The following is a 114,039-nucleotide window of genomic DNA, read 5'->3' as shown; positions in this document are numbered from 1 at the left end:
CGGCCGGTGGTGGTGAAGGGCGTGCTGGAGCCGGTGGAGGGGCTCTTTTCCGGCTTTCAGCAGACGGAAATCTATCTGCCGTACCGGACCTGGCAGAGGGTGTTCGGCCAGGGAAGGATCAGCCAGCTGATCCTTCAGGCGGAAAGCCCTGAACAAATCGAGGCCGCCGGAGAAAAGGCGGTCGATCTCCTCAACCGGCGGCATAACACGGACGACGGCTATCAGGTGCTCAATCTGGAGCAGATCACCGAGGGGATTTCCCGCGTCGCCCGGATCATGACCATCGTGATCGGCAGCATCGGCGGCATCTCCCTGCTGGTGGGCGGCATCGGCGTGATGAATATCATGCTGGTCTCCGTGACCGAGAGAACGCGGGAAATCGGCATCCGCATGGCCATGGGGGCGACGCGCGCCCAGATCCTCCTGCAATTTTTGATCGAGTCGATCACCCTCACTGTCATCGGCGGGGCGATCGGCATCCTGATCGGTTACGGCGTTTCGGGACTGATCTCCCTTCTTTCCCCGTGGCCGGCGACGGTCTCCCTTCCCGTCGCCCTGGGCGGCCTCCTCTTCTCCGTCCTTTTCGGCGTCGTCTTCGGCCTTCTTCCCGCCAACAAGGCGGCCCGCCTCGATCCCATCGAGTGTCTGCGGTACGAGTGAGCGCCGCCGCCCTTGCGCGGCCGGAAAAACTTCCGCGCACGCGGAGGAAAAGAATGCCAATCCGGCGAATCTCGACTCAGATGAAACCTTTTCGCAAAACTATCATCTTGAAAGAGGTGCCGGAACATGTTGGCGAAACTCCTTCGCGGTTGGTTGATGGTGGCGGTGCTGGGAATGCTGCCCGCCTTTGGCGCCGAGGCGGGAGATGCCGTCCCGCCCAAGGGGCGCGCGGTCAAGGTTCTCACCTACAACATCGCCCACGGCGTCGGGCATGACGGCCGTCTCGACCTGGATCGCATCGCCGGGGTGATCCGCCGGAGCGGTGCGGATGTGGTCGCCCTCCAGGAGGTGGACAAACACTGGGATGCCCGCAGCGATTTTGTGGATCAGGCGGCGGCATTGGGGGAAAAGTTGAACATGCGGGTGCGGTTTGCCCCCATCTATTCGCTGGATCCCCCGGAGCCCGGCAAGCCGCGGCGGGAGTACGGATTGGCGATTTTGAGCCGTTATCCGATCACCCGCTTCAAAAACCACGAACTCTCCCGCATCAGTTCCCTGGAGCCGGAAAAGGGCGTGCAGAAACTGCCCGGGTTTCCGGAGGCGGTGATCAACCTCCACGGGCGGAAGATCCACCTTTTTAACACCCACCTGTCTTGGCTGGATCCGGAGGTGCGGCTGCTGGAGGCGGAGGAAATGCTGGAGATCATGGGTTCTGCCCGTCATCCCGTCGTCCTGGCCGGGGACATGAATGCCCTGCCCGATGCCCCCGAAATCGACCGGTTGAGGGAGGTCCTGACGGACACCTTCGAGGCGGCGGGCGAGGGGGACGGTTACACCTTCCCCGTTCCCGATCCGGTGCGTCGGATCGACTACATCTTCGCTTCGCCGGACATTCGCGTGCTGGACAGCCGGGTCATCGAAGGGGAGGGCTCGGATCACTACGCGGTTCTTTCCACCTTGTGGGTTGAGTGATTGCCGGGGATCGAAAAGGAGCCGGTTTGGCCCGGTGTGAAGCCTTTGGGCGGGTCGCGGAGCTTTGGGGCCTCTCTGCCCCGCACAGGCCTTTTCATCGAAACAACAAGGGAGCGATGCAGCATGAGATCGGGGATGAAAAGGGCGTTTGGAATCGTACTCAAGGCGCTGATGGGGCTGGTCCTTCTGCTCGGTGCCGCCTTCGGCGTTTATGTGTACAATAATCTGACCTATCACGACCGGGCCATGGCCGAGGTGAAACGGGCCGGGTTTGTCGAGAAGGATGTGACCGTAGGCGGTTCCCGCATCCATTACGCCGAGGGGCCCGACAACGGTCCGGCGCTGTTGTTGATCCACGGCCAGATCATGGATTGGACCAGTTATGCCCGGGTGTTGCCGGACCTGGCGGAGGAATATCACGTGTTTGTGGTCGACTGCCACGGCCACGGGAAATCCGATAAGGATCCCCGGAAATACAGCGCCAGGGCCATGGGCCGGGATTTGGCCCAATTTATCCGGCAGGTGATCGGAGAGCCGGCGGTGGTGTCCGGCCACTCCTCCGGCGGGCTTCTCGCGGTGTGGCTTGCGGCCCACTATCCCGAATGGGTCCGGGGGGCGGTGTTTGAAGATCCGCCCCTCTTCACCACCCTTTTTCCCCGGGCCGAGAAAACCTTCAATTATGTGGATCTGAGCACCATCTGCCACCGCTTTGTCCAACAGGGGGAGGAGAGCGACTTTACCCTCTACTACGTGAGAAACAGCTACCTCCTGAAGTTTTTTCAGGACGCCCGGCCGGGAATGATCCGGTATGCGGAGAACTACCGGAAAAAGCACAGGGACCGCCCCCTCCGGTACTGGTTTATGCCCCCGGTGATGAACGAAGGATTCCGGACCCTGCCCGATTACGATCCCCGCTTCGGTGCCGCCTTCTACGACGGTTCCTGGAATGAGGGATTTGATCACGCCGCGGTGCTGAAAAAGATCGAAAAGCCCACTGTCCTCATCCTGGCCAACTGGTCCTATGACGAAAACGGCATCCTGCTGGCCGCCATGGACGGAAAGGACGCCCGAAGAGCCCACACTCTTCTCAAAAACAACCGGCTCATCAAGGTGGATTCCGGTCACAATTTCCACTTCGAAAAGCCGCGGGAATTCGTAAGGATTTTGCTCGACTTCAAGGAGCGGATCGGTTGAGGATCGGAACCGGGTCGGCGGTTTGCACCGCGGGCTCCGTTTTCGGAGAAAGGTCTGCGGCACACGGGTCGTCCCCCGACGGCGTCGGGTCATGGACCGGTTTCGGGAGGGCCGGATTTTCCGGCGAGCGCCCTCTGCCGCATCTCCGCCCTGTTGGGAAGCGTTGTGAACAATCCCTGTCCGATGCCGAAGGGGGGCTTCCTGCTTTGTCCCGTTGCGACAGCAAAGGTATTCGGCGGTAAGCCTCCACCTTTCAACATCTTTTTGCAGCGCTTTGGCGCGGAGTTCGTCTGCCAGCGGCTCAAGCCGGTCCCCGAAAGGGACCGGCTTGTTGCTTGGAAGGGGAGGGCGGAGATGGGGCGCACTCCCGCCAAGGCGTTCCGGATGTTCGCAGTTGAACGGGATCGAATTTCCCTTTATCCGAACAGTGCGGTGGCGATGAGGAGCATGATCAGCGCAACCAGCCAGGCGAGGGTGGTCGGCACCGACCAGGTGAGAATCTGCTCCTTGGTGTCGCGAATCCCCAACATCCGGTTGGCGACCCAGAACATGCTGTCGTTGAAGTAGGAGAAGACCATGGAGCCGATCGCCGCCCCCTGTGCCGCCAGCACCATGTTGACCTCCAGGCCGCTCAGGATCGGTGCGGAAATGGAGGCGGCGGTGATCATCGCCACCGTGCCGCTTCCCTGGATCAGCCGAACCAGGCTGGCGATGACGAAGGGAAGCAGGACGGCCGGCAGGGAGGTGTCGGCGATCCACTTGGCGATCGCCTCGCCGGTCCCGCTTTCCCGCAGGACGTTTCCCAGGGCTCCGCCGGCGCCGGTGACGAGCAGGATGATCCCGGCGGAACGGATTCCCTCTTCCATCCGGTCCAGGGCTTCCGAACGGCGGAGGTGGCGGACCAAACCGTAAATGGCGATCAAAAGTCCCAGGCCGACGGCGATGACGGGGGATCCGACGAACATCAGGTAATCGTAGATGCCGCTCTCAAGTTCCAGGGCGCTGATGGTCGTGTTGACGAAGATCAGCAAGATCGGAACCACGATGGGGGCCAGCGAACGGGTCAAGGACGGAAGGTCTTTTTTCTCTTCCAATTCGAGCAATTCCTGATAGGTTTTCGGCCGGTCGGGCCGCACCCATCCGAGCCCCGTTTCATCGGGCAATTGATAAATCCTTTTTCCGAGCCATTTCGAATAGTAGATGCCGGTGATGAAGACGGGAATCCCGAAGAGCAGGCCGGTTAAAATCATCACGCCGATGTCCACTCCGAAGATTCCCGCCACTCCCAGGGGGCCGGGGGTGGGAGGAACCAGGTGATGGGTCGCCGTCAAGCCGATCCCCAGGGCGACTCCCAAGCCGACGACCGATTTCCCCGTCTTGGATGAGAGCGCTTTCGCCAGCGGGGTTAAGATGACGAAGGCGGAGTCCACAAAGATCGGAATGGAGACGACGTAACCGGTCAGGGCCAGCGCCCATTCCTCTTTCCGCTTCCCCAGCCATTTGAGAAAGCTGTAGGCCATCCGCTCCGAGGCGCCGGACACCTCCAGAATGCGCCCCATCATCACTCCGAAACCGATGACCAGCCCGATGGAGCCGAGGGTGTTTCCGAAGCCGGCCGTGATCGCATTCACCACGTCGGGAGGCGTCATGCCCCCGATGAGTCCCGTCAAGGAGGCTGCGATGATCAGGGCCGGAAAGGCGTGGACCTTGGTGCGGAGGACCAGAAAGACTAACGCGAAGATTCCGACAAGTAGTCCGAGAATCATTTGACCTCCGGTTGCTTCCATTTGAAATCCCTCCCTGAAAAAACGGTTTTGCATCCGGAAAATCTGTGACCTCCTGCCCGGTTCCTCACCTCCTTTAGGAACCGCTTCCATCCCGAGGTGGACGTGGGGGACCCCCGGAAAGCTCCGTCAGGGTCCCGGTTTTTTGATCGAATAGGTGATGGCCGCCCGAATCGCCTCCATCATGGAGACCGGAGAAGCGATTCCCTTCCCGGCGATGTCGAAGGCGGTGCCGTGATCGACGCTGGTCCGGAGGAACGGCAGTCCGAGGGTGATGGAGACGGTTTTCTCGAAGTCGATCATCTTCGCCGCGATGTGCCCCTGGTCGTGGTACAGGGAAAGGACGGCGTCATAGGCCCCCTTCCGGGCAAAGTGGAACACCGAGTCGGCGGGAACGGGGCCCACGACGTCCATGCCCTCCCGCTGTGCCCGCTGAACCGCCGGAAGGATTCCTTCGATCTCCTCCGTTCCCAAAAGCCCCCCTTCACCGGCGTGGGGATTGAGGGCGGCCACCGCCAGGGTCGGCTTTTTCCCCGTGAGGGATGAGAGGGCCGAATAAGCGCGGCGGATTCCGCCGTATACGAAGTCGGCATCCCTGATTTTGCGGCAGGCTTCCGCCAGGGGGAGGTGCCGGGTGAGGAAGAAGATCTTGACGTTTTGGATCTGAAACATGGTCATTTCTTCCCGGCTTCCCGCCATGGCGGCCAGCATTTCCGTGTGTCCGATGTAGGGAACGCCGGCGGCCTTCAGCGATTCCTTGTTGATCGGGGCGGTGACGATGGCGTCGATAGTGCCCTCCTTTGCCCATTCGGCCGCCCGCTGGATGTATTCGAAGGCGGCCCGGCCGCAATGTTCCTGGACGACCCCCATCCGAAGGGAAGAGACGTCGATGTTGTCCATATCGAGGACGTCCACCGTTCCAGCGGTGTACCGTCCCTCGGAGGGGTCTTTGACGCGGTGAATCTTCAGGGAAAGCCCGAGCTGCTCCCGGGTGCGCTCGAGCACCCGGGCGGAACCGATGACGAGGGGGCGGGACAGTCGGTAAAATTCCTCTTCCTTCAGCGCCTTCAGGGTGATTTCGGGACCGATGCCCGCCGGGTCGCCGATGGTGATGCCCAAAAGGGGTCTGTTTGTTGTCATCTCCACTCCTCCTGTGCGGTCTGTTTGTTGTTTCGCGGGGGATGGGGGGCTTTCAGCAGGGAACGGACACAGGCGACGATGGCCTCCCGGCCGCCCGCCGCTCCCCCTTTGGTGGCGATGTTCATGCCTTCGAAGGGACCGCCGATGATCCGGGCCATTACCGCCAGGGGAAGGATCTCCTCCAGCAGTTCCACGGCTTCCGCCCCCAATTCCCTCAGGACGGCGGCGGCCACTTCACCCCCGGACAAAAACAGTCCGTCAAAGGGGCGGGAGGCGATCCATCTTCGAACGGCCCGGGCAAGGGCGAAGGCGGGATTTGGGCCGGAGTAGGGGATCCGGTCCGTCCGCAGCAAAAGAAGGAAATGACCCCGCAGCAGGCGGTCCATCCGGGCGCCGATTTCATCGACGGTCCGGCGGAAATCATCCTCCTGCACCAGCCGGTTCAGGTCCACATCGATGACGCCCGGAGAAAAGGCGCTTTGGACCACCTCCAATTGTTCGCGGGTGGTGGGCGCCGGGGTGCCGGCGATCAGCAGCAGGCGTTTTTTCATCGAGGCTTTGGCGGTGGCGTATGCCGCCGTAAAGGGACCCGGATCGACGGGAAGAAGGGGGATCTCCAGGGCGGCCCAGGCCTCGGCGAGGGCCTCAATGTCCCGTTCCGACGCGGCGTCGCAGACCACGATTTTGGCTCCCTGCGCCACCGCTTTGGACAGAGCTTCCGCCAGGTGAGGGGCTTTTCCCGTTTCCACCCATTCCACCGGCAGAGAGGTCTGGGACCGGATCAATTCGACGACATCGGAGGTGCGAACCGGGGAGAAGAGGTCCCTCCCGACCTCCGTTTGGTGGACGGGGACGCCGTGGACGAACAGCGTCTTCCCCCTCGTGATCCTCCCGGATGCCGGGAAGGCGGGCACGACCGCCGCCACCGCATCCCCGGGGCAAGCCTGCAGCATCGCTTCGGTTTCGGCGCCGATGGCGCCCCGCAGGGTGCTGTCGATCCGCTTGGCCAGTTGCAGGGTCTCGCCGAAGGGCAGATCCCGGAGCCGGCGGGCCATCCCCCGGACCCGCTTTCCCGCTTCCCCGGCGGGGAGAAGCCGGGAGTTGGCGTTCCACACGATGCCGTCCCAGGAGGACAGGCGGTCAAGGGATGCGCGGTGGTCCAACAGCGCCGCCACCCTCCATCCCTTTTTGCGGAGGAGGACCCCGGTCGCGTTGGCCCCGGTGATGTCGTCGGCGATCACCGCCAGCCGGGTCATGTTGCGCTTTCCTCCTTCGGAGCGATGATCACTTCGATGCCCGCCTTTTGGCAGGCTTCGGCGCTCTCCGGGGGGATGCCGTCATCGGTGATGATGGTGTGGAAATCGGTCAGGTCCGCAAAGGAGAGGAGCGCCCGCTGTTCAAATTTGCTGGAATCGGCCAGCAGCACCCTTCGCCTGGCGCTTTTCATCATCGCCTGTTTCATGGTGATCTTGGTCATGCTGTTGGTCATGGCGCCGCGTTCCAGATCGAAGGCATCGCAACCGATAAACGCCGTGTCCACGTTGAATCCGGACAGCATCGCCACGCCGTGGTGCCCTTCGAGGCTGTATACCTTGGGTTTCAGCTGTCCCCCGGTCAGCACCACGTGAAGGCTTTCGACGTCGCCCAATTCCAAGGCGATTTTCAAATCGTTCGTGATCAGCATGACGTCTTGGAGGGAAGTCATCTGCCGGGCCAGCCGCAAGTTGGTCGAACCGGCATCGAGGATGACGCTTTGTCCCGACCCGATCAGAGCGACGGCCCGGCGGGCGATCGCTTCCTTGGCCGGCTGATTTCTCTCATCTTTCCACCGGTGGGGAAACTCGCGCCGGGGATCTTCCCGCAGCATGGCTCCTCCGCGGGTACGGACGATTCTTCGTTCCGCCTCCAGCACATCCAGATCCCGCCGGATGGTCATCGCGGACACGCCGAACCGCTCGGCCAATTGGTTGATCTGGGCGGAACCCTCCGTCTCAATCTGTTTCAGGATCAATCGTCTTCGCTCGGCGGACAACATGGACCGGTTTCGCTCCTTTGATTATGAACAGAAATGAACATATCATGTGTTATATAGTGTTCTGAAGTGATTCTTTTTGTGATATTCACTATATCTCTTTGAAAAAATTTCGTCAACGGTTTTTTTCATCCATTTTTTGGGGAGAAGGGGCGCGCGCCGACGGCCCCTATGATTTTCTCCGCCGTTCTGGTAAAGTATTAAGAAATGTTTCAGGGAAAGGCTGATGACGGGGGGAACGGCACTTGTACAGGATGATCTTGTTTGACGTGGACGGGGTGTTTCTCAGCGAGGAGCGCTGTTTTGACGCATCGGCCCTGACCGTGTGGGAGATGTTGCACCACCCGGAATATTTGGGATTGTCCGGGGAAAACTTCACACCGGAACCCGACGAGGGGACCATCCGCCGGGTCCGGCGGGAGGTGTTTGCCGAGGACCGGGTGCTGGACTGGCTGAAGGCCCGGGGCATCAACTCCAACTGGGACATGGTGTTTCTCACCTTTTCCTGCCAGCTTTTGTCCCTTCTCCGCCGGCTGGAGGAGATCCGGCCCGGCTGGAGCCGGAGTTGGCTCGAGGAGCCGATCGACGCGGAACGGTTGAAGGGGCTGGGCCGGGTGGTCCGGGAGGCCGGGATCGATTTCCGCCCTTCCTACGAAGGCTTCATTCCCGCCTTTTCCTCTTCCCGGGCGGAAAAGCACGAAATTCTCCTCCATCTCAACCGGCTCGCGGAGGATTGGCTGGACGTTCAAAAGCCGGTTTTTTCCCGAAACAGCGCCCTGTGGGAACTGGGGAGATCGGCGTTTCAGGAGTGGTATCTCGGCGAGGATTTGTATCGGAGGGTCGAGGGAAGCAAGCCCCGGACGCCGGGAAAGCCGGGGTTTCTTCACCAGGAGATTCCCCTGGCCCCGAAGGAGGCGATCCAAAGGACATTGCGCCGCCTGCGCGACCGGGGCATCGTCCTGGGGATCGGGACGGGACGCCCCCGCCTGGAGACGGAGGTGCCCCTCCGGTCGCTGGGTTTGCTGGATGCCTTCGAACCGGAACGGATCGTCACCGCCAGCGAGGTGGTTCGGGCGGAGGAGTCCCACCCCGATCGGGCTCCGCTGGGCAAGCCGCATCCCTTCACCTATGTGAAGGGCTATTTGGGCCTGAAGGCGCCGGATGAAGCGTGTCTTGACGCCGATTTTCCGCTTCCGGGGGCCGAAGAGGTGCTGATCGTCGGCGATTCCGTCGCCGATCTGTTGGCGGCGCGCCGGATGGGATGCCGTTTCGCCGCCACCTTGACGGGATTGACCGGGGAAAAGGCGAGGCCGAAATTTGAGGAATTGGGCGCCGATTACATCCTGGAGGACGTGACCCGGTTGCCGGATGCGATCTTCTGAAACTTTCCGCGAAAAAAAATTGACCATATCCCGGATTTTGGGTCATAATAATAGGTGATTGGACACTTTGCAGCAGGCCATCCTGTTGAACCAAATCTACATAACGGAGGGATCACGTGTATGGCAAAGTTTGAATTGCCCGCGCTGCCTTATCCCGCCAATGCGCTGGAACCGCACATCGATGCCCGGACGATGGAGATCCATCACGGCCGTCACCATGCCACCTACGTGAACAACCTGAACGCCGCGCTGGAAGGTCATTCCGCTTTGGCCGAAAAATCGCTGGAAGATCTGTTGCGCAACCTCAACGAGGTGCCGGAATCGATCCGCACCGCGGTTCGCAACAACGGGGGCGGCCACTATAACCACACCCTCTTCTGGCAAATCATGAGCCCCAACGGCGGCGGTCAACCGACCGGGGAGCTGGCCGACGCGATCAACCAAACCTTCGGCAGCTTCGAAAAGTTCCAGGAGGAATTCACCAAGGCGGCCCTCACCCGCTTCGGCAGCGGCTGGGCCTGGCTGGTTGTGAAATCCGACGGGAAACTGGCCGTAACCAGCACCCCGAACCAGGACAACCCGCTGATGGACGGCGACCAACCGATTTTGGGCCTCGACGTTTGGGAGCATGCCTATTACCTGAAATACCAAAACAAGCGGCCCGATTATGTGAAGGCCTGGTGGAATGTGGTGAACTGGGAAGAAGTGAACAAACGCTACCTGAACGCCCGCGGATGAGGGGAAAATCCCGGGCCCTTGACCTCCGGTTTCGGCCGGAGGTTTTTTTGTGCCGGTGTAAGAGAGCCCGGAGGCTGGACACACTAAGCCCAGGGGGTGGTGAGATGGCGCGCAGGCGTCGCCGCAACCGGCTGCTGGTGCCCCGGGCCCGCGGAGAAATGGAGCGGCTGAAGGCTCAGGTGATGAGCCGGGAGCTGGGAACGGGCCCGATACATCCCGAACAGGTCAAGTTCGAAGTGGCCCGCCGGTTGGGCGTACCCTTGAAACCGGAAGACAACGGCGATCTGACCGCCGCCGAGGCCGGCAAAATCGGCGGTGCCATCGGCGGCCGCATGGTGAAGGAGATGGTGAAAAGAGCGGAGGAAGCGCTGGCTCGCCAGAGGCGCCCCTGAGGTTTTCGACGGCCCGGCATCCGGGCCGTTTCCTTGCACGCCGCCTGCGAAAAGGAGGCGGAACCGTTCAAATAGAAAAAATCGTTTTGGACAAAAAAAAGATTTGACAAAGGGGGAACGTTGTACGATAATAAGGACTAATTAAATTGCATAGCTTGACCCGACTCGTTATCCAGAGAGGCGGAGGGACTGGCCCGATGAAGCCCGGCAACCTTGCCCCGTCACCCCTCGGGGTGGCGCCTTGAACGGGGCAAAGGTGCCAATTCCTGCAGTGCCGGGGGCGCTGAGAGATAAGGAGCGGGGTATGGATGATGCGGCTACATACCCTCTTCTTATTCGAAGAGGGTTTTCATTTTATCCAATGTGCACAGGGAGGGAAGCGGAGTGGACCGGATCGATGTGGCCCTGTTGGGACTGGGGACCGTGGGAACCGGCGTGTACAAAATGCTCCAGAGCAATCAGGATGTGATTGCGCGCCGAACCGGACTCCTGTTCGAAGTGAAGCACATCCTGGTTCGCGATCCGAACAAGAAGCGAAAAGTGGACGGAGTGCAGCACCTGCTCACTACCCGGTTCGAGGAGATCATGGCGACAGGGGTCGACGTGGTCATGGAAGCGATGGGCGGGGTGGAACCTGCCCGAACTTACATCGAACGGGCCATCCGCACCCGATGCCACGTGGTGACGGCCAACAAGGAACTGATCGCCAAACACGGCGCGGAATTGGAGAAACTGGCCCGGGAGCACGGGGTTCAGCTTTTGTATGAAGCCAGTGTCGGCGGCGGGATTCCGGTGCTGGGGACCCTGCAGCATTTTCTGAAGGCGAACCGGATCATGCGCGTATCCGGAATCTTGAACGGAACCACCAACTTCATTTTGACGCAGATGGGGGAACACCAGCGCCCCTTTGAGGAAGTGCTGGCGGAGGCCCAGCGGCGGGGCTATGCGGAGGCCGATCCCACCGCCGATGTGGAAGGATTGGATGCCGCCCACAAACTGGCGATTCTCAGCCGTCTCGCCTTCGGGGCCGTGGTGTCCGTCGACGAGATCGCCCGGCGGGGCATCACCGACATTTCCCCCGAGGAGTTGGAGTTGGCCCACCGGTTGGGGTACAAGATCAAACTGCTGGCCAAGGCGGAGCAGTTCGGGGAAGAAGGGCCCGTCGCCCTGCAGGTGGGGCCCACCCTGGTCCCCCTGTCCCATCCCTTGGCCGGCATCAACGGCGTCTACAATGCCATCCATGTCGAAGCGGACACGGTTCAGGACGTGACGCTGGTCGGACAGGGGGCGGGAGAGCAACCCACCGCCAGCGCCATGGTGGAGGACCTTTGCAACCTGTTCCGCCTCCCCCTTCCCCGGCCGCTTCCCTACCGACGACCCCTGGTTCTCCCCGTCTGGGAGGAGGGGGGAGCCCGCTTCGCCTTCATCGAGACGAAGGACCGCCTCGGCTCCGACATCTCTCACCAAGTGAAGGAGCGGTTGAAACGGTTCGGGACCTCGGCCGTGGATGTCGCCTGGCTGCCGGGGGCCGAACGGGGCGCGCTGGCGTTGATTTTGCGCCGCTGGGATCCGTCCCTGGAGGAGAAATTGACGGAGGAACTGGGGTTGGAGGCGGAAAGGGTCGTCTTTCGCCCCCTGCTGGGGATGCCGGAGCCCGTCGGCGAAGAACGGGAGGAAAAAATCAGTTCGGCTCAGTGAGGTGGGAAAAGGGACTGCCTGTGTGGTATGATGGCCGCACAGGCTTTTTTTGCGGGAAAACGGCAGGGAAGGGAACGGAAAAGATGAACAAAGCCGAACAATCTGCGCGACTGGCCGAAGGGCGGGTGATCCGCCTTCCGATCCGCCGGATGGGGATCAACGGGGAAGGGATCGGATACTTTCAAAAAAAGGTGGTGTTCGTCGAGGGGGCGATTCCCGGAGAGACGGTGTTGGCCAGGGTGTTCGAAGAGGAGCGGCAGTATGCCCGGGCCCGCCTCCTTCGCGTCCTCAAACCCTCTCCCCGCCGGAGGAAACCTCCGTGCCCCGTCTACGAGGCATGCGGGGGGTGTCAGCTGCAGCACATCGACTATCCCTTTCAGCTTCAATTGAAGAGGGAGCTTGTGGAGGAGGCCTTTTTCCGTTACACCGGCCTGAAGGATCTCCCCATCGCCCCCACGGTGGGAATGGACGATCCCTGGCGGTACCGGAACAAGGCGCAATTGCCGCTGAAGCGGATCGACGGCCGCGTGAAAATGGGCATGTTTTCCGCAAGATCCCACCGGCTGATCGAAACGGGGGATTGTCCGATCCAGCATCCGGAAGTGAACCGGACGCTGGAGGCGGCCCGCCGGGTGGTGGAGGAGCTGGACATCCCGATATACGATGAGCGGAAACACACCGGCTCCCTCCGCCACCTTGTGGCGCGGATCGGCCTTCAAACGGGGGAGGTTCAATTGGTGCTGATCAGCCGCACCCCCGCTCTTCCCCGGGAGGAGCGTCTGGTGAAACGGCTGAGGGAATGTCTGCCCCGGCTGGCCAGCATCGTTCTCAATGTCAATCCCCGGAGGACTTCCGCGGTGTGGGGGGAGCGAAGCCGGGTGCTGTGGGGGGCGGAGGCGATCCGCGAAGTGCTGGACGGGCGAACGTACGCCCTTTCCGCCCCCGCCTTTTTTCAGCTGAACCCGGAGCAGACGGTCAAACTGTACGACGAGGTGAAACGGGCGGCGTCCCTCACGGGCCGGGAGATCGTGGTGGATGCCTACTGCGGCGTGGGGGCGATCGGCCTGTGGCTGGCTCCGGAGGCGCGCCGGGTGATCGGGATGGACACGGTTCCCGAAGCCGTCCGGAACGCCCGGGAAAACGCCCGCCGAAACGGGATCCACAACGCGGAATATCATGTCGGACGCGCCGAAGAATGGCTTCCCCGACGGGTGTCGGAGGGATTTCGGCCGGATGTGGTGATCGTGGACCCTCCCCGGACCGGACTGGGGGGAGGTCTGATCGACGCCCTGATCCGGGCGAAGGTGCCCCGGTTGATCTATGTTTCCTGCAATCCCTCCACCCTGGCCAAGGATTGCGCCCGCCTCCTCGAGGGGGGATACCGGATCCGCCGGATCGTCCCGGTGGACATGTTTCCGCAGACCTCCCACGTGGAAGCGGTTTGCACCCTGGAGCGGGACGGGGAAAGGGAATGACCGGATGCGGAAGGAGAGGAGATGCGCGATGGAGAGGGTGCTGTTGACGGGCGGACGGATCTTCACACTGGATGCGGAACGTCCGGAGGCGGAAGCCCTTTATGTGGAAAAGGGGCGCATCGTCGCCGCCGGGGATCGCGAAGAGGTGGAACTGCAACACGGACGCGCCGGTGTCCGCCGGATCGATCTTCAGGGAGGATTTGCCGTGCCCGGCCTGGTGGACAGCCACCTCCACCTGGCCATGTTCGGGCGGAAGTTCCTGTTGATCGACTTTTCCCGCGCCCGTTCCAAGGAGGAGATGCTTCGTCTGCTCCGGGAGCGGGTCGCAAAGACCCCTCCGGGAAAATGGATCCTGGGGTCCAATTGGGATGAGAACCGGTTCCGGGAAAGGATGATTCCCACCCGGGAGGAGCTGGATGAAATCGCACCCCGCCATCCGGTACTGCTGACCCGGGTGTGTCACCATGTCCATCTGGCCAATTCGGCGGCCTTTCGGGCGGCGAAAGTGGCCGAGGATGCCCCGGATCCGCCGCGGGGGGCTTACGGGCGCGACGCTTCGGGCAAGCTGAACGGTTTGATTTATGAAGAGGCTTCCCGCCCCTTTTTCGATGCCCAGCCCCGTCCCGCTTTCGCCCAGTTGAAGGAGATGATCCGTCAGGCCGCAAGATATGCCCTTTCCCTCGGATTGACGGGGGCCCATATCGACGATTTGCGCGAAGTGGGAAGCCTTTCCGACACCCTCCGGATTTATCGTGAGCTGGCCGCGGAAGGGATCCCCTTTCGCACCCACCACTTGATCTACCATCCCCATCTGGGGGAGGCGGAGGAACTGGGCCTCTGGGCGGGGGACGGCGACGAGTGGGTAACCGTCGGGGGAGTCAAGATCTTCGCCGACGGCTCGCTGGGCGGGCGCACCGCTCTTCTCAGCCGGCCCTACCGCGATGACCCGGGCCGGACGGGCATGGCCGTCCACTCCCGGGAGGAGATGATGGAACTGGCGGCAGGGGCCCGCCGGCTGGGATATCCCGTCGCCGTTCACGCGATCGGGGACCTGGCGGCGGAGCGGGTCATCCGGGTGTTGGAGACGCTACCCGCGGGGAAGGGGCGCCTGCCCGACCGGCTGATCCACGCCTCGGTGCTGAGGCGGGACCTCATCGAACGGCTGAAAAGGCTGCCGGTGGTGCTGGATGTCCAGCCCCGGTTCGTCGCCGGGGATTTCCCCTGGGTGATGGATCGATTGGGGCCGGAGCTTTCGCCCTGCGCCTACGCCTTCAAAACGATGCTGCGGGAGGGATTGGTCTGTGCCGGGGGCAGCGACGCACCGATCGAACCGATGAACCCCCTGCTGGGGATTCATGCGGCCGTCACCCGCCGCCCGCCCGGAGGAGAGGGGCCCCCGGAAGGTTATTTTCCCGGAGAACGGCTCACCCCGCGGGAGGCGCTGACCCTCTTCACCAAGGGGAGCGCCTTCGCCGCGGGGGAGGAAAGGGAGCGGGGAACCCTTTCCATCGGCAAATGGGCCGACGTGACCGTTTTCGACCGCAATCCGTTGGAGACCGATCCGGAGGATCTCCTGAAGGCCCGGGTGGTGCTGACTCTGGTCAACGGGCGGATCGGTTATGAGGGGTAAGCATAAGCAAGGCCGCACCCTTTGATGGCGATTTGAGACTGCTGACAAATCTCGAAGCATGGGAATCGGGAAGCGATTTTTCGTTGAGCGACTCGCTACTGCGTGGAGCCGAGACGAAAAATCGCTTCCCTCTTGATACTCTGCCAAAAGCCTGAAACCGTTCCGTCTCGGGACGGCCTTTTGTTTTGATGCGCCCGGTACGGGCGCTGTCGCCAGGGACGAAGTGGCGTGAGGGGAAGCGGGGTGTACCGCTTCCTGCTTAATTTTACCGAACCGAGAGGGTGACGGTGTCTTCGATGATCTTTCCCCGGTGCGTCAGGGGCCGGTGATCGTTGCTGTTCAGCTCCACCCGCAGGGTGTGGGTTCCCGGGGGGAGCGAATCCAGGTGGAACCAGGGGGCGTACAGGCGGGCGATTTTCCGATCGTCCACGTAAAGGTGGGCGTGCCCCTCCCCCGGACGGTGCGGCCCGTTGACCCGTTCCGGGGCAAACCGGAAATGGGAAGTGGACAGGTGGATGTTCCACCCTCCCTTCGCATCCGGCTCCACCTTCATTTCAACGGATGGCACCGGCAATCCCCCGGGGACCTCCAGCGGTGCGTGGTGATGGGAATCATGGGAAGAGGAAGCCCCGGAAGGGGGAGAAACCGCGTGGTGCGTGTGGGAATGGGCATCCGCCGGCGCGAGGAGTTCGCTTCCCCAACCCAAAAGTCCGTACAGCAGGATGCCGGACAAGAGCCACACCAGGCCGCCCCATCCGCGTTTTCGGTTGACCGCCGGCCACAATTCGGTGCCCGCGATATAGAGCAGGATTCCCGCGGAAAACAAGAGCGGAATGCCCGCCGCCGAGATTTCCGCCGCGGCGAGCGCCGCCCCGGTTCCCAGGGCGGTGCTGGCGGCCAGGATTCCGACGGCCGCCATCGCTTTTTTTCTCCTTCCGTCGGCCACCGCGAGGGAGGCGATCGCCACCCCCTCCGGAATTTTGTGCAACACCAAGGCGGACAACACCGCCAGTCCCAGGCGGGCGTCGGCGTGGAACCCGACTCCCAGGGCCACCCCTTCGAAAAAGGCGTGGATTCCCATCCCGGTCAAGGCTCCCCACATCGCCCCCGGAGAATGGGCCGCCTTCTCCTGTTTTCTTTTCCCGAGCCATCGCTGCAGCCCGCAGGCGGCAAGCAACCCCGCGAGAACCCAGGGGATTCCGTTTGGCGATTCGGCCAATCCGTGGGGAAGCATTCCCAGGATGGCCACCGCCAGCAACACCCCGGTGCTGACGGCCAAGAGCGCCTGAAGACCCCGCTCAGACCAGTGTTTTTTCCACCCGATCGCACATCCGCCGAGAAGGTATCCCAGGGCGGCGACCGCCACCCATCCCCAAACCGCCATCCGCTTCGCCTCCTTTTGATCGTCACCAGCATGCAGGGAGCGTTCCCCTCCGCATCCTTAAGAGGCCCTTTCGCAAGGAAGGGTTTGTTTAGGATGTATGAGACGTCTCCGGCGGTTATCACCGCTTTTCCGTTTTGTCATGGATTGGGCAGTTTCCCCGGACAACGGGCGGAGCGCGCTGCCCCTCATCGGCGCAGGGAAGAAAACATGTGCGGAATTCCCTGAAATCCGCCGACAGGTCCGGCTTCGATCATGATGATCCGGCGATTTCAGCAGGAGGATGAGGACCAACCGGCCGATGGTGTGCGGTTTGAGGTTGTGAAGTTTGGACGGGGCTTGCCAAAAGAAAAAAGCGGGGAAGAAGTCCCGCAAGCCCGCCTTAGCCTTCGGAACAGGGAGGGCGACTAAATAGAGATCCGCTTTTTTCTTTTCATCCTGGACCATTTTTCCTTGGGCACATGCCGCTCTATCGCGGATAAAAAGCCCGCGGCAAAGTCGGGTCCAATCCCCAAATGGCGTCTCAACCGGGTGATTTGGGGGCGCGTGAAAACCCCTTTGAGCGCCTCATCAATGGGGGCCCGCAGCTCCTTCAACACATCACTTGCCAGCGCCCAAAAGGCAAAACAAGCCTTGGGCCGGATCACCGGAACCGCTCTCCGCTCAATTTTGAGCAAAGCGGATTCCACGCGGGGCGGCGGCGAGAAATGGCACGCGGAGATGGTTCTCATATACCGCAGGTGAAAATGGATGCGCCACAGGGCCACGTAACTGTCCTTCACAAATTTGGACGTGAAGCGTTTGGCCGCCCCTTTTTCCATCACCAGCAATCCCCTTTGGAAGCCGCTTGACGGGTTGTTCAGGAGCTTTTTCAGAATGGGCATGGTGATGGCATAGGGGATATGGGAGACCACCACGAATTTTTCCCCAGGCAGCTTGATGTTCAAGATGTCGTCTTGAATGATTTTTACGTTGGAAAAGGTCTTCCTCCTCAGCCGGTCAACCAGCCGGGCATCATACTCCACGGCGATCCCTTTCCCCGCCCGTTCGGCCAAGGCAAAGGTGAGCTCCTTTTCCGGCTCCCAAATCCAGCACCGTTTCGTGCGGTTCGATTTGGGCCGGCGCCACCATGTCCCGAATCCGTTTTTTGTCATGAATGAAATGCCGGCCCAAAAAATGGGGCGGGTCGATTCCGCTTGTCTGTTTGGCAAATTTGCGCGGGCGGAAAGACGCGTTACCCCTTTCTTTCCAAAAAATCCACAAGCTGACCGCTTGTGAAGCAGAGCACAGGAAGAGATAACGGCTGGACCGCCCCGGCGGATCGGGCCCATTCCTTGCAGACCCTCCGCGGAGTCGTCGAAACAAAAAAGGCAGCTCAAGCTGCCTTTTTCCCTGAAAACGGTTTTCGCTTTTGCCTGAGGGGTGAAAAAGGGCAGACTTCTCCCGCACTCTGCTTCACAAACAGAGGCTTTAAGCGGTATGAAATTACGCGTTCAAAACGGGGATGCGAAGTCTGGCCGAATGCACGAAGCCGCCCTCCTGCAAGGCGTAAAATCCAGTCTTGATGATAACAAACTGATGATAAAGATCGACCCCGTTTAACGGACCGCCGAGGTTTCTTTGAGCAATGTCAGGTTTCCATCCAGCATTTGATACACCTTGTCGCAATATTTTAATAAACGCTCGTCATGGGTAACCATGATGGCGGCCTTGTTTCGTGAGCGCACGCCGCGTGAAATCAGTTCGACCACTTCAAAGGCCCGTTGTGTATCGAGGCTGGCTGTCGGTTCGTCGGCAAGAATGATGCTTGGATCGTTCATGAAGGCGCGGGCAATGGCCGTCCGCTGCCGTTCTCCACCTGAAAGCTGATCGGGGAACTTGTGGAGTTTGTCTCCCAAGCCCACTTCTTCCAACAACTCTTGAGCAAAACGTTTATCCTTATTTGTCATCGAGCCGGCCATTTTCTTCACAACCAACAGTTGATCCAGAACGGTCAAGTAGGGCACAAGGTTGGAGGATTGAAAAATAAAGCCGATCTGCTCCAAACGCAGCTTTGCAAGTTCCTTCGGTTTCAGACCGGACAGACGGATGCCATTGATGATGACATCGCCTTCGGAAGGCTCAAGAAGGGCACCGGCGATGGAGAGAAAGGTGCTTTTTCCGGAACCCGAGGGGCCGATCACTGCGACAAACTGGCCAGGATGAACCGTTATGGAAACGTGATTTAAAACCCGAAGTTCTTGATCTCCCACTTTATAATATTTGGATACATTATCCAGAACAATGCCTGTCATTATTCGATCCTCCCGATGGCTTGAAGTGGATCTATCTTTGTGATCTTTCTGACGGAAATCAGGGAACTCAAGACAGAGACCGCAAGCAGCGCGACGGCATAGGCGATGAGAAGCACGGGGTCAAGTGCAAAGGGCATTTCTTTCGGAAAAATGGCCGCCGTTCCGTAAGTGAGCACGATGCCCAAGCCAATGCTTGTTGCAGCAAGCAGGAACACTTGTGAAACGACGGATCGTCCAAGGAAGGAGTTGCTGGCCCCGATTGCCTTCATAATTCCAAATTGGTTCGTTTTTTGCAGCGTGATCACATAGAAGAAAACGCTAACCACCACAGCGGAAATGGTCAGGAGAAATGCAAGCATCATCATAATCGTCCCATTTTCAGCCGTGTAGCCGGGCACGCCGTTAATGGCTTCTTGTTTGGTTGCCGTTTCAATCCCTTTCAGCGATTGATCGATCTTTTCCGGAGAGATGTTCTTCCCTTGGAGCATAATGGCGTTGACGGGTTTGTCGATCCCCATGTCTGAGCCTGGCGCCGCAAAATGAATCTCGCGCCACATATCCAAAGTCATAAAAACGGCCGGCAAATGGTTAAAGGATTGATTTTCCACAAAGCCAACCACTTTGATGGTCTGCGTAGTCCCTTCAATTTCAAGGGTGTCCCCCAGTTGAATGCCTGAATCTTTCAATGATACATCGACGATGACTTCGGAGTCCTTCCCTTTGGCAAGCCCCTTCCCCTCAACGGTTTCGGGTTCCAAAAATGTGCCCGGTTGAATTCCGATGAAGGAGACGTCAATCTTTTCATCATCGGACGACATATTTTCTTTAAGAACCACTGCCGTACGATAACCCATGGGGGCGGCATCAAGCACATTGTTTTGATCTTTGAGATCCTTGACCAAGTCCTCCGAGATCACCGACCTCAGCATGGAGTGACGGGATCCTTCTTCAAAAACAACGTAATCCGCATCCATATTCTTGAAAACCGCGGCACTGAGGGAAGAAAGACCGTTTCCCAGTCCGGACAAAATGAAAACAAGCCAAGAGATCAACAACAAGATCATACCGATCATAAAAAAACGGAATTTGGCATGTCTCAATTCCCTTAATGCGAGAAACATAGGTCCACCTCTTTTGTGTTTACTGGATTTTGTCGTGTATATGCCCTTTGGGTCTAATGTTACACAAGTGTAACTTTCGACATAAAATAAATTGCTAGGGGCTATTATAGGCCAAGGTTACACAAGTGTCAATTACATCTTTTTCCAAACATTCCATAACAAAGAAACTCCTTGATCAAATTCTTCCACTCTTCTTCCGGCACGTGTGACCGATTGGGAATGTTCACCGCGTTAAAAATAAAACCAAGCAGGAGGTGCTCGGGTAATTCCGGTTTGAGCATCTTTTCTTTTTTCCCCAAGTGGATGAAACCGTTTAACAGCGCATACATTTTTTCGTGTTGATGCTCCAACTGTTGCAACGTTTGATTGACCTTCGCATGCTTCGATTTCGGGATTTGAAATGCCATGGAGAGGATCTGGTGGATGTCGCTGTATTTTAAAATCACCCGCAGCAGAAAGTCCAATTGATCCTCAAAACGGGAATATTCACCGATTTTTTCGAGTTCCTCCAGAAATCGTTCCATTTCATAAGCCATATATTCCGTAATCAGCTCGTCTTTGTTATTGAAATACTTGTATAAAGCCGCTCTGGTTATATTTAATTTTTCTGCAAGCAATCCGAAGTGAAACCCTGCGTAGCCGTGTTGCAGCAGCAGATGGTGGGTGGCCTGATATAAATCGCTTTTAGTAAATTTACTTTCACGCGCCATCATTTCACCCCTTTTTATCATAAGTGAATTTGCTCAAGCGTTGCAAACACGTCGCCGTTTGGCAGGCAGCACGAAATTGCCCCCGCTTGACAAAAAAGCGTGCAAACCGGGCTGTTTATAAAAGGATTTCCTTCCTGTTTTCATCATTTTCGGGATCACATCGGGACCCGGCAACCGCACCCGGACCGCCATGGCTTTGCGGTTTTTTGACCGCGGCGCCTATAGGCGAAATCCATCTCCCCTGTGGGAGGGGGGAATGGAAGGGGAGGGTTCGGGATGCATGCGGGGCTTTTTCCCTTATTTTTTATAAGAATTTTGTAATGCGCATATTTGAAATCAGACAAACGAATGCCCGCAAAGCAAGAAAAATCCTTTGTTTTCAATTTTTAAACAGTAAAAATGGGAGCCCGTCCGCTGATGTCATCGGTTTGGTCAATAGAATCAATTTTTTGCAAAAGGTAAAATAAATAGAATCCGTAAATCCATTTGTGATATAATTCTCCCCAATATAGGCGCCGCGGGGCATTTCCCGATCCCTCAAGTTGTCTCGCGGGTTGGGGAGTGGAGAAGGTGTCGGAGAAAAACGTGAGGAAGGAACTGGGAACTTTTGCCCTGTTGATGACGGGGCTGGGGACCATCATCGGTTCCGGCTGGCTGTTCGGTGCCTGGAAAGCGGCATCCGTCGCCGGGCCGGCCGCCGTCATCGCGTGGGTTTTGGGAATGATCGCCACGGTATTCATCGGGCTGACCTATGCCGAGCTGGGAACGATGTTTCCCCAGACGGGGGGAATGGTGCGGTACGCCCAGCATTCGCACGGCCCCTTCGTCGGATTTCTCTCCGGATGGGCCAACTGGATCGCGATCGTATCGGTCATCCCCGTGGAAGCGGTGGCTTCCGTCCAATATATGAGCTCGTGGCCCTGGGAATGGGCCGGGCGCCTGTACGACGGGCAGGAACTGTCCCCGGCGGGACTCCTCTTGGCCGGGGCGTTGATCATCGTTTACTTTCTGCTGAATTTCTGGACCGTTCGCCTGTTTGCGGCGGCGAACAGCGCCATCACCGTGTTCAAACTGGCCGTTCCCCTTCTCACCGTGGCGGGGTTGATCGCCGCCGGCTTCCACGCCGAAAACTTTACGGACCACGGCGGCTTTGCCCCCCATGGCTGGTCCGGAGTGCTCACGGCGGTGGCCACCTCGGGCGTGGTGTTCGCCTTCAACGGTTTCCAAAGTCCGGTCAATCTGGCGGGGGAAGCGAAAAACCCGAGCCGCTCGATCCCGATCGCGGTGGTCGGGTCGATCCTGATGGCCGGCGGGATCTACATCCTGCTGCAAGTTGCCTTTATCGGGGCCGTTTCCCCGGAACAGGCCGCCAAGGGCTGGGGAGGCATCCACTTTAACTCGCCCTTTGCCGACCTGGCGATCGCCCTCAATCTCAATTGGCTGGCCCTGCTTCTCTTTGCCGACGCCTTTGTTTCACCGTCCGGGGCGGGCATCACCAACACCGCCACCACGGCGCGGATGGTTTACGGCATGAAGGAGAACGGTTATATGCCCAAAATATTCGGGTCGATTCACCCGAAATACGGGGTTCCGCGGGCGGCCCTGTGGCTCAATTTGGCGGTTGCCTTCGTTTTCCTCTTTTTGTTCCGCGGATGGGGATCCCTGGCGGAGGTGATTTCCGTCGCCACGCTCATTTCCTACGCAACGGGGCCCGTTGCCGTCATGGTGCTGCGCCAAAGGGACGTGGCGAACCGTCCGATCCGGGTGAAGGGGATGGGCGTGATCGCCCCGGTGGCGTTCATCCTGGCCTCCTTGATCCTTTATTGGGCGACCTGGCCGCTGACGGGCAAAGTGGTTTTGATCATGGTGCTGGGCCTGCCGATCTACCTCTATTACCAGGCAAAGGAGGGCTGGACCGATTTCATCCCCCGGTTGAAAGCCGGATTGTGGCTGATCGGATACCTCGCCTTCATCGTCCTGGTTTCCTGTCTGGGCAGCGAGCGATTCGGCGGGTACAACCTGATTCCCTACGGTGTGGACATGCTGTTGATTGCCGCCTGTGCTCTGGCCTTCTACTTCTGGGGGATCCGGAGCGCCCGGCGCGCCGGTTCCGTCCGGGAGGACCGGGAGGAGAAGGTGCGGAAGGCGTGGATCGCGTCGCTGTGATCGGCTTTTCAGGAAAAGCCGTCCCGGGTCCAGTGCTGAAAACCCTGCGCCTCGTGCGCAGGGTGGAAACAGATTTCGGCATGGGCATCGGGGGGGTTGCCGGGCGGTTCCTGCTTTTGCGGGCGCCGGGACGAAAAATCGCCCCCTCATCCATTTTGTCGGTGGCTTGTAATCAATAACCCCCGCGCCTTGTGCGCGGGGGTTTTCATTCAGAAGGCCGGAACGACGGCGCCGTCGTATTTTTCCTCAATGAACTTTTTCACTTCCGGAGAGGTGAGAGCTTCGGCCAGCTTTTGGATGGCCGGATCCTTTTCATTGCCTTTCTTGACGGCCAACACGTTCACATAGGGGGAATTCTTGTCCTCGATGAACAGGGAATCCTTCAGCGGATTCAGCTTGGCCTGAAGGGCGTAGTTGGTGTTGATGACCGCCACGTCCACCTGATCCAGGACCCTCGGCAGGATGGCCGGTTCCAGCGCCTTGAATTTCAGCTTTTTCGGGTTGGACCGGATGTTTTTGAGGGTTTTGTCCCCTTCGCGGTTGTCCAGTTTAATCAGCCCTTGCTGATCCAGCAACAGCAGGACCCGGGTCATTTCACTGGTGGCGTTGGGGAGGGCGACCGTCGCGCCGTCGGGGATCTCCTCTTTGGATTTGTATTTTTTGGAGTAGGCTCCCATCGGTTCGATGTGCACGCCCGTCACCTTGACCAGGTGCCATCCCTGTTCCTTGTTGGTGGATTCCATCCAGGGGATGTGCTGGAAGTAGTTGGCGTCCAGTTCCCCTTCTTCCACCGCTTTATTGGGCAGAACGTAATCCTGGAAGACGCGCACCTCCAGCTGGATGCCCTCTTTTTCCAGCGTCGGTTTGATGTGGTTCAGGATTTCGGCATGGGGCACCTGCGTGGCCCCCACGTGGAGCGTCGTTTTTTCCTGGCTGCCTCCGCCGCATGCGGCCGTTGCCAGCAGCAGAGCGAGCGAGAGCAGTCCGAGCCACCATTTTTTCATGATTCGATGCCTCCTTTTCCGGATAAGTCGGTTGACGGATCGGGTTTATCGTTTGTCGACGCGTCGCGCCAGCCGGTCGCCGCCCCACTGCACCAGCTGCACGAAGAGGACGAGCAACAGGCCGCAGGCGTACAGCATCTGGTCGTTGAAGGACTGGAAGCCGAAGCGGTATGCGGCGTCGCCCAGGCCGCCGCCGCCCACGATCCCCGCCATCGCCGAAAAGCTGATCAGGGAGACGCAGGTGACGGTCAGGCCGGAGATGATCGCCGGCTTGGCCTCCGGCAACAGCACCTTTCGGACGATCTGCATCCGGGTGGCCCCCATGGCCAAGGCCGCTTCGATCACGCCCCGGTCGATTTCCCGGATGGCGGTTTCCACCATGCGCGCATAAAAGGGGGCGGCCCCTGCGATCAGGGGAATCGTGGCCGCCGTCGGCCCGAGGGTGGTTCCCACCAGCAGTTTGGACAGGGGAAAGAGGAAGAGAACCAGCACGATGAAGGGAACCGCCCGGAACAGGTTGACAACCACGCCCAAAAGGCGCTGAAGCGCCACATTTTCCCAAAGATGGCCCTTGTCGGTGATGACCAGCAGCACGCCCAGGGGGATGCCGATCAGGGCCGAGAAGAAGGTGGAGATGGCCACCATGTATATCGTTTCCCCGGTTGCCTGCCACAACAATTGGGTGTCCAGTTGATCAAACATGGGGGATCACCTCGCGGTGTTCATCCTGCTTCAGGGCTGCTACCGCTTCTTGGACCGCGTCCTTCGGCCCGCCGATCCGCAGCGTCACATGGTCTCCGCTTTCCGCGGCATCGGGCAGGATGGTGGCGGTCACGCCCCGCTTGACCCGTTCCGCCAGAAGGCCCCACAAAAGGTCCAGCTTGCGCGAAGGAATCCGGATCAAGGCGGTGTGCCGTTCGGCGTTTTCTTTTTCGGCGATCAGGGATTCCACAAATTGCCGGGTCACCGGGTGCTTCGGCTCGCGGAACAGGGCCTCCACTTCGCCCTGCTCCACGATCTTTCCGTCTTCCATGACGGCCATGCGCTGGCAGAGCCGTTTGACGACGCTCATTTCGTGGGTGATGACCACCATGGTGATGCCGGTGTCCCGGTGGATCTCCTTGAGCAGCTCCAGGATGGAAGCGGTGGTTTCGGGGTCCAGGGCCGACGTCGCTTCATCGCAAAGCAGCACGGTCGGATCGTTGGCCAAGGCCCGGGCGATCCCGACCCGCTGTTTCTGTCCGCCGGACAGTTGAGCGGGATAAGCGTTGGCCCGGTGGGTGAGCCCCACCCGTTCCAGCAGGGTGTCCACCTTTTCCCGGATCTCCCGTTTCGGCTTTCCGGCCAGCTCCAGGGGGAAGGCCACGTTTTCCCAGACGGTGCGCGACCAGAGCAGGTGGAAGTGCTGAAAGATCATGCCGATTTTCTTTCGCGCTTCCCTCAGCTGGCGCTCGCTGCTTTCGGAGATGGGGATTCCGTCCACCGTCACCCGGCCCGACGTAGGCTTCTCCAGGCCGTTGAGCAGGCGCAGGAGCGTGCTCTTTCCGGCGCCGCTGTGGCCGACGATGCCGAAGATCTCCCCGCGTTTGATTTCCAGATGAATATCCTTGAGGGCAACCACGTCTCCGTCCTTCGGAGAGCGGTACACTTTGCTCACATGATCCAGTACGATCATCGATTTCACCACCCGTTGACGAAAAAATCCCTTCCTGCCAGAGCAGAAAGGGATCTTATATCTAAAATCGCCTCTCTCATCTGCCAGAACCGTTGGGCTCTGCAGGAATTGGCACCATTTCCGCGTATGGCCGCGGACGGTTGCCGGGTTTCATCGGGCCAGTCCCTCCACCTCTCTGGATAAGAGCGCGCGGAATCACCGTATGAAATTGTCATGAAACATCCTACTACGGCGCCCTCGGCGTGTCAACAGCGCCGCGTTATTCCAAAATATACAAACTGTTTTGATTGGATGGGCCGACAAATCTTATCGGAAAAGTTTTAATGCGACCGGCTGCCTCAGGTCAGGACATCCCGTTTGGCAAAGGACCACCAGGCGATCAGGTGAAACAGCGCAAAATGGATGACGAGCACCAGCAGGGAGTGAGCGAGGGACATGCCCGGAAAAGGCGGGGAGTGGCCGTAGAAATAGGGCGAAAGATCCAGATTGGCAAACAGCAGGTATTTTCCCCAGCTGATTCCCCATATTTTCAATAATTCCGATAGAAATCCACCGGAAAAAAAGAGAAAAATGGACAGCCCGACGGACAGGGTGCTGCTGCGGGATGCGGCGGACAGCATGAAGGCGAGGGAGGCGGTCACGAGGACTTCCACCCCATACAGTCCGTAGCGCGCAAATAGTTGTTTCAGGGCTTCCAGGGCGTCACCCAATCCCGTCCAGCGGAAGAAGACCGCTCCGAACAGCAGCGAAGCCAGCAGGAGGACGGCCATGCAGGCCAAAAGGAAGGTGACGACCGCCGCAAATTTGGACAGCAGGATGCGGGTCCGGCTCACGGGACGGATGAGCAGCAATTTCGCCGTTCCCCAGGAGAACTCGCTGGAGATGATATCTCCCGCGACGACCAGGGTGAACAATTGGACGATGAACAGCAGGTGGGTGCAACCCTCGGCGAATTCCCACATGTCCACCGGGGCGCCGGAGACCAAGATCAATCGCTGACCGATCGCCAACAGGCAGACCGCCAGGATCAGCAGCGCCCACATGACCAGGGTCCGCGTCCGGTCCATGATTTTCATCTGTTCGTTTCGGATCAGCCTTCCCAGGATCACGGCGCATCCCCTTCCGTCAATTCCAGGAATCGTTCTTCCAGCGACTGTTCCAGCCGTCGGATGGCGTACACCCGAACGCCGGCCTCGATCAACCGCCGGTTCAGCTCCGCGGTTTCCTCCCGCCGCAGCCTTATCTCAAAACCGCCGGGGCATTCTTTCCACTCGCGGTTTAAGCCCAGTTGAAGCAGTACCGACGGGACCGGATCCGTCCGATCCACCTCGAAGCGGGTTCGGAGTTCCTCGGAATCCCGCCGGAGAATTTCGCTCATCCGCCGGACTTCGATCAGTTTTCCACCCCGGAGGATGGCCACCCGGTCGCACATCAGCTGCATCTCCGAAAGCAAATGGCTGGACACGACCACCGCCGTCCGTTCCTTCTCGGCCAGACGGCGCAGATAATCCCGCAGTTCGCGAATGCCCGCGGGATCCAGCCCGTTGGTGGGCTCGTCCAGGATGAGCAGGGCGGGACGGTGCAGAATCGCCTGGGCCACCCCCAGGCGCTGGCGCATCCCCAGAGAATAGGTTTTGACCGGATCGTGGATGGCCTCCTCCAGTTTCACCAGGGAAATGACTTCCCGGATCCGCTTTTCGCCCACCCCCGGAACCATCCGGGCAAAGTGGAGCAAATTCTTGTATCCCGTCAGGAACGGGTAAAACTCCGGATTTTCCACGATGGCTCCCACATGCTTCATGGCCTGTTCAAACTGGGATCGCACGCATTTTCCCCGAATCCGGATCTCCCCCCGGGTGGGGGCGACGAGGCCCGTCATCAGCCGGATCAGCGTGGTTTTTCCGGCGCCGTTGGGCCCCAGAATTCCCATGACTTCTCCCGGGTACACCTTCAGCGAAACGGAATCGATGATTCGCCGCCGGCCGATCTCTTTGCTCACATCGCGGATTTCCAACACAGGGCTGTTTATCATGACGACCTCCGTGGACGCGGCGTTCTCCGAACTCGACGTCGAATCCGGTTCCCATCTTCATTGTACGCGTTGATTCGACGAAAAAAAGGGAAACACTCCCGACAGAGCGTCCCCGTTTGCCGGTTCCCCGGAAGAAAAAAGCCCTCCGCGGCGGGAAGGCACAGGGTTGGTCAGGCGGTTTTTGCCGAGTCCTGCTGCATAAAGACGGAGCGGAAAACGCCTCCCGCCCCCGGACTTTGAGGTTTGTCAGCGTCCCGGCCTCCCGCCTGTGAAAAAGCGGTCCGCGATGGAGCGGAGGGCCGATTCGGGCCTCGGTTTCGCCTTTCCGCCGGCCGTCAGCGGTTTTCCGGCGGATGTAAAGAAAAACCCCCTTTGTTCCACGGGGGCATCATTGGACGACCAGGGTTTCGGCGGGTTCCATCACATGGCTTCCCCTCGCCGTCACATGGTACATCACCTTGTATTCCCCGGGTTCCGGGAAGGTCTTTTTGATGGAATACACCCCGTCTCCCGTTTTTTCCGCGTCGATCATTTCATGATCGTCCTTGGGCGCTCCCTTTTTCCAGATTTCGAACTGCACTTCGTCCGCGTCGTTGACCGGTTCTCCCTCATGGGTGACGGTGATTTGGATTAAGACTTCCTTTCCGGCCTTCGCGTCCTCGGGCAGATCCATCTTCACCTTCGGGGCGGAGGGAGCATTTTTTCCGGCGTCATGTTCGGAGTGGCCTTCCTGATGCTCCGAAGCGGCGCCGCTTTGTTCCGGTTTTCCCTCGTCCGGAGAGGTTCCGCAGGCGGCCGCCGCGAAGGCGAGGAGGGCGATCATCAACAGGGCCGGCATTCGAATCCATTGCATGGATATCAGTCCTTTCCCTCTGTGATATCGCATCCGTCAAAACGGCGGTCGATGTTGGATGCCAGGTTGTCCCGGAATGCATGCGTCCAGTCAATCTCATTATATCCCCCCTCTTTTGCGGCAAGGATGAACTTTGCGTGAATGTTTGTCTTCCTCGCCAAACGCGTAAAAAGCCCTCCCCAGAGGAGGGCTTTGAACACGGTATGGGTCCGGTGCGACCGCCTTCTTACGTACCGGTTTCGGAAAACTGTTCCCGGAGCTTCCGCTTCAGGATCTTGCCGGAGGCGTTGCGGGGCAGGTCCTCGACGAAGTGCACCTTTTTCGGCACCTTGAAGGGGGCCAGCCGCTCCCTGGACCACTGAATGATCTCCTCTTCGCTGGCCCGGGCGCCTTCCTTCAGCACGACGACGGCGGTGACCGCTTCGATCCATTTGGGGTCGGGCGTGGCGACGACGGCCACCTCCTTGACCGCGGGATGCGTGTAGATGGCCTCTTCCACCTCCCGGGAGGCGACCAGCACGCCGCCGGTGTTGATCACATCCTTTTTGCGGTCCACGATGGTGATGTATCCCTCTTCATCGACCCGGGCCAGGTCTCCCGAGTGGAACCAGCCTCCCGCAAAGGCTTCCGCCGTTTCCTCCGGCTTGTCCCAGTATCCGATGCACAATTGCGGGGAGCGGTAGACCACTTCACCGATTTCGCCGGGGGAGACGTCTTCCATATTGTCGTCGACCACGCGCATCTCCACGAAGAGGACCGGTTTTCCCGCCGAATCGGGGCGGGCTTCATGCTCCTCCGGGCGCAGGACCGTGGCGAGAGGGGCGATCTCCGATTGGCCGAAGCAGTTGTAGACGCTCAGCCGGGGCAGGGCTTCCTTCAGTTTTTTCAAGACGGGCACGGGCATGATGGAGGCGCCGTAATATCCCTTCGTCAAACTGGTCAGATCCCTCCGGTTGAAATCGGGATGGTTGAGGAGGCTGATCCAGAAGGTCGGGGGGGCGAAAAAGCTGTTGATTTTCTCCTCCGAAATGATCCGGAGCACCTCCTGGGCGTCGGGAATTTCCAACAGGCGGTTGGTGGCTCCCAGCATCAGGTAGGGCATCAGGAACACGTGCATCTGCGCCGAGTGGTAGAGGGGAAGGGCGTGGAGCGGGCGGTCCGCCGGCGAAAAATCCAGGGCGGTGATGCAGCTGATGTATTCGTGCACCAGGGCCCGGTGGGTCATCATCGCCCCCTTGGGCGCGGACGTGGTTCCGGAGGTGTAGAGCAACTGGACCAAATCCGTGTCCCGGACCTCCACCTCGGGAGGAAGGGCGCTTCCTTCTTCGGCCAGCCGCATCACGTCGAACTTTCGGCCGTCCCGGAGCGTGCCGAAGATTTCGACGACGGTCGCTCCCTTCACCGCCTCCACCCTGTCCGCCAGGTCCGGATCGTGGAAAAGGGCCCGGCTGCCCGATTGGTTCAGGATGTAGGAGAGTTCATCCCCGGCCAGGGTGAAGTTGATCGGCACGTGCACCAGCCCCGCCTTGGCGGTGGCCAGCCACAGCAGCATATAGGCGTCGGAGTTTCGGCCGAAGGCCGCGACCCGATCCCCTTTTTTCAGTCCCGCCTCGATCAGATGGCGAGCCAGTCGGTTGCTGGCTTCCTCCAGATGGCGGTATGTCCACTGGCGGTCGCCGAAGAGGAGGGCGACCTTGTCCGGATGACGGCGGGCGGCGCGGCGGATCAGATCGGCCACGGTGTTCCGATGGATGATATCCACGCTTCTTTCACTCCTTTCCGGAGGCGGCAGTGTTTTTTCGCCATTGTGAAAAGAGGAAAAAGGGATTAAGGGACATTTCGACCTGTCCGGCCGAAAATCCTTTGGAAATATTTGAATTTTCTTTCCCAAGAGGCGGAGATTCCGGTTCTTTTTCATTTTTTCCGCACATAAGATGGTTCCGGGGTGATAGGGGATGGCCGTGGTTCGGACAAACAGCGAGGAGATCAAGCTGTTGGCCCGGCTGATGCGGGCCGAGGCCGAAGGGGACGGCCCGCTGGGCATGTTGATGGTGGGAAACGTCGGGGTGAACCGGGTGATCGCCGATTGTCTCGATTTCAAGCCGATTCGCACGATCCGCCAGATGGTGTTCCAGTCGCCGGGAGGGTTTGAGGCGGTGCAAAAATCGTACTTTTATCAGCGGGCCCGAGAGCAGGACATTCGTTTGGCGCAGAGGGCGGTGAACGGGGAACGCCATCATCCCGCCTCCAACGCCCTTTGGTTTTTCCGGCCGGCGGGCGAGTGCCCCCCCACCTGGTTCAACCAGACCCACAGCGGGCGGTATAAAAGCCATTGCTTTTACATTCCCGATTATGCCGCCTGTCCGAGAGTCTACTCGTTAGGAGGGTGAAGGATGTATTGGTCTTATCCCTACTACGGGTCTGCCGGAATTTATGGCATGACGGGCGCGGGAATCTCCCAACGCGACACGGAACGGAGGTTCAGCGAAGAGTTTCTGCAGGCCAACGTGGGCAAGGTGGTCACCGTCTATCTCACCTTTGAAAACAACCCCCGGTGGCCTGCGAAGTCGGTGACCGGGACCCTGAGGAACGTGGGCAGGGACTATTTCGTGATCCGGGACCGCCAGACAGGCAAGGACAACATGTTTTTGAACATCAACGTGGATTATTTCGTCTTTGAAAACCAGCCCGCCACCCTTCTGGGGGATGAGCGGTAAGAAGAGGCGTGGGCGTCGTTTATGGCCTTCCCGCAGGCTCGGGAGAGGCCTTTTTTGTGCCCGTTTTCTCCAGGCGAAGGACGATCCAAAGGATCATCGCCCCGACTGCCGTCAAGATTCCGAAAAACAGATAGGTGGTGAAGATGTCGAAGGTTTCGAGGATCCATCCGCCCAACAGAGTGCAAAACCAGTTTCCCAGGCCGGTTCCCGCCGCCGTGTAGAGGGAGACGGCGGTGGTTTTTGCCTCTTCCGGCGCCAGGTTCCGCACATATATCAGGGCGGCGGGGATGAACAATCCCGTGGACAATCCCTGGACCACGCTGGTGAGGTAGAGCCACAGGATGTCCGGTTCAAAGAAATAGAACAGCCAACGCAGGGCCGAGATGCCCGCGGCGAACAGGGTGACCGCGAGGGCTCCCCGTCTGCGGATCCAGTTCCCCGCGATTTTCATGAAGGGGACTTCACTGCCTGCGGCCAGCAGGAACCCCAGTCCGACCCCGGCCACCGTCGCTCCGGAGGATTGGAAGAGCAGCCCCATATAGGTGTTGTTGGCGAAAATCGGCCCGAACACCAGGAAGGTGGCCAAAAGAAACAGCGCAAAACGGGGCAGCCGGATCAAGCGGGACAGTCCGGACCGCAGATCCATCCGCATCGAGATCCGGTCACCGGGCATCCGCCGCGCCGAGGCGGCTCCCAGCCACAGGGTGAGGGCAAAGCCGTAGAAGATGACCGAAAGGCCGAATCGTTCGGCGAGCCATCCCATGGCGAAGCCGGCGGCGGCGAATCCGATCGCTCCCCACAGCCGGAAACTGCCGTAGTCGAGGCGGTGTCGCATCGCGTAATTGACGGTGAGGGTGTCCGAGATGGGAATGATGGCGCCTTGGAAGAGGGCGAGGGAGGAGGCGGCGGCCAGCAGGGGGAGGTATTCGTCAAAGAACAGGAAGCCCAGGCCGATTCCTCCCGTGGCCAAAAGGGCGGTGACCAGCACCGTGCGGGCGCGGCCGGTCCAGTCGCAGATCAGTCCCCATACGGGCTGGGCGATCACCATGACGATGGGGCCGATGGACACCAAGGTGCCGATCTGACTGCCGCTCAGGCGGATCTCTTCCTTCAGGTAAATGCTCAACAGGGGGTAAAGCCCCCCGAGGGCCCAGAAGGCCAGAAAATAAAACAGACGGAAGTTGGCTTGGATGGTTCGGTCGCTTGCGGACATGGCTTCTCCTCCACTCCGGTTTATCTTCCGTGTGCCGAGATTTGTCTTTCGCGCCCCGCTTCCCCCGGCGGGCGAAGGGCGCTCTCCCGGAAAACCGCGGGGTTTCTTCTTCGGGCTCGTTGCTCCTTTGGACATGGAATGAAAGGGAGGGATGCGGAGGCGACGCCCCCCGCCGGTTGAAGACAGGTTTGGCGCAGTCGCCTCCTTCCTGGGACGGGCGAAAGCGTCAAATCCGGCCGGACTTTGCCGGGGCCTGCCGGGCCGAATTCCTCGAGGGATGGTGCAGGTTCTCCAGGCGGACGAGCATCAAGGGTTTTCACGACCGGATGGCGGGGGACGCAACCATCGCCGTGTGCTGCTGCCGGGATTTTTCGCCGAAGAGGGCGATGACCCCATCCGCCTTTCGCATCCGGTTCCCGGTGCCGCAGGCCGTTGAACTCCGAGACCGCCTGGTCGCGGCAGACTTGCCGGGGAAAGAGAACCCCTCTTTAATTAGTTAGCCTAACTAATTGAAAGGGTAAAAGCGGAACCGGATTTTGTCAACGGGTGAAGAGAATGCGCACAGGTTCCGGGGGCCGGTGTGCGAGGGGAAGTTTCCGCTCCCTGGGCCATCCGGCGCAACCGCCCGCCGGTTGTCGCAAATCTGCCCCGGCGGTGGACGCACGGCCCATTCCCCCTTTTATTGGGGGATTAATTTTGCGGGCGCCTTTAACCGGAAGAGCCGCCCTTCCGGTTCATTTCCCACAGGATGCGCAGACCGTCCAGGGTGAGCCGTGGATGGACATGATGGATGGACCGGGCGTGGGGGGCGATCAGAGGGGCGAACCCTCCCGTCGCCGCCACCACCCGGAAAGGGTGGGGGGATTCCCGGCGGATATGCCGGACGAGTCCGTCGATCTGCCCCGCCGCTCCGTAGATTGCTCCCGCCCGCAGTCCCGCGACGGTGCTTTTTCCGATGATGCCTTCCGGGCGTTCGATGGTGAAGCGGGGCAGGGCGGTGCGGCGGATGAGGGCCTCCGCGGCCGTTTGGATGCCGGGCAAAATCACTCCCCCCGCGAATCGCCCCTCTCCGTCGACCACGTCGAGGGTTGTCGCGGTTCCCAGATCGACGACAATCAGGGGGAAGCCGTACAGTTTGACCCCTGCCGCCACATTGACGATCCGGTCGGATCCCAATTTCACGGGATGAAAGCGGAAAGAGACCCCCGTTTCGATGTCGGAGCCGGCAACCAGCGGATCGCAATCGAGGGATCTCCGGCACAGGTCGATCAATAGCGGAGTTACTGCCGGGACCACGGAGCTGATCACCGCCCCCTCCAGTTGGTGGTGAAGCGGATGATGCTCGAGGAGACGGCGGAGAGCCGCCTTCAGTTCGGAGTGCGTCCTGGAGGTGGGAATGCGCCAGTGGAATCGCAGTGTGGGACCTTCGTAAATTCCCCATTTGATGTGGGTGTTTCCCGCATCGATGACCAAAAGCGTATTCATGGGACCACTCCCCGAATCCCCGGAACCCGTCTTTTCCGGTTGCTTTCGTCACCGGCCTTCCCGAATCCTGCAGTCCCGTACATAGAGGATCCTCCGACGGGACAAAATATTCCCGACGAATATCGGGAGGTGGAACCATGAGCCTCGTGCCTTACGATCCCTTTCGCCACATGGAGAACTGGCGGCAGGAGGTGGAGCGGTGGCTGAGCGAACAACCCTTCACGGGCGCGTTTCCCGCCCTGCGCATGCCCCGGATGGATGTGTATGAAACGGAAAACGAAGTGATTGTTTCCGCCGAATTGCCGGGGCTGGAGAAGAAGGATGACGTGCAGATCGATGTGGATGAGGATCGCCTGACGATCAGCGGCAGCGTTCAGCGGACTCAGGAAGTGCAAGGGGAACGGATGCACCGGCGGGAACGCTACACAGGCCAGTTTCAGCGGACGGTCACCCTGCCGTCCCGGGTCAAGTCGGATCAGGCGCGGGCGACCTACCGCAACGGAATCCTGGAGGTGCGCATCCCCAAGGATGTGACTCCCAACCGGCGGAGGGTGGACGTCGAGTTCCATTGAAAAGGCAACAGCCGTTTTGGCGGAATCCCTCGCTGCGCCTGGACAGGGAGAATCGATGCCGCCCTTTCGGAAAGGGGGTTTTCTCCACCCCCGAAGGGGCTTCGGGACGGATGTGCATCGCGCGAATGCCTGTGGCCCGCCTCCTCCGCCTCCCCGAAAGGGGAGGTTTTATTCAACCCACTCGTTCACCAGGTCCCGGTGTTTTTCCAACCACTGCCGGACGGCCTGTTCGGGGTTGTCCCGTATCCTCCATGTTTTTCATCAGCTCGCCGAGGGTGTTATCGTCCATTTCCCACCGATCCATCCACTGGATCACTTCCGGATGCTCCTGTTTAAAGCCTTTTCGGGTCACGTAGTAGATCGTGTCGGGTTCGCCGTACACCTTCTCCGGATCCTTCAGGTATTTCAGTTTGTACTTGTTGAACACCCAGTGGGGGTTCCACAGGGTGACCACCACCGGTTCCTTTTTCTTGTAGGCTTTGTCCAATTCGCTCAGCATGACCGGCTCGGAACTCTCGATCAGCTCATAGTCCAGCGAATAGGTTTGGATCGCCTTCTCCGTCAGCATCATCAGGCTGGCCCCCGAATCGATGCCGACGATGGCCGGCTGATCCCCGCGCCGGAACAGCTCCTTGTGCTTGTTCAGGTCGGCGATCGTCTCCACTTCCTCCACATATTCCGGCACCACCAACCCAAGGGCCGTTCCTTCATACCAGGGTTGATGGAGCTCCACCCGGTCTTTGTATTTTTCGTAATAGGCCTTGTCGGTATGGGGCAACCACACTTCGACCGCCATGTCGGCGCTTCCCCCGGCCAGACCCGCCCAGAGGGGTGCTTTCTCCGTCTGCACCAGTTCCACGCGGTACCCTTTTTCCTCCAGGATCTGTTTCCAAAGATGGGAGACGGCGATGTTTTCCACATAGTTGTTGTGGACGATTTTGATCTGCCCTTTTTCTTCCGCCTGCTCGCCTTCCATTCCGCCCCACAGATCAAATCCCAACACGAGGGCGGCGATGACCGCAAAGATGGCAAACTGTTTTGCTTCACTCATGAAGGATTGAGGACACTCCTTTATTTAGAATATTCGGAAATAAACGCGCACTTCTGTATCCCCTTCCCATCCCGGTTGCATGGCATCGGATCCGCTGGCGGCTGCGGGGTTTCCGTAAGGCGATCCTGAGGAACGGCGCTGAAAGCCCTCACCCAAATTGTATCATTTGCGGGCGTTTCTCTTCAAAAAGGGGATGTTGCCCTGAACCGGTGGATGACCAAGGAGCGTGGAATCGACAGGACCAGACGACCGATTTTCCCGGGTCAAGCGGCTATTCCAAGCCGATGGGGCGGAGAGGGCATTCGAAGGCAATCGGCGGCGGGTTGCGGCGGGCAATGACGAAGAGACTTCCTCCCCGGAAAATGGTTCTTTGAATCGAACGGGGCCGGCTTCTGTTTGGGTGAAAGGTCCGGGGGAGAGGGCGGTCGGAGCTCACCGCACAGGGATTCGCCCTGAAGGAGGAAAAGGGACGTTCCTTTCCCCCGTCCCCTGAAGTTCCGGATATGCGTAAAGCGAAGATATGACAAATCCCGCAAAAACCGGGAAAAGCGACTCCGGATCACCTCCGATTTTCCGCAATTTGCGTCCGCCAGTCTCATCGGCACTGCTTCCCCGGAGGTCGCAGCATTTGGCAGTGGGGATGTATGGCGACTTTCGGGGAACAGCCCGTTCCGGGCGCGAAAATCTCCTTTGCCCCTTCTGCAAGCGCCCTGCACTCCGGTCCGCTTTCGCATGCAAACCATCCTCCACTTTTTCCAGGCGGGCACGTTCCACATCCGCTTCAGGTCGGTGAGCACTTCAAACCTTGGCGGCTTCATCCCGCCGGGGCGATGAGCTGCTGCCATGTCCAGGGCTGGAGCCCGGCCGGAAGTTCTTCGAACTGGATGGTTTCGATTTCCCATGGATACCAAGAGACGGCGGAGATTTCCCGATTCATTCGGTAATCCGGACAAAGAAAGCCTCCGTCGCATGCGGCAGACGGGAACACAGCGCGGGAAGCCGCCGCAGCCATCTCCGGAACCTGTTCAAGGCATTCCAAGATTCAATCGTTTCATCCGCTGTCCGGAAGCTTCAAAACGCCTCGACGGGACCGCCCCCACCCATATCCGGAAGCCGGACTTCCCGATTTTCTTCCAAATCTTCCACCCGTGCCAAGAGGATGCTTTGAATCTCTTCTCCGAGCAGCCTGTCCGTCACGGATAGGGCGGAACCTATGGGAAGAGCGATCACCCGCTCTTCACCCGTGGTCTATCCATTCCGGAATCCGTTCCGGCAAATGACGCAGCGGGAAAACAGGGGTCCCCTGTATTTTCCTCTTGCGGAAACGCATGCGGCATCACTTTCAAAAATAGCCGATCCCCGCATTTTGCTCGGCTGGAAACCGCCGGGTCGATGTGGAAACTTCGGCCCAAAGCCGATCCTCCCGACACGACAGCATCCCCCGTCCTTCACTTCAACTTGTTCCTGATTCTATGCCGTTTTCAGCAACCTCCTCATGGCCTGCGCTTTTTTGATTTCGCTGACCGCATCCGCACCCGCCGCCGGGAGGCGTACGGATTTTTCTTATTCTGACGGTTTCATAAACGCCGTCTCATCCGGCCGTTCACCGCACCACCCCTGTTTTCGCGGGCCGGGCAGGCTCACGCCCCTTCATCCCTGGAAACCGTCCAGGGTTGAGAGGTGGTTTTTGCATTTTTCTGTTGACATGTTAGAGAACTCGGGATATCCTGTGATTAAAACATAGTTAATTAACCTTATTTATTGGATTTTATAACTCATTAAGAAGGTTAGATTTTAAACATTCCTATGCATATTCCGTCCTATTCCTCATCCAGAGAGGCGGAGGGACCGGCCCGATGAAGCCTCGGCAACCCGTTTCGCCTCTCGCTTCGGAGGCGGGACACGGTGCCAATTCCGGTGGGGCACTAGGGTCCCTGAAGATGAGGAGGGAAAACCATTCCCTTTCCTCTTTTCAGGGAAAGGGATTTTTCATTTCAAAGGGGGAGTGAGCCATGGCCGAGCGGCGGAAGTGGAAATGGGAGGAGCATGCGGCGGAACTGAATGAGGTGGAGCGGCTGAAGCTGAAAAAGGACGGCCTGGACGTGATCCAGGATATTTACCGGTGGGCGAAGTCGGGCTATGAGTCGATTCCTGAGGAGGATTTCGTCCGCCTGAAATGGGCGGGCATCTATCAGCAGCGTCCCAAGGACGGACATTTCATGATGCGGGTCCGCATTCCGTCCGGACTGTTGAATTCCCGGCAGGTGCGGGTGCTGGCGGAACTGGCCCGGGACTACGGGCGGGGGCTGATCGATGTCACGACCCGCCAGTCGGTCCAGTACCACTGGCTGCGCATCGAGCACATTCCGGACATGTTCCGCCGGCTGGAGGAAGTGGAGCTTCATCCCTACGAGGCCTGCGGGGACTGCCCCCGAAATATCGTGGGCAATCCGTTGGCCGGCATCGACCCCCACGAGCTGATCGACACCCGTCCGATCGTCGAGGAATTGGAGAGAACTTTCCTTCTCAACCGGGAGTTTTCCAATTTGCCCCGGAAGTACAAAATTTCCGTCTCGTCCAACGTCTACAACGCGACGAACGCCCAGATCCACGACCTCGCCTTCACGCCGGCGGTCAAGGAGATCGACGGAAAAGAGGCGGTCGGCTTCCACGTCTGGGTGGGGGGAGGCCTCTCCTCCCGTCCGCACATGGCGAAGCAACTGGACATGTTTGTTCTGCCGGAGCAGGTGGTGGAGGTGGCCGTGGGCGTGACCCGGCTGTTCCGGGATTACGGATACCGGAAAAAGCGGCACCGGTCGCGACTCAAATTCCTCGTGGCGGACTGGGGGGCGGAGAAGTTCCTGGAGGTGCTCGAAACCTACATCGGTCCCTATCCGTCCCGGGGGAAGGACCGGCTTATCGGGTGGAATGCGGGGTATTTCACCGGAGTGCATCCCCAGAAACAGAAAGGTTACTTCTACGTGGGACTCAATGTGCCGATGGGCCGGACCTCCGCGGAGGAGTTTTTCCGGCTGGCCGATCTGGTGGATGAATACGGTTCCGGTTCGCTGCGGACCGTCAACACCCAGAACCTGATCATCCCCGACGTGCCGGAGGAGAGGCTGGATGATCTGCTGGCGGAACCCCTTCTCCAGCGGCTTTCGCCTTATCCCAAGCCCTTCGTCGGCCATGCGGTCTCCTGCACCGGAATCCAGTTCTGCAACCTGGCCCTGACGGAGACGAAGGCACTGATGCGCCGGGTGGTTGAATACCTGGACGAACAGGTGGAGCTGGACATCCCCATCCGCCTGCACATCAACGGGTGCCCCAATTCCTGCGGACAGCAGCAGATCGCCGACATCGGCCTGATGGGAGGGAAGATGAAGACGTCCGACGGGATGATCGAGGCGTACACCGTCTCCGTCGGCGGCCATCTGGGGAAAGGGGCGACCTTCAACACCCCTCTCAAGGGAAGGGTTCCGGCGGACCGGGTGGCCCCGGTGTTGAAGGAACTGATTCTCTTCTACAAGGAGCACCGCGAGCCGGAGGAGCCCTTTTGGCGCTTTGTGAGGCGGGTGGGAATCGACGCCCTGCAGAGGCGCTTCGACGAAATCCTGAGCCGGACTGCGGCGTCTTGAGGGGTGGCGCCGATGAGCCGGGAAGGGATCTATCTCTATAAGGTGTCCGCGGAAATACGGGGGAAAGGGACCGTTTATGTCATCCTGCTCGCCGCCAGCGATGAAGGGGCGTTCGCGGCGGCGGAGAGGGAGCTGGAGCGCCACTTTATCGCCGCGCCTCCGGTGACCGAAATGGTTATCGAGGAGAAGCGCTCCGCCGGAAAAGGAAAGGGCTTCGTCGTGGAGACCGCTGCGTTGTGAACGAGCGAACCAAAGGGGAGGGTGACGAATATGGAATGAATGGGAGGGATCAAAGAATGAATGAATCATCCGAAAAAATCCAGGTGGAGCGGAAGGAGATTCAAAGGGCGGCGAAGGATTTGAGGGATGCCCATCCCTCGGAGATCCTCGCCTGGGGGGTAAAAAAGTTCGGCTCCCGGAAGATCACCCTGGCGTGCAGTTTCGGGGCGGAGGATGTGGCCCTCGTCGATATGCTGCAGAGAATCGATCCGGAGGTGGACATTTTCTACCTGGACACGGACCTCCATTTTCCGGAGACGTACCAGACCCGGGACCGGCTGACCCGGCGGTACGGAAAGAAGTTTATCCGCGTTACTCCGGATTTGACGCTGGAGCAGCAGGCGGAAAAGTGGGGGGACCGGCTGTGGGAGCGGGATCCCAACCTCTGCTGCCGGCTGCGCAAGGTGGAACCCCTCAAGAAGATGCTGGTCGGTTACCAGGCTTGGATTACCGGCATCCGCCGGGAACAATCCCCCACCCGCGCCCATGCGGAAGTGGTGGAGTGGGATGAGGCCTTCGGCCTGGTCAAATTGAATCCCTTGGCCTATTGGACCCACGAGCAGGTATGGTCCTATATCCGGGAGCGGAACGTGCCCTACAATCCGCTGCACGACCGCCAGTATCCCAGCATCGGGTGCCAGCCTTGCACCATCCCCGTCAAACCCGGCCAGGATTTTCGGGCGGGCCGTTGGGCGGGGTTTGATAAAACCGAGTGCGGCCTGCACCCGAACCGGAAAGGGGAATCGCAATGACGGGAACCATCACTCCTCACGGCGGCACCCTGGTCAGCCGGATTGCCGCCGAAGGGGAACGGGAGGAATGGCTGAGGCGGGCGAAGGAACTCCCCGGCTGGCAGATTTCGCCGGTCACCCTTTCCGATTTGGAGTGCATCGCTACCGGGGTGTTTTCCCCCCTCACCGGATTTTTGGGGGAGGAGGATTATCTTTCGGTCCGGGACCGGATGCGCCTGGCGAACGGAACGGTCTGGCCGCTGCCCATCACTCTTCCGGTGCCGGAGGATCGGGCGGACCAGATCCGGGAGGGAAAACCGGTGGCGCTTTGGGGGGAGGACGGGCGGATCTGCGCGGTGATGGAAGTGGAGAGCCTTTACCGGATCGATCGGCGCAAAGAGGCGCGGGAAGTGTTCCGCACCGAAGATGAGAAGCATCCCGGCGTGGCCCGCCTGTACCGTTCTTCCCCGATTAGGGCCGGGGGACCGATCCACCTGCTGCGCCGGCCGGATCACGGCGCCTTCAACCGATTCATCCTGGATCCCTCGGAGACCCGGCGCCGGTTCCGGGAACGGGGCTGGCGCCGGATCGTCGGTTTCCAGACCCGGAATCCGATCCATCGGGCCCACGAGTACATCCAAAAGGCAGCCCTGGAAACGGTGGACGGACTGTTTCTCAATCCCTTGATCGGCGAGACCAAATCGGACGACATCCCGGCGGACCTTCGGATGAAAAGCTACCAGGTGATCCTGGATCATTACTACCGGCGCGACCGGGTGCTGCTCGCCGCCTTTCCGGCGGCGATGCGCTACGCGGGGCCGCGGGAGGCCGTGTTCCACGCCCTGGCCCGCAAAAATTACGGTTGCACCCATTTTATCGTCGGACGGGATCATGCCGGGGTGGGAGACTATTACGGCACCTACGACGCCCAACGGATCTTCGACGAATTTCGGCCGGAGGAGCTGGGGATCATCCCCCTCTTCTTCGAGCACAGTTTTTACTGCCGGCGCTGCAACGGGATGGCCTCCTACAAGACCTGTCCCCACGGCGAGGAGCACCACGTGATGCTGTCCGGAACCAAGGTGCGGGCCATGTTGAGGGAGGGGATCATGCCGCCGCCGGAATTTTCCCGTCCGGAGGTGGTTCGGGTCTTGATCGAGGGGCTCAAGGGAACCCGGTGACGGGAGGAGGATGTTTTCCGGGCCGCAAGATGCCGGATTTCCGCCGGAGGGTCGCCCTCCGGCCTTTTTGGTGCCGGACCGCCGAACCCGGACAGGGGGAGCCGGGGGTGATATAATGAAATTGTGCAAACCTTTTCTCCATATAAGGCAAGGCCCCGGGAGGGGGCTTGCGGGAATCGGGGGAAATGTATGCGCTTGGGCATCTTTGCAACCTGTCTGGTCGATGTGTTTTTTCCGGACGTGGGCAAAAGCATGGTGCGAGTGCTGCGCCGGCTCGGTTTCGACGCGGACTTTCCCGAAGGGCAGACCTGCTGCGGTCAGCCCGCCTTCAACACCGGGTATTGGAAGGAAGCGAGGCGGGCGGCCAAGGGATTGATCCGCGCCCTGGAACCCTATGACGCCGTGGTGGCCCCTTCGGGTTCCTGCGCGGCGATGGTCCGCCGCATGTATCCGCGCCTCATGGAAGAGGAGCCGGAATGGCTGGAGCGGGCGCAGGGGCTTGCAGCCAAGTGCTTCGAGTTTTCCGAGTTTCTGGTTCACAGGCAGGGATTGGCCGATTTGGGCGCCCGCCTGGAAGGGGTGGCCACCTACCACCACTCCTGCCACATGCGCAGGGAGCTGGGGGTGACGGAGGCGCCCCTGAAGCTGCTGGCCCATGTTCGGGGATTGACCTTGAAGGAGCTGCCCCGCGGGGAGGACTGCTGCGGTTTCGGCGGCACCTTCGCCGTCAAGATGGGGGGAATTTCCACGGCCATGGCCGACGAAAAGGTGGATCACATCCTGTCCACCGGGGCCGATTTTCTCGTGGGTTCGGACATGGGGTGCCTGATGCATCTGGGCGGAAGGTTGAGCCGCCGGGGGAAGCCGGTGCGGGTTCTCCACGTGGCCCAGGTTCTGGATCGGGGGTTGAGCTGAGATGAGGGGCAAATCGGCGTTTCACGAGCGGGTCGGAGAGGCTCTGGAGGATGACTTCCTGCGGCGTTCCGTCCGGGAGACCCAGGACCGGTTGAGAGAAGGAAGGCTTCGGGCGGCGGAGGATTGGGGGGACTGGGAAGCCCTGCGGTCCCGCGGGGAGGCGATCCGCCGCCACACCGTGGAAAATCTGGACGTGTACCTGGACCGGTTCGCCGAGCGGGTGGAGGAGGCGGGGGGCCGCATTTTTTTCGCCGACACGGCGGAGGAAGCCCGCCGGTACATCCTCCGGCTGGCCGCCGGGAAGGGCGTTTCTTCCGTCGTCAAGTCCAAATCGATGGTTACCGAGGAGATCGGTCTGAATCGGACCCTGGAGGAGCAGGGGGTGGAAGTGACGGAGACCGACCTCGGGGAGTACATCATCCAGCTGGCGGGAGAGGCGCCCTCCCACATCATCGCGCCCGCCATCCACAAGAACCGGAAACAGGTGGCCGAGCTCTTCTCCCGGGAAGCGGGCGAGCCGCTGCCCGAGGAGACGGAGGCTTTGACGGCCTACGCCCGTCGGCGGCTGCGGGAGAAATTCCTGCGCGCCGAGATGGGAATCACCGGCTGCAATTTCGGCGTGGCCGAATCGGGTTCGGTGGTCCTGGTGAGCAATGAGGGGAATGCCCGGCTGACGTCCACCCTGCCCCGGATCCATGTGGTGGTGATGGGGATGGAGCGCCTCGTTCCCCGGTGGGAGGACCTGGACGTCCTGTTGACGCTGCTGACCCGGAGCGCCACGGGTCAGAAAATCACCAGCTATGTGACGGCGATCACGGGGCCGCGCCGACCAGGGGATGCCGACGGGCCGGAGGAACTGCACATTGTGGTGGTGGACAACGGCCGCTCCAAGCTGCTCGGCACCAAATATCAACCGGTTCTCCACTGCATCCGCTGCGGAGCGTGTCTCAACGTATGCCCCGTCTATCGTCACATCGGCGGCCATGCCTACGGAAGCGTCTATCCCGGACCGATCGGCGCCGTGTTGTCGCCGCTGCTGGGAGGGTTTGAAAAACACGGGGAGCTGCCCTACGCCTCCAGTCTGTGCGGCGCCTGCTCGGAAGCGTGTCCCGTCCGCATTCCCCTTCACGACATGCTGCTGGAACTCCGGCGGGATCAGGTGGAAGAGGGGCGCAGCCGGCGGATTGAGCAGATGGTTTTTCGCGGATTCGCCTGGTTCGCCGAAGATCCGGGACGGTTTACCGCGGCGGCACGCCTGGGGCATTGGCTGACGCGTCCTTTGGCCGATGAATCCGGCCGACTGAAGAAGGGGCCGGGTCCCTTGTCGGCTTGGACGGAGAGCCGGGACTTTCCCCGGCCGGCTCCGGAATCCTTTCGAAGCTGGTGGCGCCGGGAAGGGGGAAACGATGATGGATCATCCTGACGCCCGTCGCCGCTTCCTGTCCCGGCTGTCGGAGCGCCTCGGAAAAAGCCGCGGGGAGTCCGCGCCGCCGGAGGGAGAAGCAAGGGAGGAGAAGCTGACGGAAGAGGAGCGGATCAGCCGGTTTCTCCGCAATCTTTCCCTCCTCGGGGGGCGGGGGATCCGGGTTCAGGGGCGGGAAGCCCTCAGGAGGCAATTGATGGAGGACATCGACCGGGAAGGGGGATCACCCCTCGTCCTGTGGAAGGATCCCCTGTTGGAGGAAGTGACGGCCGACCTTCCGGGAGTGGAACGCATCCTGTGGGATTCCGGCAGGGATTCCGCGGCACAAGTCCGGGATGCGGCCCGGGCGGCGGCCGGACTGGTGAGGGCGGAGTGGGGAGTTGCCTCGACCGGATCGCTCGTGCTGCGAAGCGGAAACGACCGGGGGCGAAGCGTCAGCCTGTTGCCCCCCGTCCTGTTCGCGGTTCTCCGGAGGCAGGACGTCGTGTCCGAAACCCGCGGCGTCTGGGCCCGGCTCGGGGAAAAGGTTCCGGCTTGCATCAATTGGATCACCGGGCCGAGCCGGAGCGCCGATATCGAAGGGGATTTGTCCATCGGCGTTCACGGGCCGTACCGTGTGGTGGTTTATCTGTTGGAGTGAGAGAAGGGGCGGGAATCGGAAACGGCCCCGGGCGGCTTTTCGGCCGCTTTTTTCTTTTGCCCAGGTTCCGTTTCGGCGGATCTTCTGTTTGTTCACCGTTTCTTTAAAATGGATTATTTATGCGCCTTTGGCGGACTTGCCCGGCGGACGGCATCGCCAACCATATGGAAAAACTTCATTTTTAAGGGTTTGGTGAGCCGCGGCCTGGAAAGCCGCAAGCAAAGCGCATATTCATTCGAGTTAAAGGAATAAATATTATTTTAATGTGAACGATTTCACGTTTTTGATGAGCGATGCTTCACAACTCGGCGATATTCAATCTTTTACACTGAAATTGAAGGATGTGATAAACAAATAAATCTCGCTATGAAGCGAATAAGACGATCTGTTAACCAATCCGTCAACAGACTGTATTATTTCCACACTGAAAAACAATATGTGAAAAATATCACTTATGTAAGCGATGCCATTTCGCAATCATCCATTTGTTTGGAAAAGAAAAACGCGTCTTTCGGAAAGGGGGCTTTCATCGGAGGAAAGCGGGAGGAACCGGCTCTTTCGAATCTGTCGTCCGTACGTGCATGAAAAGGGAAGATTCCGGGAAGGAGGAAATTCTCGTGAATTATCCGCTTCACGTCACTTCCGAAATCGGGGAACTCCGCACCGTTCTCCTGCACCGGCCCGGCAGGGAAGTGGAGAATCTGACTCCGGAGTATCTGGAACGGCTCCTCTTCGATGACATTCCCTATCTGCCGGCGATTCAAAAGGAACACGACTATTTCGCCCAGACGCTGCGCAACCGCGGAATCGAAGTGGTGTATCTGGAAACCCTCATGGCGGAGTCTCTGCGCAACGACGAGATCCGCGAACAGTTTGTGGAGGACATTTTGACGGAGAGCAAGGCAAACGTCACCAGCGCCTTCTACCATCTGAAGGAATACCTGTTGTCCATGCCCAACGAACAGCTGGTTGAAAAGGTCATGTCGGGAATCCGGAAAAGCGAAATCCGGGAAGAGAAGAAGATTCATCTCCACGAAATCATGGAAGAACACTATCCCTTCTACCTCGACCCCATGCCCAACCTGTATTTCACCCGCGACCCCGCTGCCGTGATCGGAAACGGCATCTCCATCAACCGGATGAGGCGCAGGGCCCGAAGGCGCGAGTCCCTGTTCATGGATTACATCATCCGGTACCATCCGCGCTTCGCCTCCCACCAAATTCCCGTCTGGTTTGAACGCAATTTCCGCTTCTCGATGGAAGGCGGCGACCAACTGGTGCTGAGCCGGCAGGTGCTGGCCGTCGGCGTCAGCGAACGGACCACCGCCCAAGCGATCGAACAGCTTGCCCTGAATCTGTTTGCCGGGCAGAAAGAGATCCGGAAGGTGGTGGCGGTGGAGATCCCGAAATCCCGCGCCTTCATGCACCTCGACACCGTCTTCACAATGGTGGACCGGAACAAATTCACCGTTCATCCGGAGATTCTGGGGCCGAAAGGCGAGATGCGCATTTACATCCTGGAACCGGGCGAGGAAAAGGGAACCGTCAAGATCTCCGAACGGAACAACCTCATCGAGACCCTGAAGGAAGTCCTGGGATTGGAGGATGTGGTGCTGATCCCCTGCGGCGGCGGAGATTTGATCGCCTCCGCCCGGGAGCAGTGGAACGACGGTTCCAACACCCTGGCCATCGCGCCGGGAGTCGTCGTCACCTACGATCGCAACTATGTTTCCAATCAACTGCTTCGGGAGCACGGCATCGAGGTGATTGAGGTGCCCAGCTCGGAACTGGCTCGGGGACGCGGGGGTCCGCGCTGCATGAGCATGCCGCTGATCCGCGACGACATCTGAAGGGCAGATTCAATTTTTGCACGAGGAGTGATGGAAATGGCGATCAATTTGAAGGGCAGACATTTTCTGAAACTGGAAGATTTCACCCCGCAGGAACTCTCCTATTTGCTCGATCTTTCCCAACAGTTGAAGGCGCAAAAATACGCCGGGGTGCTGCCCAAGTTGCTGGAGGGGAAAAACATCGCCCTGCTGTTTGAAAAACCGTCCACCCGCACCCGCTGTGCCTTTGTCGTCGCCTGCGTGGATTTGGGTGCCCATCCCGAGTATCTCGGCAAGGACGACATTCAGCTCGGCAAAAAAGAATCCGTCGCCGACACGGCCAAGGTGCTCGGCAGGATGTTTGACGGCATCGAATTTCGCGGATTCAAGCACGAAACGGTGGAGGAGTTGGCGAAACACGCCGGCGTCCCCGTCTGGAACGGACTGACCGACAAATATCATCCGACCCAGATCCTCGCCGACTTTTTGACCATCCGGGAGCATTTCGGACGCCTGCGGGGGATCAAAATGGCTTATGTCGGGGACGGCAGAAACAACATGGGCAACACCCTGCTGATCGGTTGCGCCAAGATGGGCATGGACTTCCGGATCGTCGCCCCGGAGAGTCTCTGGCCGGAGGAGGAGCTGGTGAAGAGCGCCCGGGAGATTGCGGAGGAAACCGGCGCCTCCCTCACCCTGACGGAAGAGATTGACCAAGGCGTGCAGGGGGTGGATGTGATCTACACCGACGTCTGGGTGTCCATGGGGGAAGAGGATCAGTTCGCCGAACGGATCCGCCTTCTGAAACCCTACCAGGTGAACATGGAAATGATCCGCAAAACGGGCAATGAGGACGTCATCTTCCTGCACTGCCTGCCTTCCTTCCACAACCTGGAGACCGAAATCGGCCGGCGGATCTATGAAAAATACGGGTTGAAGGAGATGGAGGTCACCGACGAAGTCTTCCAAAGCAAACACTCGCTGGTCTTCGATCAGGCGGAAAACCGGCTGCACACCATCAAGGCGGTCATGGTGGCCACGCTGTAGCCGCCGGGGCGGGGGGTTTTCCCCGCCCTCGGGGAGAACCCGCCGGTATTCGGCGTTGATGTCAAAACCGTGAAGGAGTGAGACCGATGAAGGAGAACAAAGTGGGGCTGTTTCCCCTGATCGCCCTTGTCATCGGGTCCATGATCGGCGGGGGCGCCTTCAACCTGCCGAGCGACATGGCGGCCGGCGCCCACAGCGGGGCCGTCATCATCGGCTGGATCATCACCGGGATCGGGATGATCGCCCTGGCCTTGGCCTATCAGAATTTGGCCCTGCGCAAGCCGGAACTGGACGGTGGGATCTACAGCTATGCAAGAGCGGGCTTTGGCGAGTTTATCGGGTTCAACTCGGCCTGGGGGTACTGGATTTCCGCATGGCTGGGAAACGTGGCTTACGCGACGCTGATGTTCAGCGCTTTCAGCTACTTTTTCCCGATATTCGGTCAAGGGAACAACCTGGCGTCCGTCATCGGCGCCTCGGTGATCTTGTGGACCGTTCACGCCCTGGTCCTGAAAGGAATCAAGGAAGCGTCCCTGGTCAACGCCGTCACCACCATCGCCAAACTGGTTCCGATCTTCCTGTTTATCGTGGTCGTCATGTTCGCCTTCAAAGCGGATCTGTTTCTCAGGGATTTCTGGGGAGCGGGCGGCGGTTTTGACTGGTCCCAGGTGCAGGAGCAGGTGAAGAGCACCATGCTCGTCACTCTGTGGGTGTTTATCGGGGTCGAAGGAGCGGTGGTCCTGTCCGGGCGCGCCAAACGCCGCCGGGATGTGGGGCGGGCCACGGTCCTGGGACTGCTGGGCACCCTGATCATTTACATCCTGATTTCCGTCCTGTCCCTCGGTGTCATGAACCAGCCGCAGTTGGCCGCTCTGGAGGCGCCGTCGATGGCTTACGTCATGGAGGCCGTTGTCGGCAAATGGGGGGCGGTGGTGATCAACTTCGGCCTCGTGATCTCCCTCCTGGGGGCCTGGCTGGGCTGGACCCTGCTGGCGGCGGAAATTCCCTACGTGGCCGCCAAAGACGGCGTGCTGCCGAAACGGCTGTCCAAGGAGAACCGGAGCGGCAGTCCGAGCGCTTCGCTCTGGCTGACCAACGGTTTGATCCAGGCATTCATCCTGGTGGTGCTGTTTGCCGAGTCGACCTATCAGGCGCTGTATTCCATGGCCGGAGTCGCCATTTTGCTGCCTTACCTGTTCTCGGCCCTGTATCAGCTGAAGTTGGCCTGGACCGGCGAAAGCTATGGCGCCGGGGAACGGCGGGGCAAGGATCTGCTGTTGGGGATCGTGGCCACGTTGTATTCGATGTGGCTGGTTTACGCGGCGGGGCTGGAATACTTGCTGATGGTTTCCGTTCTTTATGCGCCGGGCATCTTCTTCTACCTGAAAGCATGCAGGGAACAGGGGAAAAAGCCGTTCAAAAGGTTTGAACTGGTCGTCGCCGCCGTCATTGTCGTCATGGCAGCGGTCTCCATCGTTCTCCTGGCCAACGGCACCATCGCACCATAAAAAGACGGGGAGGAGTTCGGAATGAAAAAAGTGGTCATCGCCCTCGGAGGAAACGCCCTGCAGAAATCCAAGGACCAGGCGACGGCACAGGCCCAGCAGAGGGCGTGTGAACAGACGGCGGAACAATTGCTCAGGATCATCAAGGCGGGTTTTAATGTCGTGGTGACCCACGGCAACGGTCCCCAGGTCGGCAATATCGTGTTGCAGCAGGAGGCGGCCGCCACGGATCGGACACCGGCGATGCCCCTGGACACGTGCGGCGCCATGAGCCAGGGAATGATCGGTTACTGGCTGCAGCAGGCGATTGACAAATCTCTCGCCGATGCCGGCATTCCCAAAAGGGCGGCAACCGTCATCACCCAAACGGTGGTCGATCCGGGCGACCCCGCTTTCCGCCATCCGACCAAGCCGATCGGCCCCTTTTACACGGAAGAGGAAGCGCGGCGGATCATGCGGGAAAAAGGATATCTCTTCAAAGAGGACGCGGGCAGGGGTTGGAGAAGGGTGGTTCCTTCCCCGAGGCCGGTCGACATCGTGGAAAAGGACGTGATTCGCGAGCTCGTGGAAAACGGCCACATCGTGGTTTGCGCCGGCGGCGGGGGCATTCCGGTGATTCGGCGGGAGGATGGAAGCTTTGAGGGGGTGGAGGCCGTCATCGACAAAGATTTGGGCGCCGCAAAACTGGCCGAGTTGGTCGATGCGGATATCCTGCTGATTCTGACGGCGGTGGAAAAGGTGGCGATCCACTTCAGGCAGCCGAATCAATCGGAATTGGAAGAGGTGACGACCGACCAGCTCAGGCGGTACATGCAGGAAGGCCATTTTGCGCCGGGCAGCATGTTGCCGAAGGTGGAGGCCACCCTGCAGTTTGCCGATTCAAGGCCCGGACGGACGGCAGTGATCACGTCCCTGGAGAAGGGCTTCGACGCTCTGCTCGGAAAAGCCGGCACGCGGATCTCCGCCCGCGGAAGCGGCGTGAGAAAGGAAATGCCTCTCACATCGTGAAATACGAAGGGTCGAAAATGGTGATGATTTTTGACTTGATCTTCAGTTTGCCGGAAGCTTTGTACTCCTGCAGGACATGACTGACCGTCTCCCGGCTGGTTCCGGCCATTTTGGCCAATTCGGTGGTGGTGAGGGGGCAGGGGATGCGGACGGTGGAATCGTCCACTTTTTCCCCGATGTCCTGGAGGAGGAAACTGATCAGCTGCCGCACCCGGTCGGTGGCGTGCACCTGGGTCAGCTTTTGGATCCGGATTTCGTGTTCATGCATCTTGTCCCCCATGATGCGGATCAGATTGATCAGGACGGGCGGATCGTTCCGGATCTGCCGTTCAAAGGCGTCCGCCAGGACATAAAGCAGTTCCACATCGGTGGCGGCTTCCGCGGAAAAGCGGTAGTATTTGTCCCGGAACAAACCCACGTAGGGAAACATGCTGTAGGGTTTCAGGTACAATAAAAATTGACTGGAACCGTCATCATTCATGCTGACCAACTTGATGAATCCGTTCAGCAGGAAATAGATTCGGTCCCGCGGATCTCCCTCCATGAACAGGATTTGTCCCTTGTGATACCTCCGGAAGAAGGCGTCCCCCATGATTTCCTGCACGCGCCGTTTGGGGAGGTTGTGAAAAACGGGAAACTTGCGGAGGCTGACGTTCGGCGCCGATGGCATCCCACCACCTCCCGGCTGTTTTTGCTCCTATTGTAGGCACATGTGCCGTGAAAAACAAATCCGTCATTTCGCTGCCCGGAGCGTCGCCCCTGTTCGCGGACGCCAAATTCCCCCCGCTCCGGGTGCGGCGGGGATAGCAAGATCGTTTCGAAGGCGCCTGTTCCCGGACCGGGAGCACCGGATGATGGCCGTGGAGGCGGGTCCGGGAGGTTTGGCGCCCGTTTAGGGACTGAGGCGATCCGGTCCTCTGGGTCAACACGCGGCTGTATTCCCGCTGGATCATGTCCAGCCCACCGCTGCCCGTCCCCGCCATCCCCCCGACCCGTTCGGCGGCCCTTCCCTCAATCTTCAGACCGGCCCGGGAACGCCCGGTTTCGAACACTCCTTTCTTCCGCCCGGAGAGTCATTGTCTGCATTTTCCGAAGGGGAAGGCTTTTACCGTCACAGCCTTTCCTCCTCCGGTTCGATGTGGATCAACACCTGAGCCTGGGGAAAGGATCGGTGGATTTCCGCTTCGATCCGGTCGCACAGGCGGTGGGCTTCTTCCACACTCATTTCGGACGGAACGATCAGGTGAAGATCGATGTGTTCCTCGGGCCCGGACCGGCGCGTGCGCAGGGCGTGGTATTCGATGTATTCATCGGCGTAGGAATGGAGGATCTGCCGGATTTTCTCCTCTTCCTCGGGGGTCAGCCTCACGTCCAGCAGGGGAAGAAAGGATTCTTTCCCCAATTGGTATGCTTCCTTCATGATGAACAGGGCGATGCCGATCCCGATCAGCGGGTCCAGCAGGGTGAAGTTCGTGAGGCTGACCAGCACCAGGCTGAGGGCCACGCCGGCCGAAGAATAGACGTCCGTCAGCAAATGGAGCGCATTGGAGCGCATGGCGACGGATTTCGCCCGGATTCCCGCTCTTCTGACGATCAGCCCGACCACCAGATTGATGAAGGCCCCGAATGCCATGACGGCCGCCCCGAGGAGCGGGAAATGGAGCGGGGAGGGGTTCAGTATTTTTTCGCAGGATTCGATGATGATCCAGATGCCCGCCACGAAAATCAGCAGGGTTTCGACGGTTCCCGAGAGGTTTTCGATCTTTCCGTGACCGTAGGGGTGGGTTCGGTCGGGGGGTTTTTGGGACAACCGGACAGAAAAAAAGGCCATGATGGAAGCGGCCAGGTCCAGCAGGGAGTGGATCGCCTCGGAAAGGACGGCCACCGATCCGGTGTATAGGCCCGTTGCCAATTTCAGAAGCACGACGGTCAAATTGCTCACAATCGAAAGGCCTGCGGCGCGTTGCGGTTTCAAAGGATGACCCTCCCCTTATGGTGTGCGCGAAAAAATTGGTGTTCATACAGAGAATTTGCATCCGGGCAAACAGGAAACCCGGTGACGTTCTGCGTCACCGGGTTTTGTTTTTGAGCGGTTGCGTCGGATTGGAATCATGGCGGAAAACTCCCCGAGCGTGCGATTGTCGACCTCATTATACCCAATGGGCGGAAGAAGTTCCATCCTTCCGGAGCCTGTCATCCATCGGCTTCCCGCAGGGGGTATTCGTAGACGAATTGGTGCAGGGAAGCGTTGAACACGATCCGGCTGTATTCGCAGAGGAGTTCTTTTTTCTTGCCGTCGCAGGCCCACACCCAGCGGTCCATTTCCAGCACCGGCTGACTTCTCGCAATGCGGAGGGCGGCCGCTTCCTCGGCGGTCGGCATGCGGACGTTCAACCGTTCGGCCGCCCGGGTCGGGCGCATTCCCTTTTTTTCGCGGAGCCAGCGGAGAACGGGGATGAAATCCTCATCGTCCTCTTTCCGCCAGCCTTCCAAAAGCGATGCCGGGTAGTAGCTGTCAAACAGGTGGAAGGGCACCTGGGAAACCACGTGCACTCCGCGGCAATGCCACACTTTCACTTCCGGGCCGATGTTCAATTTTTGCCCGATTTCCTTTCCGGCGGCCCGCAGCGACGGCGGTTCGGAAAGGCGGGTGAAGGTATAGGGCTCCCGGCTTTCGTGGACCTCCGTCGAATCGGTCCGGCGCTCATTTTCCGTCCCGGCGAGAAGCAGCGGAGGATTGGCGGAACCCACCGTCACCTTGGTTGTGGAGAATCTCACATAAACCCCGCTTCGCGGAACGATGTCCACTTTGTTCTCCGATTGCAGGCGTAGGAGCGCCGCGCGGATGGTGGGACGGCTGGCTTTCATTTCTTCCGCCAGTTCCCGTTCGGAAGGCAGCCGTTGTCCCGGCGCGTAAGCCCCCTCCTCAATCCGCCGGGCGAGGATTTCCTTCACTTCATCGATCTTCGTTTTCGTCACGAAGACACCACACTCCCAACCGAGCCATGGAGCACCATAAGATATATTATCACAAGCTCGGAGGGAGCGTGAGGGGTTGACATGTGAACAATTGCGGCATTATACTGAAGATGGGAACTGGTAATGACCAAATATGCTTCCAGAATCACATATTCATGTTTTGGATCTTGTCTCAATATCTGGAGATGGGGAGGTGAAGCCTGCTGCCGTGCGCAAACCGGGCACTGATGCCCCGGTTGCATCTCGGATGCGGATGGGACAATTGGAGCCCCCCAAGGGCATTGGTCCGGGTGGGTGGGTGGCAGCGGATCGATCATGGAACTTTTCCACAGGCGTTTGGCGGAATTGTGGTGGAAGTACCGTCTGGGACAACGATTGACTTTGATCGATCTGAATGAGTGGCTGGAATCCTTGGATGCCCTTACGGTCCATCCGAACAAGAAACACTGGTTTGAATGGACGATTGCCCGGTTGCACGTGTACAACAAACTGATCGGAAGCATTCCCCGGCCTCTCCTGTCGGAATGGGAGAAGGCGTTGGATGCCAACCTGGATTATTGTTGGAAGGTTCACAAGCTTGAGGAGATGGCCCGTCTGGCCGAGGAGATCGGGGAAAGGAGCTGGGCCCACCGCTTGCAGGATGAGCTGGGGCGCATCAAGGAAGGCGTGACCCCTTGAATTTCCGGCAGGCGAAACCAACCGAAGCGGACGTGTGAACGCAATGATTCTTTATCATTCTCATCGTCGCGTACGTTTCTGACAGCAACTTACGGGGTTTTCCGGTCGGTTCGGACCCGGCCGACTTTCCCGAACCAATGTCCTTTCTTCATGAAGGTTTGAGTCGCCCTTTCATGCCTTTTCCCGCATGGACGCTTTGTTTGCGAGCTGGATGACCTCTCTGAACAAATTTCTTCATCCTCGGGGACCAGGTCCGGGTCCCTGTTTTTTTGGATTTCATCCCCCTTTCGGTTTCCTCGGCGAATCCGCGGTTTGTTTCGCTTCTCATTTCCTTCCTTCTTTTTTATCCCATCATTCCCCGCACAAACGGGCGGATCAACGGTTTCACGTCGTCGATCGGGATGGCGAATCCGATGCTTTGAGACGGGTAGATGATCAGGGTGTTGATGCCGATCACTTCACCCAGGATGTTGATGAGCGGTCCCCCGCTGTTTCCCGGATTGATCGCCGCATCGGTCTGAATGACGTTGTCGTAACTGCGGTTGGCGATGCGTAGAGGACGGTTTTTGCCGCTGACCACTCCCACGGTCACGGTGTGGTCCAAGCCAAGGGGATTGCCGACCGCGATGACCCATTCGCCGACCGCCGTCGCTTCCGACGATCCCAAACGGAGGGGGGAAAGCGGGAACGGCGGGTGAATCTTGATGACGGCCAAATCCCGATGGGGGTCTTGCCATGCGACGCGGGCCATCAGGGGGCGGCGGTAACCGTAGAGACGGACCGAAACGGTTCCGGCGCGTCGCACCACGTGTTCGTTGGTCAGAATGTATCCGTCCGGGTGGATGACGAAGCCGGATCCGAAATGGCGGATGGGCGTTTCCTGGTGGCCTTTCCATTCGGGGAGGAAGAGGCGGAGCAAAAGGTCATTCAGGTTTTCCGTCCCTTCTTCTTCTGTCAGGATGGAGACGACGCCGCCCCGCACCCTGCGGACGACCTGCACGAAGGAATTGGCCGGATGTCGGGCGGAGAGGGAAAGATTTTCCGGCCGGGTTACGCGAAATTTTCGCACCATGGCTTCCACTCCCGTCCTCAATTGTCGTAATATCATATGTCGGGACAGGTTATTCGTTCAGGGCGAATCCCCAGGAGGGGATGGCATGGACAGTTGTGTTACAATGAAAAAAACGCGGAGGGTGTGAGGAGGCTGACATGGAAAAGGAACAATACGGCAAAGGATATGTCTGCCGCGATGACGGTTGGTGGTTGTCCGATTCCGAGGAAGAATTCGGTTTTTGGGTCAATTGGAAGGTCAAATCGTTGCTGCATCAGGAGAAGTCGGCCTTTCAGGAGATTTCGATCATCGAGACGGAGGGATTCGGTCGGGCCCTGGTATTGGATGGGATTGTGCAGACGACCGAACGGGATGGATGGATCTACAACGAGATGATCAGCCACATCCCCCTCGCGGCCCATCCGGAGCCGTCCGACGTGTGCATCATCGGCGGCGGGGACTGCGGGGCGGTCCGGGAAGTGGTCAAATATCCGTCCGTCAAACGGGTGGACATGGTGGAGATTGATCCCCGGGTGGTTCACGTTTCCCGGAAGTATCTCCCGTCGATCGCCGGAGAAGGGGATCTTGATCCGCGCGTCCACTTCGTGTTTGAGGACGGGGCGGCCTTTGTGAAGGAGAAAAAAGGGGAATACGACGTGTTTATCGTCGATTCGTCGGACCCCGTGGGCCCGGCGAAAGTACTGTTTGAAGAACCTTTTTATCGGGACGTTCACCGGGCGCTCAAAGACGACGGAATCATGGTTTGCCAGAGCGAGTCGCCCGTTTTTCACCCGCATGTGTTGACCAAAGTCCGCCGGACCCTGATGGAGCTGTTCCCCTGCGTTCGCACCTATTTGGCCACCATTCCCACGTATCCCGGTGGGATTTGGAGCTTCACCCTGGCTTCCAAGCGGCACGAGCCCCTGGACGGGATCGAGGAGCGGCTGCGGGATGAGAACACCCGGTATGTCAACCGGGACATTGTCCGGAGCTGCTTCCAGCTGCCCAATTATGTGCGGGAACTGTTGGGAGAAAAATGAGCCGGCTTTCGGCAAATGTTAACCATAAATGAAAAATAGGTTGACAATTGTCAACCTATTTTTTTATGCTGTTGACGTTGCATGTTTTCATCTTTGGGTTGTGAAAGAGGTGAAAGGGTTGTCCGGAAGGGTCTTGGCGCTTCGCAATATGATCCTGGCGGCGATGTTCGCCGCGATCGTGGCGGTGGCGGGGCAAATCCAGATTCCCCTGCCCATTCCGATCACCTTGCAGACGATGGCGGTGATGATGGCGGGATCGGTGCTGGGTTCCCGCTGGGGGGCGGCCAGCATGGCGGTTTTCATCCTGCTGGTGGCCTTCGGCGCGCCGCTTCTGGCCGGAGGCAAAGGGGGGCTGGCCGTTTTGGCGGGGACGACGGCCGGGTATGTATGGAGCTGGATTTTGGCCGCCTGGCTGATCGGTTTCCTGTCCGAACGCAGTGTCCGGCTTTCGGTCTGGAAACTGACGGTGTACCACGTGCTGGGCGGGATGCTTTTGATCTATGCCGGGGGCGTGTTTTGGCTGGTGACGGGGGTGGGGCTCGGCTGGAAGGAGGCCCTGCTTACGGGAGTATTGCCCTTCATCGTCGGCGATTTGATCAAGGCGGTCGTCGCCGCTTTTGCCTCCTTCGGGATCTACCGGGCGTATCCGATTCTTCCGTCCCGGGGAAAGCGCTCCTCTGATCCCGGGAAGGGGCCGAATGCATGAAAAGGGAGCCGGAAAATCCCGGCTCCCGGAAATGAAAGAAGCGATTGCCCGTCTCCTCCGGGAAGGGCAGTCGCTTTTTTTCGAGGATGGATGTCACAAGTGGACCTTCGTCGGTAGGGCGGTAAAGTCGGTGTGCTCCCGGAAATAGCGGAGAAAGCGCTGGTTGAGGGGGAGGATCAGGTCGGTCTGTCCCCGCCTGACGGCCCCGCTCCGGCGGATGATCGTCAGGCGGTTGGCGGTGATTTTATAGGTGGATGCGGAGGGGTCCGGGGTTTCCCATGGGCTGATCCATCCCTCTGCTCCGGGCCCGTGTTTCGGGTGGAAGGGAACGATGCCGATGATGTCGTCCAGGAGCAAGTGATAGGAGAGATGGGGTTTTTGAAAGATCAGTTCCTTGGTGGTCAAGGTGCAGCCCCAGTGGTTTCGCTTCTGGGAGAGCAAAAGCTCGCCCCGGAGGCGTTTCACCTGTATGAATTCGGAGTGCGCCATGATCTCATCCTTTGCTTGCATCCGTACTTCTTTTCATTGTAACATGGATGTCAAATGAATTGGGAAAAATGCGGGAGAGAAGGTCCGTGTTTTCGATTCGCACGATGGAGGACGTCCGCCGGCTTCTGAAAAGGTTCGGCATCTGGATTTACACGGGGGATCGGCTGGGGGATTTGGAAATGATGGAGGAGGAACTGGAAGAGATGCACCGGCTGGGCTTGATCGACAAGGATACATACCTTTCGGCGAGGCGCGTGATCATGGGACAGAAAAGGGAGATTCGGGGATAAGGCGGGCGCCGGATGGATATATTTGTTTGTCAATTTTTGTTCACGTTTTGTGGTATGATGAAAAAATCATGTAAGCCTTTTCAAAGGGGGCGATGCGATGCCTTTCCTGACGTGGTTTTTCTTTCTCGTTCCGATGAATGTTCTGATGATCATCGGAATTGTCTATTATCTGCGCGAAAGAAGGAGGTGGTCCTGATATGGCTCTCAACGGTTCCATCATCACCTTCTCCCTTTATCTGGTCGCCATGTTGGTCATCGGGATCGTCACGTACCGGATGACCCGAACCTTCTCCGATTACGTGTTGGGCGGCAGAAAGTTGGGCAGCTGGGTTACGGCCATGAGCGCCCAGGCCAGCGACATGAGCGGCTGGCTCCTGCTGGGGCTGCCCGGATTCGCCTTCGGAGTGGGGATGGGATCCCTCTGGATCGCCATCGGGCTGGCGACCGGGACCTTGCTGAACTGGATCTACACCTCCAAAAGGCTCCGCCGCTACACCCAGGTGCTGGATGCCCTGACCCTGCCGGATTATTTCGAGTTCCGTTTTCGTGACAAGACGCGTTTTTTGCGGGTTTTGTCCGCCCTGATGATCTTCCTCTTCTTCCTCTTTTACACGGCGTCCGGTCTGGTCGGGGCCGGCAAGCTGTTTGAGGCGGCCTACGGCGCGGATTTCACCATCGCGGTGTTTATCGGAGCCCTTGTCATCGTCGGATACACCTTTTTGGGCGGGTTTTTGGCGGTCAGCTGGACCGACCTGTTTCAGGGACTCCTGATGTTCTTCGCCCTGTTGATCATGCCCGTGGCCGTGATCGTCTACATCGGGGGATTCGGCGAGACGGTGGACACCATCGCCGCCACCAGCCCGATGCATCTGGGACTGGCCGGGGACAATGTGGGCGCCCTCGCCATCTTTTCCTTCATCGCCGGCAACCTGGCCTGGGGGCTGGGTTATTTCGGCCAACCCCACATTCTGGTCCGGTTCATGGCGATCAAGAGCCCCCAAATGTTGGCCAAATCGACGATGCTGGCCATGATCTGGGTCGTCCTCACCCTGTACGGCGCCATTCTTACGGGATTCGTCGGATTTGCCGCGTCGGAAAAGGGATTGGTCTCCGTGGCGGATCCGGAGCACATTTTCATCGCCTTGTCCAACCTGCTGTTCAACCCCTGGGTCGCCGGGTTCATGCTGGCGGCGATCATGGCGGCCATCATGAGCACGGTGGACTCGTTCCTGCTAGTGACATCCACCGCCCTGGCGGAGGACTTCTACAAGCGCCTGTTCCGCAAAAACGCTTCGGAAAAGGAATTGATCTGGGTGGGGCGCATCGGCGTGCTGCTCGTCGCGGCGATCGCCATCTACCTCTCCTTCGCCCAGGAGCAGAACGTCCTGGAGTTGGTCTCCTACGCCTGGGCGGGACTGGGCGCCACCTTCGGTCCCCTGGTTCTCCTCTCCCTTTACTGGAAGCGGATGAATGTGTACGGGGCCTACGCCGGGATCATCACCGGCGCCGCCACGGTGATCCTGTGGAAAAACGTTCTGGGCTGGTCGGATTACCTCTACGAGTTGCTGCCCGCCTTTGTGCTCGGGGTGATCGCGATCGTGGTGGTGAGCCTGCTCACCCCGCCGCCTCCCAAGGAGGTCCTGGAGGAGTTCGACCGTTCCACCCGTCCCCTGGAAGGGGAGTGAGGAGGCGTTCCCTGAAGGAATCCGCCTCCGTGACGGATGGAGCCGTTTTCCGCTTTGATGGCGGAAAACGGCTCCCTTTGTTTTGGCCATCACGGCGTTCCGCACGCGGGGGCGCCGCGGCAAATCCCTCCGGCCGCCAAGCGATGGGGAATTCACCGGTCTCTCCATTTTTTCCTGGAGCATTTTTCAGAATCAGCTTGTGCCCTCCCGAACCGCCTCACCCTCCGGATCCAGGAGATAGTATTCGGGATACCGGGCTTCGTAGGCGGCGATTTTGTCCTCCAGTTGCAGGGTGATGGCGATGTCGTCCAATCCCTGGAGGAGGCATTGGCGCCGGTATTCATCCACTTCGAAGGAGAGCTGCAGGCCGTAACGATCGGACAGGCGGCAGTTTTCCAGGTCGACGGTGAGTTCGTAACCGTCGTGTTCTTCCGTGCGCCGAAACAGCTCTTCCACCTGTTCTTCCGGCAGCGCGAGGGGAAGAATGCCGTTTTTGAAGCAGTTGTTGTAAAAAATGTCGGCGAAGGAGGGGGCGATGATCACCCGAAATCCGTAGTCCAAAAGAGCCCAAGGGGCGTGTTCCCTGGAGGAGCCGCACCCGAAGTTGTTCCGGGTCAGCAGGATGCTCGCCCCGCGGTAGCGCTCCTGGTTGAGGACGAAATCGGGGTTGGGGTTTCCTTTTTCGTCGTATCGCCAATCGTAAAACAAAAACTGGCCGAAACCGGTCCGTTCAATCCGTTTCAAAAACTGCTTGGGGATGATCTGGTCCGTGTCCACGTTCACCCGGTCTAGGGGAGCCACCTTGCCGGTGTGGGTTTTGAGCGGTTCCATACGATACCCTCCCTGATTCCGAAAATGATGGGTTTCCTCCGGCCGGGCCGGAGGCCGGCTGTCGACAAGGGATCGGGGGGAGGCGGTGCTTCGCGGATGGAAAAATCGCCTCCCGACCAGGGTTTGTCACGCCCTTTTCCGGCTTTCGGCCGGCGGCCATTCCGTGACGGAAACGGAGCCTCCGCGATGGCCGGAGGTTTACGGTTCGATGTCCCATTCCCGGATGTCCACGAAGTGGCCGGCGATGGCGGCTGCGGCGGCCATCATGGGGCTTACCAGATGGGTGCGTCCGCCGCGTCCCTGCCGGCCCTCGAAGTTGCGGTTGGAGGTGGAAGCGCAGCGTTCTCCCGGCTGGAGGATGTCGGGATTCATTCCCAGGCACATGCTGCAACCGGAATTCCGCCATTCAAAGCCGGCTTCTTTGAAAATGCGGTCCAATCCTTCCCGTTCCGCCTGCATTTTGACCTGTTGGGAACCGGGAACCACCATGGCCCGGACCCGCGGGGAGACTTTCCGACCCCGGACGACCTTGGCGGCGTCGCGCAGGTCTTGGATCCGCGAGTTGGTGCAGGAGCCGATGAAGACCCGGTCCACCGGGATGTCGACGATCGGCGTTCCCGGTTTGAGGCCCATGTATTCGAGGGCTTTTCTCGCCGCTTTTCGCTCGTTTTCCGTGGGGAAGGAATCGGGATCCGGCACGGTGCCCGTCACGTCGGTTCCCATTCCGGGGCTGGTCCCCCAGGTGACTTGGGGCGCCAGGTTGGTGACGTCGAGCTCGAACCGGCGGTCGAAGGCGGCGCCTTCATCCGTTGCCAGTTGTTCCCAATCGGCGACGGCTCTTTCGAACAGTTTGCCCTTGGGCGCAAAGGGCCGGTTTTCCAGATAGGCGAAGGTGGTGGCATCCGGCGAGACCATGCCGGCCCGGGCTCCGGCTTCGATCGACATGTTGCAGACGGTCATCCGCTCTTCCATGGACATGTTGCGGATCACTTCTCCGGTGTATTCGACGACGGTCCCGGTGGCCCCGTCCGTGCCGATTCGGGAGATGACGGCCAGGATCACATCTTTGGCCGAAACGCCCCGGGGCAGGGTCCCCTTGATATGGATCTCCATCGTCCGGGGTTTGGCTTGGTGCAGGCATTGGGTGGCCAGGACGTGCTCCACTTCGCTGGTTCCGATTCCGAAGGCGAGGGCGCCGAAGGCCCCGTGGGTGGAGGTGTGGCTGTCTCCGCAGACGATCGTTTTTCCCGGAAGGGTCAGCCCCAGTTCAGGGCCGATCACGTGGACGATGCCCTGGTGCTGGCTGTTCAGATCGTAGAGCCGGATGCCGAATTCACGGCAGTTCCGGACCAGGGTTTCCATCTGTTTGGCGGAAATCGGGTCGGTGATCGGAAGGGAGCGGTCCGTCGTGGGCACGTTGTGGTCCATCGTCGCGACGGTCAGATCGGGCCTCCGCACTTTGCGGCCGGCCATGCGCAATCCGTCGAAGGCCTGGGGGGAAGTCACCTCGTGGATGAGGTGCAGGTCGATGTACAAAATGGCCGGCTTTCCCTCTTCCTGGTGGATGACGTGGCGATCCCAGATTTTTTCGAACAATGTCCGCGGTCTCATGTTCCCCTCACCTTGCATTCTCTTTTTTTCGGCGAAGCATTGCCGTATGAAATATATATGCTTTCTATTGTAACAAATTTTTCGATGTCGGCAAGGGGGAAATGGGCGAATTGCCGGTCGATTTTAAAAGCGGACCGGTTCGATTTGCCGGTCGGGACAGGAAGAAGGCCTCTGCCCGTGACACTTCTCCCTTTTTTTGGTTAGTTTTCTGTTAGTGGTAAACAAAAAAGGGTTATGGTATATTAGAAACAAATGTTCGCATTCGGGGTGATTCCGATGGCCGGGCGGACGCCGCGGCGGCTTTTTCCCAAACGTCCCGTGTCGGTGCTGAACCGGGTGGAGGGCATGCCCTTCCGCTGGTCGATCAATCCGTACCGCGGTTGCAGCCACGGGTGTCATTTTTGTTATGCCCGGCCCACCCACAGCTACCTGGGATTTCACGCCGACGACAGTTTTCAGCACAACATCATCGTCAAGCGGGATGCGGCGGAGGTGCTGTATCGGGAGCTGAAACGGAGGAAGTGGAAGGGTGGGGAAGTGGCCGTGGGCACGGCCACCGATCCGTATCAGCCGGTGGAGGCGAAATGGGAGCTGACCCGATCCATATTGAAGGTGCTGAGGGATTTTCGGATACCGACCAGCATCACCACGCGGTCTCCCCTGATCCTTCGCGACAGGGACATTCTCCGGGAAATGGTTCTCACCTCGGTCAACATCAGTTTGAGCACCCTGGACGAACGGGTGTGGCGGTTGACGGAGCCCGCCTCCCCCCATCCGAAACAGCGCCTGGAGGCGGTTCGGAAACTGAGCGAGGCGGGGATTCCGGCGGGCCTGTTTCTGGCGCCGATCCTGCCGTACCTTGCCGACTCCGATGAACACCTTCGATCGTACATGAAGGCGGCGCGGGAATGCGGCGCGCGTTTTGTGGTGCCCTCCGTGCTCCGGTTGCGACCGGCCGTGAAAAGCTGGTTTTTCCGCCGCATTCAGACCGCCTTTCCGCGGGAGTATCCCCGCCTGGTCCGGCTGTACGAGGGGGCTTATCCGCCCGATGAGTACCGGGCGGAGCTTTTCGCGCGGATCCGGCGGCACATGAGGGATGCCGGCATCGAAAATGAAGCGGTGAGGGAAGGGGCCTCCCCTTCGGAGCGGGAAACCGGAAGCGGGGCGGGGATCCCGGAGGAGCCGATCCAGCTCAGTCTGTTTTAGGGGCGCCGGCGGGCCTTTCACCCATTTTTGCTCCGGAATGGACATTTACCCGGCCCCATCTGGAGATGCGGCATAAAGTATAGGGACAAATGAAAGGGGGTAGGGAGATGTCCTACAGCGGTTATGGTTATCTTGCGAGCTGGCGTCGTCTGCTGATCTTCCTCTTGGTGATCGCGACCATTTTCGTGTTTGTGGGAGGCCTGTGATCGGCATCACGAAGGGAAATCTCCCAAATCGGTTTGCCCTTGATCGGGCGAAAAAAACCCCGCAAGGGGTTTTTTGTTTTGTTCGGAGGCGATGGGGCGGCGGTGCTTATCCGTGCCTTTGGTGCTGCACCCGGATGTTTTTCAGCCCGGGATAGCGATTCAATTTCCGGTACAGGGTGGTCCGGCCGATTCCCAGCATCCGGGCCGCCTTTGAAAGATTGCCCCGGGAAATCCGGATGGCTTGGGCGATGGTTTCCGCCTCCTGTTCTTCCAGGGAAACGGAGTGGGAAGATGCATCCGGCTTGCCCGCTTGCGCCTGGGGAAAAACCAGATCTTCGGCGGAAAGGGCGGAGGATCCCCGCACGAAATGGGCGTGGAAGACGGCCTGGCGCAGCACTTGCCTCAGTTCCCGGATGTTGCCGGGCCAGTGATAACGCGAAAGCATTTCGCGCACTTCATCGCTTAGGCGGACCGGGTCGATGTTCAACTCGCGGGATACCTGCTCCAGAAAGTATTCGGCGAGCAGAAAGAGATCGGATCGTTCCCGAAGGGGAGGCAGATGGATCTCCACTTCACAGATCCGGTAATAGAGATCTGCGCGGAAGCGGTTTTCCCTCACCTCCCGGGCCAAGTCCCTGTTGGTGGCGGTGATGATGCGGACATCGACGGGAATGGGGCGGTTGGAGCCGATCCGGGTGACCTGTTTTTCCTCCAGAATCCGGAGGAGGACCGCCTGGGAGGACAGGGGCATTTCGCCGATTTCGTCCAGGAAGAGCGTCCCCTTGTGGGCCGCTTCGAATTTTCCCCGGTGTCCGCCGTTCCGGGCTCCGGTGAAGGCGCCCTTCTCATAACCGAACAGTTCCGCTTCCAGAAGCGATTCCGGGATGGCTCCGCAGTTGACGACCACCAGCGGACCGGTTCGGCCGCTCCGCTTGTGGATCTCCCGGGCGACCAGATCTTTTCCGGTTCCGGTTTCCCCCCGGAGAAGAATGGTGGCATCGGTGCGGGACACGTGGATGGCCAGTTTGAGGGCTTTCTGAAATTTGGGACAGGAGGCGATTCCCCTTTCCAATGAAATGCGAACCGTCTCTTCAGGGGGGACGGACGGCGGGGCGGCGTTTTTCCGTTCGGACGCCGAAGGGGGACTCAGCAGGACGCGGTGGGTTCGTTTCCGTTCATCCAGCACCGGACGGGCGATCCAGGACGTTCCCGAAGGGGCTTTTACGGGCAATTCGGCGGCATCCTTGAGGGAGAGGAGCGCCTTTGCATCCTGCGGCTCGAACCAGCGGGTGAGGGGTTGTCCGATGCACTCCGCCTGAGGCGTGTTGAGCAAGCGGGCGCCATCCTGATTGATCCGGGAGATCAGCCCGTTGGCGTCCACGGCGATCAGCGGCCTTCCATACCCTTCCGCGAGCGTGTCCGCTTCCCGGAAGGTGAGAACCAGTTCCCGCCGGACGCTTTGCAAAAGCAGCCGGGTTTGGCAGGCCTGGGCGGCGGTCAGCACCATCCCCATCGTGTGGGGGTGGTGCATCCGGGCGTCGCCGCTGATATCCAGCACGCCCAGCAGTTCCCCCGTCGGTGCGTAAAGCGGTGTGGCGTAACAGGTGAGAAAATGGTTTTCCTCACAATAGTGCTGTTCCCCGACCACACTGATCGGCTGCCGTTCCGCGAGGGCGGTGCCGATCGCGTTGGTTCCTTTGATCCGTTCGTGCCAGTTGGCACCCTCGTCCAGCCACACTTTCCTCGCCCGGTCGGTAAAGGGGGGATCCCCCCAGGTGGCGATGACGTACCCCTCCCGATCCGACACGATGACCATGTACGGCGATTTTCGAAGCATGCCGTACATTTGCTCGAAAATGTCCGAAGCGGCGTTGAGCCATTCCTTCATCTGTTCCTTCCGATCCTTCAACTCGCCCTTGGGAAGGAGCTCATTGTTCGCCCTGCGGGGATCCACCCCGTATCGCTTGCTTCGCTCCCAGGACGGGACGAGGGACGGCGGCAGATGCGTGAGGGGCTCCAACGCGACGGCCTCCTTTCTTTGATTTTCCGAAACTATTCATCTATTCTGAGTATAACGGATGCGGACCGGCCCCTTCAATCGGACCAAAGGAGGTTCCCTGTCAGAAAAGGGGCGGAGAAGACGGAAACAAACAAACCAATCCCGGTTTGGTACAGGGATTGGTTTGATCGGGTCAGCCGGAAGATGCGCCGGCTTCTTGGTTTTCTTTCCGGGTTTCCCTGGGTTTGACCAAAATGCGGGTAATCCTTCGGTTATCCATTTCCTGCACGCGGAAAATCAAGTCGCCGTAAGCCACTTCGTCTCCCACTTCCGGCACCTTTTCGAGCCGGGAAAAGAGCCATCCGCCGATGGTGTCATTGTCCGGATCGTCGATATCGATTTGGAAATATTCGTTCACTTCTTCGATGAGCAGATGGGGATCGATCGATGTCTCCCGTCCTTTCTGAAGGAAAAAGGGTTTTTCGTTATCGAATTCATCCTGGATTTCGCCCACGATCTCTTCAATGATGTCTTCCGTGGTCACCAGACCGGAAGTCCCTCCGAATTCGTCGACGACAATGGCCATCCCCACCCGGTTTCGTTGGAGGTTTCGCAAAATGTCCTTCAGTTCCATGGTTTCAGGCACCAGAACGGCGGGGCGGGCCAGGTCGGTCAAGGAAGGGGTTTTTCCTTCGGACAGTTGTTCGTACACATCCCGGATGTGGACGATGCCCAGAATGTCGTCCTTGTCGATGCCGCACAAGGGAAAGCGGGTGTGGTGGGTTTCCTTCATCACCTTCAGGTTTTCCTCAAAGGGTTTGTCACGGTAGACGCATTTCATGTTGACCCGGGGAACCATCACTTCCCGGGCCACCCGTTCCGTGAAATCGAAAATGTTGTCAAACAGGGCGAGCTCCGTCTGGTCGATCATGCCGCTTTTGTGGCTCTGGGCGATCAGCATGCGGATCTCTTCTTCCGTGTGCGCCTGCTGGGTTTCGCTCATCTCGATCCCCAGCAGTTTGAGGATCAGGTTGGCCGCCCCGTTGAGAATGAAGATAAAGGGTTTGAAAAGCCGGTAAAACCAGTCCAGCGGCGCCGAGGTCCACAGGGTGACGGCTTCGGCCTTGCGAATCGCCAGGGACTTGGGAGCCATTTCGCCGAGCACGATATGGAGGAAGGTGATGATGGAAAAGGCGATGGCAAAGGCGACGGTGTGGATGAGCCAGTCCGGAAGTCCGAAGTAGGAAAGGAGCGGTTCCAGCATGCGGGCGATGGCCGGTTCGCCGATCCATCCCAGGCCCAGCGAGGCCAGGGTGATTCCCAGCTGGGTGGCGGACAGATAGGCGTCCAAATTGGCCAGAACCTTTTGGGCGATTTTTCCGCGGCGATTTTTCAGCTGGGCGATCCGGGTGGAACGCACCTTCACGATGGCAAATTCCGCAGCCACAAAAAAACCGTTCAACAGGACAAGAAAAATCACCATGAATAAATACGTGGTGATTCCTATGACTCCTTCCAAAGATGCAAACCTCCCAACGAATCAATCGCATCCTGCCCGAGGAGCTTGCGCGAGCCGCCGGCAAGTTCCGTTTCGCAGGTCAAATATATTCTTTCTGTTCCGCAGATGGGAGTTTTATGGAGGAGGCGCGGGCGGTCACTCCTTTCCTCCCTGTTGTTTTTCTAACTTCTTTTCTATCTCATTATACTACAAAATGCCGTGATGGCGCCGCCGGCGGCGAACTGGCGCCCTCCGGGGGATTTGTGGGGCGCTCCTCCTTTTTTTGGCGGCATCTTGTTGTTTCCCGAAAGATTTTATATGATCGTTCTTAACACCCACAGATAGAGAAATCTTTCGGACGGGGGTAGGAGCGGTGAGAAGCAGACAAGAATGGAGGAAGGGGTTGGCTTCGGCCGTTCCCATCGCGATCGGCTACATTCCGATCGCCATCGCCTTCGGCGTGATCGCCCGGCAGTCGGGTCTTTCTTTTGCGGAGACGGTAATGATGTCGATGATGGTTTTCGCCGGGGCGAGCCAGTTCATGGCGGTCCAGATGGCGACCGCCGGCGCGCTGGGCATGGAAATCATCTTTGCCACACTGGTGCTCAATTTTCGCCACTTCGTCATGAGCCTTTCCCTGATGGACCGGCTGAAGCATGTGCCCCCCTGGGCGAGGGGAGCCCTTGCCTTCGGCATTACCGACGAGACCTTCGCCGTCGCCTCCATGGACGAGAAGGGCGGTAACGGGCGGATTCATCCCCTGTATCTGGCCGGTTTGATCGCGGTTGCCTACGGTTCATGGGTCTTTGGAACCGTCATCGGGGTTCTGTTTGCCAAGGCGATTCCCCGGGCGATCAGCGACAGCATGAACATCGCCCTGTATGCCATGTTTATCGCCCTGCTGATTCCGGCGGTACGCAAAAGGTGGTGGGCGGGGGCCGTCGCCCTGATCGGAATGGCCCTGAACGCCCTGTTCGGCCTGTTCTTGAGCGGGGGGTGGGCCACGGTACTGGCCACCGTCGCGGCGGCCGGATGCGGAGCGTATCTGATGCCGAAGGATCAGTCTCCCGCCCCGGAAAAACGGCGGGTTGAAAGGATGGAGTGATCGGGATGGACTGGTTTTGGATCATTCTCGGGATGGCGCTGGTTACCTATATTCCGCGCATGCTACCGGCGCTACTGATCGGGCAGCGAAGCGTCTCTCCCTGGATGGAGCGGTGGCTGGCAAACATCCCCTACGCCGCCTTGGGGGCGCTCATTTTTCCGGGAATCCTGTCGGTGGAGGAAGGGGAGCCGCTGGTCGGGATTGCGGGGGGAGCCGTCGCCGCCCTTCTCGCCTGTTTCCGGTTGAACATGCTGATCGTCATCGCGGGGGCGATTGGCACCGTGGCGGCGATCCAGGCGTTTGCCGGATGAGGGGCGGTCGCTCCGCCGGATGAGGAAGCTTTGCCGACACCCGGGCAGGTGTCGGTTTTTTGTTTCCGGGCGGCACGGCAAGGTCTTGCCGAACTTCTATGGCAACCGGTTTTCCTTCGCAAGGATGGGCTTTGAGGAATATTACACTTCTTTTACTAAAAAAAGGCGAAACCAATCTCAATCCGTTGCGGTTTGTATATACGGAGGGAGAATGATAGGCAAGGGAAGGTAAACCAATCAGAGGAGAGTGGGTCTTTTGGCGGAACTGGCAGCCTCGCTGGCGAGGGAACACGGGATCTTGATCGTCGCCGTCCTTTTCGGAATGCTGGTGATTTGCGTCTATGCGGCGATGAGCGTGACCCACGGGATCGAGCGGCGTCGGATGGAACAGTTTGATCGGGAATTTGGGAGATTTCAGGCGGCCTCTATGGAAAAGAAACGGTAACGGACGGAAGAAAAACAGGAGGCAATAAAAGGGAGCAGACGCGGGGTAGGCAATGCCGCGCCGCTCCCTTTTTGCGTGGCCCCCCTGCGGCGAAAGGAGTGAGTAAGGGCTGAAGAAGTGCGCCGTTTTCTCTCCGGAACTGGACCGGGTCATTCGCCTGATGGAGGGATTTCAACATCCCTGGTTCATCGCCGGCGGGTGGGCTTTGGACCTTGCGTGCGGCAGACAGACGCGTGCCCATGATGATGTGGATCTCTGCCTTTTTCGGGAAAACAACGCCTCGCTCCTTCGGTTTTTCGAAGATTGGGAGAAAGCCGTGGCGGTGCCGGGGGAGGGCCGTTTGGTTTGTTGCCGATCGGAAAGGGATGTGGAACCTCCTCGGCACGAGCTCCATTTTTGCAAAGAAGGCCAGGCGCTCGAATTTTTGTTGATCGATCGGGAAGGCGACGAGGTTTTGTTCCGGAGAGATCCGTCGATCCGGATGCCTCTCGGCCGGCTGGCGAGAAAGGACCCGCTGGGCCGACCGTACGTCTCCCCCGCCTGGCAACTGCTTTTCAAGGCGAAAATCCCCGTCCCAAGGACGAAGCGGATTTCCTTACGCACCTCCCGTTTCTGAACGGGGAGGAGAAGCGGTGGCTGCTCTCCTCACTCCGGATTCACCATCCCTCCAGTGGTTGGATCAAGCGGCTGGAAAATGAAGTGTAGACTGGCGAGGAGCCGTGGACAGGGAGTCCGCTGCCGTGATTTTTTCAATTTTTTTGGGAAGCGGTTAGTTGGTGGAAAGCGTCTTTTCACGCCTGGGGAGGGGAGCGCCGGGCGGATGGGAAACCGGAGCCGCGCGGCAGGCGCCCGTCCGGGAGCGGAGTGGGGACAACTGCCTGGATCAATCTTGCATCGAACTCTTGACCAGTGCGTGTTCTACAACTATGAGTGTAAGACGACTTGGCGATCGCTTTCCGGTCGAATGCCGGGAACGATCGCCGGATAAAAATTGGGGTTATATTTCCATCATCTGCTCAACAGAGTCAAGCCCAAAGGCCCGGCATTCCAACAGCGGGTGGTATTCGGTCAAGAATTCATGATTTGCAAAAGCCGTCAGATCGGAAGATGAATCTCGCCGCTTGGTCACAAACTGATCACTCAACCGGTTCCACTCTTCCGGTTCGGACGTCGTAGATCCCTCCGTAGATACGGACATCCTCCGGAATCAGTTCGGATTGTTTCAGTTTCTCCATGTCTTCCCTGACACTTTCCTCGAGATCCCTGAAGGGCAAAAAGTCGATTTTTCGCGCTTCCTTCCCCGCCTTTTCACCAAGGTTTTTTTCGATTCGTGCATACAGATCCTCGTTCTTAAAGGTGAGCATTCCGCAGTCGGTATGGTGAATCACGATGATCTCTTTTGTATCCAGCAGCTGTTCAGAGATGACCAAGGATCGGATGACATCCTCCGTGACGCGGCCACCGGCGTTCCGGATGACGTGGATGTCACCGAGCTGTGCATCCAAAAACGCCAATGGATCCAATCTTGCATCCATACAAGTCACAATGGCAACTTTGCGAGCGGGGGGAGACGGTAAATCTCCCTGATTGAACCTCTGGGCGTATGCCCGGTTGGATTCGAGCAAAGCCTTGGCGTTGCTGGTGGGCTGATTTTTCATCTCACTTACCTCCCAATGAAGGATCCCGAAGGTGCAACATCCTCCGTTATGCGGTTTTTACTTCCTGGCGTGGAGAAAGATTCGACAGACGGTACGACATATTTGTCGTGTAATCTGATAGGAATTATATTTATTTTGCGGGAAGTAGTATAATTGATGAATCTCGACCTGTCAAATTCTATCCCTATATCACATCGAACGGTCGGATCAACGAATTACCGGACGGCTTTTGCCGCCGAAAGGGAAGTGTTCGAAACGGACTCCTTCTCCGGGGCTTTTTTTCTTTGGAGCCACGCCCGGTATCCCATCCAGTAGAACAGGACGCCGCAGACCGTCAGGAGGGCGATGAGGCCGAAGGCGGTCTTGCCGCCGTGGGATCCGAGCAGCCATCCGCCGAGGGAGGGACCGATGAAGAAGCCGACATTTCGGAAGCTGTTGGCTCCGAAGTAGGTTCCCCGGAGGGATTCGGGAGCCAACCGGTCGATGAACAGGCTGCTGGTGGGAAAGGTCAGGATTTCCCCGATCGTCAGGATGAACATGCCGAGCATCATGACGACCCGGTGTTCACCGATGGCAAAACAGCCCAGACCGAGACCGAACAGGAGGCAGCCCAGTCCCAGGTTTCCGATCAGGGAGCGCTTTTCCGCCCAGCGGGTGACAACGATCTGCAACAGGATGACCGTGACGGCGTTTAACGTCAGAAGCGCCGGGTACAGAGCGTTGTTTTCTCCGAACAGCGTTTTCAGGTGCAGGGGCAGGGTGCTTTCAATCTGGGCGTATCCGATTTGACCAAGGATTCCCCCCAGGATGAACCAGCCCAGAGCGGCGTCCTTGCAGATCACCCGCAGGGCGGCGGTGAAGCGGGTCCTTTCCGGCGGCGCGGCCGGAACGGCCGGAGCAAATCGGTTCATCATGATCAGGAGTGCGACGGCGTACAGCAGATAGGCGCCTCCGGTGATCCAGAAGGTGATCTTCCCCGACACCATCCCCAGATATGCGCCGATCAGGGGACCGACGGCGGCGCCCACATTGATGGCCATGTATCGAAAGCCGAAGACCCGCATCCGCTTGTCCGGCGGCGTCACATCGGCCAGGAGCGCCTGGCCGGTCGGTTCAAAGAACGAGCGGCAGAGCCCGTTCAACAGGTTCAATATCAGAAACAGGGCGGCTTCTTCAGCCATCGCAAATCCCCAGAAGACGGCCGCCCACACAAATAGCGTCGACAACATCACCCGTTTGCGGCCAAAACGGTCCGACAGATTTCCGCCGATGAAACCGCCGAAGGTGCCGGCCAGCGCCCCGGCTCCCACGATCGTTCCGGTAACAAACGGATCCAGCCCGGTGGTGCGTGACAGATACAGAGCCAGAAAGGGGAGGCTCATAAAGGACGCGGTCCGGGCAAAGGCGGTTCCTCCGACGAGGACCCAGACCAGTGGATGATAGGTGCGAAGGACGTTCAGGATTCGTTCCATGAGGTTGTGCCCCTCCATCTGCAGGAGATGCTTCCATTATGTGCTGGAGAAAGGGGAACAAAAAGAGTAAACTTAACATATCCTTTTCACCTTTTTTGGAGGGGCTGCCGTGAACTTGGTGGAACACTACATCAGATTGCGGTCGGCTTATCCGGGAAAAGAAAAAATGCCCGTCACGGTGGCGGAATTGGCGGAGACGCTGTGCTGCACCCGACGCAATGTGAAGCATCTGATCCGAAAAATGGAGGAGCGAAAATGGATCCTCTGGATGCCCGGAAGCGGACGGGGAAATCGGTCGGTTCTCATCTTTCAGCGGGGGCTGGAGGAGATGGCCGTTTCCCACTTTACCGAGTTGCTGGAAAAGGGTCGGGTCCATGATGCGATGGAGTTCCTGCGCCGTGGGGAACTTCCGGAAGAGGTGTGGGAGCGGTGCCGGGAGCGCCTCCACGTCCGGCTGGGGCTGCAGGTGGAGCAGGCGGACAACCGGCGAAGGGAAGTGCTGAAAATCCCCCTTTACCGTAAGCTGACCACCCTGGATCCTTCCGCCGTGTCGGTGGTGGCGGAGTGTCACTTCGTTCGCCAGGTGTATGACACCCTGGTTCATTATGATGCAAAAACGCGTCTGCTAAGACCTCACCTGGCCCACGCGTGGGAATCGGATTCCGCTCATGCCGAATGGACTTTTTATTTGCGAAAGGGGGTCCGGTTTCACGACGGGAGATTGCTGTCGGCGGAGGATGTCCGCCACACCTTCCGGCGATTGATGGAGGCGCCGAATAGCGTGATGCCGTGGCTGGCCCGTTACATTGCCGAAATCGAGGTAATGGACGAACACGCCATCAGGTTCCGTTTGACGGATTCTTTGCCCTTTTTTCCCCGTTTTCTCGGAACCGTCAACACATCGATCCGTCCCCGCGAAGCGTCTGCCCGGCGACATGTGGGGACCGGTCCCTTTCAGATCCGGGAGCTGTCGGACAGCCGGGTGGTGTTTGAAGCCTTCGACGGTTATTTTCGGGAGCGTCCGCTTTTGGATCGGATCGAGCTTTGGCTTGTTCCGGGGGAGAAGAAGGGGGAAGCGCGGTATCAGTTGCCGGGGGAGGATGAAGGCGGCGGCGAGCGGGAAGTGCTGTTCGAACAATTTGCCTGCGAGATGCTGGTTTTCAATTTTCGCAGGCCCGGACCGCAACATGATATCCGTTTTCGCCGGGCGATGCGGGAGATCTGCGACCGCAGGCGGATGGTGAAAGAGCTGGGGGGAAACGACCGGTTTCCTGCCGACAGCATGTTGCCGGAAAAGAGCCGGTCGGCGGAGGTTTCGCCATCCTCCCTGGATGAGGCGCGTTCGTGGTTGGAGGGGAGCCGTTACGCCGGGGAGACGCTGTCTCTGTACTATTTTGACCAATCGGAGGGGAATTGCGGGACCAAAGCTGAGGTTGCCGACTGGATCCGGAGACGGGCGCAGGCGGTGGGGGTGCGGATTTCGCCCGTTCCGGTGCCGATCGACTGGCTGTACCGCAAAGAATTGGAGGAAAAGGCCGATCTGTTTTTGATGGCGGACGTTTTCGATTCGGATTTTGAGTCGAGCTGGTTCATGTTTTTTCGCAACACCAACCTGTTTCGCCGCTTTTTGGATCCGGAACGTCTGAACGCCACCCTTCGCCTGACGGATCGGTTTGTCCGCGAACCGTCCGGCGAGGGGCGGAGGAGGATTATCGATGAAGTGGAGGGGTTTCTTCACCGCGATTTGACGATGCTGTTTCTGTGCCACCTGTACAAACGGATCAAATATCCCCGGAATCTTCAGGGGCTGACCTTCGATTCCTTCGGCTGGGCGGATTTCCGGAAATTGTGGATCCGGCCGGGCGACGGAAAAACCGCCGCGGACGGGCGGTGAACCGACCTTTCGGGACTCTGCAAGGCCTACAGAGGATTGGAAGGCGGCATCGTCACCGGTCCGCGGACATCCCCGGCGGGACCCCTGGAGGCGGCTCGGTCATCTCTTTTCGCCGGGGGCAGGACATGTTACGATGGGTTGAAAAAGGGCAATGGAGAGTGACGGCAGTGGAGGAATGGATACTTTTTGTATTGATCGGATTGCTGGCAGGGACGTTTGGCAGCCTGGCGGGGTTGGGCGGAGGGGTGATCGCGGTTCCTTCCCTGTTGCTGATGGCCGCCCTCTTTCCGGAATACCGACATCTCACCCCCCAGGTGGTGGTGGGGACGTCGCTGGTCATGATCGTCCTGACCGCCCTGTCGTCCACCTTGACTTATGCCAGGCAGCGCCGGGTGGATTACCGCAGCGGCTTGCTTTTTTTTGCGGCAAGCGGTCCCGGTGCGGCGACGGGGGCCTACCTGAACCGTTTCTTTGAGCCGGATTCCTTTTACATCGCCTTCGGCCTCTTTTTGATTTTTGTCTCCATCGTCCTGACCGTGGGGGAGAGGGGAAAGGAACGGCCCGTCAAATGGAGTGTGACCCGGGAATTCACCGATCCGGACGGCACCGTTCACCGGTACGGTTATCACCGGCCCACGGCCCTTGCCGTCGCCTTTTTGGTGGGGATGGTCTCCAGCCTGTTCGGAATCGGCGGGGGGGCGTTGATGGTTCCGGTGATGGTGTTCCTTTTCCGCTTTCCTCCCCATGTGGCCACCGCCACTTCGATGTTCATGATCTTCTTCTCCTCGGTCATCGGTAGTTTGGGTCATGTGGCACAAGGGAATGTGGAATGGAAAGCGGCCCTGTTTCTCGCCCCCGGGGCGTGGTTCGGCGGCCGGCTGGGGGCCTGGATCTCCAGCCGTCTCAGCAGTCGGGGTCTGCTCGTCGCCCTCCGTCTGGCCCTGCTGCTGGTGGCGGTGCGCATGATTTGGGAGGGGCTGTCCTAAAGCCCGGTTCTGCCTCGCGCCGGCGGGCCTTTGCTGCGGGGCACATGACGCCTGCCGCCTCCGAAAAGAAGGTCGCTAATTGCAGGGATAGGAGGATTGCTGTGACTCGGCTGAAATATTTGCACATCCTGCACACAAACGATCTCCACAGCCATTTCGAGCGGATGCCGAAAATCGCGACGCTTTTGTCACAGCTTCAGCGGGAAAATCGAGGGGATGAGGCGTGGATCGCCGTCGACGTGGGAGACCACATGGACCGGGGGAGGATGGAGACGGAGGGAACCGGCGGCATGGCCAACCGGGCGGTGTTGGAGGCCACCGGTTATCAGGTGGTGACCTTGGGCAACAACGAACTGCTCACCTTTCCCCGGGAGGCTCTGGATCGGGTGTATGCGGGGGTCTCCTTTTCCGTTGTCGGAACCAATATCGAGCCCATCCGGGGGAGTCGGCCCGAATGGTTGAAAAAGTGGGCGGTCCGGGAGGTGGGAGGCCTTCGCATCGGCTTTCTGGGGGCGACCATCCCCTATCCGATCTTTTATGAACAGATGGGCTGGCGGCTGTCCGATCCTCTGGAGGTGCTCGCCGAGTGGGTGCCCAAGATCCGGGGAAAAGTGGATGTTCTCGTGCTGCTTTCCCATCTCGGTCTGTCCCTGGACCGCCGTTTGGCGGAGGAGGTGCCGGGGATCGACCTGATCCTGGGCGGTCACACCCACCATCTGCTGGAGGTTCCCGAGCGGGTCGGAAACACCTTCATCGCCGCGGCGGGCAAGTATGGACAACATGTGGGGCATGTCACGCTGGAGTGGGATGCCGAAAGAGGGTGCATCGCCGGCGGATCGGGGCGGGTGCGGCCTGTGGAGGGAATCGGTGATTCCGAAGTGATCCTCCGCCGGATCGAGCTACACCGGCGGGAGGGAAAAAAATTTCTTTCCAGCCCGATCGGATGCCTGGATCGCCCCCTCTCCATCGATTGGTACCGGGAATCTCCCTTGGGAAACCTCCTGGCGGACGGATTGAGGGAGTGGGTGGGGGCCGAGGTGGCCCTGGTCAATGCCGGGCAGCTGTTGGGCGGGCTGGATCGCGGGCCGGTGACAAAGGGGCGCTTGCATCAGATCTGTCCACATCCGATCAATCCGTGTAAAATGATGCTGACGGGGCGGCAAATCCTGCGCACGCTGGAGGAGGCCCTGCTGGAGGAGTTTCAGCGCCTTAAGATCCGCGGTTTTGGATTCCGGGGTGAACGGCTGGGAACGATCAATGTTTCCGGGCTTCAGGTGGAGTACCGTCCCGAGGCGAAGCCCTATCAGAAGATCCGCTCCGTCCGCGTGGGAGGCGAGCGGCTTCAGGAAGACCGGAAATACCAAGTGGCCAGTGTCGACATGTTCACCTTCGGCGTGGGGTATTTCGAGCTGCAAAACGGAGAAGATGTCCGCTACTATCTTCCGGAATTTTTACGGGATGTGCTCGCCTGGCGGCTCCAGCGTCCGGAATCGGTCAAGGACTGTTTGGTGCCCCGTTGGATCCGGGTTTAAGGTCCGGACGTTCCGAAGGGAAGTTCCCCTGCCGTTTTCAGAGGGGAGAAGGATCGGCTACAATAGAGAGAAGGAGGGTTCTCCATGCGATTTGTCGACGAGGTTTATTCACTGTACCGGGACCAGTTGAACGACGAAGAAGAGGATCCGGTGACCCTGGTTCTCAGTTTGTTGGAAGAACACACCCGGGAAGATATCCAACGGTTGATCGATGAAATGAGCGAAGAGGAACTGTTCCAGATGATGGGGATCTACCTCGTGGAGATGCTGAAGATGAAGATGGCGCAGGAAGGAAAAATTCCTCTTTGGAAGCCGTCCTTCGTTCCTCCCCATCTCCATTGAACAGGCAACCCGTTTCCCTCCCCGACATACCCTGATAGGGAATGAAATCGAGGGAGGGAGTTTTTTTGGTACGGCTTCAACCCTTTGATGTGGACGGCCTCCGGGTGATCGGCGTGGAAGTGGCGCTTCCCAAGACGAGGCTGCTGGTTTTGACGACGGACAAAGGATATATCATGTGCGGCGCGCTCGATGTGAAACTGCTGAATGAAAAATTGGCGGAGCGCGGGATATTGGCCGGCCGGGCTGTCGGCGTGCGCAGTCTGGAAGATTTGCTGGAAGCCCCGCTGGAATCGGTTACCCTGGAGGCGGAGCGCCGCGGGATTCGCCCCGGCATGACCGGCCGGGAAGCCTTGTTGAAAATGGCGTGACAGACGCAAAAACCGCCCGTCATGCCGTAGGGGCCGGCGGGCGGTTCCCTCGGAGTCCCAGTGCCTCCATAAGCCGGGCAAAATCCTGCGGCGGAGGTGCCGAAAAGGTCATCTTCTCTTCCTTCAGGGGATGGGTGAAGGACAGGCGTTCCGCGTGGAGGGCGTGCCTTCCGATAAGTTTGCCGGGGCCTCCATAAAGCCGGTCTCCCCACAGGGGGTGTCCCAGGTGGGCGAAATGGACGCGGATCTGGTGCGTTCGGCCGGTCTCCAGCCTCGCCTCGATCAGGGAGGCCTGTTCGGTGGAGGCGAGAACCCGGTACAGGGTAATCGCTTCCGCTCCGTCCTCGGCGACACGCCGGCGGAGGGGATGGGTCGGGTCCCGACCGATGGGCAGGCGGATTGCGCCCGTCTCCCGGGTGAGACGGCCCTGCACAATGGCGAGGTAGATCCGCCCGATGGACCGGTTTTTCAGCTGGCGGTCCAACAGCTGGTGCATGTAGGCGTTTTTGGCGATGAGCAGAACCCCTGTGGTGTCCCGGTCCAGCCGGTGCACGGGGCGGACCCGTCCTTCGAAGCCCTGACTTTGCCAATGGTAAAGGATGCCGTGGGTCAGGGTGCCGGTCTCCCCGGGATGGACGGGATGGACATTGACGCCCGCCGGTTTGTCCACCACCATCAAATCCGCATCCTCGTAAAGAAGGCCGAAGGGAACCGGTTCCGGGACCAAGTCGGACCGCTCCAGGGGTCTGACGGCGACGCGCAGGCGATCCCCCTTCTTCACCCGCCGGCCCAGCCAGGGCATCCGGCCGTTGAGCCGAATTCCGCGGCACCGGGTCAGGCGGTTGATCATCCGGTTGGAGAGGGCGAGGGGGCCCCTCAGGACCTCCTCCACTTTTTTTCCGTCCCAGTCCGGTGGAATTTTATATGAGATCCATTTGTTGTGATGGGCAGGGGTCTTTTCCATCGGATCACCCCGTGATTTCAAGATGTTCCGCGGTTTCCGCCGAAGGGCGGGGGCTCATTCGGCCGATCCCAGCGCCTTGCCGAGGTTTTCGGCGTTTTTTTCCATGATGGAGAAATAGTCTTCCCCGGATTTCTCCTCCTGCGGCGTCAACCCCTCCAGGGGATTCAGCACCAGGGCTTCGGCACCCACTTCCTCCTTGACGGTCTCGGCCAGGTTCCCCGGAACGAGGGAATCGAAAAAGATGACCTTTACCCGGTGCCGCTTGGCCGCCTCGATCACCGCCTTCAATTCCTTCGGACCGGGCTCGTCGGAGGGGGACAAGCCGGAGATGGCGATCTGACGAAGGCCGTATCGATCCGCCAAGTAGCCGAAGGCCGAGTGGGAGACGACAAACTCCCTTTTTTCCGCGTTTTCCGCGATTTCCCGGAAGGTTCGGTCCAGTTCGTCAAAGCGGCGGGAGAGCCGATCGAAATTGGTCCGGTAATCGGCGGCGTGATCGGGATCGGCTTTGATCAGGGCGTCCCGGATCGCCTCCGCCATTTTTTTCGCCCGCACGGGATCCAGCCAGACATGGGGGTCCGCCTCTTGGCGCCCTTTTCCCGATCCGCTGTACAGGGGCTTTAGCGATGCGGAGGCGTCGACGGTCACCGTCCGCTCGGAATCCAGGATCTCCCTGGCCTTTTTGATCCATGCTTCAAATCCGATTCCGTTGTAGATGAAGACGTCGGCGCGGCTCAACCGGGCCAAGTCCCTGGGGGTGGGTTCGAAATCGTGGGGTTCCACTCCCGGAGGGACGAGGAGGGTGACATTCACGTGTTTTCCGCCGATCTTTTCGGCAAAATCGGCGAGGGGATACACGCTGGCGTAAACCATCAGTCCGCCGCCGGAATCTTCCTGCGTTTCTCCGGAGCATCCCGCAGCCATCAGAATCATGACGAGAGATAAGGCAACCAGCAGTTTTTTGTCTCGTGGCATGGGTTCACTCTCCCGACGGTAAACTCCTTGTTTTATTATAGAGAGATGACCGGGGTTTGTAAATCGTAATAATTACGATTTAATAGAACCATGATGGGGGCATTGCGGGCGCAAGATCGCCTTTTCTATAATGGAGGAAAAGTGGAAGCCGAATTCTGCGGGCAACCCCGCGGGTTTTCCGGATGCGCAGGCGGTGGATCGTGCCACCTGCGGATCCGTCAAGCGAGGGTGAATCCATGCACCGGAAAAGCGTTGGAAAAACGGTCCTGATCACCGGCGCCTCGACGGGCATCGGGGCCGAGTTGGCAAAACGGTTTGCCGAAGGCGGATTTGATCTGATTCTGGTCGCCCGCAACCGGGACAAGCTGGAGCGGCTGGCGGAAGAAGCGGGAAGGCGCTTCGGCGTTTCCGTCCGGGTGGTCGTCAAGGATCTGTCCGAACCCGCCGCGTGCGGGGAATTGATTCGGGAGCTGGAAGAAGCGGGGATCGAGGTTCACGTCTTGGTCAACAACGCCGGAATCGGTGTGTACGGTCCGTTTGCGGAGACGGACTGGGAGAGGGAACGGGAAATGATCCGGTTGAACATCGAAGCGCTCACCCGGTTGACCAAGGCGTTTCTCCCCGGCATGCTCCGGCGGGGGGAGGGGAAAATTCTCAATGTGGCCTCCACCGCCGCGTTTCAGCCGGGCCCTCTGATGTCGGTCTATTATGCTTCCAAGGCCTATGTCCTTTCCTTTACCGAAGCGATTGCGGAGGAGGTCCGGGGGACGGGGGTGACGGTGACGGCCCTTTGCCCCGGCCCCACCCGGACGGAATTCGGTTCCCGGGCGGGGTTTGGAACGTCCAGACTGTTCCAGCGCGGTGAAATGGATGCGGAGACCGTCGCCCGGGAGGGTTTCCGGGGGCTCATGTCCGGCCGGCGGGTGGCGATCCCCGGGCTGTCCAATCGCTTGCTGGTCGGTTCGGTCCGGTTTTTGCCCCGCGGGCTGATCACGAGGATCATGAAAAGGATTCAGAAAACGCGGGAGGTCCGGGACGGAACGTGAACCTCCCGCGTCGCGGGACGGGAAGGTCGGCGGGAAGAGATTGGCGAATTGTATGGTTGCATCCGGTTTCATCCATCCCTTTGTACGAGTATTGACCGGTCTTAAAAAAGATGGGGGAGGGTTATGATGGGTGTCATTGAAATGATCAATCCGGCGACGGGTGAGCGCCTCGGAGAACTGGAGGAGACTTCTCCGGAAGCGATTGAGCGGGCCATGGTTCATGCGCGAAAGGCGTTTCGGCGTTGGGGGAATCTGCCCCTTGCGGAACGGTTGGATCACATCAACCGCCTTCGCCGCTATATCGTCGATCATGCCGATGAACTGGCGGAGACGGTGGTCAGGGACACGGGCAAAGTGCATCTGGAGGCGCTGATGACAGAAATTTTGCTGACGGTCGATTTTATAAAGTATTACGAAAAGAAGGCCGCCTCCATCCTGAAGCCGAAGAAGGTGTCGACACCGATCACCCTGATCGGCCGGCGCTCCTGGGTGGAGTACCGGCCGATGGGAGTGGTGGCCGTCATTTCTCCCTGGAATTACCCCTTTCAGTTGGCGATGATTCCGGCCATTTCCGCCCTGGTTGCCGGAAACGCCGTGCTGATCAAGCCGTCGGAGGTGTCCCCCCTCACGGGTCTTTTGATCGAGAAGGTCTTCCGGAAAGTCGGTTTTCCGGAAGATGTGGTGCAGGTGATCCACGGGGGAAAAGAGGTGGGGGAACGGCTGATCCAGGCGCGCCCGGACAAGATCTTTTTCACCGGCAGCGTCGCCACGGGGAAAAAGGTGATGGCCGCCGCCGCGGAGCATCTGATTCCCGTCGACCTGGAATTGGGCGGAAAGGATCCGATGATCGTCTTCGCCGACGCCGATCTGCGCCGGGCGGCGAACGCGGCGGTCTGGGGCGCCTTCACCAACGCCGGGCAAACCTGCATGGCGGTGGAGCGCCTTTACGTGGAGTCGTCGGTGTATGAGACGTTCGTCCGGATGGTGAAGGAACGGACGGAAGCCCTGCGGTTGACGGAAGAGGGGGCCGACGTGGGATCGATGACTTTCCCCCGGCAGTTGGACATCGTGGAGGCGCATCTTGCCGATGCGAAGGAGAAAGGGGCGAAAATCCTGTGCGGGGGGCGGAGAACCGGTTCCGACGGGCTCCATTTTGAACCGACGGTTTTGACGGATGTGGACCATTCGATGCGGATCATGCGGGAGGAAACCTTCGGACCGGTGTTGCCGATCATGCCCTTCGACACGGAGGAGGAAGCGATCCGGCTGGCCAACGACACGCCCTACGGCCTGAACAGCAGCATCTGGACGAAGAACCGCAAGAAAGCCCGCCGGGTTGCCGGGCGGATCGAAGCGGGGAACGTGTGCATCAACGACGTCATGATCAACATGGCGAATCCGGGCCTTCCCTACGGCGGGGTCAAGTGGAGCGGGATCGGCCGGTACCACGGTCCGGAGGGACTGTTGAGCTTCTGTCACCGGGTGTCGGTAATCTCCCACCCCGGGAGGAAAAAGCGGGAGATCAACTGGTATCCCTATTCCGAACGGCAGACGGATGCGATCCGATACCTGATCCGTTTGTTGTATGGAAAAGGATGGAATCTGTCGCTGAAGGAATTGCTCAATTTGGCGGTGCAGTTTTTGCGGCGGAAATAACCCTGCGTCGATGCAACGGTTGCCGGCGGGTGGAAGAAATCAAACGTTGTAACGGGGAGGAGCAGGTTTTGACCAAGCGGGCAAGGACGCGTTTTTGGAAGGGACTTTTGGTGCTGTTCGCTTTCTTTCTGGGTCTTCCGGGAGTGGCGGAGGGGTCGCCGGGGCAAATCAGAATGGAAGTTGATCCGGGGTTTGGCGGAGTGATGAAAGGAGAATGGGTGCCGGTCCGGGTCAGGCTCGCCAATTCCGGTTCCGACGTGGAGGGAGAGCTGATCGTCAAACCGTTTCATTTGAGAAATCGTTCGTTTGCGGGGGAACGGGTGAAACTGGCGGGGGGAACCTCCAAGGAGGTCACCCTTTTGTTGTCCAGGGAATTGGCGTTGCCGGTGGCGGAGATCGAATTTCGCACCGGAGGCGGAGTGGCGGTCCGGAAAAAGCTCGGTGGAACCGTTGCGGGCACGGAGATGCTCATCGGCGTGTTGAGCGATTCACCTGAGCTGTCTTCCCGGTTAAGAAGTTGGTTGGGGGTGTCGGCGGGGCACTCCGAAATCCGGGTGGAAGGGTTAAGGGCGGAGGAGATTCCGAACAGGGACCTGGGCTTGTCCGGCTTGGATGTGTTGGTGATCAACGGCATCGATGTCGGTTCCCTCGGAAAGTCCCGCCAAAGGGCGATTCGCCGTTGGGTGGAAAAGGGCGGTCTGCTGGTGGTGGCGGGTTCCTCCTCCGCTTCGTCCTCCGGGGAGCTGGAGCCGATCCTCCCGGTGAAGGGGGAGGGGACGACGACGCTGAAGAATCTGAAGCCCTTCCGCCGCTGGGGAAACGTCCCCGAGCCAAAATCCCCCCTGACCGTCGGCCGCGTCCGGCTGGCGGACGGGGGACGGGCGGTGATTTCCGCGGGGGATCTTCCCTTGCTGGCCCGGCGTCCGGCCGGGGCGGGGGCGGTGATATCCGCCGCCTATGATTTGACGGCCTCTCCCTTGGCCGAATGGTCCGGAAACGAACGGCTGTGGCGGGAAATGCTGTTTTTGGGCGGAGGGGAAGGACGGTCGTTTCGGTTGGAGGGCGTTCCGCGCTCCGGCAATGCTTCCCTGGAAAAGGCCCTGATGAAGATGCCGCATCTCGAACTTCCCAGTCTTTCCGCGATGGCGGCGCTTTTTTTGGTGTATGCGCTTGGGGTGGGGCCGATTCTCTTTTGGATTCTCAAGACGCTGAACCGGCGGGAATGGGCATGGTGGATCATTCCGTCTCTGGGGATCGCCGCAACCTTGGGGATTTACGCCTATGGCAAGATCCTCAGGGGGGACGAGGTGCTGGTCCACAACCTTGCCTACGTGGAGACGAAAGCGTCGGGTGAAGCGGAGGTTCGGGGCGTTTCCGCATTTTGGAGCCAGGAGGCGGGAACATACCGGCTGGACGGGAAATCGAACCTCTGGTTGTGGCCTTTTCCGGAGCAGGGGGAAAACCGCCTCGGGGCGGGCGTATCCGGCCGGTCGGCGGTCACCTTTTTGGATGTGCCTTATTGGACCCCGCGCGGGATGTCTGCGGAATCGACGGCTTCCCTGGGTGGGGATCTCCGCGCCGTCGCCAGGTTTCGGGACGGAACGTGGCACTGGGAAGTGAAAAACGGAACCCGCCTTTTTTTTCGGGATGTGAGTCTCGTCCTGGGAGATGACGTGCGGCGGGTCGGTTCCCTCGCCCCCGGGGAGACCAAGACATTTAAGGCGGAGGATGTTTCCCGGGATGCCCAAGGCGAGATCCAAGACCTTTCGAAACCGGAGTTGAAACAGCAGATGAAACAGAGGATGAAGCAGCAATGGAAACAGACGAGGGAAGATCTGATGCAGAGTCATGTGACGGGATACTGTGTGACGGGCTGGACGGAAGAGCCCATCTTCTCCTACGGGATCCGGGGGCGGGAGACGAAGGAGGAACACCTCTCGATGGTGTTGGGGCGCGTCGAAATCGAACCGGTCAAAAAAGAAAACACGATCCTGTGGAACCGCGGCACCCTTCCCTCCCAATATGTGGAGGGAGATCGCTTGCTCTCCTCCACGAAGGATTCGGCGCTCAAAGATCATAGTAATCCGGTGATGATCGCCTATGATCTTCCCTTTGCACCGGCTGATTGGAAACCGCTCCGGATCGATGTTTTCCCGGAAAAGCGGCGTTATGTGGAGGTGTACGACTGGAACAGGGGAAGATGGGTGGAGGCGAAACGGCTTTCCCGTCTGTCTCCGGACGAGCTGCCCCATTTTGTCTCTCCGTTCAATCGCATCGTGATCCTGACGGACCGGCCCGGGGCAGGACCTCTCCTGGAAGTGGAAGGACGGGTGGTGCGATGATCCGAACGGAGAATCTGTCCAAACGGTTTGGGAATGTGGAGGCGGTCAAATCCCTCAACCTTGAAGTGGCTGAAGGAACGGCCTACGGGTTTATCGGTCCCAACGGCGCCGGCAAGTCGACGACCATGGCCATCTTGGCCACGCTGCTCGCCCCGAGCGAAGGCAGGGCCTGGATCGACGGATGGGATGTGACGGATCATCCCGACGAGGTGCGGCGCATAATCGGTTACATGCCCGATTTTTTCGGGGTGTACGACCGGTTGACCGCCGAGGAATATCTCGCCTTTTTCGCCGCTGGTTACGGAATTGAGCCGCCCCGGCGGGGGGAAGTGATCTCCAGGCTGTTGGAACTGGTCCGCCTGTCGGACAAACGGGACGCCTATGTGGATCACCTTTCCCGGGGGATGAAGCAGCGGTTGGGATTGGCCCGCTGTCTGGTTCATGATCCGAAGCTCCTCATCCTGGACGAACCGGCATCCGGACTGGATCCCCGTGCCCGGATCGAGTTTCGGTCCGTGCTGCGGGAATTGAAGTCGATGGGCAAGACGATTTTCATCAGTTCACACATCCTGCCGGAACTGGCCGATTTCTGCGATGCCATCGGCGTGATGGACCGGGGGAGACTGGTGGCCGCCGGGAATGTGCAGGAGATCATGGACCGCTATCGGGGAGGCCGGACCGTGGAAATCCATCTGCTGGAGGATGCGGATCGGGCGGTGAAATTGCTGGAAAAGGAAGAAGGGATCACCTCCCTCCGCGTGGAAGAGCGCAAGCTGACGGTGGGGATGGAGGGGGACGAGCATCGCCAGGCGGAGATTTTGTCCCGCCTGATCGCCGAAGGGATTTCCGTGTATCGATTTGAAGAAGTCGCCACAGACATTGAGGACGTTTTTTTGAAAATCGCGGGAAACGGGGAGGAAAAGGGTCCATGAACCGATGGCCGCAGGTGTGGGATGATCCGGTGCTGAACAAGGAAGTTCGCCAGCGGATGCGATTTTCCCGGACCCCCTGGATTGTGTTCCTTTATCTGGGCATCATGGGGTTTTTGATCTTCACCTATATGTTTTTGATGGAAAAGGAACAGTTTCTTAATTCGGAAGAAAACCGGTTTCTGTTCATGGGGCTGGCGCTGATCCATCTGATGATCCTCGCCTTCGTCGTTCCCGGCTTGACCGCCGGGACGATCAGCGGGGAGCGGGAGCGGCAGACGCTTTCCGTGCTGTTGACGCTGCCCCTTTCATCCAGCGGGATCATCTTCAGCAAGTGGTTGGCCTCAATAGCCTTTGTGATCCTGCTGATCGTCGCCTCTCTTCCTCTTTACGCCTCCGTTTTTCTGTTCGGAGGCGTTTCCCCGGGGGAGATCCTTTATACCTTTGTTCATCTGCTGATCACGGTCTGCTTCTTGGGGGCGCTCGGCGTCTTTGTTTCCACCCAGATCCGGCGGACGGGGCCGGCGATGGTGACCGCCTACGTCGCGGTGGCGATGATTTTGGTCGGCATTCCCGTGTTGATGTTTTTCATCGCCCTGTTGTACGATCGGTTTTTGTGGGACTCTCCTCACCATCTCCCGCTACCCTTTGAACTTTTGGCCGGCCTGCATCCCGTGATCACGCAGTTGGCCGTTTTTTTCGGGGAACATATGGGATTGGGTCTCCAGTGGCGGATCGACATCTATTGGATGTATGTTTCGGCCTATGCCCTTTTAACCGTTGGCTTGCTCGTCGCCGCCTCTTATTTTCTTTCCCCTGCCCGTTGGAAGAAATGGAGTTTCTTCTCCTCAAGGAGTTCTTTGAAAAAGGGCCCGAAAGATCCCGGATGAAAGGGGGAAAGCCGTGCTTGAGGAATGCCTCTTGCTGATTCCGTCGCTCTTCAGCATGGTTGGGGGAGTGATCGGCTATAAACAATACATTTCCAAGCTGGCTGGGATATCCGATGAAAAGGAATTTCTGTCCCGAAGCAACCGGGAATTCCGGCAATTTGCCTTGAAATACGCCGTCATTGGAGGGACGATGGCCGGACTAATGGGAATTGCTGCCGTCCGGATCTCTTCGGGAAAGGCCGTTCCCGGAAACGTGCCTCTGCTGATGGTGATCGTTTTTTTGATGATCCTTGTCGCTTTATTGTCCATCTATTTCATCACCGCCGGCGTTCTTCATGATCCCCGTTCTTCCGCCAGGGTTAAGAAAGATATGATACAGTCGATGATCGCTGCGGCTATGGCGGTCAATGCAGTTCCGATTATTTCCATGGGCATATTTCTCGCGATCATCGAGAAGCACTATTGATTTGTCCGGCGCAAGAAGAAAATGGAGTATTACAAGACGGATGCCTGATTTTTTACCGTTTCTCTTTGCAAGGGTCCGCATGTTGACGATCCGTCTTTTTCCCGTCGGGATCCATTTCGGCATTTTTTAAGGAAAATCTTCTGTTTCTCTGTCAAATCAGGTATATTTTATTTAAAAGCTTTGTTCGGCCCAAGACGGCGATCCTCTTGGGCCGTCTAAATTCTCGGGGAAAGGAGGGGGTAAAGCGGTGCTGGACCCGATTTGGTCTCTGGTGATCGCATCGGCGCTCGGGATGATCGGGGGACTGATTCCCTACAAGCTTTTTGTCTCCCACCTTGAGGAGAGTTCCTCCGAAGAGGAGTTTTCCGCGAGGAGACAGCAGGGATATTATCGGTACTTGATTCGGCACGTTTCGACCCAGGCGATTCCAATTCTTTTTCTACTGTATGGCATGTACTTCATTCTCTCAGAGGGAAGCGCCTCCACAAGCGTGACGGATGTGACTCCGTTCCTGGCGGCGGTGATTTTAATCATCATTTTAGGTAACTTATTCCCCTATCTCATGGTGTTGCCGATATTGCGGGATCCCCGCACCACGGAGCAGATGAAAAATCAAACCAAAGGCTTGTATGCCGTGGGAAGTTCATTGATCATCGCGGTAGCCATCGCCTCCCTTGGAATGCTGATATTGATTTTCACCGGCCAGGTTTGAGCAATCCTGCGGAAACGATCTTGAGAGAAAGGAGAAAACCCCTTTGTTCAATCCGATATGGTCCCTGGTGGCCGCGTCGGTGATTGCGGTGATCGGGGGAATTGTCGTTTACAGACAAGTGGTTGCTCATCTTTCCGAAAGCTCCTCGGAAGAGGATTTTCAGGCCCGGAGGCAGCGGGCGTATTCAAGTTTTGTCATCCGATTCCTCCTTGTCGAATTGGTGTCGATGTCTATCCTCTTATACGGCATGTATCACATCGTCGTCTTGAGGACGGTTGAGTTCGCCGATGTGACCCTGCCTTTGGCGGTGGTTCTCCTGACGATTTTGTTTGCCTTTCTGTCCCTTTATTTCACCACTTCGCAGATCACCAAGGATCCCCAAGCTTCCGAGGACGTGAAAAGGTTCATGAGTTCCATGATGATCATGGGTTTCGGTCTGATTTCCGGTCTTCCTGTGGCATCCCTCTTTTTGCTGTTCGGCGTCATGAACCAATGGTTTTAGGGAGTCGTTCCGAAAGTCGGAATCCTGTTGCCCGGGCCCCTTTCAAGCGATCCGGGAGGCGGAACCGGAGGCATCTTCCGGGCGGCGCCCGCTCTCCCGTCTGCCGTGGGAGTTTTTCTTCGGAAGTGATGTCGGGCAAAGCAAAGGCCGTTAAATGTCCGGCGGGCCTTCCTCCGCATCACGCAAGGGCGGAAAAGGAAAGGGATTTTCCTTTGGCGAAGGTTGTATTGCCCAAACCAAATTGAAAGGATGAATTCCGTGTCCGGAAGGAACGCCGTTCAAGCCCTGGTAGAGGAACACGAGCGGGCGCTGCACCATCTGATGACCATGATGAACCGCTGGCCGGAGGATGCATTGGATCGGCCGGTGACGGATTTCGGGACGGTCCGCAATTTGTTGGTACATATCGTCGAGAGCATGTTTACTTATTTCCAGTGGGTGAGGGAGAAGCTGGAACTGGGGGAGAACGTCTCTCCGCCCCTGGCGCGGGAAGCGCTCAGCCGCCTTTCTTCCCCAAGGGAGTGGGAAAGGGTGCTCTCCCTCAGCCTGCCCTATTGCCGGGAGGCGACCGCCGGCGTTTATGACGACGACTTGGGGAAGGCTTTTCCCGCCTCCTGGAACGAGCGGGAAATCTATATGGTGGAGCAGATGCTGGAACACGCCATCGTCCATGTGTGGAGACATGTCCGTCAGTTGGAGGGCCTGGGGCTGTGACCACTCCCTTAAGGAGTAGATTGGTCCGGTGAAGGGGAGGAGCGGGGATCCGGGGATGCGATCGCCGGCAGGATCCGGCGACGTGCATTTCTCCGTGGCGTAAGGGGAGGTTCCCCCTATGGGCTCCGCTTGTGGATTTGTCATTATAACGGGAATGCGGGGGGATCCGCAGTGATTGTTCGGAAGCAGGGGGATCGGTTTGTTCTGTTTCGCCAGCACGACCATGCCCTGGTTTCCGCCGATTTTGCGCTTAAACTGAAAGAGATCGGCCGGTTTCACCCCTCCGCGGTCTATGCCATTGCCATGCATGATGTGGGTTGGCGGCTTCTGGACCGGGAGGTGTTGTGGAACGAGGAGGAGGATCGTCCCTATTCCTTCATGGACTATCCCCTCGGGCCCAAATTGCCCGCCTATAAAGCCGGGATCGACCGGGTGGCGGCGGAGGATGCGTATGCCGGCTGTCTGTGCAGCATGCATTACGCCTCCTTTTTCGAAGGGGTTTCGGACCCGGCGGCGGTCCGTTTCCGGGAGGAGGAGCTGGAGAGGCAGGAGCGGTTGAAGGCGGGGATGAAGAGCGAGGAGCGGGACGGATTGAATCGGGATCTTCGCCTCCTCAAGTTCTGCGACCACCTTTCCCTCTTTGTCTGCCTGAACGAGCCGGGACAAAACCGCTTTCCCTGGTTCCGGGAGGGCATGGATTATTTCGGCCGGAGGCTGCTTCCGGTCTGGGAAAGCCCCCGGCAGTTGCGCTTCTCTCCAAACCCCTTCCGGGAGCCCTTCACCGTCACGATTCCCTATCGGGTCGTCAATGCGGCGAGGGAGCCGGAGGAAGAGGGACAGCTGTCCATCGACGTGGTTTGCTGAAATTGTGCCGGGAGGATCTCAGGTGAAGGTGAAAGGTTTCAATCACGTGACGATTCGCGTGTCGGATCTGGAAAAATCCCTGGGTTTTTACCGGGATCTGCTCGGGATGAAGCTGGTTCACCGGGGAAGGACCGATGCCTACCTGGAATGGGGAACGGCCTGGGTCGCCCTGGTGGAGAAGAAGGCGCAGGCCGGGGATCAAGGCGGGAATTCCGGCTTCGGCGTCGATCACGTCGCCTTCTCCATCGATGAGGAGGACTTCGATGAGGCGGCCCGCCGGCTGGAGGAGTCCGGGGTTCGCATCGTTCGGGGGCCCGTGCGCCGGGGCGTCGGCCGCTCCATCAACTTTTTGGATCCCGACGGAACCCAGCTGGAATTGCACACCAGCAACCTGCAGGAGCGGATGACGGTCTGGTCGTGAGACGGGGATTCCAAGGATTCGGCGAGAAGTTTTTCGAGGCGAAGGATATGGGCTGCGCCGTCACCTTTGCGTGACGGCCCTTTCCCGTCGGCCCGCGTCAAGTGCGGGGGATCGGCGGCTCATGGATCAAGTGGGGGAAAAATTTGCTGAATGCGTCACGCCGGAAGCGGATGGCGATCAATGGACGGGCCGATTTCACATGCCGGATTTCCCCGTTGCCGCGGGAAACAAATCGGGGAGAAAAATCCCGGTCAGGGATTTTTTTTGCCCTTTACATAGACATAAAATGACTAGTAAAATAAATACCATGGCACGGTCGTTTCAACGTTCACCCTTGGCATTGGCCATCCTCGTGCTCCTTGCGGAGGAACCCATGCATCCTTACCGGATGCAGCGGCTGATCAAGGAGCGCGGCAAGGATCTGGTCATCAATGTTCAGCGGAGGGCGAGCCTCTACCAAACCATCCGGCAATTACTCCGGGCCGGACTCATCCGGGTCAGGGAGACTTCCCGGGAAGAGAACCGGCCGGAACGGACCGTTTATGAGTTGACCGAAAAGGGTCTCAAAACGGCCCGGGATTGGCTCAAGGAGATGCTTTCTTTCCCGAAGGAGGAGTTTCCCGAATTTCCGGCGGCCCTCTCCCTCCTTCCCCTGCTGGAGGTCGGCGAAGTTCTGCGCTGCCTGGAGGAGCGGGAGGCTGCCCTCGCCGAAAAATTGTCCCGCCTTGACAGCATCCTTCGCGAGGAGGGGCCGGCATTGCCCCGGCTGTTTTTGTTGGAGATTGAATATCTGCACTTCATGCTGGAGGCGGAGGTGAAATGGGTCCGTTCCCTGATCGGCGATTTGCGCTCCGGCCGGATCGCCTGGGACGAAGAATGGCTTCGGAGGCAAGCGGATTCCGGGAAGGGGGATGACTGACATCACTTGCGCCTGCTCGGGAAGGCTCGATGAAGAAGGAGGCATTGCCGATGGCCGTAAAAACCCCGAAGGGATACAAGGGAATCGGCATGAATGGCGTGATCGCCACGTGGTATGCCCGCAACACCAAGAAGAGCATCGAAGAATACAAAAAGGACGCCCAAAAGGTGGCGGAAGGGCTGTCAGGAGGGGAGGAGATTCTCGAACTGGCTCCGGGACCGGGGTATTTGTCCATCGAGTTGGCGAAGCTCGGCAATTTTCGCATCACCGGTTTGGATATCAGCGAGACGTTTGTCGAAATCGCCCGGAAAAATGCCCGGGAAGCCGGTGTGGGTATCGATTTTCGCCACGGGGACGCCTCCTCCATGCCCTTTGCGGATCATTCCTTTGATTTCATCGTGTGCCGGGCGGCCTTCAAAAACTTTTCCCGGCCGGTCACGGCCCTGGACGAGATGCACCGAGTGCTGAAGCCCGGGGGCCGGGCGCTGATTCTGGATTTGCGGGGGGATGTTTCCCGGGAAGCCGTCGAAAAGCATGTGAGAGAAGATCTGGGGCTGAGCGGAATCAACCGGCTCATGACCCGATGGGCCTTCGAGTTCATGCTCATCAAACGGGCTTATACCAAAGAGGCCTTCGAGCAGTTGGTCTCGAAGAGCCGATTCAAGACCTGCGACATTCGCGAAAGCACCATCAGCCTGGAGGTATGGCTGCAGAAGTGACCTTTTCCGCTTTGGACCGCGCATTGGCGGTCCGATATTTTTTCCGCGGAGCGGAACGATCCTGCCAAACCGCCGGCTTTCCGGATCGGATCCGCGCTTTTCCTCGGCGGGAGTTTTGCAAGAGGAACTTTCGTACTGTTTTTGCGGATGAGAAATCCTCCCGCGTGGCCGGGAGGATTTTTCCCTTGGCGTCAGAGCATCCGCCTTTTCTGTATGGGAAAGGCCTGCCTTCAAAAGCGGTGACGGGTCTGAAGGCGTACCGGCGGCACCCTGCTGCTTGGATGTGCCTTGCAGGCATTGTAACGCAATGGACTGGGATAAAAATCAAGGTGACATCTCCAAGGATTTGAAACGGACAAAAGAAAAAAGTGATGTAAGCCCCCGCAGCTCAGGAATCCCGTTCCTTTTTCCATATTTGTTCCCCACATTCCTCCAACAGCGCTGCGGCCCGCTTTTCCAGCCGGGGCAGGCGGTCCTTTCCGAAAAATCGGAGGTCGATGCTTTCATTGTCGGAGATCTGGAGCGTTCCGCGGACCGGTCGAGCCCGGTACAGCGCGATGACATTGTAGACTTCATCCCCGTTGGGGTACCGATAATAATACCGGGGGCCGGAGAACACGCCCAAGAGTTGAAGCGCACCGGCGTCCAATCCGGTCTCTTCCTTCAATTCGCGCCGGGCGGTCTCTTCCAGGGTTTCCCCGGGTTCCATGGCGCCGCCGGGGAGACCCCAGTCGAAGGAGTCGGAGCGGCGCTGAAACAGGATCTCCCCTTTTTCGTTCATCACCACCACGGTGGCGCCCGCGACGATGATCGGAAGGCTGCCGATTCTTTTACGGAGCTCCGAGATATACATCCGTTCACCTCCGGAGGATTGTCAAACGTGGTACAATGGCTGTACTATACCAAAGGAAACGTGGGGGAGGAAACAAATGCATCACGATCTGAAACCGGTCCCGGGGATGGCCCCGATCGTCGGCCTCCTTTACGCAACCGTGGAGGATACATACCGGAGACTGAAGCAACGGGTGAAGGGGATGTCCCAGGAGGAGCTGGACTATAAGGGGCCCTTCGGGGACCTCAACAGCACAGGACAGTTGATCCGTCACTTGGCGGTGGTGGATCTCCATTGGGTTTACCGCCTCCGGGGAGAGCCGGTTCCCCGGGATTTGCAGGAAGCCTACGGTCCCATGTTTGACCGGCAGGGGAAGATTCCTGCCGTGTCCGGGGTGCCCCTGGAGGAACTGCTGGAGTCCTACGACCGGGTTCAGACATGGTTCCGGGACGTATGCCTTGGGCTGACAGACGATGACCTGGACCGGGTGGTCGATTATGAAGACGGGAAAACGGCCACCATCCGCTGGGGAATCTGGCACATCGCCGACCACAGCCGTTACCATCAGGCCCAAATCGCCTGGCTTCGGAAATGGTGGCGTCAAGGGAGGAACAAGGGATGAATTTCTTGCATTTGTCGGAGGAGGTCCGCAGGGCGAAGGAGGAGAACCGCCCCGTCGTCGCCCTGGAATCCACCATCGTCGCCCACGGCATGCCGTATCCGGACAATCTGAATACGGCGCGGGAGGTGGAGGCGATCATCCGCGATCACGGGGCGGTGCCGGCGACGATTGCCATCCTCGACGGGAAGATCAGGGTGGGTCTTGCCGAAGACGAACTGCGGTTCTTGGCGAAACATGACGGAGTGGAGAAGGTGAGCCGGCGGGACCTTCCCCATGTGATCGCCACCGGCAAGCCCGGGGCCACCACCGTCGCCGCCACGATGATCTGCGCCCGGATGGCCGGGATTGACGTGTTCGTCACCGGCGGCATCGGCGGGGTGCACCGTCAGGCGGAGAAGACGATGGATATCTCCGCCGACCTGCAGGAGCTGGCCCGGACGGACGTGGCGGTGGTCTGCGCCGGGGCGAAATCGGTGCTGGACATCGGACTGACCTTGGAATATCTGGAAACCCTCGGCGTCCCGGTCATCGGCGTGGGGACGGAGGAATTTCCCGCCTTTTACTGCCGCTCCAGCGGCTATCCCGTCGATGTGCGCCTGGACACGCCGGAGGAGATCGCCCGGGTGATTCACACCAAGTGGGAACTGGGGCTTCAGGGCGGCCTCGTCATTGCCAATCCGATCCCGGAAGCGGACGCCCTGGAGGAAGAAACCATGGAGCGCATCATCGCCGACGCCCTGCGCGAGGCGGAGGCGGCAGGGATTTCCGGCAAGCGGGTGACGCCCTTTTTGCTGGACCGGATCAAAACCCTGACCGGCGGCGACAGCCTGCGCGCCAACATCGCCCTCGTCAAACACAATGCCCGGGTGGGGGCGCAGATCGCCCGGGCCCTGCACCCGCTGCGTCACGGGCGGTCGTAGACCCTTGCAAAGGGTTCCCGCATTTACAAGAAGCGGTCCTGAGATCAGGGCCGCTTCTTGTTTCCGGCATTCATATCTCCTTCCGAAGGAGCGAAATCCGGTCACCATCCTGTGGGAGAGGACGGGGATAAAATCCAGTGTCTTGTCAAGCTTTGGTGCGGAACTCCGTCGACACTAGCCGATGGAGTTCTTTTTGCGTGAGGAGTTTCTCCCCGATCTTGTTAAATACAACCATTTGCTTATTGAGGACGTTCCAATTCCCGATTATGATGTTTTTAATATGGATTACCCCCTTCTTAACCCAGGAGGAGCATAAAATGCAAAATTTTCGCCTGCGGCTGAGAGAAATATTGGACCGGCTTCAGGAAAAGTGGCTGCAGTGGAAAGCTTCTCATCCGGGATGGATTCGCGCTTATACGGTCTTTTCCATGGTTTCTCTGCTTGTCTTTCTCTTGAGCCTCTTCTTTTTTGAGGACGCGCGCAAGATTTTCGTCCAATTTTTGTGGAGCCTTTATCTGTTGTGGCAGTTTTGGATCCTGGCCCGAAGCAAGACGTTCACCTGGAAAACCTATTCCGCGTTTTTTCTGGTGGGGGCTTGGGTAATCCCCTTTATCACCCAGGGGTTTGTGGCCATCATTCACCTCCTCTTCGGCGGGGAGCCCTCCGATTGGTGGAGCATCGCCGTGGTGACGCCGATTGTCGAGGAAATCTTCAAGCTGCTTCCCCTGTTCGTTTATCTGTGGCTTTCCCGACGGGCCACCGCCCTCAGCCTGAGCGATTACGCTCTGATCGGGGCGGCCGTCGGGGGTGGGTTTCAAATGATGGAGGAGGTGGCCCGCCGGCTGGCTTCCGGAAAAATCTGGGGCTACGGCTTCAGCATCTGGGACGGCCAGGTGATTCACTGGGAATTTTTCGACCTGTTTCCGGGGTATTTCGAGTCCAGCTATTTCGCCACCGAGATGATGTCCGGTCACGCCGTCATCACGGCCCTCACCGCCCTCGGCGTCGGTTTGGGAATCCGGTGGCGGCGCAAGGGCGGGCGCGCCTTTCTCCTCGTCCCCCTGTTTCTCCTGTTCTGGGCGGTCTTGGATCACGCCGTGTGGAACGACAGCGGAGGAGATCTGCCCGAATGGATCAACAAGCTCCACGATGCCTTGGGCAGCGGATATTATGCCGAGCCGGCTTTGCTGATCCTGCTGGCCCTGGGGATCTTTTTGGATTATCGGGACATGAACCGGATCGGCGACCGGTTGCCCCGGTTGCCGGGAGAACGGGTGATTCATCCCTTCGGGGAGCTTCGTCACCTGTTTTGGGCATTTTTGGCGGACCCGCGACTCTTGGCGCAGAGCCTGTTGTTTGTCCAGGACCGGAAACAGCTGGCCTTTTCCCTGCTGGGAGCCGAAACGGTCTTCGACAAAGGATATAAGCGGAAACGGGAAGAAGCATTGTCAAGGGGGCTGGACCGGCACCGGGAGCAGATGCTGGCGATCATCGGAACCTTCGCTCTCCTGGGACTGGTCCTGACGGTTGTGATTGCCGGAGCGGCCGCATCGGCGGAGACGGCCTGTTTCGCCTGCCTGTTCGATTCCCTGGCCAACTGGTGGGAGGGCCTGGACGGCTGGGAGCAGGGGCTGATCTTTCTCGGGGCCCTCGCCCTCGGCTGGTGGCTGTTCGGAGGACTCCAACTGGCTTTCACCATCCTCACCACCCTGATCAGCATCGCCGAAAACGGCCACGCCATCGCCCGTTTTCTCCGCAATCCCCTGGCGGAGACCCGGACCTGGTGGAACCAATGGTCCCGGCTTACCCCGGCACAGCGGCTGCAGGTGGCGGCATCGACGCTATTGAGCGCCGCCCTCCACCGCTTCGGGGGCGCGGCGATCAAGAAGACGATCCGGTTTGCGAAAAGGCATTACAATAGTGTTTTTCGTGCAGATAATGATTTTTACAGTAAGACTCGTCCCAGTCAAAGCGGAAAAACGGAAATTCCCAAGGCACATCTAGATGAAATGGGAAATCTCATTCCGGCTAATCCAAATGGTCGGGCAAGTATTACAGAACATATCCTTAACATCAATAAACATGATTCCCCCTATATATCGACGACGTCTGAACAAGGAATATCAAAACGATATGGAAAGCAACGAATTCAAATTGATTTGGATAAACTTCAAGAAGCGATTTCTAAAGGAGAAGTACAAGCAGAAATTATTGGACAAGATCGGATTATTCAGGAACTAAAACAAAGCTTAGAAATGAAGAAACAGGAACTGAATCAATTGATTCAAAGAGAGAATTATTCAAAAAGAAGGTATGATAAACTGATAGAAAGTATAATAAAACTGGAGAATGCTATTGAAAACACAAGGCGTGATAAGGAAATTTTGATCAAGGGAATTGTGCCTAATCGCTTTATATCAGGACCTGAAAATTTGAACTGACCATTAAGGCGGTGACAAAAATGTTTGAATCCTTTCCGGAGGCATACAAACTGTTGGAATGCGATGACGACGGAAATTATGTCGGAATAGATCAAGTTTGGGACATGGAGCAAATTTCCCCACAGCGTTTAAGAGGGGTTATTCACTTGGCGTATAATGGAAGCCGTGAGATCCGGTTTTATTCCACTTTGACGTTGTTGGAATGGTATGAACCGGTTGGTTTGGAAGCATGTCAATCGCTGCTTGATTCCCAACTCTTGGATGAGGGCCCTGCTCTTTTTCCTCATCGGTTGTGGGGAGAGGATTGTGCTTATGAAGAACTGGCGTTCCGAGTTGTGCGCCCCATAGATGATTGGGAGATTCAAAAGCCCTTGATTCGACGGTTTCTTTCCCCTGAAATTTATGGGAAACATGCTTTTCTTGAAGGGTCGTTCACACGCATGTTAATACCCAGAAAAGAAAGACCGCATACACTTCATTTTCAGACATTGGCTGACGACATATTATCGGCAATGCAAGCGGCACTTGACTCAAAAGAGCTTGAGTATCCTGTTTTTCAGGCATCCCTGTGCTTAAGGCCGCTGGTTGCCATGGGTAAAGTGGATCACGAAGGGTTGGAATGGTTTTTCAATCTTCCTCCCCAACAGCCTGATCCCCGCTTTGAGGCCGTCAGTGCTGCAAGGTTTTTGCCCGATGGCGGAAAGGCCTTGTATGATCGTTGGGAAAAATCTTCAGATCCGGAGGTGCAACAGTGGGTGCGGATGTTTCGGAATCATTGATGAATAACCACTCTTAAAGTTTCCATTTGCCAAGGGTTGAAAAGAAGAAAACAAGGACAGGTGTTCAGTCTCGTCGATCTCCGCGAGATGTCCCCGGAGGTCGACGAGCTTTCATTTTGACCTAATACATACTTGGTAGGATTACTGGTTCTGGCTTAACGGAACGGCGGCTGCATGCGGCGGCATCGACGCGCCTTCCACCGCCTCGGGGGCGGGGCGATCAAGAGGACGGGTTGCGAATCCGTTGCGTAAAACCAGGGGTTTGTCTGCTTCAGTGCTCGATGCGGCTTACAAAGAGGATTCCACCAGAAGGAAAAGCTTTAGGATACCGGACAACATCAGAACGGACGAATCACTATCGTCGAGGTGGTCTAGGCGGGATTTTGAACGGCTGGCGGAGGTTGCAAAGGAAGAGCAAGAAAGATTCCTTTATGAAGGATTTCCTGCAGCTAGTGACAAAAGACAGATGCGTTACATCCAATTTGCCGAACATCAAAGGTCTATCAATTATCTCCTGCAACATCTGGATCAGTTTCCAAAAGCCAAAGAGTATGGAATCACGCGCGCGGATTCGGATGTGGTCTACATGCTGAAAGTGCCGAAACGGGCGCCGGATGAGGCGCTGGAGACGATGCGGAAGGTTTTCGAAGAGCGGTTGAACATCAAAGTGGTCATAAGGAAGATCAATTGGTAGGAGGGAGACAAAATGACAGATGAAGTTGAGCGGGTATTGATGTTTTCTTTTTGGGGATCGTACTTAAAGAAAGACTACATGGAAGTAGGCCTGGATGTAACTGAGATCTTGATGAGGCATTGGGGGAAAGTTCGCCGCTTGGAAGGAGTTGCCTTTGATTATGATGAGGGGCTTGAGGATTTGGATTCCATCGATGAGGTTCGAAAGGAAGTGTTGGGTGACAGGGATCGATATGGACTATATAAAGTCACTTTTTTCAATCCATCTGTTTCGGAAGAAATTTATGTAAATAGATTGTCCGTAAACAGATCGTTGTTACTTTTATATGAGTACGATGGTCTCAAGTATTTTCAAACGGAAGATGTGAAGTTAAATGAACAGCGAACGCAGGCGTTTTTGGATGTGTTCACGGACGTGGCTGGCCATCCCGCCCTTGAGGAACTATGGATGCTCGATTTTGATTGGAACGGTTTTATGGGCAAACCGGCTTATTTGTATCGTCCGGAGCCCCTTTATGAGAGGGTGGAGGATACACTCTATACTACGGATATGAAAGCAGACGTTTCCCGTCTGGTAGAAGAATTTGAAGCCCACGTTCCCCGGGAGTGGGTGATCGACTACCTGCAGGACCGTCTGGGAGCGGAGTCGGTACAGGAGATGGAAGACGGCAAGATTCGGGTGCTGTTCTACGACCGGGAGCTAACGAAGAACAAAGTGGGAAACACCCGGAAATTCCTCCGCGCCTTCGAACGCCATGTGGACGAATACCTGCTGCAGAAGGGGATTCGGTTGTATAAGGGGAGGGGGAATAATGGACGAAGAAATTGATCGTTGGTTGATGTTTACTTACTGGGGGTCGTATTTGAAGGAAAACTACATGGAAGTTGGTCTGAATGTAACGGAAGTCTTGATGAGGCATTGGGGAAAGGTTCGTCGTTTAGATGGATATGCATTTAACGATGATGAAGCTCTCAGAAACTTGGATTCCATTGATGAGGTTCGAAATGAAGTGTTAACTGACAGAGATCGGTATGAATTATATTACGTTACATTTTTTAATCCTACTGTAGAAGAAGAGATCTATGTTAATCGGTTATGTGTCAATGACACATTACTGAGAGTTGAAGATTACGATAATCTCAAGTTTTTTCAAACGGAAGATGCAGAAATTAATGTTCAACGAACACAGGCTTTGGTGAATCTGTTTACTGAAGTGGCCGGATTACCTAGCCTTGAAGAGCTGTGGATGATTGATGGAGATCGAAATGCTTATATGGGCAAACCGGCCTATTTGTACCGACCGGAACCCTTGTATGAACGGGTAGAAGATACAGTTGAGACAAAAAAGACGAAAGAAGAAGTGATTCGTCTAGTAGAAGAATTTGAAGCCCATGTCCCCCGGGAGTGGGTGATCGACTACCTGCAGGACCGTCTGGGAGCGGAGTCGGCAGGAGATATGGAAGACGGCAAGATTCGGGTGCTGTTCTACGACCGGGAGCTAACGAAGAACAAAATGGGAAACACCCGGAAGTTTCTCCGCACCTTCGAGCGTCATGTGGATGAATACCTGCTGCAGAAGGGGATTCGGTTGTATAAGGGGTGAGGAGAAGAGTGGATGTCGAAAGAAGTTGAAGGAATATGTCAGTAGTGGACTCATGGAGGAGAGTGGACCGGATTGGACTTTCAAATACGAGAGATGAATGAAAAACCTCCGATGGAATTATTGTTATTGGCGGGATCCGTCGCGAGAACTGGTTCAGGAATATATCCGTAGGGGAACTTGCTTTGTGGCGGAAAGGAAGGGTCAAATCATCGGCGTTTACGTCCTGCTTCCGACAAGACCCCAAACGGTGGAATTGGTGAATATCGCAGTGATGCCGTCGCATCAAGGAAAGGGCATCGGGAAAAAGTTGTTGAAACACGCCATCCAGACGGCGAAGTCCATGGGGTATAAAACGATGGAAGTGGGAACGGGAAATTCAAGTATCGGGCAACTGGCGTTTTATCAGAAATGCGGTTTTCGGATGATTGGTATTGATTTTGACTTCTTCACAAGGCATTATTCCGAAGCGATTTTCGAAAACGGCATTCAATGCAGGGACATGATTCGGTTATCCCGTGATTTGTGAATGTAACCGTTTCTTCGCCATCTTTTCAATCCCGAAGAATTCTTCCCTCACTGCACCAGGGCGTGCCGACCAGCTATCCACGGGCCGGATAGTGCGGCACGCCCCTTTTTCATTCAATTTCCTTACACCAGTCCTTCCGGACGTTTCAACCGGCGTAGGGACAGGGCGGAGAAGAGGATTGCATAGAGAAAGTTGACGGCGAGGAACCAAAGGAGCTCCGCCGGCGTCAGCCCTTCCTGGCTCAGGACCCCCATGCCGACGGTGAGGAGGGAGTAGGGGAAAAACAGGCCCCAATCCTTCACCACCATTCCCAGTCCGACCAAGACGCCGCACAGGCCGATCCCGACCGGAACGGCGAAACTGCGGATGCGCATCGAAAGCCACAGGTGAATCGTTCCGAGGGTGACAGATGCGATCCAGCCGCGGACCATCCATCCGAGGATTTCCTTCGGCGGCGGTGCGGACAGCGAAAGCAGTTTCCCGGCGCAAAGATAAAGGAAGAAGAAGACCATCTGCACCAGGAGCATGTGCCATGCCAGCACCGCCAATTTGGACAGATAGATCCGGGACACGGCGATCGGTGCCGTCAGCAGGTTGCGCCAGCTTTTGTTTGCATGCTCCAGCCGGCACAGATGGGAGCAGGCGATCGCGATCAGCACGGGGAGGAAAAATTCCCCGTAAAACAGGCTGACCTGCGACCAGAGGCTGTACCATTCCTTCCGGAGAACCTCCTGGTTCAAGGCATAATTGGCGCTGCCGATCAAAATGCTCAGGACGGGAAGCGTCATCAGGACGAGCCACATCCGGGAACGCCGCCACTTCATCCATTCCGTTTCCAAGAGTCTCCACATCGTCGATCCCCCTGTCGGTTGTTTGTTTGAAAGGGCGAAGCGGTGTTCGGAGCCTGCCTTGCTTTAGATGTCCTTCCGGGAAAGATGAAGACTTCCGGCGAGGTAGAGGGCCGCTCCGACCAACAGGAGCGCGGTGGGCAGGATCCATCCGGCGTCTTGCGTCACAAAACGGACCGTGCCGTCGCCGTAGCGGAGGGTGACGGGGCTGAGGGCCGTATAGTTGGACCAGATGAGGAGCCGCCGGACGAAAACGGGAAACAGGTCCGCCGTCAGGCCGAAAAATCCCCCGACCATACCGAGACAGAGGCCGAAGGCTTGATTTCTGACGGCCAGGGACACCCACTGTTGCAGGGCGATGATCACCAGGTTGACCAGCATGGTGCCTGCCAGAAACCGAAACAGCAGGTCGTACGGGATCGGGGCTTCCAGGCCGTTCGCCCATCCGATTCCCGGGATGGCGAAGGTCTGGAGAAGCACTACGGTCAGCAGCAAGGAAGCCGCACATCCATATTTGGCTGCAAACAGCAAGTGCCGGTTTACGGACAGGGCCCCGAGCAGTCTCCACGTCTCCCCCTTGTGTTCCATGTCGACGATGCGGGATACCACGATGGCCGTCAAAATGGGCAGGAACAGGCCGTTCATGGAGGAGAAGGTGGTGATGATTCCTTCCTGGGCTTCCCCTTGAAAAAGATCAAGGAGCATCTGGAGGGGGAAACGGATTGGGAAGCGTTTCTCAAGGCGCAGTATGAGCGGCTGGAAAGGGAAAAGAAGCGGATCGAACACCTGATGAACGGGATAGAGACCACGCTGATTTCTTACCAAATGGAGGGGACCATCGACTGGAGGAAGTTATTGGAGATTTACCGGTACGGAAAAGCGGAGGGTCAGCGCTCCTTGACGCCCGAGGAGCGGGAGATCATCGGCCGCCTTCCGCGCCTGGAGGACCGGGCCCCGGAAAGCGGGGAGTGGATTCGCTTTTATCGGCAGATCAAAGGGCTGACGCAGTCCCATCCTCCCGATTCCCCGGACGTGCAGCGGGTCGTGGCGCAGATCGTAAGCCTATCGGAGAGGATGTTCGGGGGAGACCTTGAGAAAATGGAAAAGGCCTGGGAGATGCGGAAATCCCCCAAGCCGGATTATCGATTTTATCCCGTCGATGACGAGGTGATTCAGTTCCTGGACCGGGCCTTCGAGGTTTACTGGAGGAAAAGACGGGAGAAAGAAGACGGCCGCGGTCACACCTCTTCCAACTGATGGACCGAGACCGTCATCTCGTTGTCCGGGTTGTCCAGCGGATAGATGCGGGCCGTCTGGCTGCTTTCATCCACGTTTTGAATCCAGACCGGTTTTCCCTGGTAGTGAACTTCCACTTCCTTCGTGGAGTCGAGAATCTGTTTGGCTCGCCGGATATCCATGCGATCGCCTCCTGTTCGCCGTTTGCCCGTTAGTCTCTCTTGATTGGAAAAATTTATTCGATCGGCGTTGGGAGGCGATGCGATAATCGGTCCGCGGGTCAAGGGGGCTTTCGGCTCCCGCCTCCCAAAAGTCCCGTCAGGCTGTGTCCTTCCTCAGAGAGGGGAAGCCGTCAGCCCGCTTCCCCTTCCCCTTGTCCCTGCTGCAACAGATACATCTTGTGGTACAGTCCTCTCTTGTTCAGCAGCTCCTGATGGGTTCCCCGCTCGACGATTTCCCCACGGTGCAGCACCAGAATCAGATCGGCGTCCTGGATGGTGGAGAGGCGGTGGGCGATGGCGATGGTGGTCCGTCCCCGCCGCATCCGGGCCAGGGCTTCCTGGATCGCCTCCTCCGTCTCGGTGTCCACGCTGGCCGTCGCCTCGTCCAGCACCAGGATCTTCGGATTCAAAGCCATGGTGCGGGCAAAGGAGATCAGCTGACGCTGACCGCTGGAGAAGGTGGCTCCGCGCTCGACGACGGGTTCGTCGTAACCCCGGGGGAGCCGGCGGATGAAGGAGTCGGCTTGAACGAATTTGGCCGCCTCCACCACCTCTTCGTCGGTGATGTCCGGGTTGTGAAGGCGGATGTTGCTTTTCACGTCCCCGACAAAGAGAAAGGGATCCTGGAGGACGAGGCCGACTTTGCTGCGCAGCTCCCGGTCGCTGTACCGTTTCAGGGGGACGCCGTCGATCAGGATTTCCCCGCGCTCCACCGGGTAGAAGCGGAGCAGGAGGTTGCTGATCGTCGTTTTCCCGCTCCCGGTGTGGCCCACCAGGGCCACCGTCTGGCCGGGGTGGGCGGTGAAGGAGATGTTTTTGAGCACGTCGGTCTTGCCGTCGTAGGAGAAGCTGACGTTTCGAAATTCGATCCGCCCCTCCCGGATGACGGGATCGTCTTCCCCTTCCTGGGTGGGAGCGAGCAGCCGCTGATCCATCAGCTCAAAGACCCGTTCCGCCGACACCACCGCCTGCTGCATCTGGGAGAGTCGGAACATGATCTGGTTGACGGGCTCGAAGAGGCGGTCCAAATAGTTGAGAAAGGCGTACAGGGTTCCGATCTCCACCACCCGGCTGAAGGATTGCACGCCGAAGAAGCTGACGACGATCATGATCGCCACGACGTAGAGGAAATCCATCGCCGGCCGGACCAAAAGTCCGTTGATCTTGACGATTTTCATCATCGCTTCGTAGCGTCCCTGGTTGACGCGGCCGAATTCCCGCCGCATTCGCTCTTCCTGCCGGAATGCCTGGATGATGTTCATCCCCTGGATCGATTCGTTCAGCCGGGCGTTCAGCTGGCTCAGTTTCTCCCGGGAGAGGCGGTAGGCCTTGGCGCTGTAGTGGCGGTAAGCCTGCATGATCAGGAGAATGACCGGCATCAGGACCAGGCAGAAGAGGGCGAGCCGGGCGTCGAGGATGAACATGGCGACGAAGATGCCCAGGATCATGACGAAGTTCTGCACAAAGGTGGACAGCACGCTGATGAACAATTCCTTGATCGATTCCGTGTCGTTGGTGATCCGGGACACCAGGGAGCCGCCCGGCGTCTTGTCGAAAAAGGCCAGGCCCAGGTGCTGCACCTTGGTGAATACGTCGATGCGCAGCTGGCGGATCACCCGTTGGGCGATTTTATGGAAGGTGAGGAGCTGAAAATAGTTGATTCCCACCGAGGCCAGATGAAGCAGGAGATAGGCGCCGGCGAGTCCGGCGATGACGGACCGGTCGAGGTTTCTGGGAATCAGGTGATTGTCGATAAACACCTTGATCAGAATCGGTCCGGCCAGGTTGGCCGCCGTCGCCGCCAGAAGGGCGACGAAGGCAAGGATCAGGGGTTTCCGGTGGGGCTTCAGATAGCCGAGCAATCTACGCATCACCACGGGCAACACCTCCCTGTGCAACCAGCGACTCCAGCTGCTGCCGCCGGTACATGTCGGCATACCAGCCGCCCTGGGCCATCAGTTGGTCGTGGGTTCCCTGTTCCCGGATCCGCCCGTTTTCCAGGACCAGGATGTGGTCCGCCTTTTCCACGGCGCTCAACCGGTGGGCGGTGATGATGGTGGTCCGGTTGGCCCGGTTGGCCCGCAGGGCCTGCAGGATGGCCGTTTCCGTTTTGGCGTCCACCGCCGACAGGGAATCGTCCAGGATCAGAATTTCCGGGTCGATGAGCAGGGCCCGGGCGATGGAGATCCGCTGTTTTTGCCCGCCGGACAAGGTGACCCCCCGCTCGCCGACCACGGTGTCGTATCCCTTGGGAAACTGCAAAATGTCCTCGTGAATGCAGGCCAGGCGGGCGGCCTTTTCAATCTCCTCCCGGGTGGCGTCCGGTCGGCCGAAGGCGATGTTTTCCGCAATGGTGGCCGAGAAGAGGAAATGATCCTGGGGAACGTAGCCGAAGGCCTTCCGAAGGCAGCCCAACCGGTAGCGGGTGATGGGGATGCCGCCGATAAGAATGGCTCCCTCTTCGACATCGAACTCCCGCAGGAGCAGGCGGCAGAAGGTGGTTTTGCCGCTCCCCGTTTTCCCCACGATCCCCAGGGTCTGCCCCCGCTTCAGGTCGACCGAAATGTCCCGGAGGGAGGGCTCTTCCTTGCCGGGGTAGGTGAAGGCGGCGATTTGAACGCTGATATCCCCTGTCGGAACTTGATCCAGGGCATCCTCCCGGTCAGTGATGTCCGGCCGGATGGAGAGCAGTTCCCGGACCCGGTCATAGGAGGCCCGGCCCCGCTCCATGATGTTGATCAACATGCCGAAGGCCAGCATCGGCCAGATCAGATGGCCCAGATAGATGGTGAACTGGGTGAGCTCGCCGATGGTGATCCGGTCCTGAATCACGAGATAGGAACCGAAGGAGACCGCCAGGAAGAAGGAGAAGCCGACGATCAGGGAGATGGTCGGATCAAACAGGGCATCCACCTTGGCCACGGCGATGTTTTTTTGCATGACATCCGAAGTCAGTTTTTCAAATTCGCGCTTTTCCGCCTCTTCCTGTCCGAAAGCCTTTATTACGCGGATGCCGGAGATGTTTTCCTGAACCTTGTCGTTGAGGGCGGAAAAGGCTTCCTGGGCCTTGTGGAACCGCCGGTGGATCAGGTTGCCGTAATGGCCGGTGGCCCAAGCCATGAGGGGCATGGGCAACAGGGAGACCAGCGTCAGCTGCCAGTCGATAAAGAAGGCCATGGTAAATACGACCGCTCCCCCCATGAACAGCGAATCCACCAGGGTAAGCACGCCGTCGCCGGCGGTCAATTCGATCGCTTCGATGTCGTTCGTGGCGTGGGCCATCAGGTCCCCGGTGCGGCGCTGATGGAAAAACCGCGGCGAGAGGAGCGTGTAATGGTTGTACAGCTGTTGCCGCAGCAGGCGTTCCAGGCGGAACCCCGCCCCAAAGAGCAGAATGCGCCAGATGTAGCGCAGGATGTAAAGGACCACGGCCGTCAAGCCCAGGAGAAACAGCCATTTGCCCAGTTCCCCTGGGGTGAGACTCTGCTGTTTGATCGCGTCGACGATGGCTCCGACGGCATAAGGAGGAAACAGTTCCAGCAGGGCGACCGCAAAGAGCGTCAGGATGCCCAACCCGTAATGGAGTCGTTCTCGTTTGAAATACCACCACAGATCGCGAAAGATGCTCATACGGTTTCCATTTCCTTTCGGTTGGGAGTATTCAAAAGCGGCGAAAGAAAAAGCCACAGGAATCTTCCCATGGCCGAAAAGACATGAAAAGCCACGGGCGCGCGAAGAGCAGACACCCGTGGCCGGTTTGGCGTTTAATCGAATAAAAGGGGGAGATCAAACCTGAACCGCTCCGGGAAAGGCTGCTCCGCGCCGCAGGATGTCGGATCGGAAAGAAGTGCCCGGTGAATGATGATGGGTTGCATTGGCGCGTGCCTCCTTTCTTTCAAGCGGTTTCCATAAACAGTTTACGGAAAATGACCGGAATTGTAAAGATGGAAATTTCGGGGTCAAGTTTTAGGAGGAAAAGCCATCTCTGAGCCCGGCAACTGCCCTCTATATCCCGCGCCTTGACCGAAGAACCGCCCATCCATCATCCGGGCCGCGGGAGCTTTATTTGCCCTCTTCCGCCCGCTTGAGAAGGGTGCGGACCCAGCTTTCCGACAGCGAGGGGCAGGCGGCCAGCTGCATCGCCGATTCCCGGTCCTCCCGGCGGCGGTACATGATTTCGTTGCACCGGGCGATGGTCCACTGTGGATAGGGCCGATCGAGAAGGATCACTTCCGTGCCGGTCTCCACGGCTCCTTCCTCCAGCACGCGAAAGTACCAACCGGTCCTGCCCGTGTTTTGCATCCGGAGGGCCAGATCCGGGACGTTCCAGCGGCGGGCCGGTTTCCAGCAGGGCTGACGGGGTTGGGACACCTGAACCACCGCTTTCCCGATGCGGTAGATGTCCCCGATGCACGCCGATGCTTCGGATTGGCCGGAGATGACGAAATTTTCCCCTGTCGCCCCGTGGAAAAAGCGAGGAAGACCCAGTTCCTTTTGCCACAGGGGATAATGGGCCTCCGCGTAGGCCAGGACGGCCTTGTCGGGCCCCCCGTGGTGCTTCAGATCCGCCTGCCCGTCGCCGGACAGGCCGGTTTTTCCCAGCCAAACCGGGCCGTCCGCCGGCTCTTTGCAGATGCCGCTCCGCCACGTCGGCGCCGTCCCCCCTCCCAGGTCCCGGGGCTTTCCCGTCAAAATGCGGACCAGCCGGACATCTTCCATTTGCGATTCCTCCCTGGAGACCGGGTTGCCGGAAGGCCCGGTTTGATCAAAGGGTTTTTTTGAGGCGTTCGGATTCCTTCTCCATGATCCGCATGGACTGCTGAAGGAAATCGATCAAGAGTTCCAGTTCCTCGTCCTGATACCGCGAGCACAGATGATTCATGGACTGCTGCAGGGATTCAAAGATCGGCCCGATTTTCTCCTCCGCCTTTTCCATGAGGGGGCGCACGATGACGCGCCGGCGATCCTTCGGATCCCGTTCGCGCCGGGCAAAACCGGCTTTTTCGAGGCGATCGATGACCGTGGTGATGGCGCCGGTGGAAAGGCCGGTCAACTCGGACAGCCGTCCCGCGGTGATCGGACCCGTGTTGGCGAGCAGCCCCAGACATTTGTGATCCGTCACGTTGAGCCCGAGATTTTCGGCGACGGTTTGGTGGAAGAGGATCACCCTCAGGCTGTACTCCTGCATCAGACTGCCGGTCAAATGTTGGATCAATTCTTCCCGTGTGCCCGTTGACATGGTATCGGCCTCCTGTTAGAATGTAAATATCTTGATAATCAAGATAATTGATTTTCGTTATGATTATCTTTCGAAATAAGATTTTCGATAAAACTCCATTATATCAGACGACATCCCGATCATCACGGAGCGCATCAATCTCCGGAAGGGTTCATCATGTCGACGACTTCTTCGCCCCATGTGCTCATCATCGGTGGGGGCATCGGCGGATTGTGTCTGGCCCAGGGGCTGAAAATGGCGGGGATCCGCGCGACGGTCTTCGAACGGGACCCATCCCCCGCGTCACGCCTTCAGGGATACCGGATTCACATCAATCCCGAGGGGAGCCGCGCCCTTCAGGCATGCCTGCCTCCGCGCCTTTTTGACGTTTTTTGGCCACGTCAGGGAAAGGGGACAGCTACAGTTTCTTCACCGAAAAAATGGAGGAATTGCTGTCTGTCGGTGACACGTCGGAGGCTCCGGATCCGATCGACAGTCACAAATCGGTGAGCCGGATCACCCTGCGGCAGGTATTGCTTGCCGGTTTGGGCGACCGGTTGCGCTTCGGCAAGAAGTTCACCCATTACGAGGTGGCGGACGACGGCCGGGTCACCGCGTTCTTCGAGGACGGTTCCTCCGCCGCGGGGGATCTGCTCGTCGCCGCCGACGGCGTGCATTCAAGGGTCCGCAGGCAATTCCTGCCCCATGCGGATGTGATCGACACGGGGGTCCGGGCGGTGATGGGAAAACTTCCACTGACGGAGGAAACGAGATCCCTGCTTCCTCCCCGTCTCTTTGACGGCCCCGCTTCCATCCTGGCACCCAACGGACATTGCATGTTCCTCGCGGTGCACGAGTTCGGCGACGGTCCGGAGGGCTTGCCGGGTTTCGCCGGAGAGGACGGGAACCCCGTCGCGCTTCCGCCCGGCCTGTTGCACGATAACACGGCGGACTTCGCCATGTGGGGGTTCAGCGCCCGGAGGGAAAAGTTCGGGCTGCCGGCGGAGCTGAAGGACCTCGACGGAACCATCCTCCGCCGCGTCGTCCTAGAGATGATCGCGGACTGGCATCCCAATCTGAAGCGCCTCGTTCATTTCACCGATCCGTCCGCCATCACTCCGGTGACGATCCGCAGCTCCGTTCCAATTGCCCACTGGGGCACGAAAAACATCACCCTGATCGGAGACGCCATTCACAGCATGACCCCGTTTCGCGGCATCGGCGCCAACACGGCCCTGAAAGACGCCGCCCTCCTGTGCCGAAATCTGGTTGCCGCCCAGCGCGGAGAGAAATCGCTTCTCCAGGCGGTCCACGACTACGAGGTGGAAATGATCCGCTACGGTTTCGAGGCGGTCAAAAACTCCTTGCGGGCCATGAACCAGGCCGTGTCCGACAACGCGTTCGCCCTCGCGACGGTCAAGACCCTTTTCCGTCTCGTCAACGCCATCCCTCCCCTGAAACGGAGGATGTTCAAGGATCAGGGGAACAAGTAACGCCCATTTCCGAACATTGAAAGGGGTTTTCATCATGAAAAAGCGGAAGGCTCTCATTATCGGCGGCGGAATCGCCGGTCCCGCCCTGGCCCTGTTTCTCAAACGGGCGGACATCGACGCGGTGGTGTACGAGACAAAGCCTTCTCCCTCGCGGTATGCCGGCCTGTTTCTGAACGTGGCTCCCAACGGCCTGGACGTGCTCAGGACGCTGGGCATCGATCAACCCCTGACCGAGAAGGGGTTTCCCTTCGCCCGCATGGTGATGATCAGCGGGAGGGGCAAGCGCCTCGGCGAAGTGTATAACGGTTCCAGGGGGAGGCATGGGATCATCATCAAGCGGTGGCTGTTGCAGGAGGCGATCCTTGAGGAGGCGGTCCGTCAGGGGATCCGGGTGGAGTACGGAAAGAAACTGGAGGATATTGAATTTCCGGCGGGCGGGGGAGTCCTTGCCCGGTTTGCGGACGGAACGGAGGCGGAGGGCGATTTTCTGGCGGGGTGTGACGGCATTCATTCCCGCACCCGCCGGATTGTTTTTCCCGAAGCTCCCGCCCCCGCATACACCGGCCTGCTCAGCTGCGGCGGGTTCGCTTACAACCCGAGCCTCTCCCCGACGCCGGGGGTCCAGAGGATGATCTTCGGCAAGAAGGCCTTTTTCGGCTATCTGGTGAAACCGTCCGGCGAGATCTACTGGTTCAGCAATCTCCCGCATCCAGAGGCGACAACGCGCGGGGCGCTTGGCGGATTGTCCAACGACGCGCGGCGGGAGATGCTGCTTGAGTGGCACGCGGAAGATCCCGAACCGGTCCGGGAGATCATCCGATCCACCGAAGGGGACATCGGCATGTACCCGATTTACGATGTTCCCTTTCAACCCGCCTGGCACCGGGGTCCCGTGGTCCTGATCGGGGACGCGGCCCACGCCACCTCGCCCCACGCGGGGCAGGGAGCCTCCTTGGCCCTGGAGGATGCGATCGTCCTGGCCCGCTGCCTCCGGGATCTGCCCGATCCGGCCGAGGCGCTTGCCGCCTTCGAACGCCTGCGCAGACCGAGGGCGGAAAAGGTGGTCCGGTACTCGCGGAGCATCGGCAACAACAAGGCCGTGTCCAATCGGATCCTGCTCTGGCTGCGGGATGCGACCATGCCCTTTTTCCTCAAGCTGTTCGCCAGCCCCAATGCCCACGACTGGCTATACTCCTACCGGGTGGATTGGGAGGAGCGGGTCCGGGCGTAAGAAAGGGAGCCCTTGGCACGCCAAGGGCTCCCTTTTTTTGATTGCGTTCCGGGATGGCCAGCCGGTGCCCGAACGATCCTTTACCGGGCTTTAAAGCTTTTTCATGTCTTTCGCTTTCCGGGCCTTTTGCAGCACCGTCTCCAGGGAGCTGCCGCATCCCGATTCCACCGCGGCCACATAGGCGCCTTCCACCAGCGGCGCGTCGGCGATGCGCACCTTTTCCGGTTCGTCCAGCCCTTCGATGGCCATTTCCGCGTTGAGCAAGGCGCTGCCCAGGTCGATGAAGACCGCCACCCCCTTTTCGGAACGGACCGACTCGATGGCTGCGGCGATCTTTTCCATGCTCGTGCCGATTTCACCCTCGTTTCCTCCGCCGGCGGCCGCGACGGGGACGTGGGGCTGAACCTGTTTGAGCAGTTTTTTCAGCCCCTCCGCCAGCTCCGCGCTGTGGGAAACCAGCACGATGCCCACGTAGCTCATTCCGCGGCTTCCTCCCTTGTCATCGTGTTGGACAGGGCCACGAACAGATAGTGGGCGGAGACCGCCCCCGGATCGAGATGGCCGACGGAACGCCGTCCGAGATAGGCGGCCCTTCCCTTTTTGGCTTCAAGATCCCGCGTGGACTCCATCTGCTTGCGGGAGCATTCAAGCAGGGCTTCCCAGAACAGCCGGTCTCCCTGCTGTACGGCGAGGTCGGCCACCGGCTTCCACACGTCCAGCATCGTCTTGTCTCCCACCCGGGCTTTTCCCCTCATCTGAATGCCGTCGGCGGCTTCGGCCAGGGCCCGGGCAAACTCCTCCGGCGCGGCTTCCGCCTTATCCTTCAGGGCGGTCGACATCTTCAGGAAGGCGGTCCCGTAAAGGGGGCCCGAAGCGCCCCCCACCTTGGACAGCAGAGTCATCGCCGCGCTTTTCAGCAGGGCGCCGATGTCCGGGAACGATTGATCGGACAGGTTCTTGGCCACCTCCTGAAACCCCCGGGCCAGATTGATGCCGTGGTCGCCGTCGCCGATGGCTTGATCCAGTTCTGTCAGATAAGCTTTTTTTTCCTGCAGGATGCGGTTGGCTTCGATGAGCCACGATTCCACCTGTTTCAACGTAATCAATGATTCCGTGCCTCCTTGATTCATTGGTTCCAGGCCGCGGTCCGGGCGGGGGCGTCCAACAGGTCGGTCAGCTCTTCATCCAGTTTGAGCAGGGTGATGGAACAACCGGCCATCTCCAGGGAGGTCATGTAGGGACCGACGAAGGTTCTGTGGACGGCGATGCCCCGTTCCTTCAGCAGTTGGGAGACGGTCTTGTTCACGATGTACAGCTCCATCAGCGGGGTTGCCCCGAGCCCGTTGATCATGACCGCCACCTTTTCGCCGGACGAGAGCGGAAGGTCCTCCAGAATCCGCTCGAGGAGGGTGCGGGCCGTCTCTTCCGCCGTCATCAGTTTGGTACGGTAGACGCCGGGTTCCCCGTGGATTCCCAGACCGATTTCGATCTCGTCCTCCCCCAGCTGAAAACCGGGGGTTCCCGCCGCCGGCACGATGCAGGGAGTGAGGGCCATTCCCATGCTTCGGACCTGCCGGATCACCTTGTTGGCGACCGCCTCCACCTCTTCCAGGGAGGCGCCGCGGGATGCCAAGGCGCCGGCGATCTTGTGGACGAAGACGGTGCCGGCAATTCCCCGGCGGCCCGTCGTGTGGGTGCTGTTTTCGACGGCCACGTCGTCGTTGACGACCACCTTCGCCACGCGGATGCCCTCCGCTTCGGCCATTTCCGAGGCCATTTCGAAATTCATCACGTCGCCCGTGTAGTTTTTGATGATGAGGAGAACCCCGTTGCCGCCGTTCACCGCCTTGATCGCTTCCAGCACCTGATCGGGAGTGGGGGAGGTGAACACCTCACCCGCCACCGCCGCATCCAGCATGCCCTTTCCCACATACCCCGCATGGGCGGGTTCATGGCCGCTTCCGCCGCCGCTGACCAGCCCCACCTTTCCGGATACGGGGGCGTCGGACCGGACGATGACCTGCGTGCCGGGAAGTTTTTTGAGATGGGGATGGGCGGCCACCATGCCGTCCAGCATGTCCCGCACCACCTGTTCAGGCGAATTGATCAGCTTTTTCACATCGATTCCCCCTCGTCCAAGGATGAAAGCGATTACATCCGCAGGCAAATACGCGCGAAAAAACCTTACGGGCTGAAGACACCGGGTTCTTCGACAGCCGCCGGGATCGAAAAATATCTTCAAAGAAAGCCGTTTTATATTTTTCGTTCTCTGAAAGTTGAAAGAAACCCTTCCGAACACTTTTTGATCCTTTTATGAAATGGGGTTTCTGTGAAAATGAAAAGGCAGTGGAAACGGGTGTCCACTGCCGCCGAGTCCCGCGCATCATTTCACTTCGGCCTTCAACAGTAAATCGATCCATTTTTGCCGATGTTCCGGCGACATCGGCGCCTCTTCGATCATGTAGTGAAGGACGAAGATCCCGTCTTCCACCGCGATGACCCGCGCCACCTCATGCTGATCGGCTTCCCAACTGTCATTTTTCAAAATAAACTCGTACATCAGTTCGTTGTTTTGCTCATTGAACACGTTCCATTCCAGATCCCCGTCGGTTTCTTCCCTCAGCGATTGCTCCATCATGGCGGCAAATTGCTGCGGCGTTGCGCCCGCCATGTCTCCCAGGAAATTGACCGTGACCATTTCGCTTCGGGTGTAGACCGACTCTCCTTCCAACACATATTCCATGATGATGTTGTTTCCGTTTTTGTTTTGGAAGCCCAACGTCCAACTGCGATCGTCGAAATACAGTTTGACATCTTTCATCCGGTCGAACAGAAGGTTTGAATTGGGATCGGAAGAATCCTGTTCGTCTTTTCCTTCGGAGGGGCTAAGACCCGTTTCTTCCACCCGGGGTCTCTCCGCTTCCCCGACACGGTCATTCCCTGAGGCGGCATCCAGCACATACAGCGAGACGGCAACCAGGATTGCCAGGACCCACAGAAGGATGCAGAAGACGAGGATGATCGTCACGACCACCTTGGCCGTTTTGGACCAACGGGCATGGCGCCACATGAGATAGAGCCCGACGGGCCAAAAAATGAGGAGAAACAGGATGATTGCCCATGTTTCTTGATACCACTTTTCATTGTTGTCCACAGCAGGATCTCTCCTTTTCCGCGTTGGCAGAATAAGGAAGGTTTCCGGCATCGGCCCCCTTTTCCCGGGAAATTAAAAATAATTTCTGCTCATTGGATGGCTGTAAGTCCTACCGGTGCGATGCCCCTCGGTTTGAAGATCACAAAGTCCGGTACGCCGCTTCACCTTTTTCCGGATTTTCGCGACAAGCTTCTGGAAAGCGGCGCGGCCGGGTGCCGGCTGTCATCAGGTCCCGGCGCACTATTTCACTTCGGCCTTCAACAGCAAATCGATCCATTTTTGCCGATGTTTTTTCGCCATCGGGGCCTTTTTCATCGTGTAGTGGATGGCGAAGATTCCGTCCTCGACCTTGATGACCCGGACCAGCTCATGCTGATCCTCCTCCGCGCTGTCGTTTTTCAGGATGAACTCGTACATCTGCTCATTTTTTTTCTTATCAAATACATTCAATTTCGCCTCGCCGTCGAATAATTTGATCCCTTCTTCCTGTATGGAAACATAAAACTCCGGGGTGGTGTTTTTCACAAAGTGTACTGTGAGCTTCTCCTTTTTGGAGACTTCGGAGACGTACTCCACCGTCATGTTGACCTTGGCATATTTGTATTGATCTTTCAACTTCCAGCGGCGATGATCCACGTAAATTTTGACATCCTTCATCCGGTCCAGCTTGGATTTCGGCGCGAGGAATGCATGCTTTTCATTGTCGGGATTTTGTGCGGATTGTTTCGCCGCGGAGTTTGTTTCATTTTTTTGGTGGTTCCCAGTTTCTTGGGTCGACGGATTTTGAGAACAAGCGGTGAAAACCAGGAGAAGTGCCGCGAATAAAAAGGGAGCACGTCTTCCAAACATGGCTGCGTCATCTCCTTCCTCCATATACAGGCATTCAAAGGGATTGCGCAAAAAAGAAAAAATTTAACCCGGTTTTCTTCGGGTCTCTCAAAAGGGGCCGGATGCCTGCTGACCTCATTTTGCAACCGAAAATAAATCGATAAGAGCGTTTCCTAGATGGCGGAGTGAATGGAATATATTCTGTTCCGCCGCGATGATCCGTTACCAACCATGCTGGGTGCCAAATGTGTTGTCATCTTGGATGATAACTTCGTGCATGAGCTCATTGTTTCAACACTCCAGTTCAGAATGCTGTCGGGCCTTCTCTCATTGCTTGTTCCATCCTGGCGGCAATCTGCCGCGGTGTTGTTCCAGCTGTGTCCCCCTGGCAAGTTTCCCCGGCATGGAATGCCCGATATATTTTTTTGATTGACCAGGTTCCAGCTGCGATCATCCCCTTGAAGTTTGACATCCCCTTCCGTTGTCGCGAAGGATGGAGCGCAATCCGGGGCCGAAGACGAACGTCCTATACTTTTTTCTGGGCGGTGAAGATTTGTTCCCTCTGCCCGGGATTCCGCCGCTTCTGCGGTACGACCATCTCCTGCGCGGTCCCAAGCCTATGGGATGACGCCGATCAGGCTCTCTAAAGCCGCACCATGACACAAGGCGCAATGATCGTTGCGACCGCTTTGGCCGGCTTGGACCCATCGGCAAATTGCCACATCAAAAACAGCCCGACGGCCGAAAGTAAAGCAGAAACGGAATCATTGCCCGCGATTTTTCATACTTTTTTTGGGTGTTCATCGGTTATCCGCAGTCGAGCCTTTTCTTCTCCTGTTCCTTTCCCTGCAACGATTGCGGAAACGGATACTAAATCTTTTTTCGAAAAAACTTTCATATCCATCCCCCTTGCAGATCCTTTTCAACTCCTTCCTCTATATGGAATTACCGATAATTATATCGAAAATCTAACCAAAAACCCAGCGGGCTTTGGTACTAGTGCCCCTTCAGGCAACCTTGATCTTGTTTTGTTCTTTTAAGATGGCTTCGTGATGTTTGTTTTTGTTGCGCCAACGGATGTATGCTTGGATGGCTTTAGCCAATTCATCATGAGATGAATAATTGCTTCCTTCGAAAACGAACTTGCGAAGCGGGCCAAAATGACATTCAATCCGGTTTAACCAAGATGCATATGTCGGCGTATAGATCAACTCCACGTTGTTTTCACGGGCCCAAGTCTTGACTTTCTTATGGTGGTGAGGGGAAAAGTTGTCCAGCACAATGTACAACCGCTCACTCCGATGATAACGGCGACGCAACACCTT

The 114,039-nt window shown here is 58.6% G+C and carries 109 protein-coding genes, 2 pseudogenes and 3 riboswitches (1 of these 114 only partly in view); of the genes and pseudogenes, 65 read left to right on the top strand and 46 right to left on the bottom strand.

Going from position 1 to position 114,039, the window contains the following annotated elements:
- The 3 genes from BM063_RS05305 to BM063_RS05295 form a co-directional block, all read left to right on the top strand.
- Window positions 1–660, top strand: partial view of an ABC transporter permease gene (locus tag BM063_RS05305; protein ID WP_092036573.1) — the 3' portion only. The gene continues 537 nt to the left of window position 1, outside the view; 660 of the gene's 1,197 nt are visible here — the last part of the coding sequence; the start codon falls outside the window, past its left edge; the stop codon is at window positions 658–660.
- A gap of 126 nt (window positions 661–786) precedes the next feature.
- The gene (locus tag BM063_RS05300; RefSeq protein ID WP_092036571.1) at window positions 787–1,632 is read left to right on the top strand and encodes an endonuclease/exonuclease/phosphatase family protein; all 846 of its coding nucleotides are present in this window, start codon (window positions 787–789) and stop codon (window positions 1,630–1,632) included.
- Between the two features lie 135 nt (window positions 1,633–1,767).
- Window positions 1,768–2,826 (top strand): alpha/beta fold hydrolase, encoded by a 1,059-nt coding sequence (locus BM063_RS05295; protein ID WP_177199000.1) that lies wholly within the window; start codon window positions 1,768–1,770, stop codon window positions 2,824–2,826.
- A 416-nt stretch (window positions 2,827–3,242) separates the two neighbouring features.
- Here BM063_RS05295 and BM063_RS05290 read toward each other — a convergent pair whose 3' ends face one another.
- The 4 genes from BM063_RS05290 to BM063_RS05275 all read right to left on the bottom strand — a co-directional run bounded on the left by BM063_RS05290 (window position 3,243) and on the right by BM063_RS05275 (window position 7,785).
- The gene (locus BM063_RS05290) at window positions 3,243–4,613 is read right to left on the bottom strand and encodes a GntP family permease (RefSeq protein WP_092036684.1); all 1,371 of its coding nucleotides are present in this window, start codon (window positions 4,611–4,613) and stop codon (window positions 3,243–3,245) included.
- Window positions 4,614–4,739: 126 nt separating this feature from the next.
- Window positions 4,740–5,750, bottom strand: a complete 1,011-nt coding sequence (gene pdxA, locus BM063_RS05285; protein ID WP_092036567.1) for a 4-hydroxythreonine-4-phosphate dehydrogenase PdxA — start codon at window positions 5,748–5,750, stop codon at window positions 4,740–4,742.
- Window positions 5,747–7,006: a four-carbon acid sugar kinase family protein gene (locus BM063_RS05280; protein WP_092036565.1), complete on the bottom strand. Its 1,260-nt coding sequence runs from the start codon at window positions 7,004–7,006 to the stop codon at window positions 5,747–5,749. Before BM063_RS05280 ends, pdxA begins: the two co-directional genes overlap by 4 nt.
- Window positions 7,003–7,785, bottom strand: coding sequence for a DeoR/GlpR family DNA-binding transcription regulator (locus BM063_RS05275; protein ID WP_092036563.1), 783 nt, complete (start codon window positions 7,783–7,785; stop codon window positions 7,003–7,005). The genes BM063_RS05280 and BM063_RS05275 overlap by 4 nt, the downstream gene beginning before the upstream one ends.
- 251 nt (window positions 7,786–8,036) lie before the next feature.
- On the opposite strand from BM063_RS05275, the gene BM063_RS05270 reads away from it, so the two are divergent.
- The 6 genes from BM063_RS05270 (at window position 8,037) to BM063_RS05245 (ending at window position 15,097) form a co-directional block, all read left to right on the top strand.
- Window positions 8,037–9,164, top strand: a complete 1,128-nt coding sequence (locus BM063_RS05270; RefSeq protein ID WP_342713740.1) for an HAD family hydrolase — start codon at window positions 8,037–8,039, stop codon at window positions 9,162–9,164.
- A 120-nt stretch (window positions 9,165–9,284) separates the two neighbouring features.
- The gene (locus tag BM063_RS05265; protein ID WP_092036559.1) at window positions 9,285–9,902 is read left to right on the top strand and encodes a superoxide dismutase; all 618 of its coding nucleotides are present in this window, start codon (window positions 9,285–9,287) and stop codon (window positions 9,900–9,902) included.
- A gap of 104 nt (window positions 9,903–10,006) precedes the next feature.
- Complete coding sequence (locus tag BM063_RS05260) at window positions 10,007–10,294, top strand: small, acid-soluble spore protein, alpha/beta type (protein ID WP_092036557.1); 288 nt, start codon at window positions 10,007–10,009, stop codon at window positions 10,292–10,294.
- 165 nt (window positions 10,295–10,459) lie between these two features.
- Window positions 10,460–10,591: riboswitch (SAM riboswitch) on the top strand.
- Window positions 10,592–10,678: 87 nt separating this feature from the next.
- Window positions 10,679–11,992, top strand: coding sequence for a homoserine dehydrogenase (locus tag BM063_RS05255; protein ID WP_177198999.1), 1,314 nt, complete (start codon window positions 10,679–10,681; stop codon window positions 11,990–11,992).
- Window positions 11,993–12,075: 83 nt separating this feature from the next.
- Entirely contained in the window at window positions 12,076–13,467 is a 1,392-nt protein-coding gene (rlmD, locus tag BM063_RS05250; protein WP_092036682.1) for a 23S rRNA (uracil(1939)-C(5))-methyltransferase RlmD, read from the top strand.
- Window positions 13,468–13,495: 28 nt separating this feature from the next.
- Window positions 13,496–15,097 carry an amidohydrolase gene (locus tag BM063_RS05245; protein WP_092036553.1) on the top strand — a complete coding sequence of 534 codons (1,602 nt, stop codon included), beginning with the start codon at window positions 13,496–13,498 and terminating at the stop codon, window positions 15,095–15,097.
- Window positions 15,098–15,362: 265 nt separating this feature from the next.
- On the opposite strand, the gene BM063_RS05240 is transcribed toward BM063_RS05245, so the two are convergent.
- The 5 genes and pseudogenes from BM063_RS05240 to BM063_RS05220 form a co-directional block, all read right to left on the bottom strand.
- On the bottom strand, window positions 15,363–16,481 hold the full coding sequence (locus BM063_RS05240) for a ZIP family metal transporter (RefSeq protein ID WP_092036551.1): 1,119 nt from the start codon (window positions 16,479–16,481) through the stop codon (window positions 15,363–15,365).
- A 404-nt stretch (window positions 16,482–16,885) separates the two neighbouring features.
- Window positions 16,886–17,669 (bottom strand): annotated as a pseudogene (locus BM063_RS05235) (23S rRNA (adenine(2058)-N(6))-methyltransferase Erm(C)).
- 407 nt (window positions 17,670–18,076) lie between these two features.
- Complete coding sequence (locus BM063_RS05230) at window positions 18,077–18,772, bottom strand: ABC transporter ATP-binding protein (protein WP_092036549.1); 696 nt, start codon at window positions 18,770–18,772, stop codon at window positions 18,077–18,079.
- On the bottom strand, window positions 18,772–19,893 hold the full coding sequence (locus tag BM063_RS05225) for an ABC transporter permease (RefSeq protein WP_092036547.1): 1,122 nt from the start codon (window positions 19,891–19,893) through the stop codon (window positions 18,772–18,774). The genes BM063_RS05230 and BM063_RS05225 overlap by 1 nt, the downstream gene beginning before the upstream one ends.
- A gap of 128 nt (window positions 19,894–20,021) precedes the next feature.
- Complete coding sequence (locus tag BM063_RS05220) at window positions 20,022–20,603, bottom strand: TetR/AcrR family transcriptional regulator (RefSeq protein ID WP_177198998.1); 582 nt, start codon at window positions 20,601–20,603, stop codon at window positions 20,022–20,024.
- Between the two features lie 570 nt (window positions 20,604–21,173).
- Between BM063_RS05220 and BM063_RS05215 the strand changes: the two genes are divergently transcribed.
- Window positions 21,174–22,769 carry an APC family permease gene (locus BM063_RS05215; protein ID WP_092036543.1) on the top strand — a complete coding sequence of 532 codons (1,596 nt, stop codon included), beginning with the start codon at window positions 21,174–21,176 and terminating at the stop codon, window positions 22,767–22,769.
- A 209-nt stretch (window positions 22,770–22,978) separates the two neighbouring features.
- On the opposite strand, the gene BM063_RS05205 is transcribed toward BM063_RS05215, so the two are convergent.
- From BM063_RS05205 to BM063_RS05170, 7 genes are all read right to left on the bottom strand, one after another.
- On the bottom strand, window positions 22,979–23,773 hold the full coding sequence (locus tag BM063_RS05205) for a MetQ/NlpA family ABC transporter substrate-binding protein (protein ID WP_092036538.1): 795 nt from the start codon (window positions 23,771–23,773) through the stop codon (window positions 22,979–22,981).
- A 45-nt stretch (window positions 23,774–23,818) separates the two neighbouring features.
- On the bottom strand, window positions 23,819–24,475 hold the full coding sequence (locus BM063_RS05200; protein ID WP_092036536.1) for a methionine ABC transporter permease: 657 nt from the start codon (window positions 24,473–24,475) through the stop codon (window positions 23,819–23,821).
- Window positions 24,468–25,448, bottom strand: a complete 981-nt coding sequence (locus BM063_RS05195; RefSeq protein ID WP_092036680.1) for a methionine ABC transporter ATP-binding protein — start codon at window positions 25,446–25,448, stop codon at window positions 24,468–24,470. The genes BM063_RS05200 and BM063_RS05195 overlap by 8 nt, the downstream gene beginning before the upstream one ends.
- A gap of 73 nt (window positions 25,449–25,521) precedes the next feature.
- A riboswitch (SAM riboswitch) is annotated at window positions 25,522–25,634 on the bottom strand.
- A gap of 152 nt (window positions 25,635–25,786) precedes the next feature.
- Entirely contained in the window at window positions 25,787–26,557 is a 771-nt protein-coding gene (locus BM063_RS05190; protein WP_092036534.1) for an ABC transporter permease, read from the bottom strand.
- Window positions 26,554–27,480: an ABC transporter ATP-binding protein gene (locus BM063_RS05185; RefSeq protein ID WP_177198996.1), complete on the bottom strand. Its 927-nt coding sequence runs from the start codon at window positions 27,478–27,480 to the stop codon at window positions 26,554–26,556. The genes BM063_RS05190 and BM063_RS05185 overlap by 4 nt, the downstream gene beginning before the upstream one ends.
- A 388-nt stretch (window positions 27,481–27,868) precedes the next feature.
- Window positions 27,869–28,333: a FixH family protein gene (locus BM063_RS17920; protein ID WP_245752080.1), complete on the bottom strand. Its 465-nt coding sequence runs from the start codon at window positions 28,331–28,333 to the stop codon at window positions 27,869–27,871.
- A 226-nt stretch (window positions 28,334–28,559) separates the two neighbouring features.
- Entirely contained in the window at window positions 28,560–30,095 is a 1,536-nt protein-coding gene (locus BM063_RS05170; protein ID WP_245752079.1) for an acyl-CoA synthetase, read from the bottom strand.
- Between the two features lie 193 nt (window positions 30,096–30,288).
- On the opposite strand from BM063_RS05170, the gene BM063_RS05165 reads away from it, so the two are divergent.
- Window positions 30,289–30,723, top strand: a complete 435-nt coding sequence (locus BM063_RS05165; protein WP_092036529.1) for a cell wall hydrolase — start codon at window positions 30,289–30,291, stop codon at window positions 30,721–30,723.
- A gap of 3 nt (window positions 30,724–30,726) precedes the next feature.
- Window positions 30,727–31,050: a spore coat protein GerQ gene (locus tag BM063_RS05160; RefSeq protein WP_092036527.1), complete on the top strand. Its 324-nt coding sequence runs from the start codon at window positions 30,727–30,729 to the stop codon at window positions 31,048–31,050.
- A gap of 19 nt (window positions 31,051–31,069) precedes the next feature.
- Here BM063_RS05160 and BM063_RS05155 read toward each other — a convergent pair whose 3' ends face one another.
- Together BM063_RS05155 and BM063_RS05145 are read right to left on the bottom strand one after the other, a co-directional pair.
- On the bottom strand, window positions 31,070–32,263 hold the full coding sequence (locus tag BM063_RS05155; RefSeq protein ID WP_092036525.1) for an MFS transporter: 1,194 nt from the start codon (window positions 32,261–32,263) through the stop codon (window positions 31,070–31,072).
- A gap of 708 nt (window positions 32,264–32,971) precedes the next feature.
- On the bottom strand, window positions 32,972–33,748 hold the full coding sequence (locus BM063_RS05145; RefSeq protein WP_092036521.1) for a type III pantothenate kinase: 777 nt from the start codon (window positions 33,746–33,748) through the stop codon (window positions 32,972–32,974).
- Window positions 33,749–33,885: 137 nt separating this feature from the next.
- Here BM063_RS05145 and BM063_RS05140 point away from each other — a divergent pair, with 137 nt between their 5' ends.
- Window positions 33,886–34,320, top strand: a complete 435-nt coding sequence (locus tag BM063_RS05140) for an Hsp20/alpha crystallin family protein (protein WP_092036519.1) — start codon at window positions 33,886–33,888, stop codon at window positions 34,318–34,320.
- Between the two features lie 172 nt (window positions 34,321–34,492).
- On the opposite strand, the gene BM063_RS05135 is transcribed toward BM063_RS05140, so the two are convergent.
- Window positions 34,493–35,371: a glycine betaine ABC transporter substrate-binding protein gene (locus BM063_RS05135; RefSeq protein ID WP_092036516.1), complete on the bottom strand. Its 879-nt coding sequence runs from the start codon at window positions 35,369–35,371 to the stop codon at window positions 34,493–34,495.
- A 1,824-nt stretch (window positions 35,372–37,195) separates the two neighbouring features.
- Window positions 37,196–37,318, top strand: a riboswitch (SAM riboswitch).
- Between the two features lie 65 nt (window positions 37,319–37,383).
- On the opposite strand from BM063_RS05135, the gene BM063_RS05130 reads away from it, so the two are divergent.
- From BM063_RS05130 to arcC, 11 genes are all read left to right on the top strand, one after another.
- Window positions 37,384–39,009 carry a nitrite/sulfite reductase gene (locus BM063_RS05130; RefSeq protein ID WP_092036513.1) on the top strand — a complete coding sequence of 542 codons (1,626 nt, stop codon included), beginning with the start codon at window positions 37,384–37,386 and terminating at the stop codon, window positions 39,007–39,009.
- Window positions 39,010–39,021: 12 nt separating this feature from the next.
- Window positions 39,022–39,249 (top strand): DUF3906 family protein, encoded by a 228-nt coding sequence (locus BM063_RS05125; protein ID WP_092036511.1) that lies wholly within the window; start codon window positions 39,022–39,024, stop codon window positions 39,247–39,249.
- A gap of 56 nt (window positions 39,250–39,305) precedes the next feature.
- Window positions 39,306–40,040 carry a phosphoadenylyl-sulfate reductase gene (locus BM063_RS05120; protein ID WP_177198995.1) on the top strand — a complete coding sequence of 245 codons (735 nt, stop codon included), beginning with the start codon at window positions 39,306–39,308 and terminating at the stop codon, window positions 40,038–40,040.
- Entirely contained in the window at window positions 40,037–41,200 is a 1,164-nt protein-coding gene (gene sat, locus BM063_RS05115) for a sulfate adenylyltransferase (RefSeq protein ID WP_092036509.1), read from the top strand. Before BM063_RS05120 ends, sat begins: the two co-directional genes overlap by 4 nt.
- A gap of 189 nt (window positions 41,201–41,389) precedes the next feature.
- Entirely contained in the window at window positions 41,390–42,115 is a 726-nt protein-coding gene (locus BM063_RS05110; protein WP_092036507.1) for a (Fe-S)-binding protein, read from the top strand.
- Between the two features lies 1 nt (window position 42,116).
- Window positions 42,117–43,538: a LutB/LldF family L-lactate oxidation iron-sulfur protein gene (locus tag BM063_RS05105; RefSeq protein WP_092036505.1), complete on the top strand. Its 1,422-nt coding sequence runs from the start codon at window positions 42,117–42,119 to the stop codon at window positions 43,536–43,538.
- Complete coding sequence (locus tag BM063_RS05100; RefSeq protein WP_177198994.1) at window positions 43,525–44,178, top strand: LutC/YkgG family protein; 654 nt, start codon at window positions 43,525–43,527, stop codon at window positions 44,176–44,178. The genes BM063_RS05105 and BM063_RS05100 overlap by 14 nt, the downstream gene beginning before the upstream one ends.
- Before the next feature lie 617 nt (window positions 44,179–44,795).
- Window positions 44,796–46,028 carry an arginine deiminase gene (gene arcA, locus BM063_RS05095; protein WP_092036665.1) on the top strand — a complete coding sequence of 411 codons (1,233 nt, stop codon included), beginning with the start codon at window positions 44,796–44,798 and terminating at the stop codon, window positions 46,026–46,028.
- 30 nt (window positions 46,029–46,058) lie between these two features.
- Window positions 46,059–47,054, top strand: coding sequence for an ornithine carbamoyltransferase (argF, locus tag BM063_RS05090; RefSeq protein WP_143085240.1), 996 nt, complete (start codon window positions 46,059–46,061; stop codon window positions 47,052–47,054).
- An 86-nt stretch (window positions 47,055–47,140) separates the two neighbouring features.
- Window positions 47,141–48,562 carry an arginine-ornithine antiporter gene (gene arcD, locus BM063_RS05085; RefSeq protein WP_092036501.1) on the top strand — a complete coding sequence of 474 codons (1,422 nt, stop codon included), beginning with the start codon at window positions 47,141–47,143 and terminating at the stop codon, window positions 48,560–48,562.
- A gap of 21 nt (window positions 48,563–48,583) precedes the next feature.
- Window positions 48,584–49,567, top strand: coding sequence for a carbamate kinase (gene arcC, locus BM063_RS05080; RefSeq protein WP_092036499.1), 984 nt, complete (start codon window positions 48,584–48,586; stop codon window positions 49,565–49,567).
- Here arcC and BM063_RS05075 read toward each other — a convergent pair.
- The 3 genes from BM063_RS05075 to BM063_RS05065 all read right to left on the bottom strand — a co-directional run bounded on the left by BM063_RS05075 (window position 49,557) and on the right by BM063_RS05065 (window position 52,546).
- A complete protein-coding gene (locus BM063_RS05075; protein ID WP_092036497.1) occupies window positions 49,557–50,237 on the bottom strand; it encodes a Crp/Fnr family transcriptional regulator in 681 nt (226 codons plus the stop codon). The genes arcC and BM063_RS05075 overlap by 11 nt on opposite strands.
- 441 nt (window positions 50,238–50,678) lie before the next feature.
- On the bottom strand, window positions 50,679–51,542 hold the full coding sequence (locus BM063_RS05070) for a cation diffusion facilitator family transporter (protein ID WP_092036495.1): 864 nt from the start codon (window positions 51,540–51,542) through the stop codon (window positions 50,679–50,681).
- A gap of 218 nt (window positions 51,543–51,760) precedes the next feature.
- Window positions 51,761–52,546 carry a GntR family transcriptional regulator gene (locus BM063_RS05065; protein ID WP_092036493.1) on the bottom strand — a complete coding sequence of 262 codons (786 nt, stop codon included), beginning with the start codon at window positions 52,544–52,546 and terminating at the stop codon, window positions 51,761–51,763.
- Between the two features lie 315 nt (window positions 52,547–52,861).
- On the opposite strand from BM063_RS05065, the gene BM063_RS05060 reads away from it, so the two are divergent.
- Window positions 52,862–53,224, top strand: a complete 363-nt coding sequence (locus BM063_RS05060) for a DUF7667 family protein (RefSeq protein ID WP_092036491.1) — start codon at window positions 52,862–52,864, stop codon at window positions 53,222–53,224.
- A 343-nt stretch (window positions 53,225–53,567) separates the two neighbouring features.
- On the opposite strand, the gene BM063_RS05050 is transcribed toward BM063_RS05060, so the two are convergent.
- Window positions 53,568–54,296 carry a S1C family serine protease gene (locus BM063_RS05050; protein ID WP_177198993.1) on the bottom strand — a complete coding sequence of 243 codons (729 nt, stop codon included), beginning with the start codon at window positions 54,294–54,296 and terminating at the stop codon, window positions 53,568–53,570.
- Window positions 54,297–54,433: 137 nt separating this feature from the next.
- On the opposite strand from BM063_RS05050, the gene speE reads away from it, so the two are divergent.
- Together speE and BM063_RS05040 are read left to right on the top strand one after the other, a co-directional pair.
- A complete protein-coding gene (gene speE / locus BM063_RS05045) occupies window positions 54,434–55,315 on the top strand; it encodes a polyamine aminopropyltransferase (RefSeq protein WP_092036486.1) in 882 nt (293 codons plus the stop codon).
- Between the two features lie 118 nt (window positions 55,316–55,433).
- On the top strand, window positions 55,434–56,021 hold the full coding sequence (locus tag BM063_RS05040) for a biotin transporter BioY (protein WP_245752078.1): 588 nt from the start codon (window positions 55,434–55,436) through the stop codon (window positions 56,019–56,021).
- Between the two features lie 93 nt (window positions 56,022–56,114).
- On the opposite strand, the gene BM063_RS05035 is transcribed toward BM063_RS05040, so the two are convergent.
- Window positions 56,115–56,510, bottom strand: a complete 396-nt coding sequence (locus tag BM063_RS05035) for a hypothetical protein (RefSeq protein WP_218154413.1) — start codon at window positions 56,508–56,510, stop codon at window positions 56,115–56,117.
- Window positions 56,511–56,605: 95 nt separating this feature from the next.
- On the opposite strand from BM063_RS05035, the gene BM063_RS05030 reads away from it, so the two are divergent.
- Together BM063_RS05030 and putP are read left to right on the top strand one after the other, a co-directional pair.
- Entirely contained in the window at window positions 56,606–56,800 is a 195-nt protein-coding gene (locus tag BM063_RS05030) for a YqgQ family protein (protein WP_092036659.1), read from the top strand.
- A gap of 197 nt (window positions 56,801–56,997) precedes the next feature.
- Window positions 56,998–58,485 carry a sodium/proline symporter PutP gene (putP, locus tag BM063_RS05025; RefSeq protein ID WP_092036482.1) on the top strand — a complete coding sequence of 496 codons (1,488 nt, stop codon included), beginning with the start codon at window positions 56,998–57,000 and terminating at the stop codon, window positions 58,483–58,485.
- A gap of 192 nt (window positions 58,486–58,677) precedes the next feature.
- Here the strand turns inward: putP and leuD are convergent, their stop codons facing one another.
- On the bottom strand, window positions 58,678–59,316 hold the full coding sequence (leuD, locus tag BM063_RS05020) for a 3-isopropylmalate dehydratase small subunit (protein WP_092036480.1): 639 nt from the start codon (window positions 59,314–59,316) through the stop codon (window positions 58,678–58,680).
- A gap of 198 nt (window positions 59,317–59,514) precedes the next feature.
- The gene (leuC, locus tag BM063_RS05015; protein ID WP_092036478.1) at window positions 59,515–60,927 is read right to left on the bottom strand and encodes a 3-isopropylmalate dehydratase large subunit; all 1,413 of its coding nucleotides are present in this window, start codon (window positions 60,925–60,927) and stop codon (window positions 59,515–59,517) included.
- A gap of 276 nt (window positions 60,928–61,203) precedes the next feature.
- Here leuC and BM063_RS05010 point away from each other — a divergent pair, with 276 nt between their 5' ends.
- A complete protein-coding gene (locus tag BM063_RS05010) occupies window positions 61,204–62,133 on the top strand; it encodes an SPL family radical SAM protein (RefSeq protein ID WP_092036657.1) in 930 nt (309 codons plus the stop codon).
- A gap of 312 nt (window positions 62,134–62,445) precedes the next feature.
- Here BM063_RS05010 and BM063_RS05005 read toward each other — a convergent pair whose 3' ends face one another.
- Both BM063_RS05005 and BM063_RS05000 read right to left on the bottom strand, forming a co-directional pair.
- Window positions 62,446–64,359 carry a sigma-54-dependent Fis family transcriptional regulator gene (locus BM063_RS05005; RefSeq protein ID WP_092036476.1) on the bottom strand — a complete coding sequence of 638 codons (1,914 nt, stop codon included), beginning with the start codon at window positions 64,357–64,359 and terminating at the stop codon, window positions 62,446–62,448.
- Window positions 64,360–64,531: 172 nt separating this feature from the next.
- Window positions 64,532–65,821, bottom strand: a complete 1,290-nt coding sequence (locus BM063_RS05000) for a hemolysin family protein (protein WP_092036655.1) — start codon at window positions 65,819–65,821, stop codon at window positions 64,532–64,534.
- A 388-nt stretch (window positions 65,822–66,209) separates the two neighbouring features.
- Between BM063_RS05000 and BM063_RS04995 the strand changes: the two genes are divergently transcribed.
- From BM063_RS04995 to BM063_RS18275, 4 genes are all read left to right on the top strand, one after another.
- On the top strand, window positions 66,210–66,941 hold the full coding sequence (locus BM063_RS04995) for an AzlC family ABC transporter permease (RefSeq protein WP_092036473.1): 732 nt from the start codon (window positions 66,210–66,212) through the stop codon (window positions 66,939–66,941).
- A 5-nt stretch (window positions 66,942–66,946) separates the two neighbouring features.
- Window positions 66,947–67,252, top strand: coding sequence for an AzlD domain-containing protein (locus tag BM063_RS04990; protein WP_092036653.1), 306 nt, complete (start codon window positions 66,947–66,949; stop codon window positions 67,250–67,252).
- A 256-nt stretch (window positions 67,253–67,508) separates the two neighbouring features.
- Window positions 67,509–67,697 (top strand): hypothetical protein, encoded by a 189-nt coding sequence (locus BM063_RS04985; protein ID WP_143085239.1) that lies wholly within the window; start codon window positions 67,509–67,511, stop codon window positions 67,695–67,697.
- Between the two features lie 109 nt (window positions 67,698–67,806).
- Window positions 67,807–68,313: a nucleotidyltransferase domain-containing protein gene (locus BM063_RS18275; protein ID WP_425439129.1), complete on the top strand. Its 507-nt coding sequence runs from the start codon at window positions 67,807–67,809 to the stop codon at window positions 68,311–68,313.
- 520 nt (window positions 68,314–68,833) lie between these two features.
- Here BM063_RS18275 and BM063_RS04975 read toward each other — a convergent pair.
- Window positions 68,834–69,355 (bottom strand): beta-class carbonic anhydrase, encoded by a 522-nt coding sequence (locus BM063_RS04975; RefSeq protein ID WP_092036467.1) that lies wholly within the window; start codon window positions 69,353–69,355, stop codon window positions 68,834–68,836.
- Between the two features lie 215 nt (window positions 69,356–69,570).
- Complete coding sequence (locus BM063_RS04970) at window positions 69,571–70,827, bottom strand: MDR family MFS transporter (RefSeq protein ID WP_177198992.1); 1,257 nt, start codon at window positions 70,825–70,827, stop codon at window positions 69,571–69,573.
- A 109-nt stretch (window positions 70,828–70,936) separates the two neighbouring features.
- On the opposite strand from BM063_RS04970, the gene BM063_RS04965 reads away from it, so the two are divergent.
- From BM063_RS04965 to BM063_RS04945, 5 genes are all read left to right on the top strand, one after another.
- Window positions 70,937–72,721: an ABC transporter substrate-binding protein gene (locus BM063_RS04965; protein WP_092036463.1), complete on the top strand. Its 1,785-nt coding sequence runs from the start codon at window positions 70,937–70,939 to the stop codon at window positions 72,719–72,721.
- Between the two features lie 125 nt (window positions 72,722–72,846).
- Window positions 72,847–73,707, top strand: a complete 861-nt coding sequence (locus BM063_RS04960; protein ID WP_177198991.1) for a sulfite exporter TauE/SafE family protein — start codon at window positions 72,847–72,849, stop codon at window positions 73,705–73,707.
- 101 nt (window positions 73,708–73,808) lie between these two features.
- Window positions 73,809–75,239, top strand: coding sequence for a bifunctional metallophosphatase/5'-nucleotidase (locus tag BM063_RS04955; RefSeq protein ID WP_245752076.1), 1,431 nt, complete (start codon window positions 73,809–73,811; stop codon window positions 75,237–75,239).
- 84 nt (window positions 75,240–75,323) lie between these two features.
- Window positions 75,324–75,581, top strand: a complete 258-nt coding sequence (locus BM063_RS04950; RefSeq protein WP_092036461.1) for a DUF6154 family protein — start codon at window positions 75,324–75,326, stop codon at window positions 75,579–75,581.
- Window positions 75,582–75,646: 65 nt separating this feature from the next.
- Window positions 75,647–75,949: a YunC family protein gene (locus BM063_RS04945; RefSeq protein ID WP_092036458.1), complete on the top strand. Its 303-nt coding sequence runs from the start codon at window positions 75,647–75,649 to the stop codon at window positions 75,947–75,949.
- 19 nt (window positions 75,950–75,968) lie between these two features.
- Here BM063_RS04945 and BM063_RS04940 read toward each other — a convergent pair whose 3' ends face one another.
- Window positions 75,969–76,913 (bottom strand): RluA family pseudouridine synthase, encoded by a 945-nt coding sequence (locus BM063_RS04940; protein ID WP_092036456.1) that lies wholly within the window; start codon window positions 76,911–76,913, stop codon window positions 75,969–75,971.
- 54 nt (window positions 76,914–76,967) lie between these two features.
- On the bottom strand, window positions 76,968–77,888 hold the full coding sequence (locus BM063_RS04935; RefSeq protein WP_092036455.1) for a metal ABC transporter substrate-binding protein: 921 nt from the start codon (window positions 77,886–77,888) through the stop codon (window positions 76,968–76,970).
- 236 nt (window positions 77,889–78,124) lie between these two features.
- Between BM063_RS04935 and BM063_RS04930 the strand changes: the two genes are divergently transcribed.
- The 13 genes from BM063_RS04930 to BM063_RS04870 all read left to right on the top strand — a co-directional run bounded on the left by BM063_RS04930 (window position 78,125) and on the right by BM063_RS04870 (window position 90,068).
- On the top strand, window positions 78,125–78,934 hold the full coding sequence (locus tag BM063_RS04930) for an SDR family NAD(P)-dependent oxidoreductase (RefSeq protein WP_092036454.1): 810 nt from the start codon (window positions 78,125–78,127) through the stop codon (window positions 78,932–78,934).
- Window positions 78,935–79,060: 126 nt separating this feature from the next.
- Window positions 79,061–80,590, top strand: coding sequence for an aldehyde dehydrogenase family protein (locus BM063_RS04925; protein WP_092036452.1), 1,530 nt, complete (start codon window positions 79,061–79,063; stop codon window positions 80,588–80,590).
- 68 nt (window positions 80,591–80,658) lie between these two features.
- Window positions 80,659–82,932, top strand: coding sequence for a hypothetical protein (locus BM063_RS04920; RefSeq protein WP_092036450.1), 2,274 nt, complete (start codon window positions 80,659–80,661; stop codon window positions 82,930–82,932).
- Window positions 82,929–83,864: an ABC transporter ATP-binding protein gene (locus BM063_RS04915; RefSeq protein ID WP_092036448.1), complete on the top strand. Its 936-nt coding sequence runs from the start codon at window positions 82,929–82,931 to the stop codon at window positions 83,862–83,864. The genes BM063_RS04920 and BM063_RS04915 overlap by 4 nt, the downstream gene beginning before the upstream one ends.
- A complete protein-coding gene (locus BM063_RS04910) occupies window positions 83,861–84,751 on the top strand; it encodes an ABC transporter permease (protein ID WP_092036446.1) in 891 nt (296 codons plus the stop codon). Before BM063_RS04915 ends, BM063_RS04910 begins: the two co-directional genes overlap by 4 nt.
- A 67-nt stretch (window positions 84,752–84,818) precedes the next feature.
- Window positions 84,819–85,217 (top strand): hypothetical protein, encoded by a 399-nt coding sequence (locus BM063_RS04905; protein ID WP_177198989.1) that lies wholly within the window; start codon window positions 84,819–84,821, stop codon window positions 85,215–85,217.
- A 247-nt stretch (window positions 85,218–85,464) separates the two neighbouring features.
- Window positions 85,465–85,929, top strand: coding sequence for a hypothetical protein (locus BM063_RS04900; protein ID WP_092036442.1), 465 nt, complete (start codon window positions 85,465–85,467; stop codon window positions 85,927–85,929).
- Window positions 85,930–85,972: 43 nt separating this feature from the next.
- Window positions 85,973–86,431 carry a hypothetical protein gene (locus BM063_RS04895; protein ID WP_092036440.1) on the top strand — a complete coding sequence of 153 codons (459 nt, stop codon included), beginning with the start codon at window positions 85,973–85,975 and terminating at the stop codon, window positions 86,429–86,431.
- A gap of 258 nt (window positions 86,432–86,689) precedes the next feature.
- Window positions 86,690–87,145, top strand: coding sequence for a hypothetical protein (locus tag BM063_RS04890; RefSeq protein ID WP_143085238.1), 456 nt, complete (start codon window positions 86,690–86,692; stop codon window positions 87,143–87,145).
- Between the two features lie 171 nt (window positions 87,146–87,316).
- Window positions 87,317–88,009: a DUF3891 family protein gene (locus tag BM063_RS04885; RefSeq protein ID WP_177198988.1), complete on the top strand. Its 693-nt coding sequence runs from the start codon at window positions 87,317–87,319 to the stop codon at window positions 88,007–88,009.
- A 22-nt stretch (window positions 88,010–88,031) separates the two neighbouring features.
- Window positions 88,032–88,430, top strand: a complete 399-nt coding sequence (locus tag BM063_RS04880) for a VOC family protein (protein ID WP_092036435.1) — start codon at window positions 88,032–88,034, stop codon at window positions 88,428–88,430.
- Window positions 88,431–88,716: 286 nt separating this feature from the next.
- A complete protein-coding gene (locus tag BM063_RS04875) occupies window positions 88,717–89,349 on the top strand; it encodes a helix-turn-helix transcriptional regulator (protein ID WP_092036648.1) in 633 nt (210 codons plus the stop codon).
- A 50-nt stretch (window positions 89,350–89,399) separates the two neighbouring features.
- Window positions 89,400–90,068 (top strand): class I SAM-dependent methyltransferase, encoded by a 669-nt coding sequence (locus tag BM063_RS04870; RefSeq protein WP_245752072.1) that lies wholly within the window; start codon window positions 89,400–89,402, stop codon window positions 90,066–90,068.
- A 388-nt stretch (window positions 90,069–90,456) separates the two neighbouring features.
- Here the strand turns inward: BM063_RS04870 and BM063_RS04860 are convergent, their stop codons facing one another.
- Entirely contained in the window at window positions 90,457–90,921 is a 465-nt protein-coding gene (locus BM063_RS04860; protein WP_092036431.1) for an NUDIX hydrolase, read from the bottom strand.
- 76 nt (window positions 90,922–90,997) lie between these two features.
- On the opposite strand from BM063_RS04860, the gene BM063_RS04855 reads away from it, so the two are divergent.
- From BM063_RS04855 to BM063_RS04820, 8 genes and pseudogenes are all read left to right on the top strand, one after another.
- A complete protein-coding gene (locus BM063_RS04855; protein ID WP_092036429.1) occupies window positions 90,998–91,522 on the top strand; it encodes a DinB family protein in 525 nt (174 codons plus the stop codon).
- Window positions 91,519–92,442: a pseudouridine-5'-phosphate glycosidase gene (locus BM063_RS04850; protein ID WP_092036427.1), complete on the top strand. Its 924-nt coding sequence runs from the start codon at window positions 91,519–91,521 to the stop codon at window positions 92,440–92,442. Before BM063_RS04855 ends, BM063_RS04850 begins: the two co-directional genes overlap by 4 nt.
- 317 nt (window positions 92,443–92,759) lie before the next feature.
- Complete coding sequence (locus BM063_RS04845; protein WP_177198987.1) at window positions 92,760–94,883, top strand: PrsW family glutamic-type intramembrane protease; 2,124 nt, start codon at window positions 92,760–92,762, stop codon at window positions 94,881–94,883.
- A gap of 20 nt (window positions 94,884–94,903) precedes the next feature.
- Window positions 94,904–95,662, top strand: coding sequence for a hypothetical protein (locus BM063_RS04840; protein WP_092036422.1), 759 nt, complete (start codon window positions 94,904–94,906; stop codon window positions 95,660–95,662).
- 244 nt (window positions 95,663–95,906) lie between these two features.
- On the top strand, window positions 95,907–96,356 hold the full coding sequence (locus BM063_RS17200; RefSeq protein WP_143085237.1) for a hypothetical protein: 450 nt from the start codon (window positions 95,907–95,909) through the stop codon (window positions 96,354–96,356).
- Window positions 96,357–96,368: 12 nt separating this feature from the next.
- Window positions 96,369–97,184: a hypothetical protein gene (locus BM063_RS04830; protein ID WP_092036418.1), complete on the top strand. Its 816-nt coding sequence runs from the start codon at window positions 96,369–96,371 to the stop codon at window positions 97,182–97,184.
- Entirely contained in the window at window positions 97,168–97,959 is a 792-nt protein-coding gene (locus BM063_RS04825) for a hypothetical protein (protein ID WP_092036416.1), read from the top strand. Before BM063_RS04830 ends, BM063_RS04825 begins: the two co-directional genes overlap by 17 nt.
- Window positions 97,960–98,052: 93 nt before the next feature.
- A pseudogene (locus tag BM063_RS04820) lies at window positions 98,053–98,485 on the top strand (GNAT family N-acetyltransferase).
- Window positions 98,486–98,607: 122 nt separating this feature from the next.
- Here the strand turns inward: BM063_RS04820 and BM063_RS04815 are convergent.
- Window positions 98,608–99,336 carry an ABC transporter permease gene (locus BM063_RS04815; protein WP_092036414.1) on the bottom strand — a complete coding sequence of 243 codons (729 nt, stop codon included), beginning with the start codon at window positions 99,334–99,336 and terminating at the stop codon, window positions 98,608–98,610.
- Between the two features lie 63 nt (window positions 99,337–99,399).
- Window positions 99,400–100,038 carry an ABC transporter permease gene (locus BM063_RS04810; protein WP_092036412.1) on the bottom strand — a complete coding sequence of 213 codons (639 nt, stop codon included), beginning with the start codon at window positions 100,036–100,038 and terminating at the stop codon, window positions 99,400–99,402.
- Here BM063_RS04810 and BM063_RS04805 point away from each other — a divergent pair.
- Complete coding sequence (locus tag BM063_RS04805; RefSeq protein WP_143085236.1) at window positions 100,018–100,590, top strand: hypothetical protein; 573 nt, start codon at window positions 100,018–100,020, stop codon at window positions 100,588–100,590. The genes BM063_RS04810 and BM063_RS04805 overlap by 21 nt on opposite strands.
- Here BM063_RS04805 and BM063_RS04800 read toward each other — a convergent pair.
- The 5 genes from BM063_RS04800 to BM063_RS04780 all read right to left on the bottom strand — a co-directional run bounded on the left by BM063_RS04800 (window position 100,572) and on the right by BM063_RS04780 (window position 106,029).
- Window positions 100,572–100,751: an H-type small acid-soluble spore protein gene (locus tag BM063_RS04800; RefSeq protein ID WP_092036408.1), complete on the bottom strand. Its 180-nt coding sequence runs from the start codon at window positions 100,749–100,751 to the stop codon at window positions 100,572–100,574. The two genes, BM063_RS04805 and BM063_RS04800, sit on opposite strands and share 19 nt — an antisense overlap.
- Window positions 100,752–100,921: 170 nt before the next feature.
- Complete coding sequence (locus tag BM063_RS04795) at window positions 100,922–102,661, bottom strand: ABC transporter ATP-binding protein (protein ID WP_245752086.1); 1,740 nt, start codon at window positions 102,659–102,661, stop codon at window positions 100,922–100,924.
- Window positions 102,654–104,420 carry an ABC transporter transmembrane domain-containing protein gene (locus BM063_RS04790; protein ID WP_092036644.1) on the bottom strand — a complete coding sequence of 589 codons (1,767 nt, stop codon included), beginning with the start codon at window positions 104,418–104,420 and terminating at the stop codon, window positions 102,654–102,656. The genes BM063_RS04795 and BM063_RS04790 overlap by 8 nt, the downstream gene beginning before the upstream one ends.
- Window positions 104,421–104,852: 432 nt before the next feature.
- On the bottom strand, window positions 104,853–105,509 hold the full coding sequence (locus BM063_RS04785; RefSeq protein ID WP_092036404.1) for an MOSC domain-containing protein: 657 nt from the start codon (window positions 105,507–105,509) through the stop codon (window positions 104,853–104,855).
- Between the two features lie 46 nt (window positions 105,510–105,555).
- Window positions 105,556–106,029, bottom strand: coding sequence for a MarR family winged helix-turn-helix transcriptional regulator (locus BM063_RS04780; RefSeq protein ID WP_092036402.1), 474 nt, complete (start codon window positions 106,027–106,029; stop codon window positions 105,556–105,558).
- 156 nt (window positions 106,030–106,185) lie between these two features.
- Between BM063_RS04780 and BM063_RS18270 the strand changes: the two genes are divergently transcribed.
- The 3 genes from BM063_RS18270 to BM063_RS04770 are packed head-to-tail and all read left to right on the top strand — an operon-like array spanning window position 106,186 to window position 108,732.
- Entirely contained in the window at window positions 106,186–106,518 is a 333-nt protein-coding gene (locus BM063_RS18270; RefSeq protein ID WP_218154411.1) for an NAD(P)-binding protein, read from the top strand.
- Window positions 106,458–107,501, top strand: a complete 1,044-nt coding sequence (locus tag BM063_RS04775) for an FAD-dependent oxidoreductase (RefSeq protein ID WP_218154410.1) — start codon at window positions 106,458–106,460, stop codon at window positions 107,499–107,501. The genes BM063_RS18270 and BM063_RS04775 overlap by 61 nt, the downstream gene beginning before the upstream one ends.
- A 34-nt stretch (window positions 107,502–107,535) precedes the next feature.
- On the top strand, window positions 107,536–108,732 hold the full coding sequence (locus tag BM063_RS04770) for an FAD-dependent oxidoreductase (RefSeq protein ID WP_092036400.1): 1,197 nt from the start codon (window positions 107,536–107,538) through the stop codon (window positions 108,730–108,732).
- A 90-nt stretch (window positions 108,733–108,822) separates the two neighbouring features.
- Here BM063_RS04770 and dhaM read toward each other — a convergent pair whose 3' ends face one another.
- The 5 genes from dhaM to BM063_RS04745 form a co-directional block, all read right to left on the bottom strand.
- Window positions 108,823–109,212, bottom strand: a complete 390-nt coding sequence (gene dhaM / locus BM063_RS04765) for a dihydroxyacetone kinase phosphoryl donor subunit DhaM (RefSeq protein WP_092036398.1) — start codon at window positions 109,210–109,212, stop codon at window positions 108,823–108,825.
- Window positions 109,209–109,838: a dihydroxyacetone kinase subunit DhaL gene (gene dhaL, locus BM063_RS04760; protein WP_245752069.1), complete on the bottom strand. Its 630-nt coding sequence runs from the start codon at window positions 109,836–109,838 to the stop codon at window positions 109,209–109,211. The genes dhaM and dhaL overlap by 4 nt, the downstream gene beginning before the upstream one ends.
- Window positions 109,839–109,858: 20 nt before the next feature.
- Entirely contained in the window at window positions 109,859–110,851 is a 993-nt protein-coding gene (dhaK, locus tag BM063_RS04755) for a dihydroxyacetone kinase subunit DhaK (RefSeq protein WP_092036642.1), read from the bottom strand.
- A 264-nt stretch (window positions 110,852–111,115) separates the two neighbouring features.
- Window positions 111,116–111,886: a hypothetical protein gene (locus BM063_RS17195; RefSeq protein WP_143085235.1), complete on the bottom strand. Its 771-nt coding sequence runs from the start codon at window positions 111,884–111,886 to the stop codon at window positions 111,116–111,118.
- A gap of 240 nt (window positions 111,887–112,126) precedes the next feature.
- On the bottom strand, window positions 112,127–112,543 hold the full coding sequence (locus BM063_RS04745; RefSeq protein WP_143085234.1) for a hypothetical protein: 417 nt from the start codon (window positions 112,541–112,543) through the stop codon (window positions 112,127–112,129).
- 360 nt (window positions 112,544–112,903) lie between these two features.
- On the opposite strand from BM063_RS04745, the gene BM063_RS04740 reads away from it, so the two are divergent.
- Window positions 112,904–113,143 (top strand): hypothetical protein, encoded by a 240-nt coding sequence (locus BM063_RS04740; protein ID WP_092036392.1) that lies wholly within the window; start codon window positions 112,904–112,906, stop codon window positions 113,141–113,143.
- Window positions 113,144–113,721: 578 nt separating this feature from the next.
- Here BM063_RS04740 and BM063_RS04735 read toward each other — a convergent pair.
- Window positions 113,722–114,039, bottom strand: a 318-nt coding sequence (locus BM063_RS04735; RefSeq protein ID WP_218154409.1) for a transposase, incomplete at its 5' end; no start/stop codon positions are given.

Source organism: Planifilum fulgidum (assembly GCF_900113175.1).
In the GTDB taxonomy this organism is placed as follows: domain Bacteria; phylum Bacillota; class Bacilli; order Thermoactinomycetales; family DSM-44946; genus Planifilum; species Planifilum fulgidum.
This window is presented reverse-complemented; position numbering and strand designations above follow the sequence as displayed.

Coding starts and splice junctions, on each gene's coding strand:
- BM063_RS05035 (WP_218154413.1), bottom strand. CDS start 56,510: ATGGCGCACTCCGAATTCATACAGGTGAAACGCCTCCGGGGCGAGCTT.
- BM063_RS05195 (WP_092036680.1), bottom strand. CDS start 25,448: ATGATCGTACTGGATCATGTGAGCAAAGTGTACCGCTCTCCGAAGGAC.
- BM063_RS05230 (WP_092036549.1), bottom strand. CDS start 18,772: ATGACAGGCATTGTTCTGGATAATGTATCCAAATATTATAAAGTGGGA.
- BM063_RS05100 (WP_177198994.1), top strand. CDS start 43,525: ATGGATCATCCTGACGCCCGTCGCCGCTTCCTGTCCCGGCTGTCGGAG.
- BM063_RS04860 (WP_092036431.1), bottom strand. CDS start 90,921: ATGTATATCTCGGAGCTCCGTAAAAGAATCGGCAGCCTTCCGATCATC.
- BM063_RS04915 (WP_092036448.1), top strand. CDS start 82,929: ATGATCCGAACGGAGAATCTGTCCAAACGGTTTGGGAATGTGGAGGCG.
- BM063_RS04740 (WP_092036392.1), top strand. CDS start 112,904: ATGGAATATATTCTGTTCCGCCGCGATGATCCGTTACCAACCATGCTG.
- BM063_RS05140 (WP_092036519.1), top strand. CDS start 33,886: ATGAGCCTCGTGCCTTACGATCCCTTTCGCCACATGGAGAACTGGCGG.
- BM063_RS04830 (WP_092036418.1), top strand. CDS start 96,369: ATGACAGATGAAGTTGAGCGGGTATTGATGTTTTCTTTTTGGGGATCG.
- BM063_RS05075 (WP_092036497.1), bottom strand. CDS start 50,237: ATGCCATCGGCGCCGAACGTCAGCCTCCGCAAGTTTCCCGTTTTTCAC.
- putP (WP_092036482.1), top strand. CDS start 56,998: ATGGCTCTCAACGGTTCCATCATCACCTTCTCCCTTTATCTGGTCGCC.
- BM063_RS05245 (WP_092036553.1), top strand. CDS start 13,496: ATGGAGAGGGTGCTGTTGACGGGCGGACGGATCTTCACACTGGATGCG.
- BM063_RS05240 (WP_092036551.1), bottom strand. CDS start 16,481: ATGGCGGTTTGGGGATGGGTGGCGGTCGCCGCCCTGGGATACCTTCTC.
- BM063_RS04870 (WP_245752072.1), top strand. CDS start 89,400: ATGGCCGTAAAAACCCCGAAGGGATACAAGGGAATCGGCATGAATGGC.
- BM063_RS05000 (WP_092036655.1), bottom strand. CDS start 65,821: ATGGTGATTTTTCTTGTCCTGTTGAACGGTTTTTTTGTGGCTGCGGAA.
- BM063_RS05200 (WP_092036536.1), bottom strand. CDS start 24,475: ATGTTTGATCAACTGGACACCCAATTGTTGTGGCAGGCAACCGGGGAA.
- BM063_RS05280 (WP_092036565.1), bottom strand. CDS start 7,006: ATGACCCGGCTGGCGGTGATCGCCGACGACATCACCGGGGCCAACGCG.
- BM063_RS04950 (WP_092036461.1), top strand. CDS start 75,324: ATGCGATTTGTCGACGAGGTTTATTCACTGTACCGGGACCAGTTGAAC.
- BM063_RS04825 (WP_092036416.1), top strand. CDS start 97,168: ATGGACGAAGAAATTGATCGTTGGTTGATGTTTACTTACTGGGGGTCG.
- BM063_RS05295 (WP_177199000.1), top strand. CDS start 1,768: ATGAAAAGGGCGTTTGGAATCGTACTCAAGGCGCTGATGGGGCTGGTC.
- BM063_RS04930 (WP_092036454.1), top strand. CDS start 78,125: ATGCACCGGAAAAGCGTTGGAAAAACGGTCCTGATCACCGGCGCCTCG.
- BM063_RS04745 (WP_143085234.1), bottom strand. CDS start 112,543: ATGAAGGATGTCAAAATTTACGTGGATCATCGCCGCTGGAAGTTGAAA.
- BM063_RS05105 (WP_092036505.1), top strand. CDS start 42,117: ATGAGGGGCAAATCGGCGTTTCACGAGCGGGTCGGAGAGGCTCTGGAG.
- BM063_RS05120 (WP_177198995.1), top strand. CDS start 39,306: ATGAATGAATCATCCGAAAAAATCCAGGTGGAGCGGAAGGAGATTCAA.
- BM063_RS04850 (WP_092036427.1), top strand. CDS start 91,519: ATGAATTTCTTGCATTTGTCGGAGGAGGTCCGCAGGGCGAAGGAGGAG.
- BM063_RS05010 (WP_092036657.1), top strand. CDS start 61,204: ATGGCCGGGCGGACGCCGCGGCGGCTTTTTCCCAAACGTCCCGTGTCG.
- BM063_RS04875 (WP_092036648.1), top strand. CDS start 88,717: ATGACTAGTAAAATAAATACCATGGCACGGTCGTTTCAACGTTCACCC.
- BM063_RS04790 (WP_092036644.1), bottom strand. CDS start 104,420: ATGAGCATCTTTCGCGATCTGTGGTGGTATTTCAAACGAGAACGACTC.
- leuC (WP_092036478.1), bottom strand. CDS start 60,927: ATGAGACCGCGGACATTGTTCGAAAAAATCTGGGATCGCCACGTCATC.
- rlmD (WP_092036682.1), top strand. CDS start 12,076: ATGAACAAAGCCGAACAATCTGCGCGACTGGCCGAAGGGCGGGTGATC.
- BM063_RS04940 (WP_092036456.1), bottom strand. CDS start 76,913: ATGGAAAAGACCCCTGCCCATCACAACAAATGGATCTCATATAAAATT.
- BM063_RS04990 (WP_092036653.1), top strand. CDS start 66,947: ATGGACTGGTTTTGGATCATTCTCGGGATGGCGCTGGTTACCTATATT.
- BM063_RS05220 (WP_177198998.1), bottom strand. CDS start 20,603: ATGGCGCGTGAAAGTAAATTTACTAAAAGCGATTTATATCAGGCCACC.
- speE (WP_092036486.1), top strand. CDS start 54,434: ATGGAAAAGGAACAATACGGCAAAGGATATGTCTGCCGCGATGACGGT.
- BM063_RS05135 (WP_092036516.1), bottom strand. CDS start 35,371: ATGAGTGAAGCAAAACAGTTTGCCATCTTTGCGGTCATCGCCGCCCTC.
- BM063_RS04970 (WP_177198992.1), bottom strand. CDS start 70,827: ATGGAACGAATCCTGAACGTCCTTCGCACCTATCATCCACTGGTCTGG.
- BM063_RS04800 (WP_092036408.1), bottom strand. CDS start 100,751: ATGGATATCCGGCGAGCCAAACAGATTCTCGACTCCACGAAGGAAGTG.
- BM063_RS05110 (WP_092036507.1), top strand. CDS start 41,390: ATGCGCTTGGGCATCTTTGCAACCTGTCTGGTCGATGTGTTTTTTCCG.
- argF (WP_143085240.1), top strand. CDS start 46,059: ATGGAAATGGCGATCAATTTGAAGGGCAGACATTTTCTGAAACTGGAA.
- BM063_RS04795 (WP_245752086.1), bottom strand. CDS start 102,661: ATGCGTAGATTGCTCGGCTATCTGAAGCCCCACCGGAAACCCCTGATC.
- BM063_RS05145 (WP_092036521.1), bottom strand. CDS start 33,748: ATGAATACGCTTTTGGTCATCGATGCGGGAAACACCCACATCAAATGG.
- BM063_RS05050 (WP_177198993.1), bottom strand. CDS start 54,296: ATGGTGCGAAAATTTCGCGTAACCCGGCCGGAAAATCTTTCCCTCTCC.
- BM063_RS05060 (WP_092036491.1), top strand. CDS start 52,862: ATGGAACTTTTCCACAGGCGTTTGGCGGAATTGTGGTGGAAGTACCGT.
- BM063_RS05300 (WP_092036571.1), top strand. CDS start 787: ATGTTGGCGAAACTCCTTCGCGGTTGGTTGATGGTGGCGGTGCTGGGA.
- arcD (WP_092036501.1), top strand. CDS start 47,141: ATGAAGGAGAACAAAGTGGGGCTGTTTCCCCTGATCGCCCTTGTCATC.
- BM063_RS04960 (WP_177198991.1), top strand. CDS start 72,847: ATGTTACGATGGGTTGAAAAAGGGCAATGGAGAGTGACGGCAGTGGAG.
- sat (WP_092036509.1), top strand. CDS start 40,037: ATGACGGGAACCATCACTCCTCACGGCGGCACCCTGGTCAGCCGGATT.
- BM063_RS05160 (WP_092036527.1), top strand. CDS start 30,727: ATGTATTGGTCTTATCCCTACTACGGGTCTGCCGGAATTTATGGCATG.
- BM063_RS04910 (WP_092036446.1), top strand. CDS start 83,861: ATGAACCGATGGCCGCAGGTGTGGGATGATCCGGTGCTGAACAAGGAA.
- BM063_RS04770 (WP_092036400.1), top strand. CDS start 107,536: ATGAAAAAGCGGAAGGCTCTCATTATCGGCGGCGGAATCGCCGGTCCC.
- BM063_RS05265 (WP_092036559.1), top strand. CDS start 9,285: ATGGCAAAGTTTGAATTGCCCGCGCTGCCTTATCCCGCCAATGCGCTG.
- BM063_RS04925 (WP_092036452.1), top strand. CDS start 79,061: ATGGGTGTCATTGAAATGATCAATCCGGCGACGGGTGAGCGCCTCGGA.
- BM063_RS05275 (WP_092036563.1), bottom strand. CDS start 7,785: ATGTTGTCCGCCGAGCGAAGACGATTGATCCTGAAACAGATTGAGACG.
- BM063_RS17920 (WP_245752080.1), bottom strand. CDS start 28,333: ATGCAATGGATTCGAATGCCGGCCCTGTTGATGATCGCCCTCCTCGCC.
- BM063_RS04840 (WP_092036422.1), top strand. CDS start 94,904: ATGTTTGAATCCTTTCCGGAGGCATACAAACTGTTGGAATGCGATGAC.
- leuD (WP_092036480.1), bottom strand. CDS start 59,316: ATGGAACCGCTCAAAACCCACACCGGCAAGGTGGCTCCCCTAGACCGG.
- BM063_RS05270 (WP_342713740.1), top strand. CDS start 8,037: ATGATCTTGTTTGACGTGGACGGGGTGTTTCTCAGCGAGGAGCGCTGT.
- pdxA (WP_092036567.1), bottom strand. CDS start 5,750: ATGACAACAAACAGACCCCTTTTGGGCATCACCATCGGCGACCCGGCG.
- BM063_RS05125 (WP_092036511.1), top strand. CDS start 39,022: ATGAGCCGGGAAGGGATCTATCTCTATAAGGTGTCCGCGGAAATACGG.
- BM063_RS05130 (WP_092036513.1), top strand. CDS start 37,384: ATGGCCGAGCGGCGGAAGTGGAAATGGGAGGAGCATGCGGCGGAACTG.
- BM063_RS04975 (WP_092036467.1), bottom strand. CDS start 69,355: ATGAAAAATCAGCCCACCAGCAACGCCAAGGCTTTGCTCGAATCCAAC.
- BM063_RS05155 (WP_092036525.1), bottom strand. CDS start 32,263: ATGTCCGCAAGCGACCGAACCATCCAAGCCAACTTCCGTCTGTTTTAT.
- BM063_RS05185 (WP_177198996.1), bottom strand. CDS start 27,480: ATGATAAACAGCCCTGTGTTGGAAATCCGCGATGTGAGCAAAGAGATC.
- BM063_RS05290 (WP_092036684.1), bottom strand. CDS start 4,613: ATGGAAGCAACCGGAGGTCAAATGATTCTCGGACTACTTGTCGGAATC.
- BM063_RS05205 (WP_092036538.1), bottom strand. CDS start 23,773: ATGAAAAAATGGTGGCTCGGACTGCTCTCGCTCGCTCTGCTGCTGGCA.
- BM063_RS18270 (WP_218154411.1), top strand. CDS start 106,186: ATGTCGACGACTTCTTCGCCCCATGTGCTCATCATCGGTGGGGGCATC.
- BM063_RS04855 (WP_092036429.1), top strand. CDS start 90,998: ATGCATCACGATCTGAAACCGGTCCCGGGGATGGCCCCGATCGTCGGC.
- arcC (WP_092036499.1), top strand. CDS start 48,584: ATGAAAAAAGTGGTCATCGCCCTCGGAGGAAACGCCCTGCAGAAATCC.
- BM063_RS05225 (WP_092036547.1), bottom strand. CDS start 19,893: ATGTTTCTCGCATTAAGGGAATTGAGACATGCCAAATTCCGTTTTTTT.
- BM063_RS04935 (WP_092036455.1), bottom strand. CDS start 77,888: ATGCCACGAGACAAAAAACTGCTGGTTGCCTTATCTCTCGTCATGATT.
- BM063_RS04815 (WP_092036414.1), bottom strand. CDS start 99,336: ATGTGGAGACTCTTGGAAACGGAATGGATGAAGTGGCGGCGTTCCCGG.
- BM063_RS04845 (WP_177198987.1), top strand. CDS start 92,760: ATGCAAAATTTTCGCCTGCGGCTGAGAGAAATATTGGACCGGCTTCAG.
- BM063_RS04785 (WP_092036404.1), bottom strand. CDS start 105,509: ATGGAAGATGTCCGGCTGGTCCGCATTTTGACGGGAAAGCCCCGGGAC.
- BM063_RS05260 (WP_092036557.1), top strand. CDS start 10,007: ATGGCGCGCAGGCGTCGCCGCAACCGGCTGCTGGTGCCCCGGGCCCGC.
- BM063_RS04780 (WP_092036402.1), bottom strand. CDS start 106,029: ATGTCAACGGGCACACGGGAAGAATTGATCCAACATTTGACCGGCAGT.
- dhaM (WP_092036398.1), bottom strand. CDS start 109,212: ATGAGCTACGTGGGCATCGTGCTGGTTTCCCACAGCGCGGAGCTGGCG.
- BM063_RS04810 (WP_092036412.1), bottom strand. CDS start 100,038: ATGCTCCTTGATCTTTTTCAAGGGGAAGCCCAGGAAGGAATCATCACC.
- BM063_RS05165 (WP_092036529.1), top strand. CDS start 30,289: ATGGCCGTGGTTCGGACAAACAGCGAGGAGATCAAGCTGTTGGCCCGG.